This window comes from Flavobacterium sp. CFBP9031, from assembly GCF_034044945.1.
GTDB lineage: Bacteria > Bacteroidota > Bacteroidia > Flavobacteriales > Flavobacteriaceae > Flavobacterium.
Genome location: NZ_JAXCWF010000007.1, coordinates 230,685 through 321,709, shown reverse-complemented (window position 1 = coordinate 321,709; position 91,025 = coordinate 230,685). Strand labels below are relative to the sequence as shown.

Here is a 91,025-nt window from a genome sequence, read left to right as displayed (position 1 = left end):
AAATTTAAAGTTTTTTTTGAGATTTTTTCAATCCCGTTTTCTCTAATTTCCCTCCCAATCTCTCAATGAACTTTCCCTGTTTTGCGGGGTGCAAAGATAGAGCCTTTATTTAGATTTCCAAGCATTCTGAATGAGTTTTTTTCTAACTTTTCCCAAACTTTTTCCTAACTCATTGATAACACAATATTTAAATTTAAAAATCTCTTTACACAAATAAAGCTTTTTCTTACCTCCAAGCTTTTTAAGCAAATATAGCACCTGATAAAATCCGTTTTTATTGAATCCACAGCTTAAAAAAAGCTATTTTCTTTGTCTTTTCAGAAAATAACTTTCCTGCAACTATTATAAATTCATTATTAAATCGCTTCAATACGCCGCGCAAGCAACACTCAACTCGCATAAATAAAAAAGCCTGAGAAATTCTCAAGCTGTTTTAAACAATATAGTGAAGTAATTATTATTTACTGAAATCGTAACTAAGTACAGCGCCAAGTCCAAATTGAAATGTTGATGCATAATCAGTAACTGCTACTGGCCCCCAATAGTAGTCCCAATAATAATCATATCCTACTGCAGCCGACATTGATTGCAGATAAGCATTTAGATTAATTGATAATGGTGAATTCGTTTTTACTTTTACACCAGCCTTAATTTCCCATGCAAAATAAGTTCCGCTACCGCTCTTTGGCGTTTCTAAAATCGCAACTCCTAAACCTGCTCCTAGAAACGGAAGTGCCTTTTGGGAGCTTGAACCAAAATAATAAGTATAATCAGCTAATATATAATTGATGGCACCTTTGTCATCTCCCGCATTTAGCTGAGTTCCTGCAGGAATAGTGTTAGCCCCATTAATTATAGCAACCTTTGTGTACAAAGGCATATTTGTATCAAGTCTGTTATACTTTAATTCTACTGAAGCATTATCCATTATAAAATATTCCAAACCTATACCATATTCAAAACCATCTTCTACTTTTGCGTAAGAGGAATCAAAGTCTACCCTATCAGAAAAGGTATACCCTCCATACAAATTAAGTAAAAATGACTGGGCGCTTTGTGCTGACATTCCCAGCGAAAAGAAAAAAACGACAACTAACAAATGATACTTTTTCATAATTTCAAGATTTAATTTATAATTATTGTTTGCATGGCAGCTACATTCTGGGATTTTTCATGATGTAGCACTTGTAATCTTAATAATCCATTAACTCGTTTCAAAGTTATCCTACAAAAACATTTTAACATAATAAAACAAGTTTTATCATGTTGCAAATTATAAAATGAAACCATTTTTTTTAACTCACTTTTCCTAAACTAGGACTCAACCGCTGCCACAAAGCATAAGCATTCTATAATTAATCGAATAATATTCTGCTTACCTTACTTTATAAACAAGATATGTATTCATAAAAAAAAGAAACAGATTATAGCACAACTACAATCTGTTTCTTTTTTTTAAAATCTTTCCTCAATTCTATCTATTCATATATAATGGAAAATCTTTTCAGCGGGGATTCCTTACTTTACTGCTTAGCTATTCAATTAAATCTCTTTCAAGTTCACCTCTTTTTTATCGCCATCCTTATCTATAGTTACCCTTTTCTCAATATTGGCTTTATCAGAATAGGATTGTTTTGCTGTACCATAATTTGTTGTAGAACCTTGATAACCATAATAATTGTAGTAGTTTGTATATCCAGATACGTATGAATAATTATAGGAGTTGGTAAAATCAAAGCTAACCATAACAATATAAGTGCCCGGCATTAAATCCATAAACTCGAAATGTCCTTGATCGTCATATACTTTAGTTTTTTTGATAGAATAGCCGAAATCACTGTTCAAAGGCACTTCTGGCATTTTATTTTGCTTGCGAATTTTCTTGTTGACCTCTGCCCATTCTTCATAATAAGCTGAACTTGGAAAAAGTGTAATTTCTGTACCTCTTGGCGCATATTGTTTCTTAGCAGTATTCACCAACCCGCCCAATCTCTTACCTGAGTCAGATCTTGCATAGGCCGTACCAATTATAACACTATTACCATTGGAGATTTGCTTTGCAACTTCTTCCTTGTTAAATTTGTTTTTAATAGGCTGATAATCTAATTCTTCGTTAACTGTAATTTCCCACATTCCATTAGCCATAGACATTTCGCGTTGCCATAGGCGATGATCTTTTTTGTCTATAGCATAATTATAAGTAGCGTTAGTGCTCTCTTCCAAAACTGAAACAAGCCATGTCTCGTGCTTACCTGTTCTCGGAGAATTGTAGACAAAACTTTTTACTTCTTTAATAGTATAATATTCAACAAGCACATCTGACCCATCATTATAATAAAACTGCGGAAAACGTGCTTTATACCCTACATCTAATGGTAAAGTCGTAATTAAATGATCGGACCAATTGAAGTCAAAATATTCTTCTTTAGGCTGAAGCTTTAGTTTTTTGTCTTTTTTAGTTTTCTTAGAATAGTAATTACCCGTAATGATTTCAGCAAAGTTCAGATTTAATTTTGCGTTCTTAGTCTCATCAGCATAACTTATAGCTCTAAGCGTTTGCGCATCTGCTGTACTAATACGCGTTGTAGGAGCTCCGTTGTCTTTTGGGGTAAAAGTATTATTCAACGTCAGTTGGTTATTAGTCAAAGTAATGTCATAAGTTAATGCTCCCATATTCTTCCACTCTGTACCTTTAACATAATAAACAGTGTAGAGTGATTTTTCTGGCTTAATATACTTTGTATTGATGTCCTTACCGCCAGGAACAAGTGCTTTTTGTCCGACTGCCATAAATGGAAGCAGAAACAGTACATAAAAAAGCTGTTTTAACAAACTGGATTTCTCATTTTTAAAAAAAACACCTTTTTTTGATGTAATACTATTTGGAATATTGGCTTTCATTGTGATTATTTTGATTGGGAACAAATTTACAGACATCATATACAAAATAAAATACCTGATTTCATGGTAATTTTCCATAGGAAGCACATTTAATTTTACTCTAATATCTAATTCTTATAATATCTTCAGATCAAAACAAAACAATAATTTAACGCAACATCATTGCATTAAATTTTAAAATGTCTTTATTTTACCTTTTACTAAATTTATCTTAATGAACAGACGCAGATTTTTAAAAGGCTCCTCAGCACTAGCAGGGCTATTCACCCTTGGCCCTTCCGTTATCCTAGCAAACGATGTGGAGGCCATAAGTAAGAAAGCAAAAAAAGCAAAGAACATCATTTTCCTGATCAGCGACGGAATGAGCTGTGGAACACTTCAGATGGCGGATCTCTACTCTCAACATGTTTTAGGCAAAAATACGGAGTGGATTAATCTTTATAAAGAGAATAAAGTCTCAAGAGCCTTAATGGACACAGCCTCTGCCAGTTCTCCAGTTACAGATTCTGCGGCGGCGAGCTCTTCTTTTGGAGGTGGGCATCGTGTGAAAAATGGTGTGTTGAATATTGGTACAAATGGCGAAAAATTTCTTCCGATCTGGCAAAAGTTTAAAAATGCAGGAAAAAAAGCAGGCTGTGTTACTACGGTTACCATTACTCATGCCACTCCCGCAGGGTTCTGTGTGAACTCGGACAGCAGAAATGCCGAAAATGAAATTGCCGAAATGTATGCCGAACTTGGATTTGATGTTATGATGGGAGGAGGCGATGAATTCTTCAATCCATCAAAAAGAAAAGACAAAAAAGATATCTATAAAATCTATGAAGAAAAAGGCTATCAGGTACTAAAAGAAAAATCGGATCTAGAAAACAGTAAAAAAGGAGGAAAAACTTTAGGTGTTTTCGCTACTGGAGCTCTTCCCTACACGATCGATCAAAACAATATACCAGAATTACAAAAAACACCTACACTTGCCCAAATGAGTGCTGCGGCAATTGACCAGATGAAAGACCATAAAAATGGTTTTGTATTACTGATTGAAGGGGGGAAAGTAGATTGGGCTGCGCATGCCAATGATATCTCTGCGCTGATTCATGACCAGCTCGCTTTTGACGAGGCGGTTAAAACAGCTATAGATTTTGCCGAAAAAGACAAAGAAACCCTTGTAATCATTACAACCGATCACGGAAATGCAAATCCAGGACTTATCTATGGCGCTAATGCAAAAGAAAACTTTGACAGTATTGCAGACTATAAATACACCAACGAATACATTTTAAATTCTATTCATGCCGATTTCAATCTGCAGCAGATTAAGGATTGGATTAAAGAAACCAATAAAATTAGCTTGACAGATGACGAAGCAAAGCATCTAAAGGATTTCTATTCTGGCCTTGAAAAGCAAGAAGATGGCCTATATAATTATAAAAAATTACCTTTCAAAGCCTATTCAGAAATTCAGAAAAAGCATAATAATGTAGGATGGATCAGTATGGATCATTCGGGAGATTATGTTGAACTGGCTATGTATGGTCCTGGAAGCGAACTGTTGAAGCCTTTTGTACAAAATAAAGATCTTCATTATCTAATGCTTCAAGCTTCTATTGAAAAGGAATCTTAAATAGAAAATTCAAAGTATTGTTGGATACAAGTTTTATTAACGAAATAATATTAAAAACAAAAAGCTTCATAGAAATTTGAAGCTTTTTGCAACTTTCGTAATGATCAATTTTATTTTTTTTCCTTTAAAAGGATTTGCCAATGCCTGTTCGTAAGAAACACTAAATTCTCATTTACAACTTCCATTTAAATTTTGTTTAACGTTAGAATCTTATATTAATGCAACCAAAGATAACTTTTGCAGCACTATTTTCAAATGTTTTATAGTTTTAAAACGTCACCTATTACTTTAACAAACCCATGTTCTTCAAAACTATTCCAGAGAATTGGTACTGTCAGATTGTATTCATTCCCCTTTGCCCATATAAGTCTGTATCCGCTGTCTTCCATATAAATACAACCATAATCTGCTTCTGTAGCTCTGCAAAACTCTTTAAAGTATTTGTCAATTGATTTTGATTTAGCAAAAAGACGACTCATATCACTAGTGACAGCCCAAAATTGAAGTTCGATACAATCCTCTATTTTTGAAGAATAGTCATTAATGTAAATTTCAACATTACCAATCCACCATTTGCCCTCTGTGCCTTTGTAAAAATCAATAAAGTCAGATTCATCAGTAGAATCGGGTGTGTAATTTTGAGTTAAATCATACAGATAATATTCTACTATCGTCTGATCTTCTTCTACTAAAATACAAGTATCTACCCTCTGATTTATCCCTAAGTTCTCAAGTAAGGTTTTGGATATTTCTCCATTAGCATAGCGGTCAATTTTGTACAGCTGATCATTGATTATTTCAAATGATGCTCTCTCTTTTTCTGAATGCTCATAAATGAATTCTAAAGCTCTATTAAGCCTCTCTCTCCTAATATATATTCTATAATCGTAATCTAATCCCATTTTTATAATTCGAATAAAATCAAATGTATTGCTTTTAACTTAAAAAAATCAAACTTAAATTAATATTGAAGGATGAAAGACCTTACACATATTAAGCTTAGCTTGAACAAATGTTAAATATTAGTAAAGCCCTGCAAAGTCTGATCTTTTTGCTTATTTTTGTTAGAAGCTCTTCAGAAAAAAGATTTAAAATTTCCTTTTAGTCGCTGATCAGATATATTATCTCCAGTTATTACGAAAGCAAAAAAACTTTATAATCAGTTTTAAAAGAGCCAAAAAAAATACCATTACAAATAGCCCCAAAGACTATGAAAAAAATTACTCTAATGATCTGTCTGCTACTTGCCGCAGGCGTGAACGCACAGCAGGAAAAGGGAATTATCGGATATGCGAACTGGCTGGACAACTGGACAGAATTCAAACCGCAGAAAACGGAGTCTAAAGATGCCAACCAAATACTGGCTGGAAATATCACACAGAACACCAAACTGATGAAAAAAAACGTGTACATCCTTCAAGGAAATGTATATGTAACAAATAACGCCGTTCTGACTATTGATCCAGGTACGGTAATTATTGGCGACGCAGCAAGCAAAGGAACTCTTATTATAACAAAAGGAGCCAAAATTATGGCTGAGGGACAGGAAACTGATCCTATCATCTTCACTTCAAACGCTAGCATGAAAAAAGCGGGCGACTGGGGTGGCCTTGTAGTTCTAGGAGATGCGCCTATCAATAAATTTGGTGGAGCTGGATCTTACACCATGGATCTTGACCCTTCTCTTACTGCATATGGAGGAGACAATGCAGCTAGCAGCTCTGGAGTATTAAAGTTTATTCGTATTGAATTTGCTGGCCGAAAAGTAAAAGGAGCAGATAGTTTTAATGGACTAACTGTTGCAGGAGCTGGAAACAAAACGGTATTGGAAAACATTATGGTGAGCTTTTCAGGAGGTGATTCATTTGCTTTTTATGGCGGAGATCTTAATGCTTCTCAATTGGTTTCGTACAAATCTATAAATGATGATTTTAAAATGACGCAAGGAACGCAATGTCGTCTTTATAATTCATTGGCAGTTAGATCTTCTTATTTGTCAAGTAACAGAGATGGTTCTAGATGTTTAGAAGTAAAAGCGTATGAAAAGAAAAGCGAAACAGACTTTACAAGAAAATCTACTTTCGTTTCTGCATCAAACCTTACTCTTATAAATGATAGTGAAAATATCAAAGCTGACGTTCAGGCTGGTCTTATAAAAGAAGCTGTTTACGTAGCTGACAACGCTGCTCTAGAGCTTAAAAGAAGTGTAATTTCTGGTTTTAATCCAGCGGTTTTACTAGATAGCCAGACAATAATAAATGGTGAGAACTTAAAGAAAATCAAAATTGAAGAAATGTTTTTCAACCAGTGTACAGGTAATATCTTTACAGAAAATAAAGCCGACAACTCTGATTTAGAAAACTGGTATGGCAATACTATATTTTCAAATGTGTACTCACAAACTGATAATAAAGAAACTTTTGTTGACATTTACAATGCAAAAAGACCTGACTTTAGACTTCAACTAGGAAAGATTACTGCATCGAGTGGCAAATAATTTTTTAAAGACATATTAAAAATTAAAAGGAAACATCTATTAAGCTGTTTCCTTTTTTTTTGCGCCTAAAAAACTTCCATTGCTTACAAAAATTTTAAAAACAGGTAGAAATACTGTACTGTAAATCAAATTCTTGTGATAACTTTAGTATATATTCTCAATAGAAGCAATACTAAAAAGATAAAAGTATGAAAATAGGAATTATTGGCATTGGAAGCCTTACACTAGAACTGGCACAGAGAGCCTCATCTGCAGGTTATGAAATTCTTATTAATCATCCGCGCGGCAACTCTTTCATACAGCAAACGACCGAAAGCATAAGAAATGCTAAGTTAGTTTCACTTCAGGAAGCTGCTATGGGAGATGTTATCATACTTTTTGTTCCCAGAGAAGATCTCGAGAAAACTATTGGAATGTTGCCGGACATGACGGGCAAAATCATCGTTCATACCAGCGGACTGATTTTTAATCCAAAACTTCTCGTATCAAGCATTACTAGTGCCCTTACTTTTCAGATTACAGCTTCATTGCTGCCTAAGGCTTATGTGGTAAAACTTTTCAGTCCAGTAATGCTACAGCCTCAAAAAACGTCGCTCGTAACCAAAAGCAAAGATGAAATCTATTTTGCAGGCGACCATACATCTTCAAAAAATACTGTCAAAACTTTTTTAAAAGATCTCGGGTTTGATCCTTTTGACCTTTCTTCAAGATTAAAATCCCAAAAAACCGTCCTCCTTCATAAGAAGAACAGTTTACTTAATGTCTGGTATGAGCATCATTATAAATCAAATTGATTTTTCCGTACCAAACTTATTAAGCAAAATGAATAATTGTCCTACGGATTTTCACCATTTGAATGTGATGTGTTCAAAGAATCTTTCTCTCTAGGTCTGCGGCGTTCTGGACGCAAATTTTTCAGCTCACTCTCTTCTGCAAAAGTTGCGTCTTCTTTAAACTTACCGGTCGAAATTTCGAAATCATCTGCCGTTCCAGTAATTTTCATCGGAATATTTATAAGCCCCATTGGAGGCAACCCTACACGAAACCCGACATTTATTTTACCATCCATAGTAACTTGCCCTTCTAGCTTCGCCCTAAAACCAGCCATTTTCATGGTTGTTGGCGTTATGGTCATTACATTATTCTTTATGGCCGAATGAATGGCAATTTTATTAAAAGTTGCTTTCTCCAAGTCGGCAGCATCTGCTTTTTTGGCTACGTGGTTTAAAATCTTGAAATTTTTAAATTTAATATCCTCTAAGGTCAATGTTCCTTCGCCTTCAATAGATTTAAAGTCAATATCCATATTCTGATCGATACTTCCTCCTAACTGGTAATCAACCGATACCAAACCGTAGGCATCTTTAGCCATACTTACCAATTCGGCAAAAATCGGAATCTCAGCATAAGCACGTTGAATATCAAAATTGCTAGCTTTAAAATTTGCATTGTACTTTGCTAAACGACGATGCAGCGCTTTATAATCACCGGTCATGGCTATTTTAGTTCCTGCCATATTAAAAGCGGCTTCTGTTACCTGAACTTTACGATCATTAACCACTAGAGTTCCAACAAAATCTTTAATCTTATAAGTATCAAATTGAAGATTATTGACTTTTGCTGCGATTTTTAGATCGGCGCTACTAGGAATTCTAATTACGTAGTTTTTATTCTTTGCATTGCTATTTTTAGGAACTGTATTTACAGGTATAGAATCTGTTTTTTGAGCTGCTTCTTCTTCGGCTTTCTGGTCTGTATACTTTGCAATCATATCAAAAAACTCGTTTGCATCAATCTGATTGCTCGATAGATTAATATCTGCCTTGAGCTTTTCGTTAGACTCGCGTAGATATTTTCTATTAAAAACATACCTTAAAATATTATGGATGTATCCATTTAATACAATATCAGATTTACCGTAAGTGACATTAAATTCTTCAAAGCGCATCTTATCTTTAAAAAACTTAAATGTTCCTTTAGAAATCTCAAAGGGTTCAGGAAACATGGCGCTTTTAATCACCAAACTGCGTGCTTCTAGCTTACCTCCGTTTTTAATATTGTCATAATTTTTCGCATCTATATCTTTTTTAGATCCTTTAGCAATAAGATTGGTCTGGATAACTCCTGAAATGCTCAAATCTTTAATGGGGAATATTTGAGTTAATTTACCAACGTCCAATGTTCCCTGAGTTTTTATATTGTAAACCAAATCGTAAAGATTACTAACCTCTCCCTGCACTTTAAAAGGAGATCCTGCCAGAACAAATTCCGCTTGCTGTAGTTTTACATCTAAATCTTCTCCGGTACCTCTATCACTTGAGACCGCAGCATTTAGATTTATATTTTCAACTGGCATATTAGGGAATTTGAGTGATTTCAAATATCCGTTCTTAATACTTGCCACTGCTTTTGAGGAGGGATATTTTTTCTGTTTGCGGTTTAAAATTCCATGCATGCTTACCTTTAAATTTAAATCACCCTTAACTTCTAAACTGTCTAGAGGATAAAATTTGTGCACTTCTGCCAGATTGATTTTAGATTCCAATTCGGTATCTACAGTAAAAGGATATAACTTATGGAGTTCGAATCGTCCTCGAACAAAATTGCCAAGAGCTTCCGCATTCAAATTCTCTATTTTAGCCGAAACGTTTCTTAAAATACTGTCTTTTGCTGTCACCGTTAGATTTAGGTGAATATTTTTTACTGCATCTTTTTTCTTTATGTTTTGAAGATATCCATTTTTCAGGCTAAGATTTAGCTGAAATTTAGGAATGCTTTTAATGATCGTATCTACTTTATTTAAACGCGAACTAAAACCTAAATCTCTTAAAAAAATACCGTCGGCTTTTAAATCCAAAGCAATATCTCCACGAATATCATTCTGATTAAGATTTAAGGCTTCTTTTAATTTTGCCAAATCTAAATCGGCTTTTACAGCCGTTTTAATTTTTAGCTTTTTAAAACCTTCTGAATGGAAATTAACTGTCGTTTTCTTTTTATCCAGATTAAATGACAAATTATCTAAATCAAACTTTAATTTATTAATGTCTAACTCTTTAACCTCTGCTTTGGCTAATATATTGATATCTTTTACTGGATCTTTTATTCTTTTATAAGCAATTGTACCGTTATTAATTTGCAAATCAGCAGAAACAATTGGCTTTTCTGAAAGGTCTTGCATATACCTTCCGCGCGCAAAAATCCTAAAATCAATATTACCCCTAATGGTCATCTCTTCACGCCACTTATCGTAAGCTGGAGGCACAAGGGACAGCATTTCTTCTAACGTAGAATTTTTCGATTGCATACGCAAATCAAAGTCATATCCTCCTTTAATAAATGCAAAATGTCCATTAAATGAGAACGGAAAATTTTTAATGCGGATAACATTACGCTCAAATTTAAACTTAAGTGCTTTAGCATCTATGTAAGTGATTATTTCAGCATTGATAGGTTTATTTCGCACATAATCGACACCGTTTAAGCTAAAATCGAATGATTTAATTTTTACATTAGAATCCAGATCAAATAAATCTGCACTTAAATCGCCTTTGCCTTTATAGTTCAAATCCTGAACCTTAAATTTTAAAAGTGCGCTTCTGTCATTGTATGATATATTCGTTTGCTTTATTACAACCTTCTTAATATTAAATTCTGTCTTTGCTGTATCTACAGATTTAGAAGGTTTGACAATATTAAAATTAGCATTTCCTTTAGAATCTATTTCAAGATTTAAATCTGCTTCATCAAGATATACGGCATCTAAAACAATCTTTCCCTTCAATAAACTGTAAAAATTCAGACCCGCAGACACTCTTCCTGCTTTTACAATGCTTACAGCTTCAAACTGTTTCTTTTTGCTCATTACACTAACATTTTTAGCATAAATGGTCAATGCCGGAAAATGTTTAAAAACGGAAAGTCCTATCTGATCAAAACGTACTTCGGCATCTAGTTTCTCATTGGCTATACTTTCTAATTTCGCCGTTATTTCGTCTTTAAAGACATACGGAACAATTGTAAGCACAATTATTAAAAGTAGAAATAATGTCGCAATACTTATTGCCGTTTTCTTTAAGAACTTCTTAGTCATTTTTTTTGGGGTATCGTTTTAAGATTTTAAAAATATAGATTTAGCTGTCAAGAAAAAATCTTGATTGAGATATTAACTCAAAAATAACAATTAAAATTTTTATTGATTCATCAGGCAGGCTTTCAAAAGAAGATTTCGTTAAATTAATTATTCTCACAGATTAAGTTCTAGATTTCAACGACTCATTTTGCCTGTTTACCTAAAACTACATACTCCGCAGGCATTTTCTAATGACCTTTACATCAGAAAACAAAGCTGCAGAGCTTATAACTTAAAAACTTACGATTATGAAAGCAACCATTGGTATTACAGAAAAAAACACAAACGCTGTTTCTAACGAATTAGCAAAACTGTTAGCAGATGAATTTGTACTTTACACCAAAACTAGAAACGCACACTGGAATGTTACAGGCGATAATTTTCATGCGAATCACATCTTCTTTGAAAATCAGTACAAACAACTAGATGAAATTATTGACAGCGTTGCTGAACGTATGCGCAAAATTGGCCACTACGCACCCGCAACCTTAAAATCCTATCTTGAATTGACGCATCTTACAGAATACAGTGAAAGAACAAACGATGGTTTAGGATTTATGAAAGATCTATTGCAAGACCATGAAAGCATCATTGAATTTATTCGTGGCAACATTACTCCTTTTGCTGATGATTATAAAGATTATGGTTCAAGCGATTTTATTACTGGTTTAATAGAAATTCATGAAGAAATGGCATGGATGATACGCTCTTACTTTAGATAAAATAACAAGTAATAAGTATATTTGTCTAAACCAAAAACCAAATACCATGAAAGCGTTAATTGTTGATGATAATGATATTGCAAGAACCACTTTATCTCATTTGGCAAAACAAATTCCGAATCTTACTGTTGTAAATGAATATTCTAATGCCATTGAAGCATACCATCATTTACAGGAAAATCAGGTAGATTTAATTTTTTTGGATATTGAAATGCCAGAGATGACAGGAATTGAGTTGACAAAAAATCTCTCAGGGAAAGATATCATCATCATTTTTACATCTTCTAAAAAAGAATACGCACTGGAGGCATTTGAGTTGAATATTGCAGATTATATTCTAAAACCAGTTACTCCTGCCCGATTTTTACAGGCAGTAAGTAAAGCACAGTCTATCATTGAGAGCAGAAAAGAAAATATACAATTTGGTAAAGAAGAATTTTTATTCGTTAGAGATTCTAATATTACAAGACGATTAAAGCTAGATGATATTTTTTACGCTGAAGCAATGGGAGATTATGTAAAATTTTACACCAAAGAAAAAATGTTTGCCATTCACGGCAAAATGAAAACTGCCGAAGAACGTCTGCCAAAAGATGATTTCATTAGAGTGCATCGTTCTTATATTGTTTCTATTGGTAAAATTGACACTTTACAAGACGGAGGTATTATGATTAACAAAAAATTTATTCCTGTTGCAGATGCTTACAGAAAAGCGCTTAATACTAGGATGAATGTATTCTAAATGCCATTTTATTCTTTCTGCTGCGTAAACTAGAATCCTATCTTATTGAATTAAGATAATACAATTTCATTACACTTATTTATATGATAAATACGTCTACCGTAATGGGTAACAAACGCTTTAGTTATTTTATAATCAGCAGTTTTATTTTATGCAGTATATTATTGATTGCTGTACAAATTAATTCGGCTCAAAATACTAAAGAACTCATACGAAATAATAATACCCTTTTAAATGAATTGCGTTCTAGCAATCATTTAAGAGAAATTGACCGTGATATCTTGGGTGTCGAAAGCAGAATTCGAGCTTCGATCGCAACTAATGACACTACACATTTAGAAGGAATTGATCAAAAGATCAGGCAGATTAGAAATTTTCTCGATTCGCTTTCTGTAGATAATGCCGATCCTGAAGAGGAAAGATTAATACAAAGACTCGGAGTTTTGGCTCAGGATAAAATGGTCACAAAAGGAAAACTCCTACATCGTTATGATTCTTTAGGAAATATGGATGATGATAGCTCCATTGCCAATCCTAGAGCCAGAATAATTTCTAATGAGATTACTGATATTACAGCAAAGATTTACCGTAAGCGTCAATTGCGCATGGTGGAGCTGCGAAATCTAAGTCTGGAAATGGGCCAAAGAGCAAAACTTTATGACATCTCTTTGTTAGTTTTACTAGTTTTGAGTGGTGCCGTTATAGGATATCATATTATGCGCCAATTTAGAAGACAACATTTTCTGATCAAAGAATTGGATATTGCAGAAAAAAAAGCATCCATTGCTGCTCAGACTAAAGAAAATTTTCTAGCTAATATGAGTCATGAAATCAGAACGCCGCTTAGTGGTATTTTAGGATTTACCAATTTATTACAGAAAAGACCTTTGGATGAAACTTCCGCAGAATTTGTGAGTTCTATTCAGCGTTCGGGCGAAAATTTAATGACCATTATTAATGACATACTCGATTTATCTAAAATCGAGGCTGGAATGATGCGCATTACGCCTGGAATATTCAGCATTAACGGATTATTGGATTCGGTTGAAACGCTTTTTTCAGAACGGGTAAAAGAAAAAAAACTAACCATTTCCAGTAAAGTCGATAATTCGATTCCTGATACTTTAATTGGTGATGCCACCAGATTAACTCAAATATTGGTCAACCTCATTGGAAATGCCATAAAATTTACGCATCAGGGATCTGTAAGCATTGAGGTCTATAACAAACTCCAACATGACGATAAGATTGTTGTGGGCTTTAAAATTACAGACACGGGAATTGGAATTGATAAAGAAAAGCTAAATGAAGTCTTTGAAAGATTCAATCAAGGGGAAGATTCCACAACTCGAAATTACGGTGGGACTGGCCTTGGATTATCAATAGTAAAAAAGTTGATTTTATTGCAAAACGGTGATATTGAAGTAAAAAGTGAACAAGGAAAAGGAACAACCTTTAGCTTTTATATTCCGTATGATATTGCTAAAGAACAGCTCAATTCTAAACCTATTGTCAATATTAACCACTTTAAAGATATCTCAAATAGCGCTTTGAGGGTTCTAGTTGTAGATGACAACGCGATCAATCAGAGTTTGATGAAACATTTGCTTTCACAATGGAATGTTGATTTTGAAATGGCTTCTAACGGTTTGGAAGCAGTCGAATATCTAAGGAAAAAAGATTGTGATCTGGTATTAATGGATTTACAAATGCCTCAAATGGATGGATATACGGCTGTTCAGCAAATTAGAGAAATCTTAAAACTGGATATTCCTATAATTGCCATGACGGCGCACGCACTTCCTGGCGAAAGAGAAAGATGTTTGAGCCGAGGAATGAACGAATACATTTCAAAACCTATAAAAGAAGAAGAACTTTTTAAACTAATTGCTGCTTTCGGACTGAAAGAATCAAATTCGGAAGAAACAAACATTATACAATCTGATCCTGTTTTTCAACATATTGATCTTTCGTATATGCAATCGGTAAGCGGCGGTAATAAAGCGTTTGAACAAACTGTTACCAAACAGTTTATTGACAATGTCCCGCTACATTTAGAACAGCTTATCACGGCTTATCAAAATCAAGATTTTAAAATGGTGAAACTTAGAGCACATGACTTGCAATCAAGTGCTGCTATAATGGGACTATTGCCTCTTTTAGAAGAAAAACTCAATATTCTTGAATTGGCTACAGAACAAAATGCAACTTTACAGCAGATTTTAAATGATGTCGAAAAGATTCTGAACTCGTCACTCTTAGAAGCTAAAGTTTTTTTAGAATCACTGTGAAATAAATAAGACAATAGCTCGTTTTAAATTCAAGAAAAACCATCTTACTATATATTATTCAATTGAAAGACTGTCTGTAAAAGGCGGTCTTTTTTTTGTTCTTTGCATTCCAGTGCTTATGTTTTCTGAAATTGATATAATTTTGTGCCTTTATTCCAAACTTCAAAACAACAAACGACTGATTTCCGTATTTAAACGAGTGTTTTTGCCCATTCGATGAATAGTGGAATGCTACACGAATGTAAGACGGTAAATTTACTTCAGTTAAACATTTAAAACCAAGAAATCATGGAAATCATCCAAACCAAAGAAAACGCATTATCACATTCAGCAGTAACTGCAGTTATTAATGCTCCAATTGAAAAAGTAAATATTGCAGACTGGCTTTTAAACCTTCCTGATGCAGAATACCAACGTTGTTCCACTCAGCATATTGGTGCGGGAATTACCAGTACCTATGAAGGAGAACCCATGTCTATTAACGTAGAAACAATTGGCGATGCTTTAATGGTGCAGCATTATGTGGCAACAGTTCATCGTCCAGATTATTGCCGTATGTTGTCTATCTCAGATTCTATTACTAAAAACGGCCGTACTAAAGTTCAGGTTTTATGGGAGCTTAAAGTAACCAAAATTGATGAAAACACTTGCCTTTACACCAACGAGATTCATGCAACTGCAACACCAGAAATGTTTGAATACTTGAAAAAACACGGAGTAGATCTAGTCGGCGCTGCCGCTTCAAGACAAGCTGCTTCTGATGCACACAATCATGAAGAAACTCCTAACTTTGCTAAAAGCATAGAAAACAAAGCGTTGACTGGCAAATACAATCAGCCGTTTTAATAGTATAGAAATCGAGCGCACCAATGTGCGCTCTTATTATTTTGAGTATTATGAAAAATAGCTTGTTTGAAATACTAATCGGTTCTTGGACATTAGTTGAATTGATTGAAGTACCTTTAGGGGAAGGAAAAATTACAAATCCGATGGGAACCAAACCAAAAGGCATTATTATTTACAACAGTGACGGCTATATGTCGGCACAAATAATGAATACTGATTTTGAACATTCTGATACAAAAGACAGTCCTCCTTATCTCGCCTATTCTGGTCCCTTCAAAACTGATGATGAAAAACAAATAGTCAGCCATACTATGTCTATTTCACTTTTTGAAAATTGGAGAAATGAGACACAAAGCAGAAAAGTTCTTTTTAAAGATGGATTGCTTCATTTAGAAACAGAGAAACCATTTATAAGTAATTCACGTTGGGTCATTCATAAACTTACTTGGAAAAGAATGGAACAATCCAATAAAAACCACTAATCACAAACTACATGAAAGCAATAGTTATAACTCAATTTGGAGCTCCAGATGTACTGAAACTGCAGGAATATCCAACTCCAAAAGTAAGTGGAGACAAAGTGTTAATAGAAGTTAAAGCAGCAGGTTTAAACCGCTCTGACATCTTCCAGCGTGAAGGCAATTATCCTGCACCAGCTGGAGTTTCATCTGAAATTCCAGGTTTGGAAGTTTCTGGAATTGTAGTCGAATGCGGACCAGATGTTACCGATTTAAAAATCGGTGATCAAGTCTGCGCTATTCTCGCTGGCAGTGGTTATGCAGAATACGTAAGCGTTCGGGAAGGTCAATGCTTGCCAATTCCAGCTGGACTGACTTTTGCCGAAGCAGCAAGTTTGCCTGAGACAGTTTTTACAGTGTGGTCAAATGTTTTTCAGAGAGGAAACCTAAAATCTGGAGAAACTCTTTTGATTCACGGCGGTAATAGTGGCATTGGCATTACAGGAATCCAAATTGCCCATTCTCTTGGCATTCGTGTAATTGTAACAGTAGGATCTGATGAAAAAGGCCAAAAATGTCTCGATCTTGGCGCTGCTTCTTATATCAATTACAAAACCCAAGATTTTGAAACCGTTTTGCAGGAAGAAGGAGTCGATGTCATCTTAGATATGATTGGCGGTAATTACCTGAGTAAAAATGTAAACATCCTAAAACCCGAAGGCAGATTAGTTCATATTAATGCCGTAAGCGGCAGCCATGTAGATCTGGATATTTGGAAAGTAATGATAAAACGTTTAACAATTACCGGAAGCACTTTAAGAAGCCGAGACTATGATTTTAAAAAACAGCTAGCCAAAGAAGTGCAGAAAAATGTCTGGCCTTTAATCGAGTCAAAACAATTCAAACCGATTATTTTTAAAACCTTTCCCTTCAGCGAAGCTCCTGATGCACATCGATTATTAGAAGATGGCAGCCATACGGGTAAAATTATTTTAGTTCGTTAATTATTCCAAACAAAACTTAAACCTCAACCAAAAACAAATCGTGATATGGAAAATCAAGGCGCATCTGTTGTTATTACTCACCATATTTTGGATGGAAAAGAACAGGAATATGAAAAATGGCTGGATAAAATTGTTCCAATTACCAAACACTCCAATGGTTTTATCGATTTGCAGATCGTACGGCCAATTCCACATTTAACTTTTGTTTACACAGTTATCATCCGATTTGACACCATTGAAAATCTTAAATACTGGATGGAATCGGAAGACCGAAAAATACTCATTAAAAAAGCAAATCCATTATTCAGAAAAAATGACAACTACCAGATAAAATCAGGTTTGGATTTTCTTTTTAATGGGGAAAACGAAGGAAACAAAGTTCCTGTTCGCTGGAAACAATTTCTTGTAACGTGGTCCGCCATTTACCCATTGTCACTTTTAATTCCTTTATTGGCACTACCCTTTTTAAGGTTCTTGAAAATTCCGGCATATCATTATTTTGATGCTTTGGTAATTTCAGGTTTCATTGTCTTTTTAATGGTATTCGTGGTAATGCCCAATTATACCAAACTGATCAAAAAATGGTTATATAAATAATTAAAACTTCCCTCTTTATAAAATCAAAAATCACTGTAATTTGCAGTGATTTTTTTGGTTTAAACTCTAAAGAAACAAATCTTCTACAATCAGAAAGCTTCAAATTATTACTAAAGTTCTCTTACTAAATTCAACGACTGATTTTGCCCATCTAACGAATTCAAACTATACTCAGCATATATCTTCAATAGCTTTACAGTAGAATTAAAAACCAATACAATTAATCATCAAAAAGCTATTATTATGACTACCGAATTATTAAGTTTCAAATACGAACTAGAAAAAAAAGAACCACGCACCAATGACGGCGGTACAACAAGAGGAGCTTCTGTTAAGGATTTTCCAGCTTCTATTGGCATCGCAGGAGTTTCCATGCGACTACAGCCGGGAAGTATGCGCGAATTACACTGGCACGCAAATGCAGCAGAATGGGCTTATGTTATTTCAGGAACGGTTCGCACAACAATTATTCATCCAAATGGCAAAAGCTACACGGATAATTTTGAACCAGGCGATGTTTGGTATTTTCCAAAAGGATACGGACATTCAATTCAAGCAACAGGAACAGAAGAATGCCATTTTATTTTAATCTTTGATAATGGTAATTTTTCCGAAGATCACACTTTCAGCGTTACCGATTTTGTATCCTGCATGCCACCAGAAATTGTTGCTCAAAACTTGGGAATTACTTTGGAAGAAGTAGCCGCATTACCTCAAAAAGAAGCCTATTTTGCAGCCGGAATTGTTCCTGACGAATTATCCTTTACTGCCACTCCCCGACCTGAAGAATCAGATATTGAGTTAACCAATTTACATCGTTATCCCTTGCATTCTCAACAACCTAGAATAATTCCAGGTGGCGGTTTGCAAAGATTGGTAACAAGCAAAGAATTCCCTATCAGCACAACAATGGCGGGATCTATTATAGAATTACAGCCAGGCGCTTTAAGAGAAATGCATTGGCATCCCAATGCTGATGAATGGCAATATTATATTTCTGGTCAAGCCGAAATGTCTGTTTTCTTAGCAGAAAGCACAGTCGTTACCGAACAATTCAACGCTGGAGATGTCGGTTATGTGCCAATGGGTGCTGGACATTACATTAAAAACACTGGAAATACAGTTTGTAAAATCTTAATTGGTTTTAATAGTGGCACCTATCAATCTATTGATTTAAGCGAATGGCTTGCTGGAAATCCAAAAGATGTGGTGGTAACCAATTTTGGTTTGGAAGAAGACGAAATTGAAAAATTTCCTAAAAGCAAACTGTTTATTCAACCGTAATCATAAGTATTGTGGATGCCAAAACACAGTTCATAGATTCGTCTGAACAAACTAGATCACAAGAGAAACTAGCCATATTTTTAGCCTTTATTGCAGGCTTTCTTGATGCTGCCGGTTTCCTGAAATGGAAAGTATACGTCTCTTTTATAAGCGGAAACAGCACACAATTGGGAATCGCATTATCCAGTGGCAAACTCAATGTACTTCTTTCGTCTTTAACGATAATTGGCTGTTTTGTCTTCGGAATATATGCTGGAACCTGCATTTCGTTGTGGAGAGAATCCAAAATTCAGACACTGCCATTTTATATCGTTTCAGGGATATTGATTGTCTATACAATGGCATCCAATTATTATACGATAAACAACGGATTGTCGATACCTATCATTCTATTTTCAACTGGTGTTATGAATACCATTGTAACGTCTGTTGGAAGTCAAAAAATAAATACCGATTTCGTAACGGGAACGTTGAATAGTCTAGCAAGAAATACAGCCATGTTAAGTCTTTCCCGCAATAAAAACAGTCGGAAGTTTTATAAACTCAATGCTATACGGCTTTTACTATTATGGATTGGCTTTTTGCTAGGGGCATCTGTCGTACCAATTATACTTCCGTTATTCAAAAATTGGACGCTTATTTTGCCTGCTTCATTACTACTTGCTTGTGCATTGTTACTGCCGATTACTGACTTTAACCTTAAAAATAAATCTTATGCTGAAGAAAAATGACGTTGCGCCAGATTTTACCTTATTTGCAACACCCGATCAAAAAATCACTTTATCAGAATTTAAAGGAAAAAACGTGATTTTAGCTTTTTATCCTGCCGACTGGAGTCCAGTTTGCAGCGACCAAATGGCACTTTACAACGAAATGCAGAAATATTTCAATAAATATGATGCTACAATTTTCGGTATTTCTGTAGATAGTAAATGGTGTCACATGGCCTTTTCTCAATCAAGAAATCTGCATTTTCCTTTACTGGCTGATTTTGAACCAAAAGGAGAAACTTCAAAAAAATATGGCGTATACAATGAGAAAGAAGGCGAATGCAATCGTGCCCTTTTTGTAATTGACAAAGAAGGAATTATACAATGGAGTTATCTCTCGCCAATGGCTATAAACCCAGGAGCAGATGGAATTCTTGAAGCTTTAGAAAAACTATAAAAACCAATTAATTATGTCACTAAAACCAGCGGTCAGTAAAACTGATCATATACAAGGAAAAAAAGATGCTAGTATAGTAATCGTAGAATACGGAGATTATCAATGTCCCTATTGCGGTGCAGCTTATCCTATTCTTAAAGAAATGATGACGAAATACGGCAAACAGATAAAATTTGTTTTTAGAAATTTTCCTTTATCAGAAATGCATCAATACGCCCGTCCTGCAGCAATTGTGGCAGAAGCCGCAGCATTGCAGGGAAAGTTCTGGGAAATGCATGATGCTATCTACGAAAATCAAAGGCTTCTAAACGAACCTTTTTTATTAGAATTAGTAGAGAAATTGGAGCTAGACCCACATCAATTCAATGTCGATATTAAAAAACCTGAACTTGCCACAAAAGTAGATTCTGATTTTGAAAGCGGCATTTTAAGCGGTGTAAATGGCACACCTTCTTTTTTTGTTAACGGTAGAAAATTTAACGCAGGCGCAGAAGATCTCCTACAACTGATGAGTGAAATCGTGAAATAAATAGTTCAAAAATTAAATCTAAAAATCGAATAGTATGCTCTCAATTAATGAATGAAAGTATATTTTTTGAATCTATTTTTAATTAAATTTACGTAACAACCTCAATTACAACGCCATGGAAATAAACTATACGGAATTAGTTTCCATCAAACACGTAAGTGTTCAAAGAATAGAAAACAACGAAACCTCATCGTTCTTAGATACGCTATCTGTTGAAGAACCTCTTGAAATCAGGCTTTCTTACGGTTCTAATTCAGACAGAATCCAAAAGAATATTTCGGTTACCATGCGAACTCCGGGCAATGATATTGATCTGGCAATTGGTTTTCTGTTTACAGAAGGAATTATTGCTTCTTTTGAAGATATTCAAGATGCTTTTGCAATAAAAATGAATTGCTTATCACAAAAACAAAACATTGTTCAGGTTGATCTTAAAGAAGGTTTTACTCCAAATTTGATGCAGACAGATCGAAATTTCTACACGACTTCAAGTTGTGGCGTATGCGGAAAAAGTTCGATTCAATCTATAAAAACGGTAAGCCCATTTGGAAATTTGATGAGACCGCAGATCCAGATTCATGCATCTGTTTTTTATCAATTACCCAAAAAATTAAGAATTGCTCAAAGCGATTTTGAATCCACTGGCGGTCTTCATGCCTCAGGGCTTTTTAATATTCAAGGCGATTTGATTCTTTTAACTGAAGATGTTGGAAGGCATAATGCATTAGATAAATTAATTGGAAGATCTCTTGCTAATCAATCACTGCCACTAAATGAACATATTTTGCTTCTAAGCGGAAGAGCCAGTTTTGAGCTAATCCAAAAAGCAGCAATGGCGGGAATTTCTATTATTGCTTCTATTGGCGCTCCATCCAGTTTGGCCGTAGAACTAGCAACAGAGTTTAATATTACACTTTTAGGATTTCTAAAAGAAAACCGATTGAATATATACAACTCATCGGAACAAACCGTAATCCTAACACAATAGCCATTAAACCATAATACAATGAAGAAAGATCCACAACAAAACACAGATGATTTAACCCATAAATTACCTGAAGCAGAAAATCCATACCAGCTTTCGAAACTTAAACTAAAAAAAGTAGAAAAATGGGCTGCTGGCGTTCCTGCGGTGATGGCTGCGGTAAGCGATCTTATAGAAGATAAAACCGTTCTAAGAGGTGGCAAAGCTTTGTTTAAGATGAATCAAATGGGAGGTTTTGATTGTTCCAGCTGCGCATGGCCAGATCCTGATGACGATCGATCTCCTTTGGGCGAATATTGTGAAAACGGAGCAAAAGCCTTGGCTGAAGAAGCTACAACTAAAAAAGTTGATGCTGCTTTCTTTAAAGAAAACTCTGTTTACAGTCTTTCAAAATTAGACGATTACCAAATTGGAAAAATGGGAAGATTGACCGAACCGATGTATTTACCCGTTGATGGCACGCATTATCAGCCCATAAGTTGGAATGAGGCTTTTACAAAAATTGCCTCGCATTTAAATGCGCTTGAATCTCCAAATGAAGCGGCCTTTTACACTTCGGGAAGAACCAGTAATGAAGCTTCCTTTCTTTATCAGCTTTTTGCAAAAGAATTCGGAACCAACAATATGCCGGATTGTTCCAATATGTGTCACGAAACCTCTGGAACGGCTTTGAAAACTACAATCGGAATTGGAAAAGGAACTGTTACTTTAGAAGATTTTTATGATACCGATGTGATTGTGATAATCGGACAAAATCCAGGAACGAATGCTCCAAGAATGCTGAGCGCTTTAGAAAAAGGCAAAAAAAATGGCGCAAAAATTATTGCGGTTAATCCGTTACCCGAAGCTGGCTTAATGGGATTCCACAATCCGCAGGCTATAAAAGGGATAATTGGATCAGGCGGAAAACTTACCGATCTTTTTCTTCCGATAAAAATCAATGGTGATATGGCACTTTTAAAAGCTATTGAACTTTTGCTAATTGAATTGGAAAAGAAAAACCCAGGTGAAGTTTTTGATCATGAATTTATCAAAGACAAAACAACTGGTTTTGAAAATTTTGAGAAACAGTTTGAAAATTTAGACTTGGATCATCTTGCCTTTCTATCTGGAGTTCCAAAAGATTTAATTATAGAAGCGGCAGAAATACTGGCTTTCAAAAAAAGAATTATTGTTTGCTGGGGAATGGGACTTACCCAGCAGCCAAATGGTGTCGATATGATCCGAGAGATTGTCAATATTTTATTGATTAAAGGAAGTATTGGTAAACCCGGCGCAGGAGTCTGTCCCGTTCGCGGACACAGTAATGTGCAAGGAAACAGAACCATGCTTATTGATGAAAAACCTACAAATGAACAATTAGATCGTCTTCAAAATTACTTTGGATTTAATCCGCCGAGAAATCACGGTTATGATGTGGTTGGAACGATAAAAGCGATTCATGAAGAGAAAGTAAAATTTATGTTCTGCATGGGCGGTAATTTTCTATCGGCAGCACCAGATACGACTTACACCGCAGAAGCATTTCGAAAACTGAAACTGCTGGTGTGTGTCTCGACAAAACTCAATAGAGGCCATTTGATACATGGAAAAGAATCTCTTATCCTTCCTACGCTTTCCCGAAGTGATATGGATATCGTTAACGGCGAAGTGCAAATTATCAGTACAGAAAATTCTATGGGCGTGGTGCAGTCTTCAAAAGGCGTGCTTAAACCTATCTCGGATCAATTGATAAACGAAACTCAAATTGTCTGCCGAATGGCGATGGCGGTTCTTGGAGAAAAATCAGTTATCGACTGGAAGCGATACCACGACAGTTATGATGATGTGAGAGAAGCTATTGAAAATTGTATTCCAGGTTTTGAAAATTACAATAGTAGAGTTCGCGAAAAAGGCGGTTTTTATTTGCCTAATGCTCCTCGTCATGGTCAATTTACAGCTAAAGAATCAGCTGATCGTGCAGCATTTACTTTAACAGAAATTCCAGATAATGAATTAGCTCAAGATGAATACATGATGGCCACAACTCGTACGCATGACCAGTTTAACACTACTATTTATGGTATGGATGACCGCTATAGGGGAATAAAAAATGAACGCCGTGTTATTTTCATGAATCAAAATGATATTGATAAAGCAGGATTTAAAGCGGGAGACAAAGTAGATCTCTTTAATTATAATGATGGCATTGAAAGAATTGCGCCTTTATTCCTTATCGTCTCTTATCAAATTCCAGAGCGAAATACGGTTACTTATTTTCCGGAAACCAATGTTTTGGTTTCTGTAAATAATGTGGTGAAAGAAAGCAATATGCCAGCTTCTAAATACGTAAAAATAAAAGTAAAAAAACACGATCCTGCCATTTACGAAAAGATAAAACACATGTAATTCTTTTCAATACGATATGTTTACCGGAAGACTTTTAGTAGCGTTTCTCTCAGATTAAGAAAACAAAAAATCAATACTTAATCTAGGTTAATCGACTGCTCTACTCTTCCTATATAAATTTGCCAAAGAAATCTAAGTCAAATAAAAAATGATAAAACTTAGAATTTAACGACAATACCAAAATTAGGATACTCTTAATTTTATTAATCTTAAAAACCAAAAAAATGAGCACAATTACAGTAAAAGACGGAACAGAAATTTATTATAAAGATTGGGGAAAAGGGCAACCTATCGTTTTTCACCACGGATGGCCTTTATCAGCAGACGACTGGGATGCGCAAATGATGTTTTTCTTAAAACAAGGATATAGAGTTATTGCCCACGACAGACGTGGACACGGTCGTTCTGGTCAAAGTGCTGAAGGCAACAACATGGAGACCTATGCTGCAGACGTAGCAGAATTGACCGCTGCACTTGACTTAAAAGATGCGATTCATATTGGCCACTCAACTGGCGGAGGCGAAGTAATTCGCTACGCAGCAAAATATGGAAAAGGACGTGTTTCAAAAGCAATTATTATTAGTGCTGTTACACCAATCATGATTAAAAATGAGGCAAATCCTGATGGTGTTCCATTGTCTGTTTTTGACGAAATTAGAAAAGGAACCGGATTTAACAGAGCACAATATTTTTATGATTTCCCTATTCCATTTTACGGATGGAACCGTGAAGGAAAAGAAATTCAAGAAGGCATTAAACACAATTGGTGGCGTCAGGGAATGATGGGTTCTGTACTGGCTCATTATGAAGGCATTAAAGCTTTCTCTGAATCCGATTTTACTGAAGATTTGAAAAGTTTAGATATACCTGTATTGGTTCTTCACGGAGAAGATGATCAGATCGTTCCATATAATCAGGCATCTAAAGCTGCTGCTCTTTTGAAAAATGGAAAATTAATTTCTTATCCTGGATTTCCTCATGGTATGCCTACAACAGAGGCAGAAACTATCAATAAAGATATTTTAGAGTTTATCAAAAAATAAGAACGCAGGTAAAAACAAGAATAAAAGGCCATTAGATGTAATGTTTAATGGCTTTTTTATAGCACAAAAAGACATCGCTTGAGAAAACCCCATCATTACGTGAAGTCCTCCTATTCAATGCAAGAAATCTAGCATTTTTACTTTAGAATAATATCGAGAACCCTTTAGTATATTTTATAAATAAATCGATTAAAACTAGGATTACGATCAGAACAATAAAAATTAGAAAATATGTAATTATCTGAGCTTTTCTATTAAATTCAAAAGTCTCAGGATTAATAAAATAATCAGCATATACAGTCGGGGAAATCTTAATATGTGGACAAAATAAAACGACGCCCTGCAGAAAATGGCCAATCAGCAGGTATTTATTTTTAGGAATATAAGTCATCCCGTTGTCAGCTTTGGAAAAATGAATGGGAATCTGCTTCCCGTTCTTAAATCCAAAAATATAGCCAGGGGAATATTTTGTTCCAATTTTTCTATCGATATCACTTACATATGCTTCTGTGCTCTTTTCCAGATCCTCATATAGAACACTTTCGACATTACCGTTATACTGGTGTTGGTGCATGCCGTAACGATCAACAGAAATTGAAATGACTTTATTCTGTTTCTGATGCTTATAATTCTTAAATAAAATCCAGATCCCCCAAAGCAGTAGAGGAAAATATATAAGGTCAAAGATTAGCTCTCCTTGAGATAAAGGACTGTTATACTCCAGCTGCATACTCAAAGGTAATCCAATAAATAAAGAAAGCATTGCCAGAATCAAAAATCCAAACATCGAATACATTAAAAGGGTAGCTGAAATATGGCGTTCCGAAGATACTTTTGGAAAATTCTCTTTATTATAAATCATTTAGTAATAGTGTTAAAAACCTCAAACCCAAAAATCCTCTAAATTTTAAAATTAAAACCAAGCCGCACTTTTTCTTATACTGTGAAAAATTCACTTAAGATTTACAGCGTACTATTTTCGCAATTTGAAACTGTTCGCAAATTATCCAATCCTCACGAAAATACAAAAAAAAATACCACACGATTAACATTTAACCGCATAGAATATATCTAATGTTAACGTTGTCCCCTGCTCTCTTATGCAATGCAAAAAATGAAAATTTTAGTAATCGATAAGATATTATATAACTCCACAGCAGAATTGTATAACTAAAAAGATTGCAGTGCACATTATTTTTGGCATATACAATTTATACAAAACGAAATGAATTACATTATGAAAAAAGCAACAGCAATCCTTCCGGTTGTTATATCAGTTTCTCAATCTGGCACACAATCTGACATGAATTTCACAAATACAGCAATTCAGCACATACAAAATTCAAAGCTTTTAGGCAATTTATACCATAAAAGTGAAGATGAACCGGACTTTGACTGCGAGTTTTTGCATGCAGCTCATGACCTAAACGAATACGAAAGCATAATTGATCCAGAATCTGACGATCAACTTTTGGATGAGTTTAATGATAATCAATGGGATGCAGACATCTACGATCCGTATGTAGAATCAACCTATTATTAAATAGAAGGGGTAAAAATAAAAAACGACAGAATCATCGGTGGAGAAATCTATTCGCAAGTATATTAAACAATTACTGTGTGCCATATTGGTATCATTTTTTTTACTATAAAACTCGGTTCACCATCAGAATTGACTCCTATTTTTATTTATGATCAGCTTTTAATTTTTATCTAGGATTTGTTCGATAATTATTTTTTGAATTTCTTTAGGCTTTTCCATAAGTACGGAATGTCCAGCATCTTCAAACAGGAATATTTTCTTCTTTGGTGCTTTGAGATGTTTAAAATATTCTTCTGCAATGACATGATTAGTCTGAAAATCTTTCTTCCCGATGAAAAAATAAACCGGTCAATTAATTTTCGGAAGTTCTTTTGGAAGATTTTGAAAGATTAACTCCTCCTTCTGCTAGAATTTTTAATTCAATTTCAAACTCTAAAAACTTCCAAAACATAAGCTGTATCTCTAAACTGAAATTCTCTTATATTTAAATCTATTATGCATTTAATTGGTGTCTACGGATTAAGCAATTCCAAACTTTTTTTCAATTGTTATACTTTTCTTTTAATCACGTTATTCTCACAATAAGTAACTGAATATATAAGTACTTACATGCCTTTACGTGTTGTTTATTTCTTTAAAAGTTAAGCTGTTTTTCCAACATTCTTCTGACAATGATCAAAAATATTTTCAAAAATAATACATTAGCTTTTCTTTTTTAATGACAATTAGTGATTCTAAAATAATTTAGATTCGATTGTAGCCGATGGAAAAATAGCAATTAAATAAAATCTTTCATAAATGGAAAAAACTTTTGAATTTACTGTTGAAAATTTTGATAGGAAAAGCACAAAAAAAATAATCGACGGAATTATTGAATACAATTTAAGTAAAGTTTCAGCAACTAATCATATTTCCACTCCATTAGAATTTACAGTCAAAAATGAAAAAGGAACTGAGATTGGGGGAATATTAGCAGAAATTGGATATTGGAATGAGCTTGAAATAAAAGTTTTGTGGGTAGAAGAAAGTTATAGAAAAAAAGGGATCGGAACTTTACTTTTACAATATGCTGAAAAAACAGCGAAAGAAAAAGGAGCCGAAATCTCAATACTGGATACATTTGACTTTCAAGCAGAAAATTTCTATTTAAAAAACGGATATGAGCCAATTGGTGAAATTAAAGATTTTCCAAAAGGGCATCGAAGGATATATCTATCAAAAAAACTACACTGATAAAAACTTGAAAACGAAAGTTTTTTTTTGCTAAAGTGCACAACAGAAAAGCTCTATTAATAAGTAAGATAGGCTCATTTATTCCTACAAATTTAATGAAATAATTTAAGTCTGAAAAAAGATCATTTGTCATGTATCCGATAATTTGGAAAAATATCTAGCTTTTCAGAGAACATTTTAATCTAGCAGTTGAGGCCAATATAAAAGAAATAGTATTAATATCCCCAAACACAACCTAAAATTTCTGTGTATATTGAAGATTATTAAGTCAGATGACGGCACAATGTTTTATAAAAAACGGGAACATTTGCATAATATAATCTAAAAAATAATGGCATTATTTCCGGAGAAGATCAAAATCAAGAAAAGCAGAGAACGCTGATTAAAAAAAAATGCAGATCAGATGAGTTGCATTTTTTTCAAAGATTGTTCATATTCCATAAAATTGGATTGTCTGCACTTAAAGTTAATTAAAACACAATTTTAAAAAAATCTGAAGCTGCTACTATTTAATAGAGTACATTTGGCCAAATTAAATATTTAATATGCAAGAAGGTACAGTAAAATTTTTCAATGAGGAAAAAGGATTCGGATTTATAACTCCTAATGATGGAGGAAACGAAATTTTTGTCCATGCCTCAGGTCTATCAGAAAACATCCGTGAAAACGATTCAGTTCGATATGACATCCAAGAAGGCCGAAAAGGTCCAAACGCAGTAAACGTAATCGTAGCATAATATACTATAGTACTAGTTTATAAAGCACCTGTCCAAAAACAGGTGCTTTTTTATTTAAATGATTTCTAATAATCATTATGTAGTCCACAGAGATTTAATTTGTGATTGCAACTTTTTCGCTTAAAGTGTTACTGGCAAACCTTTTTTTAAGCATACGGCGAAACTGCTATTCCAGAACACTGCTGTTTTTAATATCCTCTATAATTTCATTCACGCTTTTCTGATCCGTTGCCCAAGAAGTGATTAAACGTACAGCTGACCTGCTCTCATCAATCTCTTTCCAGACATAAAATGCAAACTTTTCATGTAGCGAGCTGATCACAGTTTTAGGCAGAATCGGAAAAATCTGGTTGGTGGCAGATTCGGTTAAAAATTCATAACCAGCCTCTTTAATCGCTTCGGCAATCTGCGCAGCATACTTATTGGCTTTTTCTGCCAGAACAAAATACAAATCTTCCTTAAAGAGCTCATAGAACTGGATTCCCAACACCCTTCCTTTTGCCAGAAGAGCACCGCGCTGCTTGAGAACATAATCAAATTCGCTGCACACTTGTGAATTCTTAAATACGATAGCTTCACCGAATAGAGCGCCATTTTTTGTTCCACCAACATAAAACACATCGGTAAGATTTGAAACATCAGATAAGGTAAGATCATTAGCTTCAGCAGTAAGTGCATGGCCGAGTCGGGCACCGTCCATAAAAAGAAATAAGTTAAGCGACCTACATACCTCTGCAAGTTCTAAAAGCTCCGCTTTATTATAAAAAGTTCCTATTTCTGTGGAATTGGAGATATAGACTAATTTGGGCTTAACCACATGAGGCCTCAGCTGATAGGAGTCAAAAGTATTCTGAATATCAGCGGCCGTTAATTTACCGTTCTGTGTTGGAACTGCGATTACCTTATGGCCAGTAAGTTCGATTGCCCCGGTTTCATTGGCAAAAATATGTCCTGTTTCAGCACTGATGACGGCTTCATGGGTACGCAGTAAAGCAGATATTACAAGAAGGTTAGCTTGGGTTCCTCCAGACACAAAATAAATAGCCGCATCAGGATTATTCATTTTTTCTTTCAGGCATTCTTTAGCCTTTAAAGAATAATCATCCTCCCCGTATCCATTCTGCTGGTCAAAATTATTCTCCACCAGACTTTTAAGAATATCCGGATGCGCCCCTTCAGAGTAATCATTTTTAAAACTGTACATAAAATAAAATTTAGAAGCGCAAAGCTAATAGATTTCTTTTCCTCTAAGCGACTAATAATTTATTTCTTGCAGCAAAATATCATACAGGATTTGCAGCTGAACGAGTAACTTGGTCAAATCCAGTCTCTCCCATCTTCCCAAAAAGTAATAAAAAAAAGAGCTAAAATGCTCCTTAAACATTTTAACTCTTTTACTTCTTTTTCTTAGTATTTCTTTGCGCCTTCTACTTGCCGATGCAGAAATTAGCAAATATATTCCCCAACAACTCATCATTTGAAACCTGACCTGTAATAAGTCCAAATTGGTATAAAGCTTCGCGGATATCAAGCGCCATAAGATCACTAGAAAGGCCAGATTCTAAACCGAATTTTACTTTCTGAATTTCATCTAAAGCTTTCAATAATGAATCGTAATGTCTCGTGTTAGTGACAATTGTTTCGTTATTACGAAGTGCACCTGTATTTACAAAAGATAATAATTCATTTTTTAAATCCTCTACTCCTATTTTTTCTTTCGCAGAAATCAATAATAGTTTTGCATTCAAATTCTCCAATTTAATCTTGATGTTTTGCACTTCATCATCCGATAAAATATCTCTTTTATTGACTACAATAAGCAGCGGTTTCAATGGATATTTATTTTTGATCTGTTCTATTTCTGAAACAAAATCAGAGCTTGAAGCCTGAAATTTCAATCCGTCAAATAAATAAATCACAACTTGCGCTTGATCAATCTTTTCGAATGTTTTCTTAATTCCGATGCTTTCTACAACATCTTTAGTATCACGAATTCCAGCCGTATCAATAAATCTAAATCCGATACCGCCAATAACCAATTCGTCCTCGATGGTGTCACGAGTTGTTCCAGCAATGTCCGAAACAATTGCTCTTTCTTCATTCAACAAAGCATTCAATAACGTCGATTTACCAACATTTGGTTCACCTACAATTGCAACTGGAATTCCGTTTTTAATCACATTTCCAACAGCAAACGAATCAATTAAGCGTTTTAAAACAAATTCGATTCGGTTTAATAGCTCATGAAACTGTGTTCTGTCAGCAAACTCTACATCTTCTTCTGCAAAATCCAATTCCAATTCAATTAAAGAAGCAAAATTTAAAAGCTCTTCTCTAAGTTTTGCAATTTCATTACTGAATCCGCCACGCATTTGCTGCATCGCAATTTGGTGAGAAGCTTCGTTATCTGACGAAATCAAATCTGCGACTGCTTCTGCCTGCGATAAATCTAATTTTCCGTTTAAAAAAGCTCTTAAAGTAAACTCACCTGCATCTGCCATTCTACATCCATTTCGAAGCAATAACTGAATAATCTGCTGTTGAATATAAGTAGATCCGTGACACGAAATTTCAATAGTATCTTCACCCGTGTACGAGTTTGGACCTTTAAATACCGAAACCAAAACTTCGTCTAGCGTTTTGCTTCCATCTACAATATGCCCTAAATGGAGTGTATGCGTTTTCTGTTTGGTTAAGTCTTTGTTTTTAATAGATTTAAAAACCGAATTACCAATTGTAATGGCTTCAGCTCCAGAAATACGAATTATGGCGATAGCTCCAGCTCCTGAAGGCGTAGCTAAAGCAACTATAGAATCTTGATTTATCATGCTGCAAAGGTATAAAAAAAGGCTTAATTTCTTTTCGGTACAATCTTGTCCTCAATCCAACAAGAAATCTTCGCAATAATTCATATTAATAAATCATTAAGTGTTAAAATACTGATAAATGTCAGGTTAATTTCTACGCAGAATGAGTAAATTTGAGAGACAAACCTTAATCTTAAATACTATGAAAAAGATATTATTTCCAACCGATTTCTCTGACGCTGCTACCAATGCATTTGTTCATGCTTTAGAATTTGCTAAAGTTGTAAACGCCGAATTAATCTTACTTCATACATTCGAGATACCTGTTTACGACAGCCAATTCTTTCCAGAGAATTATGCTTCTATATACAGCTCCATTGAGTTAGCAAAATTTGAAATGTTTAAGGATGAAATTCCGAAATTGAGAACAATTGCTGCCGAACGTAATCTAGAAGATATTGTAATCAAACACCGTTTAATGGATGGTGATCTAATTTACAATCTTAAAAATGCGGTCGAAGAAGACCAAGTCGATTTTGTAATTATGGGAACCAACAGCGCTTCTGACTGGACTAAATTTTTCACGGGTTCCAATACCGAATCTGTAATTTCTGGGGTCGAAGTTCCTGTTTTGTGTGTTCCTATCGACGCCAAATACAAAAAGGTAAAAACGATTGGCTTTACGACACGCTACCGAGAAAAAGACAAAAAAGAACTTAAAAAAATCCTGAAAATCGCTAAAAAAACTGGTGCTAAAGTAAAGAGTTTATACGTTAAAACTTCTAATTCCGATGTTACAGAGGAAACCCGAAAAGAATGGGAAAGAGATTTTGCTGAAGAAAATGTGGAATTTTTAGTTTTACCAAGTGATGATGTCAAAGAAACCATTCTTGATTTTATTCTTTACAAAGACATTGATGTTCTAACCACAATAACACATAAACGTTCGTTCTTTGAAAGTATATTTGACTCCAGTTTTTCAAAAAAAATAGCCAAAGAAGTAACTATTCCGATTTTGGTAATGCACGAAGATTAATTTCAATCCTTGATGATTTTGTAACTTAAAAGCTATATTTGTATTTCAAGCAAAATAATAGAATGAAAGCATATCCAGATAACGTTGCAAAATACTCGGAACTCTATAATAAAACCAACAAAAAATACAACAGCATAAGCCTTTTGAGGCTATTAAGTATTTTTCTTTTTTTGTTTTTTATGTTTTATTACATCAAAACAAACGAAATACTTTATGTTATTCTAGCTGTTTTATCTTTTGCTGGTTTTATTTTTTTTATGAAAATACATTCTCCAGTATCTTTTCAAAGATTGCTTGCAGAAACACTTTTAAAGATTAATCAGAATGAAATTTCTTTTTTGAAAAGAGAGAAAACTTCTTTCGAAAATGGAGTTGAATTTATAGATTACCATCATCCGTATGCTTACGATTTGGATATTTTTGGAGAACATTCGTTATTCCAAAATCTAAACAGAACCGCTTCTTTTATCGGAAAAAAAACACTTGCAGAGTTATTACTGCATACACTGCCTAAAGCTGAAATTTTAGAAAATCAAGAAGCTGTAAACGAATTAAAAAGTAAAATCGATTGGAGACAGGAATTTCAGGCTTTGTCAATTATTAGTGAAGATTCCAAACAATCTTATGAAGCGATAAAGCACTGGACTTCTTTTACAAATAATTCATTACCTAAAGTTTTAGTTGCATTATCATTTATTCTTCCAGTCACATTTTTTGGATTTCTGACTGCGTATTTTATTACATCAAAAACCATTATACTTTCTTATTTAACGTATGTCTTTATTGCCAATCTAATTGTTTTAGGAAGAGCTGTAAAGAGAATTCAATCGGAAATAGCTAAAGCAGATAATGTCGATAAAATCATAAAGCAATACAGTTTATTGATTGAAAAAATCGAACGCGAATCTTTTCAATCTAAAAAACTAATTCGTTTACAAGAACAGCTTAATTTTAAAAATGCCAAAGCAAGTCAGCATTTAAAACAGCTTTCGGAGTTGTTTTCGAGAATGGATACGATAAATAACTTTGTGACAGCGACTTTGTTTAATGGAACTTTTTTATTCAATCTCCACGTTTTAAGAGCGCTTTTAAAATGGAAAGAAGATTATGCTTCTGAAATGAATCATTGGATTTCTATTATTGGCGAAATTGAAGCATTAAACAGTCTGGCTAATTTAGCGTACAACAACGACGATTTCGTTTTCCCTGAAATCAATTCTGAATATAAAATCGAATTTAAAAATCTAAGTCATCCATTGCTTAATCCTGCTACAAGAGTTGGAAATGACACGCAATTTTTCCCGCAATCTTTTGTGATTCTAACTGGATCTAACATGTCAGGAAAAAGTACGTTTTTAAGAAGTTTGGGAATCAATATGGTGCTTGGCGGAATTGGCTCTATTGTTTGTGCATCAGAAGCTAAGATTCATCCACTTCCAGTATTAGTTTCAATGCGATTGTCAGATTCTTTATCCGATTCTGAATCTTACTTTTTTGCTGAAATTAAACGTTTAAAACAGATCATGGATGCTCTTGAAAATCAGCCTGCTTTTGTTTTATTAGATGAGATTTTGAGAGGTACAAATTCCGACGATAAAAGAAACGGAACAATCGAGGTCGTGAAGAAAATAATTTCTAAAAAAGCAATCGGAGCCATCGCAACACACGATATTGAAGTTTGTCTGACTACGAATGAATATCCTGAAATTTTAACCAATCAATGTTTCGAAGTTGAAATTCAAAACAACGATCTTCACTTCGATTACAAACTCCGAAACGGAATCTGCAAGAACAAAAGTGCTACATTTTTAATGCAGAAAATGAACGTAATTTAATGGTGAATTGTAAATGGTAAATTATTAATTATTCTCTGTGTGTAAAGAAGAAATTCACAATTCACAATTCACAATTCACAATTCACAATTCACAATTTACAATTTACAATTAGTTTTCCTCGTACATTTCCATCCACAAACGCGTTTCTTCCAAATCGAGTTCTTTTTCTATTTTACGGAAGATTTCTTCGTTTACAGAACCCAATTTATGCATCGATTCTAATTTTGCACGTTCTACATTCAGCAGATCGATTTGAATTTTAGTAAAATCATTAAAGATTTCGCCTCCAAGAAGCTTTCCATTTCCGAAGAAATTGGCAGGAAGTTCGGTCTTTTGCAGACGGTTGAATTTTACCTCATATTTACTTTTAATATTATGAAGCAATTCATCATTCAGCAAGGAGAAATTATCTTCAATATGGGCGATAGTTTCAGAGACAATCACATTTCTAATATTATACTCTTCTGCCAATATCGAGTATCTCTCAATTTTCAGTTTTTTGATAAGCCATGGAAGCGTAAGACCTTGTATTACCAAAGTCGAAAGTATAACGCAGAAAACCAAATAGATAATTAAATTTCGAAGCGGAAATTCTTCTGTTTTATTCAACATTAGCGGAAGCGCCAAAGCTGCGGCCATAGAAACTACACCGCGCATTCCAGACCAGCCAAAAATGATCATATTTCGGTAATCAAATTGTTCTTTCTCCCGAATCTTTTTACTGATCATTCTTGGAATCATCGTTGCTGGAATAACCCATAAGAAACGAACCAAAATCACCACTATACTTATAACTGCACCCCAGATAAGTAAAGAATTTCCCGAATAATTACTGATTCCAGCAATAATCTGCCTCAACTGAAGTCCGATTAAAATAAATATCAAACCGTTTAGAATATTATTGAGTACATCCCAAATCGTATTCGTCATAATTCGGCTTTCGTGAGAAAAAATCGTTCCCGATCTCGCCGCCAGAAAAAGACCTGTCGTTACCACAGCCAAAACTCCTGAGCCTTCAAAATGCTCGGCAAGCAAATACGAAGCAAATGGAGTCAATAATGTTAGTGTTACCTCGATAATATCATCACAAACAAATCTTTTATGGATATAGAACATGATATAACCAACCGCTAAACCTATTGCAATACCCAAAACCGACATTAAGACAAAATTTAATCCTGCCTGCCATAAAACAAAATTACCTGCTGTGATTGCCGTAAGCGCATATTTGTACGCCACAAGACCACTAGCATCGTTTACTAAACTTTCTCCCTCTAGAATAGCAATTAATCTCGGATTAAGCCCTAAACCTTTTGTAATGGCTGTTGCAGAAACCGCATCGGGAGGCGAAACAATTGCCCCAAGCAAAAAAGCTAACGGCCAAGACATATCCTCAATAAGCCAATGTGCAAAAACAGCCACTAATCCTGTCGTAAAAAAGACCAAACCAACAGCGGCAAAAGTTATCGGACGTATGGATTGCTTAAAATCAGACCAGCTCGTATGCCAAGCTGCATGATACAAAAGAGGCGGTAGAAATATAATAAACACTATTTCTGGGCTCAAAGCAATAACAGGAAGTCCCGGAACAACACTGATCACAACACCACATAAAACCAAAACAATCGGAATCGGGAAATTATATCTTTTACTAACAAGACTAAGAAATGCAACGCCAAAAAGCAGCATTATAATTACGGTAATATTCTCCATTTGAGGTGGTTTTGAGTTTTGAAAACTTTATTTAAAAAACTACTAAATTACTATTTTCTATTAATTAGAAAAACCATCCTTTACTGACAAAATGAAATAAAAAAAACTCCAAGAAAAATAATCTTGGAGTTTTAATTTTTATTGTGCTTTAGCTTTTACTTCAGAGATTCCGATTGAGAAGCGATATCCAAATTGGAGCTGATAAAAAGCTTCATGATTACTATAATTATTAAATGTCTTTAATCTTAAGAAAATAGCTTGCCTTTTATCTGAATCAGGATGATAATAAACTTCGGCTTCGTTACGAAACACCGAATAGGCACGGGGAAGCTCTAATTCTGGAATAGAATTATAATCTATAAAACTATACTTAGAAAATTCGAGCGAATAGTTAAAACCAAAATTATTAAATCGCTTAAACTCAAAAGTAAAACCAAGTCCCAAGCCTAAACCTTGAACATTTGTAAGTTGATCTTGCAGTTTTACATCGGCAATTTGATAGCGAAATGGAAAATAGCTAATAAATCTAAAAGGTACAGATTTAGCAAATCTCCAATTAAAAAGATTAAGTTTAGCCCCCATTTCTAAATATGCCTTTTGCAATAAATCTGTACTATTATTAATTGTATATTTATTCAAACCGCTGTCAAATGTTGTTTCAACACCTCGAACATCAGCATCTAAACGAGAGAAATTAACATATGGCGAAATCTTATCTACTAATCTCAGATCAGTATTAGACAAACTAACTTTAAATGGAAAAATATAGAAATCCCCTTTTCCTTGCAATTGAACTAATCCATTCGCAGAATCCGTAAAAAGCGCTAAGAAATCAGTATAGGCTCTTAATTCTATAACATTTTGTAAAGTTGTAGTTTCTTTTATTTCATATTTAACAGCGTTTACTTTATTTAACGCGTCTCCATTTTTATCTTTAGTAGGAAAAGTAAAAGTTACATCATTTGGTATATAATTATAACCTGGTTTCGGTATATAAACTAAAACGTCTGACAATCTAATGCGTAGATCATGAAATTCATCAAAGTTGACAGTTTCACTTTGGTTAACAGGGTGTTTGTATGAAATAAAATTATTAGGCGCTGAATTTGAAAAATTTAAAAAGCTAATTGAAGATCTATTTTCAAACAAATGTTCATTTCCTTTTTCATCTAATATTAAAATTTTAACATCAGCTATAAATCCATCACAAATCTCAAAAGCAACACTTTTAAATTTAAACTTTTTTTCAAGCTGAACAAATGAAGCCTTTTCTTGTGACTTAATCTTTAATGTAGGAAAACTGGAATTATACTGTGCCCATCTTTCTTTACTAATATAAAATTTAAATTCCTGATTTTCTTTAGGAATTATAATATCTCCTAAATATGATTCACTTTTTGCAGATAATACTTTTTGAATTATTTGATCAAAATTTTCATCATTTGTCTTTGGGAACTCCTTTATAACCATATCTTCCCCATAATAAAGATATGTTTTGTATTCTTTTTTAGCAGAAACTTCTTGTTCGTTATTGACAGTGCACTTATGCTTAAAAAATTCATTTATTTGAGCAATTGTTATTCCTTTATCCAAATAAAAAGCTTTATAATTTTCAGATTTTTCACAAAAACTGTTTAAAACTTTTTTTTGTTCTTCAACTTCCTTCACTTTCTTTGTTAACTCATCTGAATACTTTGAATTTGGATCGTTTTTTACTTTTTCCAATAATTCATTTAACTCAATTTGACTTGTTTTAACTTCTTTTTCTTTTGTTTCATAATCAGCAGATAATTTCTTAAAATCTGCTTTTGCATTTTTCAGGTTCAGATTTTCATCTTGTCCAAAACTTTTAATTGCAAATAATAGAATTGTTAATAGTAAAATTTTTTTCATAAGCTTGGGGTTATTGGTTAATTTATTTCGAAAATTCTGTTTGTTTCTAATTTTTATTTGCCTACTTGAACTACTTAAATTAAAAAAAGCAACAAGTTAAAAACTAAACAATTGTTAACAAATAAACTTAAAAAAAAGTTAAATTTTAAATTTTAAGCTAATAAATTCTTACAAATAAATAAAAACAGGTATAAATACCTGTTTTTTGTCTATGATTTATTAAAAAATAATGCACTAAAATTTAAAGCGATTGTTTTAATATTTCGAAAAAAACATTAAAGTTCTTTTTATTGACCTATATCAAACTTTTTAGCCTCAAACTACTTTAGATTTGTTTCTTATTATTTATAAAAAAATTTTATGATCAGTACAGAATTAAGTCCGTTAGTGCAATTTGGAATTTCGAGTAAAGAACGTGTTGAAAACGCTTTAGAACAGCTTAAAAGCGGAAAAGGCGTTTTGGTAACCGACGATGAAAACCGTGAAAACGAGGGCGATCTTATCTTTTCTGCACATCATATCAACGTTCAGGATATGGCATTAATGATTCGCGAATGCAGCGGTATCGTTTGTCTTTGTCTTACTAACGAAAAAGCAAACGAATTAGAACTCCCCTACATGGTAAAAGAAAATACCAGCAGTTTTCAAACTCCGTTTACCATAACTATTGAAGCTAAAAACGGAGTGACGACTGGAGTTTCGGCAAAAGATCGAATTACCACTATAAAAACAGCGATTGCAACAAATGCAAAACCAGAACATTTAGCAAAACCGGGACATATTTTTCCACTTAGAGCAAACGATAATGGCGTTCTAGGTAGAAACGGCCACACCGAAGGAAGTGTCGATTTAATGAAATTGGCGGGTTTACAACCCGAAGCTGTTCTCTGCGAATTGATGAACGAAGATGGAAGCATGGCTAAACTAGACAAAATCATTAGCTTTGCGCAAGAACACGATTTGGTGGTTTTATCTATTGAAGATATTATTCATTACCGCAAATTCGTTAGAGATTATAATTAAATGATATACGAACAGCTTAGCAATTCCATTCGAAAAAGCATTGACGTTTCTGATGAAGATCTAGAAACCATTCTCTCTTATTTCAAACTTATAAAAAAAGGAAAAAATGAAATCTTGCTAGCTCAAGGTCAAATTAGTCATGAAACTTTTTTTGTTGCAAAAGGCTGTTTAAGAATCTTTTTTATAAATGAAGAAGGAAAAGACGTTACACGATATATTGCTTTTGAAAATCAGTTTGCTACCGCTTTGGTAAGTTTTATTACCAAAATGCCCGCGACTGAAAACATTCAGGTTATTGAAAAATCTGAACTATTAAGTATTTCACATGAGGATTTTAATCATTTAATGAAAATTATTCCAGAATGGAGAACATTTTACAGCAATTATTTGGAGAAAGCGTATGTAAATAATGCCAATCGTTTAATGTCATTTACCACTATGGATGCCTTGGAAAGATATCATCAGCTATTGAAAATAAATCCCGCAATTGTAAAACGGCTTCCTAATAAAATTGTAGCTTCTTACATTAATATTTCTCAGGAAACTTTGAGTCGGTTGAAGTCGAAAGTTTGATTTTGATTACGGAGTTACTTGCGGAGATGTGCTTCGCCAATTCGCTATTGCTCGGGTCTCCTCCGTCGACATGACAAAACTACGTGGAAAATCTTTGTGGATTTTCGCGTGTGATTCCTCGTTCCTCGGAATGACAAATAGATATGAATAAAAAAGCCGAATCAAATTTAAGATTCGGCTTTATGATTTTTATGATTCACAACTGCTGCAAGAAACAAGACTTGTTACCAATTCTTTAGAAACACTTTGGCTTCTTTGGTAGTACAAACTTTTAACTCCTTGCTGCCAAGCTTCGATCATCAAACGGTTTACATCTTTAATGGCTAATTCTGCTGGAATATTAAGATTTAAACTCTGTCCTTGATCAACAAATTTCTGACGAATTCCAGCTTGCTGCACAATTTCTAACTGGCTTATTTCTTTGAATGTTTTGAAAACATCTTTTTCCTGCTGAGTCAATTGTTCCATATGTTGAACACTTCCTCCGTTTAGCATAATACCTCTCCAAACTTCTTCGTTATCCAATCCTTTTTCTTCCAACAGTTTTTTAAGGTATTTATTTTTACGCATGAAATTACCTTTGCTTAATCCAGCTTTATAATAATTACTGCTAAAAGGTTCAATTCCTGGCGAAGTTTGTCCTAAAATTGCAGAAGATGAAGTCGTTGGTGCAATTGCCATTGTGGTTGTATTACGTCTTCCGTAACCTTTTAACAATTCTGGCTCACCATAAATTCTAGCAAGTTCTTGACTTGCTTTATCGGCTTTATCGCTAATATGTTTGAAAATCTCTGTTGTTTTCATTTTTGCTTCCATTCCTTCAAACGGAATCATATTTTTCTGTAAATAAGAATGCCATCCTAAAACTCCTAAACCTAATGCACGGTGTCTTTTAGCAAATTTATTAGCTGCAGAAAGATAATAGTTTCCTTCTGTTTTTTCGATGAATTCCTGTAAAACAGCATCTAAGAAAAAGATCGCTAATTTTACTGCCTCAGTATCTTTCCATTCTTCATACAACTCTAAGTTCATAGAAGACAGACAGCAGATAAATGATTCATCATGAGTTGACGGAAGCATAATCTCACTGCACAAATTACTGGCATTGATTCTTAAATTCTGATCTTTATAAACTTGTGGTTTATTTTTATTTACGTTGTCACTAAAGAAAATATAAGGCAACCCTTTTTGCTGACGGCTTTCTAATACTTTTGCCCAAATTTGTCTTTTTTCTGCATCACCATCAATCATTTCTTGCATCCAGTAATCTGGCACACAGATCCCTGTAAACAAGTTCTGAATTGGGTTTCCAATACTTTTAATTTTCAAGAACTCTTCGATATCTGGATGATCTACATCCAAATAAGCTGCAAATGCACCACGACGAACTCCGCCTTGCGAAATAGTATCCATAGCTGTATCAAAAAGCTTCATGAAACTTACTGCTCCACTACTCTTTCCGTTATCAGTTACAGCACTTCCGCGTTCACGCAATTCACCAAAATAACCAGAAGTTCCTCCTCCGATTTTAGTTTGCATGATTACTTCTCCAAGCTTATGTGTAATTCCTTCAATTTTATCTGGAACATGCACATTAAAACAAGAAATTGGCAAACCTCTTTCTGTTCCCATATTTGCCCAAACTGGCGAACTGATACTCATCCAACCTCTTTCGATCATTTCCATGAAAGATTCTTTCAATTCTGGTTTGTAAAGCCTTCTAGCTGCGGCGGTACAAATTCTATCGATTGCTCCTTCTACAGTTTCTCCTTTTAAAAGATAACCGCGATTTAAAATCTGTTCACTTTCAGAATTTTTCCACCACATTTTAGCATCGTTTTGTGGCTCAAAATTGTTATTTGCTGGGTTTGTGTCTATCGTATTCATATGTATTATGGGCTTGTATTAGAAAAGATCGTTTGCTGTGATACTCTTGTCGTGTTTTGTATATTCTACTGGACGTTTCGCAAAGAAATCATCTAAACTGTTTGCAAAAACTTCTTCTTCAAACCAAGTCATTTTTGAATATTCTTCTGGAGAAACATTAAAGATAGTTTCGATATTGATTTGTTTCAAACTTTCATCAATTCTAAATTTCATGAAGTTAACCAAATCTTCTTTATTTATTGTTTCAATCGCTCCATCTTCAAAAATCCAATCTAAAATATCTGCTTCAACAGAAATTGATTCTTTAACTGTTTCTCTAATTAATTTTAAAGTCCCTGCATCGAAATACTCTGGAAACTCTTCACGAATTTTGTTAATGATATAAATTCCGCCATTAGCATGAATTTGCTCATCGATTGATGTCCAAGCAATAATATTGCTCACATTTTTCATATATCCTTTGAATCTTGTGAATGACAATAAAATGGCAAATTGGCTGAAAAGAGAAACGTTTTCAATCAAAATACTAAACAAAATTAGTGACACCATGTATTTTCTATTGTCCTGAGACTTCGTGTCTTTCAATACATTCGAAAGATAATCTACACGTCTGCGAATTACAGGAACATCCAATAGCTTTTCAAATTCATCATTATACCCTAAAACTTCCAACAAACGAGAATAGGCTTCAGAATGTCTAAATTCGCATTCTGCAAAAGTAGTTCCCAATCCGTTAAATTCTGGTTTTGGAAAATGCTCGTATATATTACCCCAAAAACTTTTTACGGCTACCTCAATTTGTGCAATAGCCAATAAACTATTTTTAATTGCTGTTTTTTCTGCTAAATCCAAATGTGCATGAAAGTCTTGCGTGTCGGCAGTAAAATCTACTTCAGTGTGTACCCAATAAGCTTTATTAATAGCTTCGGTAAATTGCAGAACCTCAGGATATTCAAAAGGTTTATAATTGATTCTTTTATCAAAAATTGACATATATATAGAGTTTTAAGTGACTATTTTGAAATAGAAATACGAGCGCTTATTTTGGGGAGGATTAGCGTGATTTCTATATTTACAAATTTAGCCCACAGTTATTGTTTTGTCCAATTTTAGATGTTAAAAATCTGCTCAATTATCAACAGTTTTAAAACTTCAAAAAATCGGGATGAAGCAAATTTTATCAACATGAAAATATTGCTCTGTAATCTACAATGAGCTAGCAGTTTCCCTAAAAATAATGCTGAGTTATCAACATGAAAAAAAGTGCTTTTTAAGGTCGAAAACCAAAACAGTTATCAACATCCGATTTGAAAAAAGAGAACTTTCAAATCGAATTTCAAATTAAAAAAACGCTATTTATTAATAATAATTCTAAATAACGAAATCGATATAAAAAATCATAAGATACTTTATTACAAATATTTACAATAAAATAAATATTAAAAGTGCAAAATATTCTAGTAAAATCAACATCTCAGAAATGAATTAGCAGCGCAAATCCTAGCTTTCAAACTTATTATCTCCATAAAGTTAGAAAACCATCTCGAAAGCATTTTTTCTTCTTATAAAAAGAGACCGAATTAAAACAAAATTAAAATTTACTTAAGGGATTCTTAATTTTTAGAAAAATAGCATCAAATTCCCCTTTTACATCAAATTATTCTTGGTTTAAGAATATTAATTTTTACATTTGCTTTTATTTTTATTTATTCTAAATAGAATAAAAATATTCCCAAAAAATAAATTTAATCTTGTACAATTCAATAACCATAAATTATCGAAATATGAAAAAGAATCTTTTCGTTTCTTTTGCATTTGCTGCTACTTTATTTGTAAGTGCTCAGCAAAAAAACGCGTTGCTAGATGCTGCTTTCTGGAAAACTTCACCGACTGTTGAAACGGTTCAGGCAGAAATCGCTAAAGGAAATAATCCAGCTGAAGCTAATGCTAACGCATTTGATGTTACAACGTTGGCCATTAATAATGATGCTCCTTTTGCAACTATCAAGTTTTTAGTGGAGCAACCCGGAAATTCGATCACAAAATTAACGCACGATAATCGTATCTACCTACACTGGGCTGCCTATAGAGGAAATACGGAATTGGTTCAATATTTAATTGCTAAAGGTTCTGATATAAATTTTGAAGACAGCCACGGAACTGCTCCTGCTGATTTCGCCGCTTCAAACGGTCAGTCAGATGCTGCGATGTACGACGCTTTCTTTAAAGCTGGACTTAATCCGACAAAAAAATATGCAAATGGAGCAAACCTTTTACTTTTAGCCATTGCTTCTGATAAAGATCTAAAAGCTGCTGACTATTTTGCTACAAAAGGAATGTCTTTAAAAGATGTTGACAATGACGGAAACACTGCTTTTACATATGCTGCAAGATCTGGTAATATTGCTCTTTTGAAAAAACTTTTAGAAAAAGGCATTAAACCAACTAGCAATGCACTTTTATTTGCTGCGCAAGGAAGCCGTAGAGAAACTAATACTCTTGAAACTTATAAATATTTGGTTGAAGAAGTAAAAATTAAAGCGACTTCTCAAAATAAAGCGGGACAAAATGTATTACACTTCTTGGCTGGAAAACCAAATCAAACTGAGATCATTAAATATTTCTTAGGAAAAGATGTTGATGCAAACATCGCCGATAAAGAAGGAAATACACCAATTATGGTAGCAGCTGGAGCTAGAGAAACTGCTGTTTTAGAATTGTTTCTTCCGAAAGCTAAAAACATAAATGCACAAAATCTAAAAGGAGAATCGGCTTTGACTTTTGCTGTTAGAAACGGAACTCCAGATGCTGTAAATTTACTTTTGACGAAAGGCGCAGATGTAAACGTAAAAGATAAAGACGGAAATAATTTAGGGGTTTATTTAGTACAATCGTATCGCCCTGCAGGAAGAGAAAAAGCGGCCAAAGATCCTTTTGATGCTAAAGCCAAATTACTTCAAGACAAAGGGTTAAACCTTGCAACTCCTCAAAAAGATGGAAACACTTTGTATCATATTGCGATTACGAAAAACGACGTGTCTCTTCTTAAAAAAATAACTGATTTAAAAGTAGACATCAACGCTAAAAATAAAGATGGTTTAACGGCTTTGCACAGAGCGGCAATGACCTCTAAAGATGATGCTATTTTAAAATATTTAGTTTCAGCAGGAGCTAAAAAAGACATCAGCACAGAGTTTGACGAAACGGCTTATGCTTTAGCAAAAGAAAATGATCTACTTACCAAAAATAATATCTCAGTTGAGTTTTTAAAATAAAATAATTAATAATCAATATTTTAAATTCCAAATTCCAAGAATAGAGTTTGGAATTTGGAATTTGATTTTTGGAATTTAAATTACAATCAATACAAATAATTTTTCATGAAATCAATATTAAAAATTGCTCTTACAAGCGCTTTTATCTTTTTAGTTTCTTTCCAATCTCAGGCGCAATCAAGCAAATACAAAATCATGCTTCAAATGAACAATTATATGGGCGAAGGTGCTTATATCGTTGTTTCTCTTGTTAATTCGGCTGGTGAGTACGAAAAGACGCTTTATGTAATGGGCGATGATAAAAAATGGTACAAATCATTAAAAGAATGGAACAAATTCCATACTCAGAAAAATGATGATATCAGCGCTAAAACTGGTGCTTCTGTAACTGGCGGAGACCGCAGTGTAACAACGATCGAAATCGAAAATTCTAAAATCAATAAAGGCTATAAACTTCGTTTTGAGTCGGCTGTTGAAGACCAGAAATACTATGTAAGCGATCTTGAAATTCCGCTAACAACTGAAGGTCTAGCTGAAAAAACAGATGGTAAAGGTTACATCAAATATGTAAGGTTAAACAAAATATAATCTTTAGCACATTATTTTTTAACCTTATAATGAGTACAAATTTTATTTTTGTGCTTAGAATTAAAATCTGAGCTTTGTCATCGTTTTAAACTTTGACAAAGCTTTAAACGTTTTATAATAGAATACTCAATGACTCTTTCTTTCTGGCGTTATGCGCACTTGGCTTTAGCCTTATTTTCTTCTATTTTTTTGCTTTTGGCTTCGGTAACAGGAATCATTCTGGCTGTCGATGCGGTTCAGGAAAAAACACTTCCGTACAAAGCAGAAGATTTTAATAAAATAACTTTGGGCGAAACGTTGCCAATTTTAAAGAAAATGTATCCAGAAATTACAGAATTGAGTGTAGATTACAATCAGTTTGTAACACTTCAGGCAATTGATGCAGATGGAAATGACGTTAAAGCATACATTGATCCAAAAACGGGAAAAACACTAGGAACTCCTGCAAAGAAAACCGAATTCATAAATTGGATTACAAGTTTGCACCGTTCATTGTTTCTTCATGAAGCAGGGCGATTTTTTGTGGGCGTAATTTCTTTTTGTTTATTTCTAATATCAATTTCAGGTTTCGTACTAGTTTTAAAAAGACAGCGCGGCATCCGAAATTTCTTTTCTAAAATAATCAAAGAATATTTTGCGCAATACTATCATGTGCTTTTAGGAAGATTGGCTTTAATTCCGATTTTGATCATTTCACTTACCGGAACTTATTTATCATTAGAAAGATTCAACTTTTTTATGGGCGAAGAAAAAACAAAACCCGTAAAAACAGAACTTTCAGACAAAGCCAAAACAACTTCAATTTTCAATACTACTTTATTCTCTGATGTAAAGAAAATTGAATTCCCTTTTACTGATGATCCGGAAGAATATTATATTATTGAATTGAAAGACAAAGAGGTTGAAGTGAATCAAGTTACAGGAGTCATAATTTCTGAAAAGCTTTCGCCAATGAAATCTCAATTTGCTGCATTAAGTTTAGATCTTCATACAGGAAGAATTAACGGAATCTGGGCTGTAATTTTAGCAATTGCTTGCATCAATATTTTATTCTTTATTTATTCTGGTTTTGCCATTACTTTAAAAAGAAGATCTAGCCGAATTAAGAATAAATTTAAAGCCAGCGAAAGTACTTTTATTCTTTTGGTTGGTTCAGAGAATGGAAGTTCGTTCCGATTTGCCAATTCAATTCAGAAACAATTGATCAATCATGGACAAAAAGTTTTTGTTAGCGAACTAAATAAATTTTCGACTTATCCGAAGGCAGAACATATTATTGTTTTTACTTCAACTCATGGTTTGGGAGATGCCCCTTCAAATGCAACTCAATTCAAAACTATATTAGAAAGACAAAATCAAGATCAGAATATTCATTTTTCTGTGGTTGGTTTTGGTTCTAAATCATATCCTGATTTTTGCCAATTTGCTATTGAAATTGACCAGCTTTTAGAAAAGCAAAAATGGGCAGATCGTTATTTAGATTTGCAGACTGTAAATGATAAATCGGCTGTTGAGTTTGTAGAATGGGTGAAATTATGGAGCGAAAAAACGGGAATTCCATTGGCTACTACTCCATCATTATACAACCATGTTCCAAAAGGTCTGCAAAAATTAATGGTTTTGGATAAAACACCAATTTCTGAAACGGAACACACTTTTATTCTGACCTTAAGAGCAAATGCAAGAGCTAAATTTAGTTCAGGAGATTTATTGGCAATTTATCCGGCCAACGATTCTAGAGAGCGCCTCTACTCTATCGGAAATCATTCTGGGAATATTCAGCTTGTTGTAAAACTGCATCCAAACGGATTGGGTTCTGGTTTTTTAAATGCTTTAGAGCCAGGAAATGTAATAAAAGCTCAGATTGTAAAAAATCCTGCTTTTCATCTTCCAAAGAAAGCGCAAAAGGTGGCTTTTATTTCTAACGGAACAGGAATTGCTCCTTTCTTAGGAATGATCGAACAAAACAAAACAAAACAGGAACTTCATTTATATAGCGGGTTCAGAATGGAAACGCCTACGTTAATGGCATATAAAAAGTTTGCTAACATAATGATGCAAAAAGAACATCTGGATAATTTTCATGTGGCACTATCTCGTGAAGCCGAACATATTTATGTAATGGATTTGATTAAAAGAAATTCATCGTTCTTTACGAATTTATTCAAAAAAGGCGGTGTCGTTATGATCTGCGGTTCGCTTGCCATGCAGAAAGATGTCGAAGCTATATTAAGTGAATTGTGTATAGCTAAAGGATTAAAAACACTGGAAGAATACAAAGCCAATAAACAATTTTTGACAGACTGTTATTAGAGTAATTTTAGATTTTAGATTGTTGATTTCTAAGTTGAATTCTTAATTCTTAATTCTTAATTCTTAATTTTAAAACAAATCCCAGAGGGATGACATATTTATAGATTCAATTTTATCCGCATACAGCTAAAGCCCCAGAGGGGCGACATAAATAATCTAGAGATATCACTCCTCTGGAGCTTTATCCATGGATGCCTAATCTATTTCTATAAATATTTTGCTCCTCCGGAGCTCTTTAAATACATTTTCATGAATAAATTAATGTCATATAAAATTTCATTATTTTTTGTAATTGTTTGCTGTTTATCTTCATATTCGCAAGTATTACGTAAGAGAACGACTCTTCTTATGGGCGGACGTTTTGACATTTCTATTGTAGATAAAAATTCAATTTCTGCAGAAAAAAATATAGATGAAGTTATTGCTGAAATTACAAGAATTGAAAATCTAATCTCCGATTGGAAACCCACTTCTCAAGTTTCTGAAGTCAATCAAAATGCTGGAGTAAAACCTATAAAAGTAGATCGCGAAGTCTTCGAATTAGCACAAAGAGCGATTAAACTTTCTAAAATTACCAATGGCGGATTTGACGTTAGTTTTGCTGCTTTAGATCGCATTTGGAAATTTGATGGTTCGATGACCGAAATGCCTTCGGCGGAAGCCATAAAAAAATCGGTGGGAAAAGTGGGTTATAAAAACATCATTTTAGACAGCACAACATCAACTATTTTCTTGAAATTGAAAGGAATGAAAATTGGTTTTGGCGCTCTAGGCGAAGGTTATGCAACCGATAAATGTCGTGCTATGATGATTGCAAAAGGTGTCCAAGCCGGAATTATAAACGGTTCTGGAGACATGAGCACTTGGGGAAAACAACCTAGTGGAAAAGATTGGAAAATCGGAATTACAAATCCGTTTATGCCTGAAAAGATTTTGGCCGCAATTCCGCTTAAAGAAGGTGCTGTAACTACTTCTGGCAGTTATGAAAAGTTTGTTGTTTTTAACGGAAAACGTTATTCTCATATCATAAATCCTGCAACGGGTTATCCTGCAACAGGCTTATGCAGTGTTACCGTTTTTGGTCCGAACGCTGAAACCGCAAACGGATTAAGCACTTCAATGATGGTTTTAGGCCAAAAAGAAGGCTTGCTTTTACTTCAAAAATTCCCTGATTATAGTTGTGTTATGATTACTGATAAAGGGAAAGTTATTAAGTCTAAAAACTTCTCTTATAAATTGTAAATGGTGAAACGTCAAATGTGAGATGTGAAATGATAATTCGATTGTCTTCCTGAGCGAAGTCGAAGGATATACGCAAAGTATATTTTTGACAATTGAAATGTTTTAATCTCGCAAAGTCGCTAAGATGCAAAGTTTTATTTCCTGTTCTATTAAAGTTTTTTTTATCTCAAAGTTTGTCATTTCGACGAAAGGAGAAATCACACTAGTAACTCGACAAAGATTGGCAAAATACTACGGGGAATTTCTTGTGTGATTTCTCCTTTCGTCGAAATGACAAAAAGGCTTAAACTTTGCGACTTAGCGACTTTGCGAGATTAAAAAATCCACTTTGTGTATATCCTTCGACTTCGCTCAGGAAGACAACACGAATTTCCTATTCACAACTCATAACCCGTAACCCGTAACCCGTAACTCATAACTCATAACTCATAACTCAAAAACAACATTAAAATAACATTAGAATCCCCTGCTCAATTCTAATAATCTTCTAATTGCTTTATTTAGATTAAATTTAAATTATGATATAAGTTTGCAGCACTTTTATTTGCAGACTCAATATGAGAACAATTTTACTTCTATTTTTATTTACCATTTCGGCTTGGTCACAGACCGGAAAAATTACTGGAAAAGTCTATTTTACTAATAATGAAACTGCTTTTGGCGCGTCGGTTCAAATTGCAGGAACGAAAAAGTTTGTTGTAGTCGACAATGACGGTCAGTTTGAAATAAAAGGTTTGGCTTACGGAAGCTACAACTTAGAAATTTCTTCTATGGAGGCTAAACCGAAAATAATAAATATCTCAGTTAATCGTCCGTTGCACCAGATCAATATTGCATTAGAAAAAATAACAGATCCGAAAGCGCTTAAAGAAGTAAAAATTGAGAAAAAGACCTTCAAAAAAGACATTATAGAAAAAGGATTTGCGGTCAACGTGATTGAAACGCAAGAAGCGGCTAAAAGAAACTTGCAAACCAACGATTTATTGGATCGTTCGGGCGGTGTTAGAATCAGACAAAATGGTGGTTTAGGTTCTGCTGTTACTTACAATATCAACGGAATGTCTGGAAATGCCATCAGAATTTTTATTGACGGAGTTCCCATTCAGACTTATGGGGCCTCTTTTAGTTTAAATAGTATTCCACCTGCTTTGATCGAAAGAATTGAGGTTTTCAAAGGAGTGGTTCCTGCTTATTTAGCCGATGATTCACTTGGAGGTGCCATTAATGTGGTTTTGAAAAAAGGTGCCAAAAATAGTTTAAATGCTTCTGTTTCTTACGGTTCTTTTAATACCGTTCAATCTAATGTTAATGCTTCATATAGAGATAAAAACGGATTCACAGTAAAGGCAAATGCTTTTCAAAATTACTCTGACAATGATTATGAAGTTTGGGGAAAATGGGTTTACAACATAGCGCCAAACGGACGTTACGAATACATTCGCGCCAAGCGATTTGAAAGCATGTATCGATCTTTTGGAGGAAGATTAGAAGCTGGTTTTACCAATGTAGATTGGGTAGACAATCTTCTTATTAGTTACAATGGTTCTCAAGATTACAATCAGATTCAGCATGGACAATATATGACAAAACCTTATAAAGGACGTTTTAGCGAATCTGCAGCAAATGTTTTTAGTTTGAATTATAGCAAAAAAGACTTTCTAATTAAAAACCTTGATTTTTCTCTTATTACTGTTTATAGTCATAGAAACGATGTCATAAACGATACCGTAAAATGGAATTACAATTGGAATGGCGAAAAAGCACTTGGTCTTTACGGCCAACCCATTCTAACCAATACTGGAGCACAACAGGGCGCGCCTACTATCAACCATATGAAATCGAATATTTTTAATACTCGAGCGGGTCTAAGCTATTCGATTACCGAAAATCATAAAGTACTGGTTAATGTAATGACCTATATTCTTGATCGAAATGATTTTGATGAAATGCAACCCGAAATTACACGAAATTTTGTCATTACTAGAGATTTAGCCAAGACCGTTTCTTCTTTTGCTTATGAAATGACGGCGTTTCAATCTCGAATGAGAGCCAATCTTTTCGTAAAAAACTACAATCTCAAAAATGAACAGCGAGATCCGCAAGTTGTAACCGAAAATGGTCAGAATGTCGTAAAAGAAGTTGTTACTTCTAAAAGAACAAATTACACGGGTTATGGAATTGCCGCTTCTTATTCTATTCTTCCAAAAGTAATGGTGATGGCTTCTGCTGAAAAAGCAATCAGACTTCCTTCAGAAAATGAAATATTTGGTAATCCTGGAGAAAACATCATCAGTAATTCGGGTCTAAAACCTGAACAGAGCAATAATTTTAATGCTGGCTTGCGATTTGGTCCTTACGAAATGAATAATCATAAGCTTACCGTTTCAGGAAATGCTTTTTGGAGAAATACCGAAGATAAAATTGTCCGTCAGATTAGTGACCGTGTAAATGAAGCCATTCAAGCTTCTCCGTTTGTCAATTTAGGAAAAGCACAGTCTGTTGGTTTTGAAGCTTCTTTTCAATATTCTTACCACAATCGCTTTTTTGCTGGGATGAATCTTTCCAAATTCAATTCGCTGTTTAAAGACAAATACGATAAAAACGGGAATGTTCTTCCAAATTACAACAAACAGCTTCCTAATGAGCCTTTCTTTAATCTAAATGCGAATCTTCAGTACAACTTTAGAAATATAATTCAGAGCAAATCAGAGCTTAATCTGTATTACTACTGCGGTTATGTAGCTCCGTTTTATACTTCTTGGCTTGAAACCGATAGAACTACAGCGCAGTTTCCTCAAGATTTAGGTTTGAGCTATGTTTTTCCGAACAAGCAATTCACAGTAAGTTTTGATGCGAGAAATGTATTTGATGAACAGGTTTATGACAATTTTGCGGCCCAAAAACCAGGAAGAGCTTTTTATTTAAAACTCAGCTATACCTTAAATAAATTTTAATCACTCAATTAATAACTAATTTTTAAATGCAATAAAGATGAAAAAAAACACATTTAAATTATTTACATCTAGCTTACTAGTTAGTGCATTTGCATTAACCACGGCTTGCAGTAGCGACGATAATAAAAATTCAGAACCTGTTAATCCGGTTACAGAAGGACGTTGGATTACGGTTGCAGGAGCAGTAATGCAAACAGATCCAGGTGACGGAAACGGTGGTACAAAAGTTTACGCAATCAGCAAAGAAAACGCAATTGATCCTAACTTTTCTGTAAACGTTTACGATAACGGTTCTCCTGTACAATCTAGCAGAACAGCTCGTCTTCAATCTTCTGTAGACGGAAACACGCTTTTCAATATCACTTACACAGGTGCTAATGGAGGTGAATTTATGACGTATAAAGTAAACGGAGGAAACAATTTTGCAGTATCTGATGCTAAAGTGAATATTTCTCAATATGCTGGTACATCTCCAAGATGGGTAAAACTTTTTGATGGTGACAAAACCGGTGTTGCAGTTAACGTGGCTACTCCAATTGTTAATGTAAACGAAGACAAGTCATATAAAAACACAAGAGGAAAAGCTACTGTCTTGTCTTTAGACATGAAACAGACTTTAATTTCTGCTTACAAACAATACGATATTCCATTGACTGCTGAAGAAGAAGCACTAGGACACCATATTTTCCGTTTAGATGCTCCAACATTGAACAAAGCAGGAAACAAATTAATTATTGGAACATGGATGCGTAAAACAAATCTATCTGATCCATCAAAAAACGAAACTACATTTGAACGTTTAGGATCTAAATCGGTTGTGGTTGATTATCCTTCTTTAGAAAATCCTGTGGTAATTACTTCAAAAGTTGGATTTGGAGATACTAGCGGTTACAGAAGTTTCAACAGCTTTGTGGCTACTGACGGAAACATTTACCAAGCTACGCAAAGAGATACACAAAAAGGTTCTTATATCTTAAAAATCAATCAAAACAATCAATACGACGATAATTATGTATTTAGCTTAGATACCGCTTTAGGAGTAAAAGGAAGCTATATTGATGCTTGGAGATATGTTGGAAACGGAATCGCTTATGCAGTATATACTTTTGATGGCACAAATCAAGGTTATGTAGCGAGATTAGATTTGAATGCAAGAACTGCTCAAAAAGTAGAAGGCATTGACTACGACGCTGATTTAGATTTTGGACAATACCAAGGTTTTGTTGTGGATGGAAACAGTTTCTATATCGCAGTAACGCCAGTTGGAAAAGATGGTAACATTTATGTAATTGATATTCCTTCAGGAAAAGTTACTAAAGGTGCTAAATTGATCAACAAACCAGGGAACCACTACATTGGGGTATTCTAAAAATATACGACTGTGAAAACAGTTTGTGGAAAATTCATCACTTGAGTTTTTTTTTAATCGAACATTCCGCTTCTATTTATAGTAAGCGGAATGTTTTTTTATGATTATAATTTTGAAGCAAATTCTTTAGCAAAATCTTCTAATTTGATTTTACCTGTTGCATTTCCATCATTGTTTAAGAAATCTGCAGCAATGGTTTCGTTTCGTAATCCAGTTCCCATTTCGGTGTATAAACCTGCCATTTCTTCTGGAACTCCAGCTTGTGTCATTCCGCCAAAATATTGCTCGTCTGTAAATTCGATCCAAGGAAGTTCTGGTTTATCGATTGCAGATCCAAAAGCTTTTACGATTTCTGAAGGCGTTTTTACATCACTAATAATGTAACGGATATTTTTACCTTCTTGAGTTTTCTGCAATTCTTCTGCCGCAGCCGCTGCAATATCCTCTGGATGCACTAACGGAATACTGTTTGACGCTGGAAAATTGGCTCCCATTATCCCCGCTCCTTTTATCATCGGAATATCGTTAAAGAAATTAAAGTAGAAATATCCCGCTCTTAAAAACGTGATAGAAACGTCTAATTTCTCGTAAATCTTCTCAATATTATATAAACCTGCTATTGGTCCGTTCCCTGTTGGCAAATCGGCTCCAATGCTGCTTAGCATCACTACTCTTTTAATTTTGGTTTCTTGAATTGCTTTCGCGAAAGCAGCACCAGCATCTGTAGTATTTTTAATGATATTAACGCCACCCATATTTGGAGGTGTCATGGCAAAAAGAGCATCTGCACCAGTGAAAGTTTTAGAAAGAAAATCAACATCGCTAACCGATCCGATTGCGGCTTTTGCTCCTAAATTTTCGATGGCGTCTTTACGATCTGCATTACTGCTAATAACCGTTACATCATGCCCTGATTTTACCAATTGCGCCGTTAAAGGCTTTCCTATGTTTCCTAATGAACCTGAAATTATAATTTTCATCTTAAAATGTTTTTTTATTTAACAGGACAAAGGTATCTTTGTACTTACTTTTATACAAGTACTTACCCTAAAGTATGTATCATGACAGCAATTAAAGAATCGTCTACTATTCAGGAAAACAAGCAGTATGCATTAGAAAAATGTCCTGTAACTTTTGTTATGGAGAAAATTGGAGGCTACTGGAAACCCATTATTTTATATCATTTATCAACTGGAGATAAACGTTACAGCGAATTGAAAAGAGCTATTCCAGCTGTAACAGAAAAAATGCTCATTCAGCATTTAAAACAATTAGAAGCTGACGGATTGGTTATTCGTGAAGCAAAACCTGTTGTACCGCCATTTGTAACTTATAAATTAAGCAGTGCAGGAACTGGTTTGCTCCCTGTAATTGATGCCATGGCTTCATGGGCTTTTAAAATGAAAGACGGCGTCTATAATATGTAATAGACACCGTCTTTGCTAAAAAACAAAAACTAATTAACTTAACTTGTTTTGTGAAATTGAACAGGCATTAATTTCACTAGTCGACTTAATTTATTCCATAAATAAAATCTAATTTAATCTGCTTTAATCTTTTAAATCTGCGTGAAATAATTCTTGCGCGTAGATTTTTTTCACGCAGATTTAAAAGATTAAAGCAGATTTAGACAGATCAAATCTAATCAGTTGACGAAATAATTAATTTCGTTCAACGATTTAATTCTGTTTTATAAAAACTAAAGTTTCTTCATAATTGGCAATTTGTATAAGAGCATTGTAAATATATTTTGAAACCAATGCGCCTCCCTCTGAATTAATCAGTTCAATATCGTCTTCTGGTGTGTGGTATTGTGGATGCCCACCGGTATGAAAACCAACTGCTGAAATGGATTCTTTGTAGAAAGAAACATGATCTGAACCACCAACGTCGCCTGCATGTATAACAGGATTTAAGCCACTATTTTCTTGCAGTTTTTTCATTAATTCTACTCCGTTCGGAAAAGTTCCTGCTCCTCCCATATAAAGCTCTTTTTTATCATTCAATCTTCCAACCATATCCATATTGAGCATCACTTTTACAGCTTCTTTTGGAACGGGAAGATGATTGACGAAATATTTTGAACCCAATAATCCTTCTTCTTCTCCGCTAAACGAAATAAAAATAATGCTTCGTTTAGGTTTTACTTTTTGTTTTGAAATTTCTTCTAAAATGCACAACAAAGCCGATACTCCAGAGGCATTATCATCTGCCCCGTTATGAATGGCAAAGGCTTCTTTCTTTTTACTTCCAGAACCTTGTCCGCCCCAACCCCAATGGTCGTAATGGGCACCGATTACAATGTATTCGTTTTTCAAATTAGGATCTGAACCTTCAATGTAACCCACAACATTTTGCGTAGCCACACTATCCGATTTCATTTTATTGATTCCTTCTTTTACAAATACTTTGAAAGTCTGATAATATGAATTACCAAATTCTTTTAAATCATACTTTTTAAAATATTTTTTGATATATGCAGCTGCATCGTTATTTCCTTTAGTTCCCACAAAACGACCTTCCAATTTATCAGATGAAAGATATTTATCGTGTTTGTAAAAGGTTTCCGCCTTTTGTGCATTCACGAAAGTGTAGCAAAAGAAAAAAATTGCAATAAAGAGTTTTTTCATAATTAGTTGTCTATAGAATGGAACGCGGATGACACAGATTCGCCGTCTCATCCGTGTACTATCAACTCAAAGATTATAAATCAAAAGAAGTATGTTTAATATATTTTCGATCATAAGTATACAATACGTGTATTTTTTTGTCTGTGGTTTGAATTATGGCTGGATAGCTGAATTCTCCTTTTTCTTGTTTTTCGAGATCGAATAGTTTCGTCCATTTTAAACCGTCTTTAGAATATTCGACATCTAGAATATTTCTTCCGTTAAACCAGTCTTTTCCAATTGGAAGCGGATTATTTACCAATAAAAACGTGTTTTTGTCTACTGTTAAAGCATCAATACCAGAATTGGAATTGATGACATTTATAGTATTGGTTCTAATCCAACTTTTTCCGTTGTCTCCTGACCAGCTCGAAACTACTTTATTGTGTTTGCTACGAGACAGCATCTGAATATCACTTTTACTATGAATTAAAAATGTTGGCTGAATGATATCAAAGTTCTGATTGTTTTCTACGGCTATTTTTTTCCAAGAATCTGTTGCTTCAGTATACTCCTCAACATGCACGCGCCATTCGTCAGTGCCTACACTTTCTGTACTGCTTCCGCATAAAATTACGCCTGGAGTAGTTTCTATTGGTTTATTTCGAATTGGACCTAAAATTCCGTCCGGAAGATATTTTGGTTCTCCCCAGGTTGTTCCGTTATCTTTCGAAACAATCATAGCGCCAAACCATTCTCTCGGATTTTTTCCAATTTTATAAAACAAATACAAATTCTCGCTTTTGCTTTTAAACAAAACCGGATTCCAACATGGTAGTGTGTCTCCGTTTTTAATTAAGGGCTGAATCAGTTCTTTTGGTGCAGACCATTTTTTGTCTTTATAAGCCGAAATATAAATTCCGACATCTTTTGCACCTTCATATTTTCCACCAAACCAAGCGGCTAAAATCTCATTGGGTTTGTATTCGACCAAAGTTGAGGCATGGCTATTTGTGGTAACAGGCGGATCTGCAATATAATTGCTTTCAATATTTACTGCCTTCAGTTGTGCTTTCATTTCATTAGAAAAAAGAAATAAAGCCAATAGACCTACTACAGCATATTTTTTCTTTAAAATCATTTTATTTTGATGAAAATTAATATTATTTGTGCTTGTTTAAAATTATTAAACACATCGAAACATAGCTTTCCTAAACCTAAAAAAGCGTTTCACTAATTCAAATACGCATAATAAAAGTCTATGTAAAAGAAATCTTTTTCTCTTTACTTTCCTTTTTAGACACAGAACCTATGCTTCTATGTGTTCAAATTAAATTTGGTTCAATTTCAAACGAAGGGAATTGCTAATTATGAATTAAAGTTGGGGCAAAAATTCACTGGTTTATATATAAAACAAAAGGAGAGTTACCTCTCCTTCTGCTCAAGTAACAAATCGATTGGATTTTTTACTTTACCAAATTAATTATTTTGTGTCCCACCAAAGTCTTGTTCCACCAGAATCTGGACCTCCTAATTTAGAAACTCCTTCATCTACAGCAGCTTTGTTTGATGAGTACTCATTTGTAGTGTAAATAATTCTTTTCATCAAAGATTTACCAACTCCAGCATCTGGGTTATCAGTATTTAAAACTGGATAGATTACTTTAGCATCGCTTCTACGTAAATCTGCCCAAGCTTCCCAAGATTCTGGGAAAATTGCTAAGTATTTCTGAACTGCAATTTGAGTTCTTTGATCAGCAGTAGATGCAGACCAAGCCACTGGCAATTTAACTGGAATATCTTGTAAATCTAAAGTTGGATAAACTGTCAAAATGTTTGGTAATGTTGGCAATGTTGTTCCAGCAATATAAGCGTTAACGTCAGCTGCTTCTGTAACTCCCCATTGCGCAAGCGATAATCTAATACCTGTTTCATACAAAGTTTTAGCATCTGCTCCCATGTTCCATCCATTTAAAGCTCCTTCTGCTCTACTCAAGTAATTTTCAGAAGCCATGAAGATTTCAATGTTTTTAGTTTCGCTAAGTGTATTAGCAGCTCCATTTCCTAAAACATTATTGTTGAATTTAGAAAATTCTGTAGTTCCGAATTGATCTTCTAAACCTCCAACTGGATTTCCTCTATACACTCCTGAAGCAATTGGTGCAAACCATTTAGCTAAACGTGGATCGTTGTAACCTACTAAGATACTTTCCATAGAAGAAGTCATTACATAACCCCAGCTGTTTACAATCATGTTTAAATTGTTTGGAGTAATGTTACTTGCTTTAAAGAAAGCGCTTTGATCATTTGTTTGCATAACTCCAGCAGCTACTGCAGCTTCAGCTTGAGTTTTTGCATTTGCAGGTTCTTTATCCGAAATTCTTAGGGCCAAACGTAATCTCATACTGTTTCCGAAGATTCTCCATTTGTCAACATTTCCTGAATAAACTCTATCATTTGGGGCAAGAGAGGCAACCGAAGTTACAGAAGTTGAAGCTAATGTTGCATTTGCTTCATCTAATAGTTTAAAGAAATCTGCATAAATAAATTCTACGCTGTCGTAAGGAACTTTATCTTTTCCGTTTCCAGCTTCAGTATAAGGAATTGGTCCGTAAGCATCAACCATTTGGTTGTACATAAAAACTTTCCAGATTTTTAAGATTGCAGTAGCTTCTGCGTTTCCTTCAGATGCTTTAATAGCATTTGATAACGCTGGAGCCGCAACGGTGTAAAATCTTGTCCATCCTCTACCTTCGTATCCATTAACGAAAGCATTTCTTTCCGTTCCATATCCACAGTTTAAATAGTGAATAAAAGTTGAAGATAAAATACCTGTAGCAATACCCCAAGTACCTTGATCATCTACTCCTGGAGATGAATAAGAACCATTGTGTATACCTGCGTATAATGCAGAAGCAAATGCAGGACCAGCTAATGTAGCATCTAACTGATCTTCAGTTAATGAATTAGGATCTTTGTTTATTTCATCAAAATCGCCAGTGCAGCTTGATAAAATAGAAACTGCCATTAAAGCAACTCCTAATGTTTTTATTTTAAAACTATATTTCATGATGTCTCTTTTTTAATTAAAATCCAAATTTAACATTCACTCCATAATCTCTCGTTGATGGAATGTTGAAAGATTCTATACCTTGCAAGTTACCTGTACCTGCTCCTGCTTCTGGATCAAAGTACTTAGCTTTGTTTAAGAAGAAGAACAAGTTTCTACCTACTAATGAGAAATCGATGCTTGTAAATCCTGAGTTACCTAATAAACGTTTTGGCATTGAATAACCAAAAACAAGCTCTCTTAATCTGATGTTTGTAGCATCATAAACGAATGGCTCTGCAATTGGAGTTCTTTGACCGATTGCTGTCCAGTATTGTTCAGCATTGATGCTTGTTGTGTTTGGAGTATAAGTTCCGTTTCCGTTATCTACAACACCATCAACAACGATTCCGCCATTTCTTCCTGCCAAAGTAATATCACTTACCCCTAAACCAGCTTGTCTAGCTTGAGTGTATGAAATAACTTCACCACCGATTCTAAAGTCAACTAAGAAGCTTAAAGAGAAATCTTTGTATTTGAAGTTATTTTTGAAACCTGCAGTCCAATCTGGGTTAAAGTTACCAGCGCGAACATCAAAACCATTTGTTGCTAATGGAATACCAGCGCTGTTTACTAAAATTTCTCCAGCTTCATTTCTTTGGAAACCTTTGATGTATAAATCACCATATTCTCCACCTTTAACTACTTTACTTCTAACTAAACGTCCTTCACCGATTACTAATTCATCACGTCCTTCAAAGATAGATTTTACTTTTGACTTATAAGAAGCGTAGTTTGCTGTAATATCCCAAGAGAAGTTTTGTGTTTGAATTGGCGTTGCACTAAGCGTGAACTCAAAACCTTTATTTTCGATATCTCCACCGTTTACAATTGCTCTAGAATATCCAGAAGGTTCAGGAGTGTTGATGTAGAAAATTTGGTTGTTAGTTAATGTTTTAAAGTATGTGAAATCTAAACCTAAACGATTGTTAAAAAATCTAACATCAGCACCAAACTCATTAGAAGAAGAAATCTCCGGTTTCAAGTTTGGATTTGCTTTTGTGTTTTGTCCGTATAACATACCACCATTACCACCAATGTAAGAGAATCTCTGTTGTGTTTGATAAGGATCTGTATCGTTACCCACTTGTGCATAAGAAGCTCTTAATTTTGCAAAACTAATTACTTCTGGCAATGTAAACATATCAGAAAGAACAGCAGAAAGTCCGAAAGATGGGTAGAAATAATCTTCTGGTAAAGTAGAAGACCAGTCATTTCTAGCTGTTAAATCTAAGAATAAATAGTTTCTGAAACCAATTTGACCAAATCCGTAAACAGAGTTAATTCTTTTCTCTGAAGCTGTAGAAGTAGATTGAACTGTTTGCACGTTTGATAACGCGAAGAAGTTTCTTTTACTTAATACACCACCTGAATTTAAAGCTGAACTATTTTGTTGCAATGAACTCGCACCAGCATTAAGACCGATAGAGAAATCTCCGAATTTTTCATTGTAAGAAAGTAAAGCATCAATGTTTAATTCGCTTACTGTTTCATAAGATTCACTGTATGAACCCATGTTGCTATTGAAAGCTGCAGTTGCATATCTGTTTCTTACATTTTTGTTTGTCATTTGGTCTAAACCAGCTCTACCTTGTAAACTTAAAGTTTTTGTAAACTCATATTTAAGAGAAGCTAAACCAATAAATCTATTTCTTTTATCTGTACGAGCATCATCTCTTAAAGCAGACCAGAATGGGTTTCCTCCTGGAGCTCCAGTTTCGTCAAGGAAATAGTTTACTTGTCTTTGTCCTGCAGCATCGATATATTCGAAATCTTTGTAATCGTTGTAAGCGATACTACGAGGTAATAAATAAGCAGATGTTCCGATAGACTCTTCACCAGTTCTCAATAAGTTATCGATATCTTGAACGATGTAGTTTGTTTTTGCGTCTAAAGTTAATTTGTCTGTAATTTTACTAGTCAATCTTAAGTTAAGATTGTGTCTGTCCAATTGGTTTCCGCCAACAATACCTTCAGCACGTGTGTTAGTATAAGAGAAATATCCTTGCGCTTTTTCGTTACCAGCTGTAACAGTCAAAGTGTTTGCTAAGTTATATCCTGTTTTGTAGAAATCAATAACGTTGTTTTTCTGTGGAGAATAGCTTTGTGTAGCTGGTCCTGCATAATTTGGATTACGAACCAACTGCCAAGCAGATACCTGACGTCCGTCTAAAGGCGCACCCCAGCTTGAGCTTGAGTTAGAAACATAATTTCCATTTGTACCTTGTCCGTACTCGTTTTGTAAATTCATCAAGTTATAAGCAGAAGAAGCCATAAAGTTAGATGATAACGAAACTGAAGTTTTTCCAGATTTACCAGATTTAGTTGTAATTACGATTACACCATTTGATGCTCTAGATCCGTAAAGAGCTGCTGCAGATGGACCTTTCAAAACAGTCATCGAAGCAATATCTTCTGGGTTAATGTTAGAGATACCATCAGGTTGTGTAGTTCCTCCTGTATCAATATCAGGGTTTGTATTCGTTGTTCCGTTAGAAATTGGCACACCATCTACTACATAAAGAGGCTGATTGTTTCCATTAAGAGATCTGTTACCTCTTAAAGTAATTCTAGAAGAAGAACCCACACCATTTGAAGTTGTCGAGAAGTTAAGACCTGCAACTTTACCAGAAAGTGAGTTGGCAACGTTTAATGATCTAGCTTCAGAAAGTTCGTCTACAGAAACGTTTTGTGCAGAATACGTAATTGCTTTTTTCTCTCTTTTAATACCAAGAGCTGTAACGACTACCTCTCCTAATTGCTGCGTATCTGGACCTAATGATACGTTAATTGTAGTTTGTGATCCAACAGCAACTTCTTTTGTAGAAGATCCTACGTAAGTAAAAACTAAAACTGCTGATTGATTTGGAACGCTAATGCTGTATTTACCATCAAAATCTGATGAAGCACTTGTTTTAGTTCCTTTAACAATAATATTTGCTCCAGGAATTGGAATTCCGCTTTGAGCATCTGTTATCGTTCCTTTTACTGTTGTCTGCGCTTGTAGGCCTTGGAACCCAAAAAGGCATATGACAAACAGTAATTTTAGTACGCTTTTAATCATATTAGTTGTTTTTTTAGAGTTAATAACATGTTAAACTTAAGAATACATTCTGTTAACAAAATATAATTTCGACAAATGACAATTTTTCGCAGGTGTTGGTAAATCTTTGGTCATTTATTGAAAGAAAACGTTTTCATTTGTAATCCTACTCTGCCTTATAAAAAAGGCCAAAATCTATTAATCTAATAGATTTTGACCTTTTTTAGTTGTATTCATTTTTTTAACTAAAAATCGTTTAAAATTATTCGGTATTTAACACTTTTTAGTTCGAAACCTTGAATTTGTTTTTTAGAAGATCCGATGAGTTTCCGCCAACCATTACTTCGAAGTCTCCAGGCTCTACAACATACTTCATTTCCCTGTTATAAAGGCCTAGCTCGTCCTTAGTAAGTGTAAAATCAACAGTTGTAGTTTCTCCTTTCTTAATATTTAATCGTTTGAAACCTCTTAAAGTTTTCTCTGGTGTCGTTACAGAACTATATACATCATTTACATACAACTGAACCACTTCGTCTCCATCTCTGTCTCCAATGTTTTTAACATCAACAGAAACTTTTATTTCTCCATTTGGTTTAATTTCAGAAGTATTCAGCTTTAAATTAGAATATTCAAACTTCGTGTAACTTAATCCGTAACCAAACGAATATAAAGGATGTTCGCTTTCTGCTACATATTTATGTATTGCAGATGGTTTTTGATTATAATATATAGGTAACTGTCCTACCGATTTCGGAACTGTGATTGGTAATCTTCCACCCGGATTATAATCTCCAAATAAAACATCGGCAACCGCTCTTCCTCCTAACTCACCTGGAAACCATCCTTCCAAAACTGCTGGAATATTTTCAGCAATCCAATTTGTAGAAAGCGGGCGGCCATTTAATAACACACAAACCACAGGAGTTCCTGTTTTTTGAATTTCTTCAATCAATTGCTGTTGGATTCCAAATAAGTCTAAAGAAGCAACGTCTCTGTTTTCTTCTACCAATTCGTTAGATTCTCCTAAAACTACAATCGCAACATCTGCTTTTTTAGCTGCTTCAATTGCTGGCTGTAAGTTTACTTTTTCTAAATTCCAACGGAAATGAGCTCTGGCACCCCAGCCTCCTTCCCACATTTCAATGCGGACTTTGTATTTTTTACCTTTTTCGATATTTTTTGGAACTGTAACCATGCTTGTCGCACCTTTTGTCCAGTTGTCGATTACCAATTGGTCATCGATATACATTCTGATTCCGTCATCAGAACTTAAACCTAACCAACCATCCAATGCCTGATCCGATTTTAAGAATCCTGTCCATCTGATAGAAAAATCATCTACATTCACACCATCACCAGGTGCCCAAGGCCAGTCAAACTCTAATTGGCTATCAATACGAGTTAAAGCTGGTGTTCCTTCCAGATTTCTGTTATTGAAATATTCTCCTTTTAATCCGTTTTGAGATTCGTCGGGAGTAAATAAATATTTAGACGGAATAATTTGTCCTTTTACGATCAATGGAACTCCTTCTTCATAAACTACATTAGCCGTTTTTCCAACCAATTCTTTAACTCCTTCGTAAACCGTCATACCTACGCTATTTTTAGGAGCATAACCACCCAATCTTGAAGCATTTGCATTTGGCCCGATAACCGCAATGTTTTTAAGATTTTTGCTTAGAGGCAAAATATTGTTTTCATTTTTCAATAAAACCATCGATTTCTGAGCTGCTTCTAAAGCAACTTTCTGATTTTCTGGAGTATGAAAACGCTCTTTAATTAGATTTTTTTCTGTGTACGGATTTTCAAATAATCCTAACAAGAATTTCAAACGCAAAACGCCTCCCGCTGCACGGTCGATATTTTCGGTTGTCAGTTTCTTTTCATTTACCAATTCAATAATGGTGTTTTGCCAAAATTCATTGCTAAAATCATAAAACTGCATATCAACTCCAGAAGAAACCGCTTCTCTAATAGCATCTTTTGGAGAATCAGCCACTTTATGAGTCGTTTGAATGTATTTAATAGCTCCTAAATCTGAAACCACAATTCCTTTGAATCCCCATTCTTTTCTTAAAACATCTGTCAACAACCAATGATTTGCAGCACATGGAATTCCGTCCAATTCAGAATACGCACACATTGTTCCTAAAGCACCACCTTTTGTAAAAGCTTTTTGGAAAGATGGCAAATGATCTTCTCTTGCTGAACGCTCTCCAACTAAAATTGGCGAAGAATTTCCTCCCGCTTGCGGAATACCGTGAACGGCAAAGTGTTTAGGTTCTGCAATAATAGAACGATCCGATTTTAAATCGTCTCCTTGCAATCCTTTAATGAAAGCCAAACCAATTTCGCTGTTCAAGAAAGCATCTTCACCAAAAGTTTCAGCAACACGTCCCCATCTTGGTTCGCGCCCTAAATCTAAATTTGGTCCAAAACCAAAATGAACTCCATGCGCTCTAGCTTCCATACCAATTACTTTACCCACCTTGTCCATTACAGCAACATCCCAAGTTGCTCCAAGTCCAATGTTCATTGGGAAAGCGGTACTTCCTTCGTCTAAATATCCATGAAGCATTTCACACATAATCAAAGCTGGAATTCCCCAACGGTTTCCTTTGATTACATTGGTTTGAAGATCGTTGATCATTTTCGCTGAACGCGGATAAAGATCATGAATCGCTCCAATTCCTAATTTCCCGATTTTTTCTGCCGATTTAGCTTTAGCAAAATCTTCTTTATCTTTAAAAAAATCTCCTCTATACATATCCATCTGACGCACTTTTTCTTCAAGTGTCATACGGCTTAGCAAATCTTGTACTCTCTCTTCTACTGGTAATTTGGCATCCTGATACGGATACTTTTTCTGGGCGTTGGTCTGGTTAAAAAAACCAACAGCCATTACAAAAATAATGGCCGTTTTCCTCATTCTTAATTGTAACATAGTTGTGTGTGTTTAGTTTTGAATCACTTTAAGCTTTGTTCCATTCACAAAATCATCGTGCGAAATAAAAAAGCTGTTATGTGTTTTTCCGTTTAGCTCAATCGAATTGATTTTCCCACCATTATTTTCTTGTCTTTCAATTACGATGCTTTCTTTTTTATAATAGTTTGGATCTAATTTAATCGTCACTCTATGAAACATTGGCGTTGTAATGGTGTAAATTGGATCTCCCGGCGATATTGGGTAAATTCCCATCATCGAATACACTAACCAAGCCGACATGGTTCCTGTATCATCATTTCCTGGTAATCCTTTTGGTTCATTTTTGAAATATTCGCGAACCAATTTCTTTACCATTTCCTGAGATTTATATTCTTCCCCCTTCACATAATTGAATAAATACGGATTGGCGATGTCTGGTTCGTTTGCCATATCAAATTGTTTGATATCAAAGATTTTCTGCAATTGCGCCGAAAACGCTATATCGCCGCCCATTAGCTTTTTCAATCCAACAATGTCATGAGGAACCATAAAAGCATATTGCCAAGCATTTCCTTCGATAAAACCAACATTTTCTTCAAAATTAGCTCCAGAAGCAGGATCAAAAGGTTCGTACCATTTCCCGTCAGCCGTTCTTGGACGAAGCAGATTTAAATTTTTATCAAATAATTTTCTGTAGGATAATGAACGTTCTTTAAAACGTTTTACATTGTCTTTGTCCCCGAATTCGTTGGCCATAAGCGAAATAGAATAATCTGAAATATTGTATTCCTGAGTTGTAGAAACTGGGCCTTTATTGTCAGTTGTTAAATATCCTTTTTTGATATAATCTTTCAATCCAGGACGAAGCGGATTATTTTCAATATTATCTGCGCCTTTCAACATCGCATAATAGGCTTTATTAACATCATAATCACGAACTCCTCTCATATAAGTATCTGTAATTACAATACTTGCAGGGTCTCCAACCATGGTAAAAGTTTCAGTCGAATTCAGTTCCCATTTGGGTAACCAGCCGTTTTCATCAAACATAGTCAACATACTTTTTACCATATCAGATTGCTGTTTTGGATAAACCAAAGACATCAATGGATGTACATTTCGGTACGTATCCCATAAAGAAAATACGGTATAACGGGTGTCATCGGTTTTAGCAATTTTACTTCTTTTGATTACGGGATATTGTCCGTTAATATCATTTAAAATATTGGGATGAATTAAAGTGTGATACAAAGCTGTGTAGAAAATCGTATTGTCTTCTTTTGAACCACCTTCAACCAAAATTTTAGACAATTCTTCGTTCCATTCGTTGTAGGTTTCTTTGTAAATTGCATCAAAAGATCTGTTACCAACTTCTTTTGCTAAGTTTTCACGGGCATTTTCGATACTTACGTACGAAATTCCAATCTTCACTTCAACCGTTTCTTGTTTGTCGAATTTATACGTAAAATAACTTCCAATACTATCACCTACTACGGTTTTAATGGTATTTTCCATTATTCTCGCTTTTCCGTTGTAACCCATCCATTGCGCTTCAACGCCGTTGTATTTTGCAGGTTTTTTCCAAATTCCAAATTTATCGGCTGGTTTAGAAAATTGAGCTACAAAATAAACCGGATAAGCATCTTCTGGACTATTGTAACAAAATGAACCAACAGATCTCATTCCTTCAATTTCTGTAGAAGAAACCACTTTTATCATTGCGCCTTCTTCGTTTGTTAATCCTAAACCAAGATTTAATAAAATATTAGATTGCCCTTTCGGGAAAGTGAATCTGCTCACGCCCACTCGTTTTGAAGTGGTAAATTCGCCTTTTACTTTGTATTTGTCGATGTTTACGCTGTAATACGCTGCTTTGGCAACTTCATTAGAATAGGTTGAACCGTATTTTAAATGATCGATTTCTACATTTCCAGTTGTTGGCATCAATAAAATAACACCCAAATCTGGACAGCCAACTCCGCTTAAATTCACTTGACTAAATCCTGTCAAAAAAGTATTTTCATTCACATACGGATTAGAAAGCCACTGACTGTCTTTTTCCATAGGCGTATTTTTTACTCCAGCCACATTAAACGGACTGATACTTGCCATTCCGCGTGGTGCAATTGGTCCCGGAAAAGCCGCACCATAATTGGAAGTTCCAATAAACGGATTGACAAAATCGGCAGGTCCCTGCGCAAAAATAGTAATGCTAAAAAACAGCATGTATAAAATACATGCTGTTTCAAATTTATTTTTAATATTTAAAACCATAGGCTTCGTTCTTATCTGTTAATCGCTTCAATTTTTAAAGTCCAAGCTTCTTTTGCAGGAAGATTGTTTCTTAAACTTTCTGGAATAATTACTTTAAATCCGTTTCCTTCTTTGGTCCATTTTAAAGAAGTTTTAGAACCTAACATTGTAATCTTAGTTCCCTTTTTAGGACTGATAGCTTTTACAGTAACTGCAGCAGGAATTTTATCTTCTCCTTCTTTAGCTAAATAAAATGCAAATACATTACCTGCTTTATTTTGTGTAAAACAAATGTTTTCTTCTTTGTAAGGCTCGATTGGTTTTGTATTGTAAATCGCTGTGCTGTTTACTTTCATCCAATCTCCGTAAGCTTGCAATAAATCGTAAGCCCCCTTATCCCATTCTCCTTCTGGACTTGGAGCAATGTTTAATAATAAGTTTCCGCCTTTAGCTACAATATCAATCAACATATGAATACCTTGTCTCCCAGTCATATATTCAGCACCTGGAGAATAAGACCATCCACCGCCTGCAGGAATACAAGATTCCCAAGGATAAGGCAACGTTTTAGCAGGAACACGTCCTTCTGGAGTTAAATAGTTTTGGTTTTTACCATGAACCGCTCTATCAACCACAATTAAACCTGGTTGTTTCTGACGCGCTTTTACAACCAATTCATCCATTTTTGGATCTTGATCTACCACTCTGTGTTTAATGAAACCGTTTTTAGATTCGTTTTCAGTAAATTTCTCCTCGTAGTTTTCTTTGATGTTTACTTGGTCTCTTTTTCTAACCCATCCTCCATCTAACCATAAAATATCAACTTTACCGTAGTTAGAAAGAATTTCTAAGATTTGGTTATGAGTGAAATCAACATATTTCTGCCATTTTTCTGGGTATAAAGACGGATCGTAATTTACGTTTCTGTCGAATGGAGGAAAATAAGGATCCCAGTAATTTTCGTTGTGCCAGTCTGGTTTAGAGAAATAAGCTCCTGTTGAAATACCTTCTCCTCTAAACGAGTTGAAAATCTCTTTTAACACATCTGCTTTAGGGTTGGTATGAAAAGGAACATCTTTACTAGTAATCTTGTAATCAGAATATTTAGTATCATACATGTTGAATCCGTCATGGTGTTTTGTAGTGAAAACCATGTATTTCATTCCAGCATATTTAGCCGCTTTAGCCCATTTTTCAGGATCAAATTTTACAGGATTAAACGTTTTTCTTAAACCTTCGTAATCTTTAATATAATCATTATAATTAGACGGATTGCTTCCTTTTTTACGTTCACACCATCCGTAATCTTCAGGGCAGATAGACCAAGATTCTACAATTCCCCATTGGCTGTAAGTTCCCCAGTGCATTAGCAAACCAAATTTTTTGCCTTGCCACTCGTCTAAGTTTTTCAAAACCAACGGATCTGTTTCTGGTACGTATCTTTCATCTTCGTAAATCGCCTGAGCGAATATCTGAGCTGAAAATAAAAGGGCGATAATGAATATTCCTTTTTTCATCTTTAATCTAATTTATAATTTATTATTCTTTGTTTTCTGGTTTAATAGGTAATCTTAATTTAATTTATCAAGTATCGGTTGATCTGTAAAAATTAATTCTGTTTGGTTATTTTCATTAAGCTGTTCCAATACAACAAACTTATTTTCTCCCGCTTTCAACCAGCATCCTGGTACATAAAGCGTTTGCTGCGGGCCTACTTTCCAGTAGCGACCAAGATTGTGGCCGTTAACAAATACAATTCCTTTTCCCCAAGCAGACATATCAAGAAAAGTATCGGCTGGTTTATCTATGTTAACTGTAGATTCATATAAAACTGGACGTCCTGGCTTTATCGTTTCGTTTTTAATAGCTGGCACTTCATTCATTGGCATTTTATACATTTCCCATCCACCACTAATTTCATATTCATTAATAAATACTGGAGAAATAATTCCTTTCGTATTATGCACTATTTCGGCTCCGTAATTAATACGTCCCATATTTTCAACTAGAATTTCTAAAATACCGTTAAAAGGAATAGAAATTGTCAACTCGTAATTTTTGAAAACTCTATTCAATTCTCCAACCTTAACTCCGTTTACATAAACTGTAGCAAAGTCTCTCAATCCCTCAATCTTTAATTTGCCAGAAGAAATTGGTTGTGTAAATCTTTTTCGATACAAAACATATCCATTTCCCTGACCTAACTTTTCAAATGTTAAAGGCTGGTCATTTACAACCGCTTTTTCTTTTTTGATCCAACTCAAAACATCCATACTCGATTTGATCGGCTGATTAGGATATTTTACTACTGGTATTTTCTCAGGAATTGGTGCTAATTTTGTTTTAGAATACTTTTGCATGACATCACGTATAGCCATGAATTTTGGTGTTGCCCAACCTGCTTCGCTAATAGGAGCATCATAATCATAGCTTGTAATATCCGGCTGAATATCACTTTCCTCATTATAATTTGCTCCAGAGGTAAATCCAAAATTGGTACCACCGTGAACCATATAATAATTAAAAGAAACACCTGCATCAAGGTACTTTTTAGTTTGACTTGCAATCTCTTCAGATCCAATTTTAATAAATGGTTCTGCCCAATGATCCAACCATCCAGAATAAAACTCTGCTACCATGTAAGGTCCTTGTCCTTTATGGTATTTATCAACCTGTTTCTTTAAATTTTCTATATTAGATTCTCCATTTGCAGTTGGCAGTACGCCTTCAACAGCACCGCCTTCAAACAGCCAAGTACCGTCAGAAGTAAAAAAAGGCTCTGGAAACCCCGTTTCTTTAAGCATATTGTAAATTGCAGTTTTGTACGCTTTATGATCCTCAGCACTAATATCGGTTCTTTGTGAAACATAAGAACCAAACTCATTTTCAGCCTGAACCATAATAATAGGTCCTCCTTGGTTAGCAAAAAGTCCTTTTACCTCTGCATATAAATGTTCTAAATACGTTTTGCAAGCTTCTAAAAATGCTTTGTTATTGGTACGAATTACTAAATCTGGATTATTTTGCAACCACCAAGGATATCCTCCAAATTCCCATTCACCGCAGGCATACGGACCTGGTCTAAGAATCACATACAATCCTTCACTTTTAGCAAGACGTACAAATTCTGCTAAATTTTTATTTCCTGTTTTAAAATCCCATACACCTGGCTCAATTTCGTGATAATTCCAAAACACATAGGTTGCCACGGTATTCAATCCCATAGCTTTAATCATTTGCAGCCTATGTTTCCAATATTCTTTAGGAATACGCTCATAGTGCATTTCTCCCGAATGTATTTTTATAATTTTCCCATCTTGTTTAAATTCTCCATTAGATATAGAAAATCCTTTGCTTTGTGCCATAGTAAAAAACGGCATCAAGCAAATCAATAATACTCCGAGCTTAAATAATATCTTATTCATTCTTTTTCAGATTATACATTTATAAACTTAACAAGCATTACACGTTAAGCTTTGTGTGAGAAACTAATTTCTTCCTAAACTCTTTTATCCAAGTTTCAAAAGAAAAAAAACTATGTTTCTATGTGTTTAAAAATATTTAATTCACCAAAATTTCATCCACAAACAACCAAGAGCTTTCTCCTTTTGGACTTTTCTTTAAGTTGCCTCCAATTACTTTTACAAAACGTGCATTTTGTTTCTGGAAATTAATTTTAAAATCTTTCAATTCCGGAACTGGATTTACCGCATACGGACGCATTATTTTACCCACTTGCGTATATTTAATTCCGTCTGTAGAAATCAACACTTTTACTTGAATTGGGAAATTAACTCCAGCACCTTGACTTTCTAAAGCCCCAACTGTAACTTGTTCTATACTTTCTACTTTCTCCAAATCGATTACCAATTCCATATCATTAACCAGCCAAGCCTGCCATTGTCCGTCATGGAAATTTTTGCTTCCGCGAATGGCATTTACCATAGTATTAGCATCTCCTTTATAACTCTGGTTGAAAGGCGTTAAGTATTTCACTTTTTTCGCAAATCCTTTATGGAAAACAATCGTATCTGTAAAAGTTTTTCCAACTGGTTTTTCGTCTTGAAATAAAGAAGCTTTTAAAACAGTAGTTTCTTTGATTTCAATTGGACTTGTATATTTTATAGCATGATGATCAATGCTTTGGTTTCCTAAAACATAGCGGATATCTGGATTTGGAAATTCATTTTTCAATTCCACTTTCACTTGTTTATTGGCCAAATCTGCTGTTGAAGAAGCGGTTACCAAATATGCGCTTTTCGCATAATTTAATCCTTGATAATCGTAACGTTTAAACATTGAAAACAATCTCGACGTAAAATCGTTCCAATTACGTTTCTCTTTCGGACTCCATAAGGTTTCTGACAAAGCCGCTAATCTTGGAAAAATCATATATTCAGAATCTTTTGGTCCCGCAATATGTTCTGCCCATAAATTAGCTTGTCCTCCTAATACGTGCGCAGCTTCCTGAGGTGTCATAGTTGAAACTACAGGATCAAATTTGTACACTTCGCTTAGTGGATTATAAGCATCAAAAGCTAATGGTTCTTCGTTTTGAGGCCCTTGGTAAAAGTTGAAATAGCAAGGCGTTTCTGGTGTCATAATTACATCGTGACCTTGATCTGCTGCTTCAATTCCGCCTTTCGTTCCTCTCCAGCTCATTACTGTCGCATCTGGAGCTAAACCGCCTTCTAAAATTTCATCCCAACCGATAACTTTTTTACCTTTTGAATTGATATATTTTTCCATGCGTTTTACAAAGTAGCTCTGTAATTCGTCAACACTTTTCAAACGCTCGTCTTTGATTCTTTTTTGGCAGTGTGGACATTTTGCCCAATTGGTTTTAGTTGCTTCGTCTCCACCAATATGAATGTATTTTGAAGGGAAAATGGTAATTACTTCATCAATTACATTTTGCAAAAACTCAAACGTAGTTTCTTTTCCAGCACAATAAATATCTGTTAAAGGCCAAACTCCTCCTGACGGAACGCCAATTCTCTGGTTGAAACAAGCCAATTCTGGATAAGCTGCAATGGCGCTGCTTACGTGAGCCGGCATTTCGATTTCTGGAATTACTTCAACTCCTTTTGTCGCAGCATATTTTACGATTTCTTTTAATTCGTCTTGTGTAAAAAATCCGCCGTAAGTTCCTTTTTCATCAGGATTTGTCGTTAATCTGGCATTCCAAGAAACATTTTCCTGATCTACTCTCCAAGCACCAACTTCTGTTAGTTTTGGATATTTTTTAATTTCAATTCTCCAGCCTTGATCATCAACTAAGTGCATGTGCAGAACATTCATTTTATGTGCTGCCAAACGATCGATCGTGGCTAAAACATAATTTTTATCGAAGAAATGACGTGATAAATCCAGCATTAAACCTCTCCATTTAAAACGAGGCTCATCATTAATGGTCAAGCTTGGAATTTGCCATTTTGCAGAACTAATCGCAAATTTACTTTCGATGGCTTCAGGAAGCAATTGTCTAACACTTTCTAAAGCATATAAAAATCCATTATTTCCTTTAGCAGAAATCACAATATTAGTTGGATTTACATCCAAAACGTAAGCTTCATTTTTTAAGTTCGGATCTGTTTTTAATAAAACATAATTACTCGCAGGAGCTTTTGTGGTAACTTCTGGTTTCCATCCTGCAGCAGTCTCAAATTTTGATGCCAAAGCATTTGCAGCGTCTTTCTGAAAATCACCGTTAACCACAAACTTTGTATCTCTTGTAAATTCAAAAACCCCCGTTTTAATAAAAGTCTGACTCGGTTTTGGAATGATCCGAATATCATTTTCCGTATAAACTTTCTGTGCATTCGCCGAGAAAATTGAAGTGATTACGGTTAATAGGAATAGTAATTTTTTCATTCTTTGTTTTTTGGTTTCTCTAACAGTTACTTATAAAGCTACTTTTAGAGATATACTTTTTTAGTTTTTGTTTGTCATCCTGAGGAACGAAGGATCACACTAGGAATTCCTCAAAGAAATTCGTCAATCTTTGTCGATCAACTAGTGTGATCCTTCGTTCCTCAGGATGACAAAACTGTGTCGTTAAACTTTGTCAAAGTTTCAAACTTTGACAGAGTTCTAAACGGTATAATTATTTATCCCAAGACATTTTAAATTTCGCGTCTTCCATTCTGTGGCCTTTTGCGTCATCAGAAACGGCGTAATTAAATCCTGACCTTAGGCTGTAACCTGCGTATTCTCCGTTTTTATTCAAAGCAATAAAACCAACTTGCAGGTATTCCATGTCTTTGTGGTTTTTATGTTTGTTGTAAATACGTTCTGTGATTTCTTTACAAGCATCATAAGGAGATTTTCCCTGACGCATTAGTTCGACAACCATAGCACTTCCGGCAGTTCTAATAACCGCTTCACCCAAACCAGTTGCCGCTGCGGCTCCCACTTCGTTATCCAAGAAAAGACCCGCGCCGATTATTGGGGAGTCACCGACGCGTCCGTGCATCTTCCAAGCAGCACCACTTGTGGTACATCCGCCAGAAAGATTGCCATCTTGGTCTAACATTAGCATGCTTATGGTATCGTGATTTTCTATATTAATAACTGGCTTGTATTTTGAATCTTCTAGCCATTTTTTCCAGTCTTTTTCAGATTCTGTAGTTAATAAATTTTCTTCTTTAAAACCTTCAGACAAGGCAAATTGCAATGCTCCTTGCCCTGCTAACATTACGTGTGGCGTGTTTTGTAATACTCTTTTAGCAACAGAAATGGGGTGTTTAATTCCTTGCAAGAAACAAACAGATCCGCAATTACTGTTATGATCCATGATACACGCATCAAGAGTCACTTTCCCTTCGCGATCTGGATATCCACCGTAACCCACACTGCGGACATTCGGATCTGCTTCAGGTATTTTCATTCCAGCTTCGATAGCATCTAAAGCTGATTTTCCTTCTTTTAAATTCTTCCAAGATTCTTTATTTGCAGGCAAACCATGATTCCATGTCGAGATGATAATTGGTTTGGTCTGTTTTTTATCTTTTGATTCAGCTTCTGGTTCATTTTCGTGATTTGCAGCAAATCCGCTTACACCCAAAACAGAACTAATGGCTAAAGTGCCTAAAGTGGTTTTCTTAATAAAATCTCTTCTATTTGACATGTCTTTTTGGTTTTAATTCAACTTTCAGAAACTAATTGTTCTTCATGTTGCTAAATTAATCAGTAATAATTTTTAATCCCAGTAAAATCGACTACAACGACGCTTTTACCGACTTAATTGTTTTTAAATTACTGTCTGATAAAGCATTTCCGTCAAAAAAGGAAACTCCTGTTGCACCATTTTTCTTAGCTTCTAAAATCGCTTCTTTCAATTCTGCATCCGATTTTAAACTTGGAATATAAATTCCTGTATTTACTTTCGTTTGTTTTCCTTCTAAATCGGCTACACCTTGTTTGGTTGCATAACCTACCCAGTCAATTTCTTCATCATAAAAACTATGATAAATCATTGGATACACTTCATCAATATTCCATTTATCCCAACGCTGGCGTACCATATGATCTGCCATTTCGGGATAAGGAAATACTGCTGCCGTTAATTTTTTATTGTGTTTATGAGCAATTTTATACGCATCGTCAACCACCGCTTTTACTGCATTTAATCTGAAGTTTTTCCACTCCATATCAATTGACGTATTATGGCTCTTTTTCGAATTTTTATGATGTTCTTTTTCGAATTTGCTTACGCACGCATCACAATAACAGAAATCAAATTGTGGCAATTCTACATCTTGCACCAAATTATACTTTGGTAATAAACTGATTGGCAAGAAAATATCCGGAAAACGAATGTAATCTAAATGTACACTTTCAATTCCTTCAACTTTAGCTAAACCTTCTACTAAACCTAAAACGTGGTTTCTAGATTCTTCTTTAGTTGGGCAAAGCCATTGGTAATAATCTACATACGGACGATTATCAAAGCAAGATTTTCCTTCTTTGCTTACTTGATACCAATCTGGATGCTGTAAAGCGATCGAATCATTTGGACGATTCATTGCCATAATCCAAGCGTGAACTTTTAGTCCTTCTTTTTTTGCAAGCGGAACTAATCTTGCTAATAGTTTCGGATCGGTTTGCGTGTTAATTAAAACTTCATCGATTCCGCCGTCTTTGTATTTTTTGAATTCTTTAGAATAATCTGAATCCGACTTTTTAGCGTCAGCAGTGGTCCAAACACCAAAAGTGAATTTACCGTTTTCCTGATCTTTATTTTCTTTTTGTCCGCAAGAGAATAAACTCAGCGAAAGCGCTAATACTAAAACTTTTGATAGTTTTTGAAACTTATTCGTTCGTAATAATTTTACCATCTTCTTTAATTATTAAGGTTTTGTTTGAAAAAGGACTTTTTACCAAGATATTAAATCCTGATGAATGATTTTCTAAAATTGGCTTTAAAGTCTTTCCGTCAACCACTATATTTTTTTTACTGATACTTTGCAACGATTTTGCCCAAGATTTATTCTTTTCGAAATATCTTTTTTGAGCGCGGTACAAAGTATACAGTTCCCATTTTACTTTTTCTTCCTGCGGAATTGAAAATTTATCATCGCTTTCTTTAGAAGAGAAGTATACATAAGCCCATTTTTCGGGCTCATGCATATTTATCACTCCCATAGGCGACCAAACCCAATTGTATTCTGGGAGAAATTTTCCTTCTGAATCTTTTTTGCGTTCGTATTTTCCGTCGATAACTGAATGCTGCCAATTCACTCTAGAGAAATTGACTTTCCAAAATTTATCTTTCGGAACAATATCGTCGAAATAAGATGTTTTATAAACCGACCACGGAATTGCAATTTCTAATGTCCAGCCTTTATCAATATCTGAAGCATTATTTAAAGTTCCATCAATCTTTACAGCCGATTTTAAACCTGTAATATTCCAATCGTTTAAAACCGTATTTTTTTCTCTGTAAGGTTTATTAATAAATAAATCCCAAGCGGTGTTTAACGCATTTATTTCTAATTCATAATAATTGTGAGTATCATTATCTGGATCAATAAAAACCTCAAAATCATTATTATAAAAAATAATCGTATCGCGTTGTCTTAGGTTTGCCCAAACGTGAGGCTCTTCCATTTTTGCCAGGATATAGTAGTAATTATCGTCCCAAAGCATTTTGACCTGAGTATTGTATTTTGGTTTTTCAACGCCTTCTATGTCGACAAAAGGTGTTGTCCAAGTTGCTTTTTCCCAGTCTTTATCTGCCCCGTCTCCGTCAATAACAATTTCCTTTGAAGTCTTATACGCAATATAACTTTTTGGTGTAACCTCTTTTTCAGATTGCGAATAACCCATCAAACCAACAAAAAAAACGGCAAGGGACAATAATTTACTTCTACTATGCATCTTTATATTATAAACTATTATCTTTTGTAAACTGAATTACTTCACTTAATTTTCCGAAAGCGATAGCAACATGTGTATCTGCTGCACCGTAATAAACTGCTAATTTATCTTCTTCAATATCGTGTAAAGCAGCGCAAGGGAATACTACGTTTGGCACATCTCCAACCATTTCATAAGTCTCTGCTGGGCCTAATAAATAAGGTTGCGTTCTGTATTTTACTTGGTCTGGCGAATTAACATCTAAAAGCGCTGAACCCATTGCATAACGGAAACCGTTGCAAGTATTAATAACTCCGTGGTAAATCATTAACCATCCTTCTTCAGTTAAAATCGGGATTGGTCCTGCTCCCACTTTTGTACATTGCCAAGCACTTTTTTCAAACGGACTTGGTTTCATTACCAATCTATGTTCTCCCCAATATTTCATATCTGGGCTGTAACTGATCCAGATATCTCCAAATGGCGTGTGTCCATTATCACTTGGACGGCTTAACATCGCATATTTTCCGTTGATTTTCTGTGGAAACAAAACTCCGTTTCTGTTGAATGGTAAAAAGGCATTTTCACATTGGAAAAATTCTTTAAAATCGAAAGTGTAACCAATACCAATTGTTGGTCCGTTGTAACCGTTACACCAAGTAATCCAGTAACGATCTTCGATCCAAACCACTCGCGGATCGTATTTATAAGCCGATTCAATCATTTCTGTATTTCCAGATTTCATCTCAATTGGTTCGTGGTTAATGTCCCAATTGATACCATCTTTACTGAAACCAGCAAAAATATTCATCTGAACTGCTTTATTATCACATCTGAAAACCCCAGCATATCCGTCTCCAAAAGGTACAACTGCACTATTGAATATACTGTTTGATGAAGGAATCGAATATCTGTCGATAATTGGATTCTCAGAATATCTCCACATTACATCTTTACTGTTTTCGGGTCTGTCTTGCCAAGGAATAGTACTCATTTTTTGTTCTTTTTATGTATTAGTTTTTTGTTTTATTCTTTTTTAAACACATAGAATCATAGTTTTTTGGAACGCTTAAAAGGCATTTTACTTTGAATAAATCACATAGCTCTATTTTGTCATCCTGACGAAGGAAGGATCACACTAGAAGCTCCGCAATCTATGTCGCCAATCTTTGTCGAGTTACGTGTGTGATCCTTCGTTCCTCAGGATGACAAACTGCACTGTTAAACTTTGTCAAATTTTTGAACTTTTACAAAGTTGCTGTACATAACAGCACGGCCAATCTTGCGTTCCCGTAGTTGAAACTACGGGCTATGTTTAAATCTATGTGTTAGAAACTAGTTTCTTTCTTTTTCCTTTTTCAAATTAAAAAAAGTCTATGTTTCTATGTGTTTAAAATTTATCGAATCAAAATAATCTCCTCTAAAATCCTGATTCTGTACTCTTTATTCTATACTCTTTATTCTATACTCTTTATTCTATACTCTTTATTCTATACTCTTTATTCTATACTCTTTATTCTATACTCTATTCTCTAAAAATCTACTCTTCTATCTTCCTAACTCGGTCTAACCAAGTAAACTTCAACACTGTAGTCGTCACTAAGAAAACCACCAATGCCACAGTCGCTTTTGGATAATCTCTAATAATGAAGTAAATTGGAAGCAGAATCATGCTTGACTGCCATACAATTCCAATTACACAATTCATCATATCCAAATAGAAATCATTATTTTTTTGGAAAGACTGATCTTCCGCTTTTAACTGTTTGTAAACTGGACCCCAGAATCCCCAAGGTCTCACATTGCTGTAGAAAGATTTCAGTACTTCTATATCTGTTGGTTTGCTTAAGTAAGTTCCTAAAAGACAACCTAAAATTGACATTCCGAAAATTAATGGGAATAAGTAAATGGATGGCACTTGCGAAAGATCATGCAAGAATGTTCCTGCTGCTAGATTTCCTTTGTTTTGATCTAAAACAAATTGAAGGGAAGCTGCGATTAATCCGCCGACCATTCCCCAGAAATAGCCCCATCCGTTAAAACGCCACCAAATCCATTTTAAGAAGTTCGCTGCAACGTAACCTCCGTAAAGAGCACTTGTAATCCAAAGTGTTAATGAGTTGATCGAATCTGCGAAGAATCCCATGAAAACTCCAAGACCAACAACTAAGAAAGAAGAAATCTGACTTACTTTAATATAGTGCTGATTTGAAGCAACTGGTTTAAAGTATTTTTTATAAATATCATTTACAATATACGCTGGACCTGCATTTACAAAAGCGGAGAATCCAGACATAAAAGCGGCTAATAAACCTGCAAGAAGAATTCCTTTAATACCAACGGGAATATAAAGATTGACCACTTTAGGCATTAATAATTCTAAATCTGCGCCCGTTAAATTTACGTTTGCATTTAATTCTGGTGCTAAATTCACTAAAGCAATAACCACAATTCCTGTAATTAATAAATATCTAGGAATGAATAAAATTAAGTTGGTAAAACCACTCATGTAAGCCGCTTCTTTAACCGATTTTGTAGAAAGAACTCTTTGTAAATCGTAGCTTGGAGTTGGTCCTGCAACACTTGCAAAGAATCCTTTGAAAAGTGTCATTCCGATGAAAGCGCCAAACATCTTATAACCTTCCGTATCAATTAATCTGTTGAACGTTTCGAATTTATCGCTCCATTGCGTTTCAAATTCCCATCCGAAGAAAACATTTTTCCATTCTGGCGTAATTACCGAATTAATCTGAATATCTGTATAATTAATGAATGCATAACCCGCGATTAAAACTCCCGCAACAATCATAATAATATATTGTACAACCTCTGTCGCTACAACAGAAAACATTCCACCTTTAACTGTATAAATGGTAGTTAAGAAAATGATTAACAAGGCATAAGCTTGTTCTGAGGTTAATAAAACGCCACCGTTCATATGAACCGTTAAATCCCAAGGAAGAATGATGGTTACAAATTTCCCGATTCCAACGAAAAAATAAGCGATAAAACCAATTGTAGAAATGATGGCAAAAATAGCCACAATAATATGAGATGCTTTTCCTGCTTTGTCGCTTCCAAAACGAGTTAAAATCCATTCGGAACCTGTCATTACTTTTGATCTTCTAATCCAGACCGCGAGGAACATCATCACAAAAATCTGATTCCATATTGGCCAAAGCCACATAAACATGAAGCTTTTTACTCCATATAAAAATAAAACTCCAATCATCCAGGAAGTTCCCGAAACATCAAACATTCCCGAGCCATTGCTCAATCCTAAAAAATACCATTTGATTGATTTCCCGCCAAGGAAATAATCGTCAAGTCCTTTTGATGCTTTTCTTGAAATCCAGATTCCGATACCGACCGAGAGTACGATATAGATTAAAATGATTGATACGTCTATTATGTTCATTAAATTATTTATTTTGAATTAGTTAGTTCAGACCCAGTTTTTGTTTGGCTGTGCTCCCATTACAAAATGAAGTACACCGCCTTTTAGCATTTCTTGGTGAGAAATCGCTGTTTTATTAAATGCTTTTCCGTTTAAAGTAACCGATTGGATATAGAAGTTTTTGTTTGAAACATTCTCTGCTTCAATTACAAAAGTTTTCCCATTTGGAAGATTTAAAGTTGATTTTTCGAAAATCGGACTTCCAATTTCGTATTCACCAGAAGCTGGATTCATTGGGTACAATCCCATTGAGCTGAATACATACCAAGCCGACATTTGTCCGCAGTCTTCGTTTCCGCTTAGACCATTTGCAGTCGTATTATATTGCGTATCCAAAATATGACGCACCCAATATTGGGTTCTCCAAGGCTGACCAGCGTGGTTAAACATATAAGCAATGTGGTGACTTGGCTCGTTTCCGTGCGCATATTGTCCGATCAAACCAGAAATATCAGCTGAAACATTGTTTCCTGTAATCTCAGAACTCTCTGTAAATAATTGTTCTAATCGTTTGGTGAAAATGTCATTTCCGCCATGAAGTTTAATAAAATTGTCAACATTATGAGGCACAAACCAGCTGTGTTGCCAAGCGTTTCCTTCTGTATAATCGGTATGTTCTCTATGGTTGGAATGTTTTGGATCGAAAGGTTCGTTCCAAGATTTTCCATCTTCAGATTTTCCTCTCATAAAACCAGATTTGGCATCAAATAAATATTCGTAAGCTTTTGAACGTTTCGAGAAAAACTCATAATCAGTTGTTTTTCCTAAAGCTTTCGCCATTTGGGCCACACACCAATCATCATAAGCATATTCTAAAGTAATGGTAACCGATTCGTCTAATAAATTATAAGGAATGTAACCGTATTTTTTGTAGAAATTCAATCCGCGTTCGTCTTGCATCATCGTTGCTTTCATAGCTTCAAAAGCTTTTTCAGCATTAAAACCTTTAATGCCTTTCATATAAGCATCCACAATAACGGGAATAGAATGATATCCTGTCATGGTATTGGTTTCATTAGCATATAATGTCCAAACCGGAAGTATCTTTTTAGTCTCGTAATATGCTAACATGGAGTTAACCATATCTGAAACTTTATTCGGATTTAAAATGGTAAGTAATGGATTTTCAGCTCTAAAAGTATCCCAAAGAGATAAAGTAGAATAAGCGGTATAATTTTTTGAAGTAACAATTTTATCATCCTCAGTTCTAAATTGTCCGTTTTTATCGCTGTACGTTACAGGCGCAACTTGAGCGTGATATAAAGCGGTATAGAAAATGGTTTTTAAAGAATCAACCGGAGTTTCAACTGTAATTTTACTTAAAGCTTTGTTCCAATCTAAAGATGCATCTGTTTTTACTTTTTCAAATTCCTGATCTTTATCTAAATTATCTTTCGCATTAGCGATACTTACAGAAGAAAGTGCCACTTTAACGCCTAATTCATTAGAGTTATTAGAATCGAAGAATAACTGTAAAGCCGTGTTTTCGGCTTCAGCATTCTTACCTGAAATTACTTTTTTATCAGCAGTAATAATAGATTCTGTAATGGGTTTAGAAAACTTCGCTACAAAAAACACTTTCTGATTTTTTGCCCAACCTGTACTATAACGGTATCCGCTGATTGTATTTGCGTCTTCGACTGTTATGGCCGTTTTTACCGCTTTGTCCCAATTAATGGCAAAACCTAAATCTACGATAACAGATTGTGTATCGTTATTATTATAGGTATACTTATGGTATGCGGTTCTTTGCGTAGAAGTTAATTCTACATTGATTTTAGGATCTTCAAGAAAAACTTGGTAATAACCCGGTATTGCTTTTTCGTTAACATGATTATATTTTGATTTATACGGTAAGAAATCGCGTGAAGCGGCTTTGGCGGTTAAGTCTAACTTTTTGTTTGTCGGCATAAATAAAATGTCTGCCAAATCACCGATTCCTGTCCCGCTTAAATGTAAATGACTAAATCCAGAAACTATCGAGTCAGAATAATGATAGCCTGAGCACCAGTCCCAGCTAGAAACCCCATTATCTGGACTCACTTGCAGCATCCCAAACGGAACTGTTGCGCCCGGATATGTATGTCCGTGCCCGCCAGTACCTATAAAAGGATCTACATAATTTGTTGCAAAACTTTGCTTATGTTGATTTTTATCTACATTTATTTTGCAACTTGCAGTTAAAATTACCGTCAGAGAAAGCAGAGTAATTTTCCTCATATCAAAACAATATTAATTTAACTTTAAATTTAGATAAATTCAACTTTTACCAAAATATTTTTAGACGGACGACATTTAAACAGCTCTAAACATCAAAAAATAGTAACAAACGACATTCTATTCTACGATTATGATTTTCAACTCAAACAAACCTTATAGTTTACCTATACGTTATCACGTTTACTTTTGGCTAACCTATTTTGTATTCAATACATTCCGCTGGGGAAGCTATTTTAACGATTATGTTTATTCATTAAAAACCACTTTACTCGGATTTCCAATTCACATGGCATTGTGTTATCTAAATATTTTGGTTTTAATGCCTTTGTTTATTTATCGCAAAAAGTACTTCCTATATATAATAAGTGTATTATCAGCGATTTTTGTCATGGTTGTTTTAAAATTCAATCTGACTTATCTATTGATTACACACGATGTTTGGCCCGAAGGTCCGCAAACCATCAGTACACTTACACTCAACTATACGATAGATATGATGATGGGTGAATTGTATGTAATGACTTTTGTTACTGCCATTAAAATCACTTTAGATTTCTTAAAAGAACAAAGACGTGTGACAGATTTAGAAAAATCGCAGCTAGAAACCGAATTGTTGTTTTTGAAGTCACAGATTTCTCCACATTTTTTCTTTAACACCTTAAATAATATTTATTCTCTTTCTGTAGAAAAATCAAACAAAACGCCAAAAATCGTTTTAAAGCTTTCCGAATTGATGCGCTACATGCTTTATGAAACAAAAGGCAAAAAACAAACTCTCGAAAATGAGATCATGTGCATTCAGAATTATCTGGATCTGGAAAGAATTAGAAACGGAGAACGACTTGAAGTAAATATGTACATTTCTGGAGATATTCATGATAAAGAAATTTCTCCTGTATTGCTTTTAACTTTCGTCGAAAATGCTTTTAAGCACGGCGTGAACAAAAACACTGGAAATGTTGTAATTGACATTAACTTTAAAGTAAAAGGAGATTTTTTATACTTTACAATTTCAAACCCAATGCCCGAATTTACCGTACATAAAGATAATTTTAACAAGTCAAGTGGTATAGGTATTGAAAACGTAAAAAAAAGACTCGAATTAGGATATAATAAAAGTGACTATAAGCTTTCATTTAAAAATAAAAAGAATATTTTTGTCGTTAAACTAGTTATAAAAGTCACATAACCCCACCTTTTATAAGTTTAGAAAACTATACCTACAAAAAACCACATATCGGCCAAAAATAACAGTACAAATGAAAATAAAGTGTTTAATTATCGATGATGAGCCATTGGCAATAAACGTTATTAAAAATTATATTGAACAGATTGAAGATTTAGAATTAGTAAATACTTTTAGCAATTCTATCGAAGGATTAAATTTCTTAAAAAACAATACTATAGATGTAATTTTTTTAGACATTAACATGCCTGTTTTGGACGGTATTAATTTTATTAAAAGTTTAGAAAACCCTCCTTTACTTATTATTACAAGTGCTTACGATCAGTTTGCGATTGAAACTTACGAGCTTGATGTTTTAGATTATCTAGTAAAACCAATTGAGTTTCCTAGATTAATGAAAGCGGTAAACAAAATCAACAAACGTCTTAATAACGCAGTTAAGCTTCCGCAGGAAAATAGCAAAGAGAATCCTTTTATTTTCGTGAAAATCGACAAGAAAAAAATGAAAAAGATTTTCTTGAACGAAATTCTAGTAATTGAAAGCTTAAAAGACTATTTAAAAATCAGTACAACTTCTGGAAAGTTTATCATTCACAGTACTTTATCTGATTTTACAAGTTTATTACCAGAGAGAGATTTTATCAGAATCCACCGATCTTATACGATTGCGATTGACAAAATTGACGCCGTTGAAGGAAACAGCATTGAAATTGAAGGACTTCGATACGTCATAGGAAGATCTTATATTGATGAAGTAAAACAGAAAATCCTGAATTCATCTATATAAAGGTTTTACCGCAAAGCACGCAAGGATTTACGCAAAGTTCGCAAAGTTTTTTCTCAAAGCTTTGCGAACTTTTTTTTTCCATTTTTTACACAACTTAGAATAAAATCTTTGCGAACTTTGCGTAAACCTTAGCGCACTTTGCGGTAAAAAAACCTTCGCAATTAAAAAACACAAAAGGATAAAAAACGAAAATGCGGCCAACCACGACCGCATTTTCTCTCAATTATAGGTAACTAACCAAAATAAACCATGAAATAGTCTATTATCTTTATGCTGCAAAAAACTAAAAGTGATATCTTTTAAACGCTTCAATAGCCGAATAATCTGCTAAACCTAAGCTGTGATATTTTTCTGCAGTCAATCTATTTCTATCTTCAACTCGAACCCAAAACTCCCTGCTATCATCACCTTGAAACATAACGCCGTCTTTTTGAGACTGGTGATAAAAAATAGCATGTCGTTTCTTTAAAACCTGGTCAGGACTCATTGGTACTGCCATGTCAATTTGGTACGATTCCCATTCATGCCATGCGCCTCGGTATAACCAAACCCAGCAATCATCCATAAAACTTTTGTTTTTTAGTCTTTTTAAAGATTCAAACAAACTGTCTAAACATACTTTATGAGTTCCATGCGGATCTGCTAAATCTCCAGCGGCATAAATTTGATGCGGTTTTATTCTTTCAATAATGTCACACATAATGTCGACATCTGCATCTGAAAGATTATTCTTTTTAACCGTTCCTGTTTCATAAAACGGAAGATCCAAAAAGTTTACGTTAGAATCTGGCAAACCAATGTAACGAGTTGCTCCAAAAGATTCGCTTCTTCTAATCAAGCCTTTTAATTTTCTAACTTCTAACGAGTCAATTTCATTTCCAGTTCTGTTCTGAAGAAAATCGATTATTTTATCAGACATTCTAGAATCTGGATGCAATGCTTTCGAAATTTCTGCAAACTTTAAAGCTTCAACATCTGATACGGCAATATTTCCAGAAGTCTGATAGGCTACATGAACCTCGTGTCCTTGCTCTACCAAACGGTCAAATGTTCCTCCCATCGAAATCACATCATCATCTGGATGCGGGCTGAAAATGATAATTCTTTTCTTTTCCGGCGTGGAACGCTCCGGTCTGTACGTATCATCAGCATTGGGTTTTCCGCCCGGCCATCCCGTGATGGTTTGCTGCATTTTATTGAACATTTTAATATTCAAATCGTATGCAGTTCCTTCTTCCGTCAAAAGACTCGACATTCCGTTGTCGTTATAATCTTTGTCCGTCAGTTTCAGGAAAGGTTTCTTCGTCAACTCACTTAACCAAGCCACCGCTTTTAATTTTAATTCATCTGTCCAAACACAAGACTTTACCAACCATGGTGTTTTTACTCTTGTTAGTTCAGACGAGGCTTCTGTATCTAGAACAAATGTTGTGTTGTTATGCTCTTGCAAATACGTAGCTGGAACTTGCGAAGAAACTCCCCCTTCGATTGTCTTTTTTATAATTCCTGCTTTACTGATTCCCCAGCCTAGCAAAACAATTCTTTTTGCATTTCTAACGGTTCCAATTCCCATTGTTATGGCTTTTCTTGGAACATTGTCAATTCCTAAAAAAGAAGAAGCCGCATCGACTCTCGTGATATGATCCAAAGTAATACTTCTGGTTCCTGAATTCACATGAGAACCTGGCTCATTAAACCCAATATGTCCTGTTCTTCCGATTCCTAAAAGCTGAAAATCTAATCCGCCGTACGATTTAATTTTCATCTCATAATCGATGCAATATTGCTGTAATTCCTCGGCACTCACCTGCCCGTCTGGAATATTTATATTTTTAGGAAGAATATTTACATGATGAAATAAATGTTCGTGCATAAAATGATAATAACTCTGAATATCATTTTTATCCATCGGATAATATTCATCTAAGTTAAAAGTCACCACATTTTCAAAACTCAAACCTTCCTCTTTGTGCATTCTAACCAATTCTTCATATACCTTAATTGGCGAAGAACCTGTAGCCAAACCTAAAACACAAGGTTCGTTTAGCTCATTTTTTCTCTGAATTAAATTGGCAATTTCTTGCGCAACAAGTAAAGAAGCTTCTTGCGACGATTCGAAAATAACATTGTGAATTTTCTCAAAACGAGTTTCTTCAAATTTCCCTGCTTCTCTAAAACCTATATCTTCTTTAATCATTTGCCTTGTCATTTAATTTCTAAAATAAAAGTAGAATTAAATTATCCGTTCCACTCAAAAATTCGACTAATAACGACTGCGCTTCGGCAAAAGACAAAATAAGATGTGCTAAGTTATTTTAATACTTCGCAAAGAAGCATTTATTCAATTACCCCAATTTCAGCAATTGAAACTGCCTGCCCTTTTCCTACAGCAGCTGTAGCAACAAATCGTAAAAATCTTGCTTTTACCGCAGTAAAACTCTTAAGCTGCTCAATTGGATTGTGTTTGATGTTAGAGAATTCTCCTTCTGATTGCTTTGTCCAAGTAATATTATCTTCGCTAGTATAGAATTCATAATTCGAAATCAAATTCAAATTATTTCCAACTTGCTGTGGCGTGTATGTAAAGCCTTTTATTTCTCTTGCTTCGCCCATATCGATAATGATTGCTTGAGGCAGTTTGTTTTGATCATTTCCAAATCCCCAATCGGTATTGGCATCTCCGTCAATAATTCTCTCAACCGATTTATCATCTCCGCTTGAAATAGAAATTACGCTCCATTTTTCTTTAGAAACACCATATTTGGCTGTTCTAATTGCACTATTAATTTTTTCTTTTGTATTTCTCGAAATGGCTTTAATTTCTACTGCTTTATTATATAGGAATGGCGCTTTGTATAAAGTACTTTTTTCTGAAGGATTTTTTCCGTCAAGCGAATAATAAACTGCATTGCCGCTTTCCGATCTAATCGTAACCAAACCATTTTTATCACGAAGAATTTGAGGTTCCTTAATGAAAGTCGGAGCATTATAAGCTTCAATTGTACTGATTACAAATCCTGCTTTAGCATCTAAAATATTAACTCTAATTGCAGAAGCTGTGACACGATCTAAACGAAGAATTCTTTTGTAACCAATTGTAGTTTCGTTGGCAATCGTTTTCCATTGTCCGTCCACTTTTGCTTCAACAGAAAATTCTTTTACACGTTGCCCAAGCTTGATATATTCTTGAAGCAAAATTCTATTAATTGCAGTTGGCTTTTTAAATGTAAATTCAATTGTAGCTTGTTTTACTTTATCGTCTGTTGCCCAATACGTATTTTTATTTCCATCAATTACATTTTCAGGTCCGAAATTAGAATCGACTGCTCTTGTGTTTGAAGCTTGAACTTTTGCTCCTGCTAATAATTCGGTTTTAAAATCTGCTTTAATTGTAGCAACCAATTCTTTCAATCTCGCTTCGTCATTTTCATGAACCAAACCGCGAGTATCAACAGGAAGATTTAATAATAAAGTGGCATTACGTCCAATCGATTCATAATAAATATCGACCATTTCGTCAAGCGAACGAACCTTATCGTCTTCAACCGAATGATAAAACCATCCCGGTCTGATCGAAACATCGGCTTCGCCAGGAACCCATTTTTCCCCGTCTTCATGTCCAGACATGAATTCGCTGTAATGCACTTTTCCAGCCAACTCATCTTTTTGGCGTAATAACGACCAATTGGTTTTTCCTGCACGCCCTTCTTCGTTTCCAATCCATCGCGCTTCTGATGGGCCAACACCCCAAACTAGCGTTTTTGGTGCGATATCGTAAATCAATTTATACGTTTCATCCCAATTGTAATAAGTCAACGAATTGATTTTTCTGGTTTCGTTTGCACCGCCATAATAACCATCTCCGCCATTTGCACCGTCAAACCACATTTCGAAAACATCTCCATAATTCGTCAATAATTCCTTTAACTGATTTCTGAAATACGTTATATATTCAGGTTTGCCGTATTGCGGATGATTTCTATCCCAAGGCGAAAGATATAATCCGAGTTTTAAATCGTATTCTTTACAAGCTTCGGCCAATTCTTTAACCAAATCCCCTTTTCCATTTTCCCAAGGTGAATTCTTAACTGAACGTTCTGTGTAAGCTGAAGGCCATAAACAGAATCCGTCATGGTGTTTAGCGACCAGAATAATGCCTTTCATTCCGGCTTCTTTTACCACGCGCGCCCATTGACGAACATCTAATTGTGATGGATTAAAAAGTTCTGGCGACTCGTCTCCGTAACCCCATTCTTTATTGGTAAATGTATTTAATGAAAAGTGCACAAAAGCATAAAATTCCATCTCCTGCCAATCGATTTGTTTCTGTGTGGGAAGCGGTCCAAAAGGCTTTGGTGCATTAGCGAATTCCTGACTTGAAGCATTAGAAATCACACCCAAAAGACATAAGGAAAGGAATATTTTTTTCATTGCTGATCTGCTTTAAAATGGTCTATAAAGCATAAATGTAGTATAAATTGAAATCTTTCGAATAGAATTTCGACCAACAACATTTTTTAAAGCGTTTTGGTCAAAAGTGGATTTTTAGTATATATATCTTATCGAGAATTAGGTCAAACTTTTTGTCTTGATTCTAAAAATAGAAATCAGAATAATAGATAAAATCACAAAGGACAGTAAAACAAAAAATCCGTTTATAATTGCCGTTTGAAAACCTAATTGGGTTGCATCTATAAAAGGGTACGGATAAAATTCGGTTGCAAGTCCGTGAAACAAAGTGTAAATGATATAGATAATTGGATAAATCAGCCAAGATGAAATAACTTTAAAAGAGATCTTTTCTGGACTTACAAAAAACAGCCAGAAAAAGAAAAATAGAACAGGCACAACGGTATGGAAAATTTCGCTTACAATAAGATGATGTCCTTGTAAATCTAAAACTGGACGAAGGAGCAAATTAAAAACAATTCCGACAATCAATATATAAACTGTAATTGCCGTAATAGTAGTACATTTTCTAAAGAAAGCATTTGCCGAACTTCTTCCTCCAAATAATAACAAAGCACTGCAAATAATAACGATTGTATTTGTTGTAATGGTAAAGAAACTAAAAAAGCGGACTGCTGCACTGAAAAAAGTAAATTCAGGATTTTTTAGCAGCAAATAAAACTGTACAGGTAAGGCGTATAACTCTAGGGCAAAAATAATACCCAGCAAAATCTCCCCTTTAATTTTTGTGGTATTTTCTCTTTCCATATTTCGCTAAAGTCAGATTACTAAAATAAGGATTTTATTCGAAATATTCACAGCACTCTTTTCTGTTTCTCACTCTCAGCAATAGTTTTTTCAAGCCTTGACAGTTGTGTTTTTTCCTGTTTGGCACTCATAATCCAATGAATTATCACTTTTTTATAAGAAGGCGCTTGCTTCTCAAAATATTCCCAAGCGATTTTATTGTTTTGAAACTGTTTTTCGTAAACTTCTAACAGCGGAACTGGTTCTTTTTCGTGCGAATAAATTTTAGACTTATTTTCAGTTCTAAAACTAAATGCTTTCAAACCAGCATCTGTCATAAGTCCAGCATTAGTCAAATCTTCCATCTTCTGAATATTAATAGCACTCCAAATACTTGACGGTTTTCTCGGAGTAAAACGAATCGTATAACTTTCGGCATCAATAGATTTTCGAACGCCGTCAATCCAGCCAAAACAAAGCGCCTGATCAACCGATTCTGACCAGCTCATAGAAGGCTTTTTACTTGTTACTTTATAAAAACCAACCAAAAGTTCATTTTCATTTTGATGGTTCTTCTCAAGCCATTTTCTAAATTCTAATTGATCTGCGAAGAAAGTTGGTGTCATTTTGTTTTTTTTCATAAATGTATAAAGAATCTCGCAAAGACGCTAAAGCGCAAAGTTTATTAAAAAAAACAAACCATATAAGTAATTTAAGTTCAATTAAGTCAAAACTTAAATTACTTACATAACTTATATGGTTTAAAATTTTTGCAACTTCGCGACTTTGCGAGCAACAAGTCTTGCATTTATATTAAGTATCACAGGTCACATTATCCCAATCTTGATCCATATAATGAATCAGCCAATTGAGCGCATATTGTCTTTCGTAAACAATTCCTGGATTAATGTTTTCTATTTGTCTTCCATTAATCCTTTCGTCTACACAGGCCCAATTGTATCTGTAATACAAATCTGCAGCATCTAAAATTTCTTTTTTAGAACGAACTTCATGAACTGTATTAATAAATTCAAAAGGATCTTTGTCTTTTGCAACAGGATAATTTTCTTCACTAATATTTCCGAGATCGCAAAATTCATTTGGAAAATCAAGTGTATCGAATTTTTTCAAAGCCCACATTAAAGTCCAAATACCCTCGCATTTCCAAGTTTCATAGCTTTTTTTGTCATCCGTTGGATTCGCCAGAAACTCTTTTTCGCCTTCTGTTACAAATTCCCAAAGTTTATAATTCTGTAAATAATCAACAGCTTCTTCAGACGAAATGGTGTTAAAGGCAACTAAATTCGTCACAGCCAAAACACTCACTCTTTCGGCTATTTCTTTTGCTGATCGAATTGTAGTTTCTCTTTCCGATTCAACACAAGGCAAATGCTTATTGATTTTTACATTTTCTTTTTCAAGAATTTCTTCGTTTTGAGCTTTTCTTTCTATTTGATCTTCGTCTAATTCTGTCTGATCATTGTCAAAATATTCCGAATTTATATTAACCTTTAATTCTTCAATTTCACATCTTCCTTCTGTATCAATAATTAGATTTAAATCTTTATCTAAAAAATGTTGCGTTTCAGATTTACTTATTATAGTTTTTGGCTGAACAAATAAAACTGCATCAAATTCCTTTGCAAGATC

Annotated in this window: 65 protein-coding genes (1 of these 65 only partly in view); 33 read left to right on the top strand and 32 right to left on the bottom strand. The window is 34.5% G+C overall.

Translation table 11 applies throughout. The features are described 5' to 3' along the window. Positions 1 to 457: 457 nt before the first annotated feature. Both SOM12_RS14040 and SOM12_RS14035 read right to left on the bottom strand, forming a co-directional pair. Entirely contained in the window at positions 458 to 1,114 is a 657-nt protein-coding gene (locus SOM12_RS14040; RefSeq protein ID WP_095930423.1) for an outer membrane beta-barrel protein, read from the bottom strand. Positions 1,115 to 1,542: 428 nt separating this feature from the next. Beyond that, the gene (locus SOM12_RS14035; protein WP_320493881.1) at positions 1,543 to 2,979 is read right to left on the bottom strand and encodes a hypothetical protein; all 1,437 of its coding nucleotides are present in this window, start codon (positions 2,977 to 2,979) and stop codon (positions 1,543 to 1,545) included. Between the two features lie 136 nt (positions 2,980 to 3,115). Here SOM12_RS14035 and SOM12_RS14030 point away from each other — a divergent pair, with 136 nt between their 5' ends. After that, positions 3,116 to 4,522 (top strand): alkaline phosphatase, encoded by a 1,407-nt coding sequence (locus SOM12_RS14030; RefSeq protein ID WP_320493880.1) that lies wholly within the window; start codon positions 3,116 to 3,118, stop codon positions 4,520 to 4,522. 260 nt (positions 4,523 to 4,782) lie between these two features. Here SOM12_RS14030 and SOM12_RS14025 read toward each other — a convergent pair whose 3' ends face one another. Beyond that, complete coding sequence (locus SOM12_RS14025; RefSeq protein ID WP_320493879.1) at positions 4,783 to 5,424, bottom strand: hypothetical protein; 642 nt, start codon at positions 5,422 to 5,424, stop codon at positions 4,783 to 4,785. Between the two features lie 308 nt (positions 5,425 to 5,732). Here SOM12_RS14025 and SOM12_RS14020 point away from each other — a divergent pair, with 308 nt between their 5' ends. After that, positions 5,733 to 7,019 (top strand): hypothetical protein, encoded by a 1,287-nt coding sequence (locus SOM12_RS14020; RefSeq protein WP_320493878.1) that lies wholly within the window; start codon positions 5,733 to 5,735, stop codon positions 7,017 to 7,019. A 188-nt stretch (positions 7,020 to 7,207) separates the two neighbouring features. Further along, the gene (locus SOM12_RS14015) at positions 7,208 to 7,813 is read left to right on the top strand and encodes an NAD(P)-binding domain-containing protein (RefSeq protein ID WP_320493877.1); all 606 of its coding nucleotides are present in this window, start codon (positions 7,208 to 7,210) and stop codon (positions 7,811 to 7,813) included. A gap of 41 nt (positions 7,814 to 7,854) precedes the next feature. Here the strand turns inward: SOM12_RS14015 and SOM12_RS14010 are convergent, their stop codons facing one another. Further along, a complete protein-coding gene (locus tag SOM12_RS14010) occupies positions 7,855 to 11,112 on the bottom strand; it encodes an AsmA family protein (RefSeq protein ID WP_320493876.1) in 3,258 nt (1,085 codons plus the stop codon). 287 nt (positions 11,113 to 11,399) lie between these two features. Between SOM12_RS14010 and SOM12_RS14005 the strand changes: the two genes are divergently transcribed. From SOM12_RS14005 to SOM12_RS13940, 14 genes are all read left to right on the top strand, one after another. Next, complete coding sequence (locus SOM12_RS14005; RefSeq protein WP_250836272.1) at positions 11,400 to 11,873, top strand: Dps family protein; 474 nt, start codon at positions 11,400 to 11,402, stop codon at positions 11,871 to 11,873. Between the two features lie 46 nt (positions 11,874 to 11,919). Next, positions 11,920 to 12,615 (top strand): LytR/AlgR family response regulator transcription factor, encoded by a 696-nt coding sequence (locus SOM12_RS14000; protein WP_111289323.1) that lies wholly within the window; start codon positions 11,920 to 11,922, stop codon positions 12,613 to 12,615. A gap of 83 nt (positions 12,616 to 12,698) precedes the next feature. Beyond that, positions 12,699 to 14,906: an ATP-binding protein gene (locus SOM12_RS13995; RefSeq protein WP_095930415.1), complete on the top strand. Its 2,208-nt coding sequence runs from the start codon at positions 12,699 to 12,701 to the stop codon at positions 14,904 to 14,906. 288 nt (positions 14,907 to 15,194) lie between these two features. Beyond that, positions 15,195 to 15,752, top strand: coding sequence for a hypothetical protein (locus SOM12_RS13990; RefSeq protein WP_320493875.1), 558 nt, complete (start codon positions 15,195 to 15,197; stop codon positions 15,750 to 15,752). A gap of 50 nt (positions 15,753 to 15,802) precedes the next feature. Beyond that, complete coding sequence (locus SOM12_RS13985; protein ID WP_320493874.1) at positions 15,803 to 16,234, top strand: lipocalin-like domain-containing protein; 432 nt, start codon at positions 15,803 to 15,805, stop codon at positions 16,232 to 16,234. Positions 16,235 to 16,245: 11 nt separating this feature from the next. Beyond that, complete coding sequence (locus SOM12_RS13980) at positions 16,246 to 17,214, top strand: NAD(P)H-quinone oxidoreductase (RefSeq protein WP_320493873.1); 969 nt, start codon at positions 16,246 to 16,248, stop codon at positions 17,212 to 17,214. Positions 17,215 to 17,259: 45 nt separating this feature from the next. After that, positions 17,260 to 17,811, top strand: coding sequence for an antibiotic biosynthesis monooxygenase (locus SOM12_RS13975; protein ID WP_320493872.1), 552 nt, complete (start codon positions 17,260 to 17,262; stop codon positions 17,809 to 17,811). 243 nt (positions 17,812 to 18,054) lie between these two features. Then, positions 18,055 to 19,095 carry a cupin domain-containing protein gene (locus tag SOM12_RS13970; protein ID WP_320493871.1) on the top strand — a complete coding sequence of 347 codons (1,041 nt, stop codon included), beginning with the start codon at positions 18,055 to 18,057 and terminating at the stop codon, positions 19,093 to 19,095. Positions 19,096 to 19,106: 11 nt separating this feature from the next. After that, a complete protein-coding gene (locus SOM12_RS13965; RefSeq protein WP_320493870.1) occupies positions 19,107 to 19,826 on the top strand; it encodes a YoaK family protein in 720 nt (239 codons plus the stop codon). Next, a complete protein-coding gene (locus tag SOM12_RS13960; RefSeq protein ID WP_320493869.1) occupies positions 19,810 to 20,262 on the top strand; it encodes a redoxin domain-containing protein in 453 nt (150 codons plus the stop codon). The genes SOM12_RS13965 and SOM12_RS13960 overlap by 17 nt, the downstream gene beginning before the upstream one ends. 13 nt (positions 20,263 to 20,275) lie before the next feature. Further along, the gene (locus SOM12_RS13955; RefSeq protein WP_320493868.1) at positions 20,276 to 20,791 is read left to right on the top strand and encodes a DsbA family protein; all 516 of its coding nucleotides are present in this window, start codon (positions 20,276 to 20,278) and stop codon (positions 20,789 to 20,791) included. A 115-nt stretch (positions 20,792 to 20,906) separates the two neighbouring features. After that, the gene (fdhD, locus tag SOM12_RS13950) at positions 20,907 to 21,779 is read left to right on the top strand and encodes a formate dehydrogenase accessory sulfurtransferase FdhD (protein WP_320493867.1); all 873 of its coding nucleotides are present in this window, start codon (positions 20,907 to 20,909) and stop codon (positions 21,777 to 21,779) included. Between the two features lie 18 nt (positions 21,780 to 21,797). Beyond that, positions 21,798 to 24,164 carry an FdhF/YdeP family oxidoreductase gene (locus SOM12_RS13945; RefSeq protein WP_320493866.1) on the top strand — a complete coding sequence of 789 codons (2,367 nt, stop codon included), beginning with the start codon at positions 21,798 to 21,800 and terminating at the stop codon, positions 24,162 to 24,164. A 224-nt stretch (positions 24,165 to 24,388) separates the two neighbouring features. Beyond that, entirely contained in the window at positions 24,389 to 25,207 is an 819-nt protein-coding gene (locus SOM12_RS13940; protein WP_320493865.1) for an alpha/beta fold hydrolase, read from the top strand. A gap of 142 nt (positions 25,208 to 25,349) precedes the next feature. On the opposite strand, the gene SOM12_RS13935 is transcribed toward SOM12_RS13940, so the two are convergent. Beyond that, positions 25,350 to 26,069 carry a hypothetical protein gene (locus SOM12_RS13935; protein ID WP_320493864.1) on the bottom strand — a complete coding sequence of 240 codons (720 nt, stop codon included), beginning with the start codon at positions 26,067 to 26,069 and terminating at the stop codon, positions 25,350 to 25,352. 375 nt (positions 26,070 to 26,444) lie between these two features. Here SOM12_RS13935 and SOM12_RS13930 point away from each other — a divergent pair, with 375 nt between their 5' ends. The 3 genes from SOM12_RS13930 (at position 26,445) to SOM12_RS13920 (ending at position 28,720) form a co-directional block, all read left to right on the top strand. Continuing rightward, entirely contained in the window at positions 26,445 to 26,750 is a 306-nt protein-coding gene (locus SOM12_RS13930) for a hypothetical protein (protein ID WP_141248154.1), read from the top strand. A 798-nt stretch (positions 26,751 to 27,548) separates the two neighbouring features. Then, the gene (locus SOM12_RS13925) at positions 27,549 to 27,983 is read left to right on the top strand and encodes a GNAT family N-acetyltransferase (protein WP_320493863.1); all 435 of its coding nucleotides are present in this window, start codon (positions 27,549 to 27,551) and stop codon (positions 27,981 to 27,983) included. A 545-nt stretch (positions 27,984 to 28,528) separates the two neighbouring features. Then, complete coding sequence (locus SOM12_RS13920; protein ID WP_095930400.1) at positions 28,529 to 28,720, top strand: cold-shock protein; 192 nt, start codon at positions 28,529 to 28,531, stop codon at positions 28,718 to 28,720. A gap of 166 nt (positions 28,721 to 28,886) precedes the next feature. Here SOM12_RS13920 and SOM12_RS13915 read toward each other — a convergent pair whose 3' ends face one another. Both SOM12_RS13915 and mnmE read right to left on the bottom strand, forming a co-directional pair. Continuing rightward, positions 28,887 to 29,924: a threonine aldolase family protein gene (locus SOM12_RS13915; RefSeq protein WP_320493862.1), complete on the bottom strand. Its 1,038-nt coding sequence runs from the start codon at positions 29,922 to 29,924 to the stop codon at positions 28,887 to 28,889. Positions 29,925 to 30,147: 223 nt separating this feature from the next. After that, the gene (mnmE, locus tag SOM12_RS13910) at positions 30,148 to 31,548 is read right to left on the bottom strand and encodes a tRNA uridine-5-carboxymethylaminomethyl(34) synthesis GTPase MnmE (RefSeq protein ID WP_320493861.1); all 1,401 of its coding nucleotides are present in this window, start codon (positions 31,546 to 31,548) and stop codon (positions 30,148 to 30,150) included. Between the two features lie 181 nt (positions 31,549 to 31,729). Between mnmE and SOM12_RS13905 the strand changes: the two genes are divergently transcribed. Both SOM12_RS13905 and SOM12_RS13900 read left to right on the top strand, forming a co-directional pair. Next, positions 31,730 to 32,563, top strand: a complete 834-nt coding sequence (locus tag SOM12_RS13905; RefSeq protein ID WP_095930397.1) for a universal stress protein — start codon at positions 31,730 to 31,732, stop codon at positions 32,561 to 32,563. Positions 32,564 to 32,625: 62 nt separating this feature from the next. Beyond that, complete coding sequence (locus tag SOM12_RS13900) at positions 32,626 to 34,398, top strand: MutS-related protein (protein ID WP_320493860.1); 1,773 nt, start codon at positions 32,626 to 32,628, stop codon at positions 34,396 to 34,398. A 109-nt stretch (positions 34,399 to 34,507) separates the two neighbouring features. Here SOM12_RS13900 and SOM12_RS13895 read toward each other — a convergent pair whose 3' ends face one another. Together SOM12_RS13895 and SOM12_RS13890 are read right to left on the bottom strand one after the other, a co-directional pair. Continuing rightward, the gene (locus SOM12_RS13895; RefSeq protein WP_320493859.1) at positions 34,508 to 36,112 is read right to left on the bottom strand and encodes a Na+/H+ antiporter; all 1,605 of its coding nucleotides are present in this window, start codon (positions 36,110 to 36,112) and stop codon (positions 34,508 to 34,510) included. Between the two features lie 138 nt (positions 36,113 to 36,250). After that, the gene (locus SOM12_RS13890; RefSeq protein ID WP_320493858.1) at positions 36,251 to 38,005 is read right to left on the bottom strand and encodes a hypothetical protein; all 1,755 of its coding nucleotides are present in this window, start codon (positions 38,003 to 38,005) and stop codon (positions 36,251 to 36,253) included. Between the two features lie 360 nt (positions 38,006 to 38,365). On the opposite strand from SOM12_RS13890, the gene ribB reads away from it, so the two are divergent. Further along, on the top strand, positions 38,366 to 39,028 hold the full coding sequence (gene ribB, locus SOM12_RS13885) for a 3,4-dihydroxy-2-butanone-4-phosphate synthase (RefSeq protein ID WP_320493857.1): 663 nt from the start codon (positions 38,366 to 38,368) through the stop codon (positions 39,026 to 39,028). Next, positions 39,029 to 39,601 (top strand): Crp/Fnr family transcriptional regulator, encoded by a 573-nt coding sequence (locus SOM12_RS13880; RefSeq protein WP_172426917.1) that lies wholly within the window; start codon positions 39,029 to 39,031, stop codon positions 39,599 to 39,601. A 189-nt stretch (positions 39,602 to 39,790) separates the two neighbouring features. Here the strand turns inward: SOM12_RS13880 and SOM12_RS13875 are convergent, their stop codons facing one another. After that, positions 39,791 to 41,488, bottom strand: coding sequence for a ribonucleoside-diphosphate reductase subunit alpha (locus tag SOM12_RS13875; protein WP_320493856.1), 1,698 nt, complete (start codon positions 41,486 to 41,488; stop codon positions 39,791 to 39,793). An 18-nt stretch (positions 41,489 to 41,506) separates the two neighbouring features. After that, the gene (locus SOM12_RS13870) at positions 41,507 to 42,481 is read right to left on the bottom strand and encodes a ribonucleotide-diphosphate reductase subunit beta (protein WP_320493855.1); all 975 of its coding nucleotides are present in this window, start codon (positions 42,479 to 42,481) and stop codon (positions 41,507 to 41,509) included. 791 nt (positions 42,482 to 43,272) lie between these two features. Here SOM12_RS13870 and SOM12_RS13865 point away from each other — a divergent pair. The 6 genes from SOM12_RS13865 (at position 43,273) to SOM12_RS13840 (ending at position 53,229) form a co-directional block, all read left to right on the top strand. After that, positions 43,273 to 44,763: an ankyrin repeat domain-containing protein gene (locus SOM12_RS13865; RefSeq protein WP_320493854.1), complete on the top strand. Its 1,491-nt coding sequence runs from the start codon at positions 43,273 to 43,275 to the stop codon at positions 44,761 to 44,763. Between the two features lie 105 nt (positions 44,764 to 44,868). Further along, positions 44,869 to 45,351, top strand: a complete 483-nt coding sequence (locus SOM12_RS13860; protein ID WP_320493853.1) for a DUF2271 domain-containing protein — start codon at positions 44,869 to 44,871, stop codon at positions 45,349 to 45,351. Positions 45,352 to 45,480: 129 nt separating this feature from the next. Beyond that, positions 45,481 to 47,664: a PepSY domain-containing protein gene (locus SOM12_RS13855; RefSeq protein ID WP_320493852.1), complete on the top strand. Its 2,184-nt coding sequence runs from the start codon at positions 45,481 to 45,483 to the stop codon at positions 47,662 to 47,664. Positions 47,665 to 47,913: 249 nt separating this feature from the next. Continuing rightward, complete coding sequence (locus SOM12_RS13850) at positions 47,914 to 48,906, top strand: FAD:protein FMN transferase (protein ID WP_320493851.1); 993 nt, start codon at positions 47,914 to 47,916, stop codon at positions 48,904 to 48,906. Between the two features lie 557 nt (positions 48,907 to 49,463). Beyond that, on the top strand, positions 49,464 to 51,860 hold the full coding sequence (locus SOM12_RS13845) for a TonB-dependent receptor (protein ID WP_320493850.1): 2,397 nt from the start codon (positions 49,464 to 49,466) through the stop codon (positions 51,858 to 51,860). Positions 51,861 to 51,897: 37 nt separating this feature from the next. Continuing rightward, positions 51,898 to 53,229, top strand: a complete 1,332-nt coding sequence (locus SOM12_RS13840; protein ID WP_320493849.1) for a hypothetical protein — start codon at positions 51,898 to 51,900, stop codon at positions 53,227 to 53,229. 104 nt (positions 53,230 to 53,333) lie between these two features. Here the strand turns inward: SOM12_RS13840 and SOM12_RS13835 are convergent, their stop codons facing one another. Next, the gene (locus tag SOM12_RS13835; RefSeq protein WP_320493848.1) at positions 53,334 to 54,209 is read right to left on the bottom strand and encodes an NAD(P)H-binding protein; all 876 of its coding nucleotides are present in this window, start codon (positions 54,207 to 54,209) and stop codon (positions 53,334 to 53,336) included. Positions 54,210 to 54,290: 81 nt separating this feature from the next. On the opposite strand from SOM12_RS13835, the gene SOM12_RS13830 reads away from it, so the two are divergent. Then, the gene (locus tag SOM12_RS13830; protein WP_095930384.1) at positions 54,291 to 54,656 is read left to right on the top strand and encodes a winged helix-turn-helix transcriptional regulator; all 366 of its coding nucleotides are present in this window, start codon (positions 54,291 to 54,293) and stop codon (positions 54,654 to 54,656) included. 252 nt (positions 54,657 to 54,908) lie between these two features. Here the strand turns inward: SOM12_RS13830 and SOM12_RS13825 are convergent, their stop codons facing one another. From SOM12_RS13825 to SOM12_RS13755, 15 genes are all read right to left on the bottom strand, one after another. Beyond that, positions 54,909 to 55,859: a M20/M25/M40 family metallo-hydrolase gene (locus tag SOM12_RS13825; protein WP_320493847.1), complete on the bottom strand. Its 951-nt coding sequence runs from the start codon at positions 55,857 to 55,859 to the stop codon at positions 54,909 to 54,911. A gap of 73 nt (positions 55,860 to 55,932) precedes the next feature. After that, complete coding sequence (locus SOM12_RS13820; RefSeq protein ID WP_320493846.1) at positions 55,933 to 56,979, bottom strand: sialidase family protein; 1,047 nt, start codon at positions 56,977 to 56,979, stop codon at positions 55,933 to 55,935. Positions 56,980 to 57,321: 342 nt separating this feature from the next. Continuing rightward, entirely contained in the window at positions 57,322 to 58,908 is a 1,587-nt protein-coding gene (locus tag SOM12_RS13815; protein ID WP_320493845.1) for a SusD/RagB family nutrient-binding outer membrane lipoprotein, read from the bottom strand. A 16-nt stretch (positions 58,909 to 58,924) separates the two neighbouring features. Further along, the gene (locus SOM12_RS13810; RefSeq protein ID WP_320493844.1) at positions 58,925 to 62,011 is read right to left on the bottom strand and encodes a SusC/RagA family TonB-linked outer membrane protein; all 3,087 of its coding nucleotides are present in this window, start codon (positions 62,009 to 62,011) and stop codon (positions 58,925 to 58,927) included. A gap of 262 nt (positions 62,012 to 62,273) precedes the next feature. Beyond that, positions 62,274 to 64,934, bottom strand: coding sequence for a glycoside hydrolase family 3 protein (locus tag SOM12_RS13805; RefSeq protein ID WP_320493843.1), 2,661 nt, complete (start codon positions 64,932 to 64,934; stop codon positions 62,274 to 62,276). 12 nt (positions 64,935 to 64,946) lie between these two features. Beyond that, the gene (locus SOM12_RS13800; RefSeq protein ID WP_320493842.1) at positions 64,947 to 67,190 is read right to left on the bottom strand and encodes a GH92 family glycosyl hydrolase; all 2,244 of its coding nucleotides are present in this window, start codon (positions 67,188 to 67,190) and stop codon (positions 64,947 to 64,949) included. An 11-nt stretch (positions 67,191 to 67,201) separates the two neighbouring features. Continuing rightward, the gene (locus tag SOM12_RS13795) at positions 67,202 to 68,686 is read right to left on the bottom strand and encodes an alpha-L-fucosidase (RefSeq protein WP_095930377.1); all 1,485 of its coding nucleotides are present in this window, start codon (positions 68,684 to 68,686) and stop codon (positions 67,202 to 67,204) included. A gap of 54 nt (positions 68,687 to 68,740) precedes the next feature. After that, on the bottom strand, positions 68,741 to 70,594 hold the full coding sequence (locus SOM12_RS13790; RefSeq protein ID WP_320493841.1) for a beta-galactosidase family protein: 1,854 nt from the start codon (positions 70,592 to 70,594) through the stop codon (positions 68,741 to 68,743). A 136-nt stretch (positions 70,595 to 70,730) separates the two neighbouring features. Further along, entirely contained in the window at positions 70,731 to 73,043 is a 2,313-nt protein-coding gene (locus tag SOM12_RS13785) for a glycoside hydrolase family 20 protein (RefSeq protein ID WP_320493840.1), read from the bottom strand. Between the two features lie 232 nt (positions 73,044 to 73,275). Then, on the bottom strand, positions 73,276 to 74,298 hold the full coding sequence (locus tag SOM12_RS13780; RefSeq protein WP_320493839.1) for a N(4)-(beta-N-acetylglucosaminyl)-L-asparaginase: 1,023 nt from the start codon (positions 74,296 to 74,298) through the stop codon (positions 73,276 to 73,278). A gap of 91 nt (positions 74,299 to 74,389) precedes the next feature. Further along, positions 74,390 to 75,508, bottom strand: a complete 1,119-nt coding sequence (locus SOM12_RS13775; protein ID WP_320493838.1) for a putative glycoside hydrolase — start codon at positions 75,506 to 75,508, stop codon at positions 74,390 to 74,392. Further along, positions 75,483 to 76,550: a carbohydrate-binding family 9-like protein gene (locus SOM12_RS13770; RefSeq protein WP_320493837.1), complete on the bottom strand. Its 1,068-nt coding sequence runs from the start codon at positions 76,548 to 76,550 to the stop codon at positions 75,483 to 75,485. Before SOM12_RS13770 ends, SOM12_RS13775 begins: the two co-directional genes overlap by 26 nt. Positions 76,551 to 76,557: 7 nt before the next feature. Beyond that, positions 76,558 to 77,523 (bottom strand): glycoside hydrolase family 130 protein, encoded by a 966-nt coding sequence (locus SOM12_RS13765; protein ID WP_095930371.1) that lies wholly within the window; start codon positions 77,521 to 77,523, stop codon positions 76,558 to 76,560. A gap of 546 nt (positions 77,524 to 78,069) precedes the next feature. Beyond that, a complete protein-coding gene (locus SOM12_RS13760; protein WP_320493836.1) occupies positions 78,070 to 79,947 on the bottom strand; it encodes a sodium:solute symporter family protein in 1,878 nt (625 codons plus the stop codon). Between the two features lie 27 nt (positions 79,948 to 79,974). After that, positions 79,975 to 82,206, bottom strand: a complete 2,232-nt coding sequence (locus SOM12_RS13755; RefSeq protein ID WP_320493835.1) for a GH92 family glycosyl hydrolase — start codon at positions 82,204 to 82,206, stop codon at positions 79,975 to 79,977. Between the two features lie 130 nt (positions 82,207 to 82,336). Between SOM12_RS13755 and SOM12_RS13750 the strand changes: the two genes are divergently transcribed. Both SOM12_RS13750 and SOM12_RS13745 read left to right on the top strand, forming a co-directional pair. Continuing rightward, positions 82,337 to 83,395, top strand: a complete 1,059-nt coding sequence (locus SOM12_RS13750) for a sensor histidine kinase (protein ID WP_095930368.1) — start codon at positions 82,337 to 82,339, stop codon at positions 83,393 to 83,395. A gap of 70 nt (positions 83,396 to 83,465) precedes the next feature. Next, positions 83,466 to 84,179, top strand: coding sequence for a LytR/AlgR family response regulator transcription factor (locus SOM12_RS13745; protein WP_095930367.1), 714 nt, complete (start codon positions 83,466 to 83,468; stop codon positions 84,177 to 84,179). Positions 84,180 to 84,462: 283 nt separating this feature from the next. On the opposite strand, the gene nagB is transcribed toward SOM12_RS13745, so the two are convergent. The 5 genes from nagB to SOM12_RS13720 form a co-directional block, all read right to left on the bottom strand. Continuing rightward, positions 84,463 to 86,376, bottom strand: coding sequence for a glucosamine-6-phosphate deaminase (nagB, locus tag SOM12_RS13740; protein ID WP_320493834.1), 1,914 nt, complete (start codon positions 86,374 to 86,376; stop codon positions 84,463 to 84,465). 140 nt (positions 86,377 to 86,516) lie between these two features. After that, the gene (locus tag SOM12_RS13735) at positions 86,517 to 88,610 is read right to left on the bottom strand and encodes an alpha-L-fucosidase (RefSeq protein ID WP_320493833.1); all 2,094 of its coding nucleotides are present in this window, start codon (positions 88,608 to 88,610) and stop codon (positions 86,517 to 86,519) included. Between the two features lie 138 nt (positions 88,611 to 88,748). Continuing rightward, on the bottom strand, positions 88,749 to 89,396 hold the full coding sequence (locus SOM12_RS13730) for a Pr6Pr family membrane protein (RefSeq protein WP_095930364.1): 648 nt from the start codon (positions 89,394 to 89,396) through the stop codon (positions 88,749 to 88,751). Between the two features lie 47 nt (positions 89,397 to 89,443). Continuing rightward, complete coding sequence (locus SOM12_RS13725) at positions 89,444 to 90,001, bottom strand: YdeI/OmpD-associated family protein (RefSeq protein WP_320493883.1); 558 nt, start codon at positions 89,999 to 90,001, stop codon at positions 89,444 to 89,446. A 187-nt stretch (positions 90,002 to 90,188) separates the two neighbouring features. Further along, a protein-coding gene (locus SOM12_RS13720; protein WP_320493832.1) for a DUF4272 domain-containing protein crosses the window boundary here: on the bottom strand, positions 90,189 to 91,025 show its 3' portion. It continues 375 nt past the right edge of the window; 837 of the gene's 1,212 nt are visible here — the last part of the coding sequence; its start codon lies off the right edge, out of view — the gene reads right to left on this strand; it ends in the stop codon at positions 90,189 to 90,191.

What these genes read in the sequence shown, in the direction of transcription:
- SOM12_RS14040 (WP_095930423.1), bottom strand. Translation starts at nt 1,114, where the DNA reads ATGAAAAAGTATCATTTGTTAGTTGTCGTTTTTTTCTTTTCGCTGGGA.
- SOM12_RS14035 (WP_320493881.1), bottom strand. Translation starts at nt 2,979, where the DNA reads ATGGAAAATTACCATGAAATCAGGTATTTTATTTTGTATATGATGTCT.
- SOM12_RS14030 (WP_320493880.1), top strand. Translation starts at nt 3,116, where the DNA reads ATGAACAGACGCAGATTTTTAAAAGGCTCCTCAGCACTAGCAGGGCTA.
- SOM12_RS14025 (WP_320493879.1), bottom strand. Translation starts at nt 5,424, where the DNA reads ATGGGATTAGATTACGATTATAGAATATATATTAGGAGAGAGAGGCTT.
- SOM12_RS14020 (WP_320493878.1), top strand. Translation starts at nt 5,733, where the DNA reads ATGAAAAAAATTACTCTAATGATCTGTCTGCTACTTGCCGCAGGCGTG.
- SOM12_RS14015 (WP_320493877.1), top strand. Translation starts at nt 7,208, where the DNA reads ATGAAAATAGGAATTATTGGCATTGGAAGCCTTACACTAGAACTGGCA.
- SOM12_RS14010 (WP_320493876.1), bottom strand. Translation starts at nt 11,112, where the DNA reads ATGACTAAGAAGTTCTTAAAGAAAACGGCAATAAGTATTGCGACATTA.
- SOM12_RS14005 (WP_250836272.1), top strand. Translation starts at nt 11,400, where the DNA reads ATGAAAGCAACCATTGGTATTACAGAAAAAAACACAAACGCTGTTTCT.
- SOM12_RS14000 (WP_111289323.1), top strand. Translation starts at nt 11,920, where the DNA reads ATGAAAGCGTTAATTGTTGATGATAATGATATTGCAAGAACCACTTTA.
- SOM12_RS13995 (WP_095930415.1), top strand. Translation starts at nt 12,699, where the DNA reads ATGATAAATACGTCTACCGTAATGGGTAACAAACGCTTTAGTTATTTT.
- SOM12_RS13990 (WP_320493875.1), top strand. Translation starts at nt 15,195, where the DNA reads ATGGAAATCATCCAAACCAAAGAAAACGCATTATCACATTCAGCAGTA.
- SOM12_RS13985 (WP_320493874.1), top strand. Translation starts at nt 15,803, where the DNA reads ATGAAAAATAGCTTGTTTGAAATACTAATCGGTTCTTGGACATTAGTT.
- SOM12_RS13980 (WP_320493873.1), top strand. Translation starts at nt 16,246, where the DNA reads ATGAAAGCAATAGTTATAACTCAATTTGGAGCTCCAGATGTACTGAAA.
- SOM12_RS13975 (WP_320493872.1), top strand. Translation starts at nt 17,260, where the DNA reads ATGGAAAATCAAGGCGCATCTGTTGTTATTACTCACCATATTTTGGAT.
- SOM12_RS13970 (WP_320493871.1), top strand. Translation starts at nt 18,055, where the DNA reads ATGACTACCGAATTATTAAGTTTCAAATACGAACTAGAAAAAAAAGAA.
- SOM12_RS13960 (WP_320493869.1), top strand. Translation starts at nt 19,810, where the DNA reads ATGCTGAAGAAAAATGACGTTGCGCCAGATTTTACCTTATTTGCAACA.
- SOM12_RS13955 (WP_320493868.1), top strand. Translation starts at nt 20,276, where the DNA reads ATGTCACTAAAACCAGCGGTCAGTAAAACTGATCATATACAAGGAAAA.
- fdhD (WP_320493867.1), top strand. Translation starts at nt 20,907, where the DNA reads ATGGAAATAAACTATACGGAATTAGTTTCCATCAAACACGTAAGTGTT.
- SOM12_RS13945 (WP_320493866.1), top strand. Translation starts at nt 21,798, where the DNA reads ATGAAGAAAGATCCACAACAAAACACAGATGATTTAACCCATAAATTA.
- SOM12_RS13940 (WP_320493865.1), top strand. Translation starts at nt 24,389, where the DNA reads ATGAGCACAATTACAGTAAAAGACGGAACAGAAATTTATTATAAAGAT.
- SOM12_RS13935 (WP_320493864.1), bottom strand. Translation starts at nt 26,069, where the DNA reads ATGATTTATAATAAAGAGAATTTTCCAAAAGTATCTTCGGAACGCCAT.
- SOM12_RS13930 (WP_141248154.1), top strand. Translation starts at nt 26,445, where the DNA reads ATGAAAAAAGCAACAGCAATCCTTCCGGTTGTTATATCAGTTTCTCAA.
- SOM12_RS13925 (WP_320493863.1), top strand. Translation starts at nt 27,549, where the DNA reads ATGGAAAAAACTTTTGAATTTACTGTTGAAAATTTTGATAGGAAAAGC.
- SOM12_RS13920 (WP_095930400.1), top strand. Translation starts at nt 28,529, where the DNA reads ATGCAAGAAGGTACAGTAAAATTTTTCAATGAGGAAAAAGGATTCGGA.
- SOM12_RS13915 (WP_320493862.1), bottom strand. Translation starts at nt 29,924, where the DNA reads ATGTACAGTTTTAAAAATGATTACTCTGAAGGGGCGCATCCGGATATT.
- mnmE (WP_320493861.1), bottom strand. Translation starts at nt 31,548, where the DNA reads ATGATAAATCAAGATTCTATAGTTGCTTTAGCTACGCCTTCAGGAGCT.
- SOM12_RS13905 (WP_095930397.1), top strand. Translation starts at nt 31,730, where the DNA reads ATGAAAAAGATATTATTTCCAACCGATTTCTCTGACGCTGCTACCAAT.
- SOM12_RS13900 (WP_320493860.1), top strand. Translation starts at nt 32,626, where the DNA reads ATGAAAGCATATCCAGATAACGTTGCAAAATACTCGGAACTCTATAAT.
- SOM12_RS13895 (WP_320493859.1), bottom strand. Translation starts at nt 36,112, where the DNA reads ATGGAGAATATTACCGTAATTATAATGCTGCTTTTTGGCGTTGCATTT.
- SOM12_RS13890 (WP_320493858.1), bottom strand. Translation starts at nt 38,005, where the DNA reads ATGAAAAAAATTTTACTATTAACAATTCTATTATTTGCAATTAAAAGT.
- ribB (WP_320493857.1), top strand. Translation starts at nt 38,366, where the DNA reads ATGATCAGTACAGAATTAAGTCCGTTAGTGCAATTTGGAATTTCGAGT.
- SOM12_RS13880 (WP_172426917.1), top strand. Translation starts at nt 39,029, where the DNA reads ATGATATACGAACAGCTTAGCAATTCCATTCGAAAAAGCATTGACGTT.
- SOM12_RS13875 (WP_320493856.1), bottom strand. Translation starts at nt 41,488, where the DNA reads ATGAATACGATAGACACAAACCCAGCAAATAACAATTTTGAGCCACAA.
- SOM12_RS13870 (WP_320493855.1), bottom strand. Translation starts at nt 42,481, where the DNA reads ATGTCAATTTTTGATAAAAGAATCAATTATAAACCTTTTGAATATCCT.
- SOM12_RS13865 (WP_320493854.1), top strand. Translation starts at nt 43,273, where the DNA reads ATGAAAAAGAATCTTTTCGTTTCTTTTGCATTTGCTGCTACTTTATTT.
- SOM12_RS13860 (WP_320493853.1), top strand. Translation starts at nt 44,869, where the DNA reads ATGAAATCAATATTAAAAATTGCTCTTACAAGCGCTTTTATCTTTTTA.
- SOM12_RS13855 (WP_320493852.1), top strand. Translation starts at nt 45,481, where the DNA reads ATGACTCTTTCTTTCTGGCGTTATGCGCACTTGGCTTTAGCCTTATTT.
- SOM12_RS13850 (WP_320493851.1), top strand. Translation starts at nt 47,914, where the DNA reads ATGAATAAATTAATGTCATATAAAATTTCATTATTTTTTGTAATTGTT.
- SOM12_RS13845 (WP_320493850.1), top strand. Translation starts at nt 49,464, where the DNA reads ATGAGAACAATTTTACTTCTATTTTTATTTACCATTTCGGCTTGGTCA.
- SOM12_RS13840 (WP_320493849.1), top strand. Translation starts at nt 51,898, where the DNA reads ATGAAAAAAAACACATTTAAATTATTTACATCTAGCTTACTAGTTAGT.
- SOM12_RS13835 (WP_320493848.1), bottom strand. Translation starts at nt 54,209, where the DNA reads ATGAAAATTATAATTTCAGGTTCATTAGGAAACATAGGAAAGCCTTTA.
- SOM12_RS13830 (WP_095930384.1), top strand. Translation starts at nt 54,291, where the DNA reads ATGACAGCAATTAAAGAATCGTCTACTATTCAGGAAAACAAGCAGTAT.
- SOM12_RS13825 (WP_320493847.1), bottom strand. Translation starts at nt 55,859, where the DNA reads ATGAAAAAACTCTTTATTGCAATTTTTTTCTTTTGCTACACTTTCGTG.
- SOM12_RS13820 (WP_320493846.1), bottom strand. Translation starts at nt 56,979, where the DNA reads ATGATTTTAAAGAAAAAATATGCTGTAGTAGGTCTATTGGCTTTATTT.
- SOM12_RS13815 (WP_320493845.1), bottom strand. Translation starts at nt 58,908, where the DNA reads ATGAAATATAGTTTTAAAATAAAAACATTAGGAGTTGCTTTAATGGCA.
- SOM12_RS13810 (WP_320493844.1), bottom strand. Translation starts at nt 62,011, where the DNA reads ATGATTAAAAGCGTACTAAAATTACTGTTTGTCATATGCCTTTTTGGG.
- SOM12_RS13805 (WP_320493843.1), bottom strand. Translation starts at nt 64,934, where the DNA reads ATGTTACAATTAAGAATGAGGAAAACGGCCATTATTTTTGTAATGGCT.
- SOM12_RS13800 (WP_320493842.1), bottom strand. Translation starts at nt 67,190, where the DNA reads ATGGTTTTAAATATTAAAAATAAATTTGAAACAGCATGTATTTTATAC.
- SOM12_RS13795 (WP_095930377.1), bottom strand. Translation starts at nt 68,686, where the DNA reads ATGAAAAAAGGAATATTCATTATCGCCCTTTTATTTTCAGCTCAGATA.
- SOM12_RS13790 (WP_320493841.1), bottom strand. Translation starts at nt 70,594, where the DNA reads ATGAATAAGATATTATTTAAGCTCGGAGTATTATTGATTTGCTTGATG.
- SOM12_RS13785 (WP_320493840.1), bottom strand. Translation starts at nt 73,043, where the DNA reads ATGAAAAAATTACTATTCCTATTAACCGTAATCACTTCAATTTTCTCG.
- SOM12_RS13780 (WP_320493839.1), bottom strand. Translation starts at nt 74,298, where the DNA reads ATGTCAAATAGAAGAGATTTTATTAAGAAAACCACTTTAGGCACTTTA.
- SOM12_RS13775 (WP_320493838.1), bottom strand. Translation starts at nt 75,508, where the DNA reads ATGGTAAAATTATTACGAACGAATAAGTTTCAAAAACTATCAAAAGTT.
- SOM12_RS13770 (WP_320493837.1), bottom strand. Translation starts at nt 76,550, where the DNA reads ATGCATAGTAGAAGTAAATTATTGTCCCTTGCCGTTTTTTTTGTTGGT.
- SOM12_RS13765 (WP_095930371.1), bottom strand. Translation starts at nt 77,523, where the DNA reads ATGAGTACTATTCCTTGGCAAGACAGACCCGAAAACAGTAAAGATGTA.
- SOM12_RS13760 (WP_320493836.1), bottom strand. Translation starts at nt 79,947, where the DNA reads ATGAACATAATAGACGTATCAATCATTTTAATCTATATCGTACTCTCG.
- SOM12_RS13755 (WP_320493835.1), bottom strand. Translation starts at nt 82,206, where the DNA reads ATGAGGAAAATTACTCTGCTTTCTCTGACGGTAATTTTAACTGCAAGT.
- SOM12_RS13750 (WP_095930368.1), top strand. Translation starts at nt 82,337, where the DNA reads ATGATTTTCAACTCAAACAAACCTTATAGTTTACCTATACGTTATCAC.
- SOM12_RS13745 (WP_095930367.1), top strand. Translation starts at nt 83,466, where the DNA reads ATGAAAATAAAGTGTTTAATTATCGATGATGAGCCATTGGCAATAAAC.
- nagB (WP_320493834.1), bottom strand. Translation starts at nt 86,376, where the DNA reads ATGATTAAAGAAGATATAGGTTTTAGAGAAGCAGGGAAATTTGAAGAA.
- SOM12_RS13735 (WP_320493833.1), bottom strand. Translation starts at nt 88,610, where the DNA reads ATGAAAAAAATATTCCTTTCCTTATGTCTTTTGGGTGTGATTTCTAAT.
- SOM12_RS13730 (WP_095930364.1), bottom strand. Translation starts at nt 89,396, where the DNA reads ATGGAAAGAGAAAATACCACAAAAATTAAAGGGGAGATTTTGCTGGGT.
- SOM12_RS13725 (WP_320493883.1), bottom strand. Translation starts at nt 90,001, where the DNA reads ATGACACCAACTTTCTTCGCAGATCAATTAGAATTTAGAAAATGGCTT.